The 110,139-nt window shown below is 61.9% G+C and carries 118 protein-coding genes, 2 tRNA genes and 1 riboswitch (1 of these 121 running past the window's edge); of the genes, 70 read left to right on the top strand and 50 right to left on the bottom strand.

Annotated elements, in window-relative coordinates; all coding sequences use genetic code 11:
• The 5 genes from PLAV_RS11350 to PLAV_RS11330 all read right to left on the bottom strand — a co-directional run.
• On the bottom strand, window positions 1-513 hold the 5' portion of the coding sequence (locus PLAV_RS11350; RefSeq protein WP_012111158.1) for a YqhG/Tai3 family protein. The gene continues 33 nt to the left of window position 1, outside the view; 513 of the gene's 546 nt are visible here — the first part of the coding sequence; it begins with the start codon at window positions 511-513; its stop codon lies beyond the left edge, outside the window.
• Window positions 513-1,061, bottom strand: a complete 549-nt coding sequence (locus PLAV_RS11345; protein ID WP_012111157.1) for a hypothetical protein — start codon at window positions 1,059-1,061, stop codon at window positions 513-515. Before PLAV_RS11345 ends, PLAV_RS11350 begins: the two co-directional genes overlap by 1 nt.
• A 72-nt stretch (window positions 1,062-1,133) precedes the next feature.
• The gene (locus tag PLAV_RS11340) at window positions 1,134-2,387 is read right to left on the bottom strand and encodes a CCA tRNA nucleotidyltransferase (protein ID WP_012111156.1); all 1,254 of its coding nucleotides are present in this window, start codon (window positions 2,385-2,387) and stop codon (window positions 1,134-1,136) included.
• Window positions 2,388-2,475: 88 nt separating this feature from the next.
• Complete coding sequence (locus tag PLAV_RS11335; RefSeq protein WP_012111155.1) at window positions 2,476-3,126, bottom strand: CoA pyrophosphatase; 651 nt, start codon at window positions 3,124-3,126, stop codon at window positions 2,476-2,478.
• The gene (locus PLAV_RS11330) at window positions 3,123-3,773 is read right to left on the bottom strand and encodes a DUF1285 domain-containing protein (protein WP_012111154.1); all 651 of its coding nucleotides are present in this window, start codon (window positions 3,771-3,773) and stop codon (window positions 3,123-3,125) included. Before PLAV_RS11330 ends, PLAV_RS11335 begins: the two co-directional genes overlap by 4 nt.
• Window positions 3,774-3,936: 163 nt before the next feature.
• Here PLAV_RS11330 and PLAV_RS11325 point away from each other — a divergent pair, with 163 nt between their 5' ends.
• The 9 genes from PLAV_RS11325 to PLAV_RS11290 all read left to right on the top strand — a co-directional run bounded on the left by PLAV_RS11325 (window position 3,937) and on the right by PLAV_RS11290 (window position 13,980).
• Window positions 3,937-4,935, top strand: a complete 999-nt coding sequence (locus PLAV_RS11325; RefSeq protein WP_041535969.1) for an AAA family ATPase — start codon at window positions 3,937-3,939, stop codon at window positions 4,933-4,935.
• Window positions 4,936-4,948: 13 nt separating this feature from the next.
• Window positions 4,949-5,911: a DUF58 domain-containing protein gene (locus tag PLAV_RS11320; RefSeq protein WP_012111152.1), complete on the top strand. Its 963-nt coding sequence runs from the start codon at window positions 4,949-4,951 to the stop codon at window positions 5,909-5,911.
• Between the two features lie 3 nt (window positions 5,912-5,914).
• Entirely contained in the window at window positions 5,915-8,734 is a 2,820-nt protein-coding gene (locus PLAV_RS11315) for a DUF4159 domain-containing protein (RefSeq protein WP_012111151.1), read from the top strand.
• An 11-nt stretch (window positions 8,735-8,745) separates the two neighbouring features.
• A complete protein-coding gene (locus tag PLAV_RS11310) occupies window positions 8,746-10,821 on the top strand; it encodes a membrane protein (protein WP_012111150.1) in 2,076 nt (691 codons plus the stop codon).
• Between the two features lie 31 nt (window positions 10,822-10,852).
• Window positions 10,853-11,173: a YnfA family protein gene (locus tag PLAV_RS11305; protein ID WP_012111149.1), complete on the top strand. Its 321-nt coding sequence runs from the start codon at window positions 10,853-10,855 to the stop codon at window positions 11,171-11,173.
• Between the two features lie 67 nt (window positions 11,174-11,240).
• The gene (locus tag PLAV_RS19665) at window positions 11,241-11,381 is read left to right on the top strand and encodes a hypothetical protein (protein ID WP_168713197.1); all 141 of its coding nucleotides are present in this window, start codon (window positions 11,241-11,243) and stop codon (window positions 11,379-11,381) included.
• On the top strand, window positions 11,381-12,118 hold the full coding sequence (locus PLAV_RS11300) for a metal ABC transporter ATP-binding protein (protein WP_012111148.1): 738 nt from the start codon (window positions 11,381-11,383) through the stop codon (window positions 12,116-12,118). Before PLAV_RS19665 ends, PLAV_RS11300 begins: the two co-directional genes overlap by 1 nt.
• Entirely contained in the window at window positions 12,115-12,984 is an 870-nt protein-coding gene (locus tag PLAV_RS11295; protein ID WP_012111147.1) for a metal ABC transporter permease, read from the top strand. The genes PLAV_RS11300 and PLAV_RS11295 overlap by 4 nt, the downstream gene beginning before the upstream one ends.
• 12 nt (window positions 12,985-12,996) lie before the next feature.
• Window positions 12,997-13,980, top strand: a complete 984-nt coding sequence (locus PLAV_RS11290; RefSeq protein ID WP_012111146.1) for a metal ABC transporter substrate-binding protein — start codon at window positions 12,997-12,999, stop codon at window positions 13,978-13,980.
• 32 nt (window positions 13,981-14,012) lie between these two features.
• Here PLAV_RS11290 and PLAV_RS11285 read toward each other — a convergent pair whose 3' ends face one another.
• Window positions 14,013-14,540 carry a GNAT family N-acetyltransferase gene (locus PLAV_RS11285; protein WP_012111145.1) on the bottom strand — a complete coding sequence of 176 codons (528 nt, stop codon included), beginning with the start codon at window positions 14,538-14,540 and terminating at the stop codon, window positions 14,013-14,015.
• Window positions 14,541-14,905: 365 nt separating this feature from the next.
• Between PLAV_RS11285 and PLAV_RS11280 the strand changes: the two genes are divergently transcribed.
• Entirely contained in the window at window positions 14,906-15,820 is a 915-nt protein-coding gene (locus PLAV_RS11280) for an SDR family NAD(P)-dependent oxidoreductase (RefSeq protein WP_012111144.1), read from the top strand.
• A 118-nt stretch (window positions 15,821-15,938) separates the two neighbouring features.
• The gene (locus tag PLAV_RS11275; protein WP_012111143.1) at window positions 15,939-17,243 is read left to right on the top strand and encodes a hypothetical protein; all 1,305 of its coding nucleotides are present in this window, start codon (window positions 15,939-15,941) and stop codon (window positions 17,241-17,243) included.
• Window positions 17,244-17,255: 12 nt separating this feature from the next.
• Here PLAV_RS11275 and PLAV_RS11270 read toward each other — a convergent pair whose 3' ends face one another.
• Window positions 17,256-18,188, bottom strand: coding sequence for a LysR family transcriptional regulator (locus PLAV_RS11270; RefSeq protein WP_012111142.1), 933 nt, complete (start codon window positions 18,186-18,188; stop codon window positions 17,256-17,258).
• 118 nt (window positions 18,189-18,306) lie between these two features.
• Between PLAV_RS11270 and wrbA the strand changes: the two genes are divergently transcribed.
• The 3 genes from wrbA to PLAV_RS11255 all read left to right on the top strand — a co-directional run bounded on the left by wrbA (window position 18,307) and on the right by PLAV_RS11255 (window position 20,777).
• Window positions 18,307-18,918: an NAD(P)H:quinone oxidoreductase gene (gene wrbA, locus PLAV_RS11265; protein WP_012111141.1), complete on the top strand. Its 612-nt coding sequence runs from the start codon at window positions 18,307-18,309 to the stop codon at window positions 18,916-18,918.
• A 123-nt stretch (window positions 18,919-19,041) separates the two neighbouring features.
• Window positions 19,042-19,752: a pirin family protein gene (locus PLAV_RS11260; protein ID WP_012111140.1), complete on the top strand. Its 711-nt coding sequence runs from the start codon at window positions 19,042-19,044 to the stop codon at window positions 19,750-19,752.
• A 23-nt stretch (window positions 19,753-19,775) separates the two neighbouring features.
• Window positions 19,776-20,777, top strand: a complete 1,002-nt coding sequence (locus PLAV_RS11255) for a glutathione S-transferase family protein (protein ID WP_012111139.1) — start codon at window positions 19,776-19,778, stop codon at window positions 20,775-20,777.
• Here PLAV_RS11255 and PLAV_RS11250 read toward each other — a convergent pair whose 3' ends face one another.
• From PLAV_RS11250 to PLAV_RS11240, 3 genes are all read right to left on the bottom strand, one after another.
• On the bottom strand, window positions 20,778-21,050 hold the full coding sequence (locus tag PLAV_RS11250) for a PepSY domain-containing protein (RefSeq protein WP_012111138.1): 273 nt from the start codon (window positions 21,048-21,050) through the stop codon (window positions 20,778-20,780).
• 35 nt (window positions 21,051-21,085) lie between these two features.
• Window positions 21,086-21,451 carry a hypothetical protein gene (locus tag PLAV_RS11245; protein ID WP_012111137.1) on the bottom strand — a complete coding sequence of 122 codons (366 nt, stop codon included), beginning with the start codon at window positions 21,449-21,451 and terminating at the stop codon, window positions 21,086-21,088.
• A gap of 78 nt (window positions 21,452-21,529) precedes the next feature.
• Window positions 21,530-22,045 (bottom strand): NUDIX domain-containing protein, encoded by a 516-nt coding sequence (locus PLAV_RS11240; protein WP_245545121.1) that lies wholly within the window; start codon window positions 22,043-22,045, stop codon window positions 21,530-21,532.
• 69 nt (window positions 22,046-22,114) lie between these two features.
• Here PLAV_RS11240 and PLAV_RS11235 point away from each other — a divergent pair, with 69 nt between their 5' ends.
• From PLAV_RS11235 to PLAV_RS11215, 5 genes are all read left to right on the top strand, one after another.
• Window positions 22,115-22,903 (top strand): hypothetical protein, encoded by a 789-nt coding sequence (locus PLAV_RS11235; protein ID WP_012111135.1) that lies wholly within the window; start codon window positions 22,115-22,117, stop codon window positions 22,901-22,903.
• Between the two features lie 190 nt (window positions 22,904-23,093).
• Window positions 23,094-23,960: a class I SAM-dependent methyltransferase gene (locus PLAV_RS11230; protein ID WP_012111134.1), complete on the top strand. Its 867-nt coding sequence runs from the start codon at window positions 23,094-23,096 to the stop codon at window positions 23,958-23,960.
• A gap of 148 nt (window positions 23,961-24,108) precedes the next feature.
• Window positions 24,109-24,606 (top strand): response regulator, encoded by a 498-nt coding sequence (locus tag PLAV_RS11225; RefSeq protein WP_012111133.1) that lies wholly within the window; start codon window positions 24,109-24,111, stop codon window positions 24,604-24,606.
• 12 nt (window positions 24,607-24,618) lie between these two features.
• Entirely contained in the window at window positions 24,619-25,164 is a 546-nt protein-coding gene (locus PLAV_RS11220) for a hypothetical protein (protein WP_012111132.1), read from the top strand.
• A complete protein-coding gene (locus tag PLAV_RS11215) occupies window positions 25,161-25,673 on the top strand; it encodes a response regulator (RefSeq protein WP_012111131.1) in 513 nt (170 codons plus the stop codon). The genes PLAV_RS11220 and PLAV_RS11215 overlap by 4 nt, the downstream gene beginning before the upstream one ends.
• 2 nt (window positions 25,674-25,675) lie before the next feature.
• On the opposite strand, the gene PLAV_RS11210 is transcribed toward PLAV_RS11215, so the two are convergent.
• Window positions 25,676-26,488 (bottom strand): alpha/beta fold hydrolase, encoded by an 813-nt coding sequence (locus tag PLAV_RS11210; RefSeq protein WP_012111130.1) that lies wholly within the window; start codon window positions 26,486-26,488, stop codon window positions 25,676-25,678.
• A gap of 177 nt (window positions 26,489-26,665) precedes the next feature.
• Here PLAV_RS11210 and PLAV_RS11205 point away from each other — a divergent pair, with 177 nt between their 5' ends.
• Entirely contained in the window at window positions 26,666-27,799 is a 1,134-nt protein-coding gene (locus PLAV_RS11205; RefSeq protein WP_041535968.1) for a ferritin-like domain-containing protein, read from the top strand.
• 53 nt (window positions 27,800-27,852) lie between these two features.
• Here the strand turns inward: PLAV_RS11205 and PLAV_RS11200 are convergent, their stop codons facing one another.
• Entirely contained in the window at window positions 27,853-28,470 is a 618-nt protein-coding gene (locus tag PLAV_RS11200) for a TetR/AcrR family transcriptional regulator (RefSeq protein ID WP_012111128.1), read from the bottom strand.
• Window positions 28,471-28,618: 148 nt separating this feature from the next.
• Between PLAV_RS11200 and PLAV_RS11195 the strand changes: the two genes are divergently transcribed.
• From PLAV_RS11195 to egtD, 12 genes are all read left to right on the top strand, one after another.
• Window positions 28,619-29,227, top strand: a complete 609-nt coding sequence (locus PLAV_RS11195) for a cytochrome b family protein (protein WP_012111127.1) — start codon at window positions 28,619-28,621, stop codon at window positions 29,225-29,227.
• Between the two features lie 84 nt (window positions 29,228-29,311).
• Window positions 29,312-30,196, top strand: a complete 885-nt coding sequence (locus PLAV_RS11190; RefSeq protein WP_012111126.1) for a trypsin-like serine peptidase — start codon at window positions 29,312-29,314, stop codon at window positions 30,194-30,196.
• 132 nt (window positions 30,197-30,328) lie between these two features.
• Window positions 30,329-31,939 carry an acyl-CoA synthetase gene (locus tag PLAV_RS11185; protein ID WP_012111125.1) on the top strand — a complete coding sequence of 537 codons (1,611 nt, stop codon included), beginning with the start codon at window positions 30,329-30,331 and terminating at the stop codon, window positions 31,937-31,939.
• A 207-nt stretch (window positions 31,940-32,146) separates the two neighbouring features.
• Complete coding sequence (locus tag PLAV_RS11180) at window positions 32,147-33,340, top strand: acyl-CoA dehydrogenase family protein (RefSeq protein WP_012111124.1); 1,194 nt, start codon at window positions 32,147-32,149, stop codon at window positions 33,338-33,340.
• 84 nt (window positions 33,341-33,424) lie between these two features.
• Window positions 33,425-34,564 carry an acyl-CoA dehydrogenase family protein gene (locus PLAV_RS11175; RefSeq protein WP_012111123.1) on the top strand — a complete coding sequence of 380 codons (1,140 nt, stop codon included), beginning with the start codon at window positions 33,425-33,427 and terminating at the stop codon, window positions 34,562-34,564.
• Window positions 34,565-34,579: 15 nt separating this feature from the next.
• Entirely contained in the window at window positions 34,580-35,254 is a 675-nt protein-coding gene (locus PLAV_RS19900) for a DUF1007 family protein (RefSeq protein WP_012111122.1), read from the top strand.
• Window positions 35,236-36,252: a HoxN/HupN/NixA family nickel/cobalt transporter gene (locus PLAV_RS11165; protein ID WP_083762567.1), complete on the top strand. Its 1,017-nt coding sequence runs from the start codon at window positions 35,236-35,238 to the stop codon at window positions 36,250-36,252. The genes PLAV_RS19900 and PLAV_RS11165 overlap by 19 nt, the downstream gene beginning before the upstream one ends.
• Before the next feature lie 102 nt (window positions 36,253-36,354).
• The gene (locus PLAV_RS11160; RefSeq protein WP_041535967.1) at window positions 36,355-36,594 is read left to right on the top strand and encodes a hypothetical protein; all 240 of its coding nucleotides are present in this window, start codon (window positions 36,355-36,357) and stop codon (window positions 36,592-36,594) included.
• Window positions 36,595-36,618: 24 nt separating this feature from the next.
• On the top strand, window positions 36,619-37,068 hold the full coding sequence (locus tag PLAV_RS11155) for a hypothetical protein (protein ID WP_012111119.1): 450 nt from the start codon (window positions 36,619-36,621) through the stop codon (window positions 37,066-37,068).
• A 237-nt stretch (window positions 37,069-37,305) separates the two neighbouring features.
• On the top strand, window positions 37,306-37,509 hold the full coding sequence (locus PLAV_RS11145; RefSeq protein ID WP_012111118.1) for a cold-shock protein: 204 nt from the start codon (window positions 37,306-37,308) through the stop codon (window positions 37,507-37,509).
• A gap of 187 nt (window positions 37,510-37,696) precedes the next feature.
• The gene (egtB, locus tag PLAV_RS11140; protein ID WP_012111117.1) at window positions 37,697-38,989 is read left to right on the top strand and encodes an ergothioneine biosynthesis protein EgtB; all 1,293 of its coding nucleotides are present in this window, start codon (window positions 37,697-37,699) and stop codon (window positions 38,987-38,989) included.
• Complete coding sequence (egtD, locus tag PLAV_RS11135) at window positions 38,986-39,966, top strand: L-histidine N(alpha)-methyltransferase (RefSeq protein ID WP_012111116.1); 981 nt, start codon at window positions 38,986-38,988, stop codon at window positions 39,964-39,966. The genes egtB and egtD overlap by 4 nt, the downstream gene beginning before the upstream one ends.
• A gap of 37 nt (window positions 39,967-40,003) precedes the next feature.
• Here the strand turns inward: egtD and PLAV_RS11130 are convergent, their stop codons facing one another.
• Window positions 40,004-40,219: a hypothetical protein gene (locus PLAV_RS11130; RefSeq protein ID WP_041535965.1), complete on the bottom strand. Its 216-nt coding sequence runs from the start codon at window positions 40,217-40,219 to the stop codon at window positions 40,004-40,006.
• Between the two features lie 61 nt (window positions 40,220-40,280).
• Between PLAV_RS11130 and PLAV_RS11125 the strand changes: the two genes are divergently transcribed.
• Window positions 40,281-40,907, top strand: a complete 627-nt coding sequence (locus PLAV_RS11125; protein WP_012111115.1) for a glutathione S-transferase family protein — start codon at window positions 40,281-40,283, stop codon at window positions 40,905-40,907.
• 5 nt (window positions 40,908-40,912) lie between these two features.
• Here the strand turns inward: PLAV_RS11125 and PLAV_RS11120 are convergent, their stop codons facing one another.
• The gene (locus tag PLAV_RS11120) at window positions 40,913-41,521 is read right to left on the bottom strand and encodes an exopolysaccharide biosynthesis protein (RefSeq protein ID WP_012111114.1); all 609 of its coding nucleotides are present in this window, start codon (window positions 41,519-41,521) and stop codon (window positions 40,913-40,915) included.
• A 275-nt stretch (window positions 41,522-41,796) separates the two neighbouring features.
• Between PLAV_RS11120 and PLAV_RS20065 the strand changes: the two genes are divergently transcribed.
• Genes PLAV_RS20065 through PLAV_RS11105 form a run of 3 tightly spaced genes read left to right on the top strand, consistent with a single transcriptional unit; the run spans window position 41,797 to window position 42,992 of the window.
• Window positions 41,797-42,087: a GIY-YIG nuclease family protein gene (locus PLAV_RS20065; protein WP_012111113.1), complete on the top strand. Its 291-nt coding sequence runs from the start codon at window positions 41,797-41,799 to the stop codon at window positions 42,085-42,087.
• Complete coding sequence (locus PLAV_RS11110) at window positions 42,084-42,305, top strand: SlyX family protein (protein ID WP_012111112.1); 222 nt, start codon at window positions 42,084-42,086, stop codon at window positions 42,303-42,305. Before PLAV_RS20065 ends, PLAV_RS11110 begins: the two co-directional genes overlap by 4 nt.
• 6 nt (window positions 42,306-42,311) lie before the next feature.
• The gene (locus PLAV_RS11105) at window positions 42,312-42,992 is read left to right on the top strand and encodes a pseudouridine synthase (RefSeq protein WP_012111111.1); all 681 of its coding nucleotides are present in this window, start codon (window positions 42,312-42,314) and stop codon (window positions 42,990-42,992) included.
• Here PLAV_RS11105 and PLAV_RS11100 read toward each other — a convergent pair.
• The 5 genes from PLAV_RS11100 to mnmA all read right to left on the bottom strand — a co-directional run bounded on the left by PLAV_RS11100 (window position 42,989) and on the right by mnmA (window position 46,334).
• A complete protein-coding gene (locus PLAV_RS11100) occupies window positions 42,989-43,243 on the bottom strand; it encodes a hypothetical protein (protein WP_012111110.1) in 255 nt (84 codons plus the stop codon). The genes PLAV_RS11105 and PLAV_RS11100 overlap by 4 nt on opposite strands.
• A gap of 120 nt (window positions 43,244-43,363) precedes the next feature.
• Window positions 43,364-43,981, bottom strand: a complete 618-nt coding sequence (locus tag PLAV_RS11095; RefSeq protein ID WP_012111109.1) for a DUF892 family protein — start codon at window positions 43,979-43,981, stop codon at window positions 43,364-43,366.
• A 115-nt stretch (window positions 43,982-44,096) separates the two neighbouring features.
• Window positions 44,097-44,173: transfer RNA gene (locus PLAV_RS11090), tRNA-Met, on the bottom strand.
• Window positions 44,174-44,327: 154 nt separating this feature from the next.
• On the bottom strand, window positions 44,328-45,017 hold the full coding sequence (locus tag PLAV_RS11085) for a class I SAM-dependent methyltransferase (protein WP_012111108.1): 690 nt from the start codon (window positions 45,015-45,017) through the stop codon (window positions 44,328-44,330).
• Window positions 45,018-45,113: 96 nt separating this feature from the next.
• Window positions 45,114-46,334, bottom strand: a complete 1,221-nt coding sequence (mnmA, locus tag PLAV_RS11080) for a tRNA 2-thiouridine(34) synthase MnmA (protein ID WP_193343226.1) — start codon at window positions 46,332-46,334, stop codon at window positions 45,114-45,116.
• Between the two features lie 218 nt (window positions 46,335-46,552).
• Here mnmA and PLAV_RS11075 point away from each other — a divergent pair, with 218 nt between their 5' ends.
• The 10 genes from PLAV_RS11075 to PLAV_RS11030 all read left to right on the top strand — a co-directional run bounded on the left by PLAV_RS11075 (window position 46,553) and on the right by PLAV_RS11030 (window position 57,565).
• Window positions 46,553-48,118, top strand: a complete 1,566-nt coding sequence (locus PLAV_RS11075; RefSeq protein ID WP_041535964.1) for a flagellar hook-length control protein FliK — start codon at window positions 46,553-46,555, stop codon at window positions 48,116-48,118.
• 18 nt (window positions 48,119-48,136) lie between these two features.
• Window positions 48,137-48,817 carry a flagellar hook assembly protein FlgD gene (locus PLAV_RS11070; protein WP_012111105.1) on the top strand — a complete coding sequence of 227 codons (681 nt, stop codon included), beginning with the start codon at window positions 48,137-48,139 and terminating at the stop codon, window positions 48,815-48,817.
• 132 nt (window positions 48,818-48,949) lie between these two features.
• Window positions 48,950-49,225: a CtrA inhibitor SciP gene (gene sciP / locus PLAV_RS11065; protein WP_012111104.1), complete on the top strand. Its 276-nt coding sequence runs from the start codon at window positions 48,950-48,952 to the stop codon at window positions 49,223-49,225.
• Window positions 49,226-49,519: 294 nt separating this feature from the next.
• Entirely contained in the window at window positions 49,520-51,178 is a 1,659-nt protein-coding gene (gene fliF, locus PLAV_RS11060) for a flagellar basal-body MS-ring/collar protein FliF (protein ID WP_012111103.1), read from the top strand.
• Window positions 51,179-51,189: 11 nt separating this feature from the next.
• On the top strand, window positions 51,190-52,218 hold the full coding sequence (gene fliG / locus PLAV_RS11055) for a flagellar motor switch protein FliG (RefSeq protein ID WP_012111102.1): 1,029 nt from the start codon (window positions 51,190-51,192) through the stop codon (window positions 52,216-52,218).
• Between the two features lie 36 nt (window positions 52,219-52,254).
• A complete protein-coding gene (locus PLAV_RS11050; RefSeq protein WP_049767769.1) occupies window positions 52,255-52,944 on the top strand; it encodes a FliH/SctL family protein in 690 nt (229 codons plus the stop codon).
• A gap of 23 nt (window positions 52,945-52,967) precedes the next feature.
• The gene (gene fliN, locus PLAV_RS11045) at window positions 52,968-53,321 is read left to right on the top strand and encodes a flagellar motor switch protein FliN (RefSeq protein WP_012111100.1); all 354 of its coding nucleotides are present in this window, start codon (window positions 52,968-52,970) and stop codon (window positions 53,319-53,321) included.
• 59 nt (window positions 53,322-53,380) lie between these two features.
• Window positions 53,381-54,748, top strand: a complete 1,368-nt coding sequence (gene flbD, locus PLAV_RS11040; RefSeq protein ID WP_012111099.1) for a sigma-54-dependent transcriptional regulator FlbD — start codon at window positions 53,381-53,383, stop codon at window positions 54,746-54,748.
• A 29-nt stretch (window positions 54,749-54,777) separates the two neighbouring features.
• On the top strand, window positions 54,778-56,913 hold the full coding sequence (gene flhA, locus PLAV_RS11035; RefSeq protein WP_012111098.1) for a flagellar biosynthesis protein FlhA: 2,136 nt from the start codon (window positions 54,778-54,780) through the stop codon (window positions 56,911-56,913).
• A gap of 328 nt (window positions 56,914-57,241) precedes the next feature.
• Entirely contained in the window at window positions 57,242-57,565 is a 324-nt protein-coding gene (locus tag PLAV_RS11030; protein WP_012111097.1) for a hypothetical protein, read from the top strand.
• Here the strand turns inward: PLAV_RS11030 and PLAV_RS11025 are convergent.
• The 3 genes from PLAV_RS11025 to fliI form a co-directional block, all read right to left on the bottom strand.
• Window positions 57,562-58,047 (bottom strand): YajQ family cyclic di-GMP-binding protein, encoded by a 486-nt coding sequence (locus tag PLAV_RS11025; RefSeq protein WP_012111096.1) that lies wholly within the window; start codon window positions 58,045-58,047, stop codon window positions 57,562-57,564. The genes PLAV_RS11030 and PLAV_RS11025 overlap by 4 nt on opposite strands.
• Before the next feature lie 85 nt (window positions 58,048-58,132).
• Complete coding sequence (gene fliJ / locus PLAV_RS11020) at window positions 58,133-58,543, bottom strand: flagellar export protein FliJ (protein ID WP_012111095.1); 411 nt, start codon at window positions 58,541-58,543, stop codon at window positions 58,133-58,135.
• Window positions 58,543-59,880, bottom strand: coding sequence for a flagellar protein export ATPase FliI (fliI, locus tag PLAV_RS11015; protein ID WP_012111094.1), 1,338 nt, complete (start codon window positions 59,878-59,880; stop codon window positions 58,543-58,545). The genes fliJ and fliI overlap by 1 nt, the downstream gene beginning before the upstream one ends.
• A gap of 367 nt (window positions 59,881-60,247) precedes the next feature.
• On the opposite strand from fliI, the gene ctrA reads away from it, so the two are divergent.
• On the top strand, window positions 60,248-60,955 hold the full coding sequence (ctrA, locus tag PLAV_RS11010; RefSeq protein WP_012111093.1) for a response regulator transcription factor CtrA: 708 nt from the start codon (window positions 60,248-60,250) through the stop codon (window positions 60,953-60,955).
• 79 nt (window positions 60,956-61,034) lie between these two features.
• Here the strand turns inward: ctrA and chpT are convergent, their stop codons facing one another.
• Complete coding sequence (chpT, locus tag PLAV_RS11005; RefSeq protein ID WP_041535963.1) at window positions 61,035-61,697, bottom strand: histidine phosphotransferase ChpT; 663 nt, start codon at window positions 61,695-61,697, stop codon at window positions 61,035-61,037.
• Window positions 61,698-61,862: 165 nt separating this feature from the next.
• Here chpT and cysQ point away from each other — a divergent pair, with 165 nt between their 5' ends.
• Window positions 61,863-62,672, top strand: a complete 810-nt coding sequence (cysQ, locus tag PLAV_RS11000; RefSeq protein ID WP_012111091.1) for a 3'(2'),5'-bisphosphate nucleotidase CysQ — start codon at window positions 61,863-61,865, stop codon at window positions 62,670-62,672.
• Between the two features lie 323 nt (window positions 62,673-62,995).
• Here cysQ and PLAV_RS10995 read toward each other — a convergent pair whose 3' ends face one another.
• The 3 genes from PLAV_RS10995 to PLAV_RS10985 are packed head-to-tail and all read right to left on the bottom strand — an operon-like array spanning window position 62,996 to window position 65,681.
• The gene (locus PLAV_RS10995; protein ID WP_012111090.1) at window positions 62,996-63,346 is read right to left on the bottom strand and encodes a YdbL family probable chaperone protein; all 351 of its coding nucleotides are present in this window, start codon (window positions 63,344-63,346) and stop codon (window positions 62,996-62,998) included.
• A gap of 8 nt (window positions 63,347-63,354) precedes the next feature.
• Window positions 63,355-63,582, bottom strand: coding sequence for a YnbE family lipoprotein (locus PLAV_RS10990; RefSeq protein ID WP_049767768.1), 228 nt, complete (start codon window positions 63,580-63,582; stop codon window positions 63,355-63,357).
• Window positions 63,579-65,681 carry an intermembrane phospholipid transport YdbH family protein gene (locus tag PLAV_RS10985; RefSeq protein ID WP_012111088.1) on the bottom strand — a complete coding sequence of 701 codons (2,103 nt, stop codon included), beginning with the start codon at window positions 65,679-65,681 and terminating at the stop codon, window positions 63,579-63,581. The genes PLAV_RS10990 and PLAV_RS10985 overlap by 4 nt, the downstream gene beginning before the upstream one ends.
• 173 nt (window positions 65,682-65,854) lie before the next feature.
• On the opposite strand from PLAV_RS10985, the gene PLAV_RS10980 reads away from it, so the two are divergent.
• The 4 genes from PLAV_RS10980 (at window position 65,855) to PLAV_RS10965 (ending at window position 68,620) form a co-directional block, all read left to right on the top strand.
• Window positions 65,855-66,511, top strand: a complete 657-nt coding sequence (locus PLAV_RS10980) for a DUF1134 domain-containing protein (RefSeq protein ID WP_012111087.1) — start codon at window positions 65,855-65,857, stop codon at window positions 66,509-66,511.
• A 126-nt stretch (window positions 66,512-66,637) separates the two neighbouring features.
• Window positions 66,638-67,381, top strand: coding sequence for a hypothetical protein (locus PLAV_RS10975; protein WP_012111086.1), 744 nt, complete (start codon window positions 66,638-66,640; stop codon window positions 67,379-67,381).
• Window positions 67,382-67,461: 80 nt separating this feature from the next.
• Window positions 67,462-67,872, top strand: a complete 411-nt coding sequence (locus PLAV_RS10970) for an MAPEG family protein (RefSeq protein ID WP_012111085.1) — start codon at window positions 67,462-67,464, stop codon at window positions 67,870-67,872.
• Window positions 67,873-67,891: 19 nt separating this feature from the next.
• Window positions 67,892-68,620 (top strand): FkbM family methyltransferase, encoded by a 729-nt coding sequence (locus PLAV_RS10965; RefSeq protein WP_012111084.1) that lies wholly within the window; start codon window positions 67,892-67,894, stop codon window positions 68,618-68,620.
• A gap of 24 nt (window positions 68,621-68,644) precedes the next feature.
• Here the strand turns inward: PLAV_RS10965 and PLAV_RS10960 are convergent.
• Window positions 68,645-68,719, bottom strand: a tRNA-Glu gene (locus PLAV_RS10960).
• A gap of 743 nt (window positions 68,720-69,462) precedes the next feature.
• Window positions 69,463-69,849: a DUF6476 family protein gene (locus PLAV_RS10955; protein WP_041535961.1), complete on the bottom strand. Its 387-nt coding sequence runs from the start codon at window positions 69,847-69,849 to the stop codon at window positions 69,463-69,465.
• Between PLAV_RS10955 and PLAV_RS10950 the strand changes: the two genes are divergently transcribed.
• The 7 genes from PLAV_RS10950 to PLAV_RS10920 all read left to right on the top strand — a co-directional run bounded on the left by PLAV_RS10950 (window position 69,848) and on the right by PLAV_RS10920 (window position 76,405).
• Window positions 69,848-70,951, top strand: coding sequence for an RluA family pseudouridine synthase (locus tag PLAV_RS10950; protein WP_041535960.1), 1,104 nt, complete (start codon window positions 69,848-69,850; stop codon window positions 70,949-70,951). The two genes, PLAV_RS10955 and PLAV_RS10950, sit on opposite strands and share 2 nt — an antisense overlap.
• A 477-nt stretch (window positions 70,952-71,428) precedes the next feature.
• The gene (locus tag PLAV_RS10945) at window positions 71,429-71,752 is read left to right on the top strand and encodes a helix-turn-helix domain-containing transcriptional regulator (RefSeq protein ID WP_012111081.1); all 324 of its coding nucleotides are present in this window, start codon (window positions 71,429-71,431) and stop codon (window positions 71,750-71,752) included.
• 126 nt (window positions 71,753-71,878) lie between these two features.
• Window positions 71,879-72,226: a helix-turn-helix transcriptional regulator gene (locus PLAV_RS19355; RefSeq protein ID WP_143710207.1), complete on the top strand. Its 348-nt coding sequence runs from the start codon at window positions 71,879-71,881 to the stop codon at window positions 72,224-72,226.
• Complete coding sequence (locus tag PLAV_RS10935) at window positions 72,223-73,572, top strand: HipA domain-containing protein (RefSeq protein ID WP_012111079.1); 1,350 nt, start codon at window positions 72,223-72,225, stop codon at window positions 73,570-73,572. Before PLAV_RS19355 ends, PLAV_RS10935 begins: the two co-directional genes overlap by 4 nt.
• A gap of 205 nt (window positions 73,573-73,777) precedes the next feature.
• Complete coding sequence (rpoH, locus tag PLAV_RS10930; RefSeq protein ID WP_143710206.1) at window positions 73,778-74,764, top strand: RNA polymerase sigma factor RpoH; 987 nt, start codon at window positions 73,778-73,780, stop codon at window positions 74,762-74,764.
• 84 nt (window positions 74,765-74,848) lie between these two features.
• A complete protein-coding gene (locus PLAV_RS10925; protein ID WP_168713194.1) occupies window positions 74,849-75,982 on the top strand; it encodes an AI-2E family transporter in 1,134 nt (377 codons plus the stop codon).
• A 75-nt stretch (window positions 75,983-76,057) separates the two neighbouring features.
• A complete protein-coding gene (locus tag PLAV_RS10920) occupies window positions 76,058-76,405 on the top strand; it encodes a hypothetical protein (protein WP_012111076.1) in 348 nt (115 codons plus the stop codon).
• Here PLAV_RS10920 and msrA read toward each other — a convergent pair.
• The 4 genes from msrA to PLAV_RS10900 all read right to left on the bottom strand — a co-directional run bounded on the left by msrA (window position 76,402) and on the right by PLAV_RS10900 (window position 80,454).
• Entirely contained in the window at window positions 76,402-77,058 is a 657-nt protein-coding gene (msrA, locus tag PLAV_RS10915) for a peptide-methionine (S)-S-oxide reductase MsrA (protein WP_012111075.1), read from the bottom strand. The two genes, PLAV_RS10920 and msrA, sit on opposite strands and share 4 nt — an antisense overlap.
• 85 nt (window positions 77,059-77,143) lie before the next feature.
• Window positions 77,144-77,560, bottom strand: a complete 417-nt coding sequence (locus tag PLAV_RS10910) for a nuclear transport factor 2 family protein (protein ID WP_012111074.1) — start codon at window positions 77,558-77,560, stop codon at window positions 77,144-77,146.
• Between the two features lie 89 nt (window positions 77,561-77,649).
• Window positions 77,650-79,206, bottom strand: coding sequence for a phospholipase D family protein (locus tag PLAV_RS10905; RefSeq protein WP_012111073.1), 1,557 nt, complete (start codon window positions 79,204-79,206; stop codon window positions 77,650-77,652).
• A gap of 75 nt (window positions 79,207-79,281) precedes the next feature.
• Window positions 79,282-80,454 (bottom strand): hypothetical protein, encoded by a 1,173-nt coding sequence (locus tag PLAV_RS10900; protein WP_012111072.1) that lies wholly within the window; start codon window positions 80,452-80,454, stop codon window positions 79,282-79,284.
• Between the two features lie 158 nt (window positions 80,455-80,612).
• Between PLAV_RS10900 and PLAV_RS10895 the strand changes: the two genes are divergently transcribed.
• A complete protein-coding gene (locus PLAV_RS10895) occupies window positions 80,613-82,358 on the top strand; it encodes an N-acyl-D-amino-acid deacylase family protein (protein ID WP_012111071.1) in 1,746 nt (581 codons plus the stop codon).
• A 140-nt stretch (window positions 82,359-82,498) separates the two neighbouring features.
• On the opposite strand, the gene PLAV_RS10890 is transcribed toward PLAV_RS10895, so the two are convergent.
• From PLAV_RS10890 to PLAV_RS10875, 4 genes are all read right to left on the bottom strand, one after another.
• Complete coding sequence (locus PLAV_RS10890; protein WP_012111070.1) at window positions 82,499-83,029, bottom strand: mismatch-specific DNA-glycosylase; 531 nt, start codon at window positions 83,027-83,029, stop codon at window positions 82,499-82,501.
• On the bottom strand, window positions 83,029-83,403 hold the full coding sequence (locus tag PLAV_RS10885; RefSeq protein ID WP_012111069.1) for a bleomycin resistance protein: 375 nt from the start codon (window positions 83,401-83,403) through the stop codon (window positions 83,029-83,031). Before PLAV_RS10885 ends, PLAV_RS10890 begins: the two co-directional genes overlap by 1 nt.
• A 328-nt stretch (window positions 83,404-83,731) precedes the next feature.
• Window positions 83,732-85,603, bottom strand: a complete 1,872-nt coding sequence (gene thiC, locus PLAV_RS10880) for a phosphomethylpyrimidine synthase ThiC (protein ID WP_012111068.1) — start codon at window positions 85,601-85,603, stop codon at window positions 83,732-83,734.
• Window positions 85,604-85,606: 3 nt separating this feature from the next.
• Window positions 85,607-85,981 carry a hypothetical protein gene (locus PLAV_RS10875; protein ID WP_012111067.1) on the bottom strand — a complete coding sequence of 125 codons (375 nt, stop codon included), beginning with the start codon at window positions 85,979-85,981 and terminating at the stop codon, window positions 85,607-85,609.
• Between the two features lie 53 nt (window positions 85,982-86,034).
• A riboswitch (TPP riboswitch) is annotated at window positions 86,035-86,147 on the bottom strand.
• A 63-nt stretch (window positions 86,148-86,210) separates the two neighbouring features.
• On the opposite strand from PLAV_RS10875, the gene PLAV_RS10870 reads away from it, so the two are divergent.
• From PLAV_RS10870 to PLAV_RS10860, 3 genes are all read left to right on the top strand, one after another.
• Window positions 86,211-87,275, top strand: a complete 1,065-nt coding sequence (locus PLAV_RS10870) for an NAD(P)H-dependent flavin oxidoreductase (RefSeq protein ID WP_012111066.1) — start codon at window positions 86,211-86,213, stop codon at window positions 87,273-87,275.
• 24 nt (window positions 87,276-87,299) lie between these two features.
• Window positions 87,300-87,716, top strand: a complete 417-nt coding sequence (locus tag PLAV_RS10865) for an MAPEG family protein (RefSeq protein ID WP_012111065.1) — start codon at window positions 87,300-87,302, stop codon at window positions 87,714-87,716.
• 135 nt (window positions 87,717-87,851) lie between these two features.
• The gene (locus PLAV_RS10860; RefSeq protein WP_012111064.1) at window positions 87,852-88,253 is read left to right on the top strand and encodes an MAPEG family protein; all 402 of its coding nucleotides are present in this window, start codon (window positions 87,852-87,854) and stop codon (window positions 88,251-88,253) included.
• Window positions 88,254-88,326: 73 nt separating this feature from the next.
• Here PLAV_RS10860 and PLAV_RS10855 read toward each other — a convergent pair whose 3' ends face one another.
• Window positions 88,327-89,619, bottom strand: coding sequence for an adenylosuccinate synthase (locus PLAV_RS10855; protein ID WP_012111063.1), 1,293 nt, complete (start codon window positions 89,617-89,619; stop codon window positions 88,327-88,329).
• A gap of 247 nt (window positions 89,620-89,866) precedes the next feature.
• Between PLAV_RS10855 and PLAV_RS10845 the strand changes: the two genes are divergently transcribed.
• The 3 genes from PLAV_RS10845 to PLAV_RS10835 are packed head-to-tail and all read left to right on the top strand — an operon-like array spanning window position 89,867 to window position 91,858.
• Window positions 89,867-90,784: a pirin family protein gene (locus tag PLAV_RS10845; RefSeq protein ID WP_012111062.1), complete on the top strand. Its 918-nt coding sequence runs from the start codon at window positions 89,867-89,869 to the stop codon at window positions 90,782-90,784.
• Between the two features lie 10 nt (window positions 90,785-90,794).
• Complete coding sequence (locus PLAV_RS10840; RefSeq protein WP_012111061.1) at window positions 90,795-91,184, top strand: OsmC family protein; 390 nt, start codon at window positions 90,795-90,797, stop codon at window positions 91,182-91,184.
• 14 nt (window positions 91,185-91,198) lie between these two features.
• Window positions 91,199-91,858: a pentapeptide repeat-containing protein gene (locus tag PLAV_RS10835; RefSeq protein WP_143710205.1), complete on the top strand. Its 660-nt coding sequence runs from the start codon at window positions 91,199-91,201 to the stop codon at window positions 91,856-91,858.
• Between the two features lies 1 nt (window position 91,859).
• Here the strand turns inward: PLAV_RS10835 and PLAV_RS10830 are convergent, their stop codons facing one another.
• The 4 genes from PLAV_RS10830 to PLAV_RS10815 all read right to left on the bottom strand — a co-directional run bounded on the left by PLAV_RS10830 (window position 91,860) and on the right by PLAV_RS10815 (window position 95,889).
• Window positions 91,860-92,357 carry a PAS domain-containing protein gene (locus tag PLAV_RS10830; protein WP_012111059.1) on the bottom strand — a complete coding sequence of 166 codons (498 nt, stop codon included), beginning with the start codon at window positions 92,355-92,357 and terminating at the stop codon, window positions 91,860-91,862.
• Window positions 92,358-92,447: 90 nt separating this feature from the next.
• Complete coding sequence (locus PLAV_RS10825; protein WP_012111058.1) at window positions 92,448-92,936, bottom strand: PAS domain-containing protein; 489 nt, start codon at window positions 92,934-92,936, stop codon at window positions 92,448-92,450.
• A gap of 129 nt (window positions 92,937-93,065) precedes the next feature.
• Window positions 93,066-94,643 (bottom strand): phosphoglycerate dehydrogenase, encoded by a 1,578-nt coding sequence (gene serA / locus PLAV_RS10820; protein WP_012111057.1) that lies wholly within the window; start codon window positions 94,641-94,643, stop codon window positions 93,066-93,068.
• A gap of 73 nt (window positions 94,644-94,716) precedes the next feature.
• Window positions 94,717-95,889, bottom strand: coding sequence for a phosphoserine transaminase (locus tag PLAV_RS10815; protein WP_012111056.1), 1,173 nt, complete (start codon window positions 95,887-95,889; stop codon window positions 94,717-94,719).
• A 204-nt stretch (window positions 95,890-96,093) separates the two neighbouring features.
• Here PLAV_RS10815 and PLAV_RS10810 point away from each other — a divergent pair, with 204 nt between their 5' ends.
• Window positions 96,094-96,987, top strand: coding sequence for a DMT family transporter (locus PLAV_RS10810; protein ID WP_012111055.1), 894 nt, complete (start codon window positions 96,094-96,096; stop codon window positions 96,985-96,987).
• Here PLAV_RS10810 and PLAV_RS10805 read toward each other — a convergent pair.
• Together PLAV_RS10805 and PLAV_RS10800 are read right to left on the bottom strand one after the other, a co-directional pair.
• Window positions 96,984-97,577 (bottom strand): LysE family translocator, encoded by a 594-nt coding sequence (locus tag PLAV_RS10805; RefSeq protein ID WP_012111053.1) that lies wholly within the window; start codon window positions 97,575-97,577, stop codon window positions 96,984-96,986. The genes PLAV_RS10810 and PLAV_RS10805 overlap by 4 nt on opposite strands.
• 27 nt (window positions 97,578-97,604) lie before the next feature.
• The gene (locus tag PLAV_RS10800; protein WP_012111052.1) at window positions 97,605-98,396 is read right to left on the bottom strand and encodes a PhzF family phenazine biosynthesis protein; all 792 of its coding nucleotides are present in this window, start codon (window positions 98,394-98,396) and stop codon (window positions 97,605-97,607) included.
• 128 nt (window positions 98,397-98,524) lie between these two features.
• Here PLAV_RS10800 and PLAV_RS10795 point away from each other — a divergent pair, with 128 nt between their 5' ends.
• Window positions 98,525-99,955, top strand: a complete 1,431-nt coding sequence (locus tag PLAV_RS10795; RefSeq protein ID WP_012111051.1) for an aminotransferase-like domain-containing protein — start codon at window positions 98,525-98,527, stop codon at window positions 99,953-99,955.
• On the opposite strand, the gene thiD is transcribed toward PLAV_RS10795, so the two are convergent.
• The 4 genes from thiD to PLAV_RS18975 all read right to left on the bottom strand — a co-directional run bounded on the left by thiD (window position 99,944) and on the right by PLAV_RS18975 (window position 103,815).
• Complete coding sequence (gene thiD, locus PLAV_RS10790; protein ID WP_012111050.1) at window positions 99,944-100,792, bottom strand: bifunctional hydroxymethylpyrimidine kinase/phosphomethylpyrimidine kinase; 849 nt, start codon at window positions 100,790-100,792, stop codon at window positions 99,944-99,946. The genes PLAV_RS10795 and thiD overlap by 12 nt on opposite strands.
• 30 nt (window positions 100,793-100,822) lie before the next feature.
• Entirely contained in the window at window positions 100,823-102,169 is a 1,347-nt protein-coding gene (glmM, locus tag PLAV_RS10785) for a phosphoglucosamine mutase (RefSeq protein ID WP_012111049.1), read from the bottom strand.
• A gap of 165 nt (window positions 102,170-102,334) precedes the next feature.
• Window positions 102,335-103,156, bottom strand: a complete 822-nt coding sequence (gene folP, locus PLAV_RS10780) for a dihydropteroate synthase (protein ID WP_012111048.1) — start codon at window positions 103,154-103,156, stop codon at window positions 102,335-102,337.
• Between the two features lie 44 nt (window positions 103,157-103,200).
• Window positions 103,201-103,815: a TetR/AcrR family transcriptional regulator gene (locus tag PLAV_RS18975; protein WP_049767766.1), complete on the bottom strand. Its 615-nt coding sequence runs from the start codon at window positions 103,813-103,815 to the stop codon at window positions 103,201-103,203.
• 197 nt (window positions 103,816-104,012) lie between these two features.
• On the opposite strand from PLAV_RS18975, the gene PLAV_RS10770 reads away from it, so the two are divergent.
• Window positions 104,013-105,284, top strand: a complete 1,272-nt coding sequence (locus tag PLAV_RS10770; protein WP_012111046.1) for a cytochrome P450 — start codon at window positions 104,013-104,015, stop codon at window positions 105,282-105,284.
• Between the two features lie 11 nt (window positions 105,285-105,295).
• On the top strand, window positions 105,296-105,619 hold the full coding sequence (locus tag PLAV_RS10765; protein ID WP_012111045.1) for a 2Fe-2S iron-sulfur cluster-binding protein: 324 nt from the start codon (window positions 105,296-105,298) through the stop codon (window positions 105,617-105,619).
• Between the two features lie 84 nt (window positions 105,620-105,703).
• Here PLAV_RS10765 and ftsH read toward each other — a convergent pair whose 3' ends face one another.
• The 3 genes from ftsH to ybgF form a co-directional block, all read right to left on the bottom strand.
• A complete protein-coding gene (ftsH, locus tag PLAV_RS10760; protein WP_012111044.1) occupies window positions 105,704-107,629 on the bottom strand; it encodes an ATP-dependent zinc metalloprotease FtsH in 1,926 nt (641 codons plus the stop codon).
• Between the two features lie 177 nt (window positions 107,630-107,806).
• Window positions 107,807-109,138, bottom strand: a complete 1,332-nt coding sequence (gene tilS / locus PLAV_RS10755; protein ID WP_012111043.1) for a tRNA lysidine(34) synthetase TilS — start codon at window positions 109,136-109,138, stop codon at window positions 107,807-107,809.
• Window positions 109,139-109,172: 34 nt separating this feature from the next.
• Window positions 109,173-110,078, bottom strand: a complete 906-nt coding sequence (gene ybgF, locus PLAV_RS18970; protein WP_012111042.1) for a tol-pal system protein YbgF — start codon at window positions 110,076-110,078, stop codon at window positions 109,173-109,175.
• Window positions 110,079-110,139 lie beyond the last annotated feature (61 nt).

The following is a 110,139-nucleotide window of genomic DNA, read 5'->3' as shown; positions in this document are numbered from 1 at the left end:
GGATTTGAGCGTGCCTTTGGAGGCGAAGTCCCAATCGCCGCCATAGAGAATGTCGTCGACGAGCCAGCGCCGGTCTTCCGGTCCGCCATTCGCGACGAGGACCAGCCGGTCCGTCCACTGCACCGGCTCTTCCGCCTCATGCGCCAGCATCGCCTCGCATTGCATGCGTCGCTCGTCGCCATCGCAGGTGCCGATTTCGTAGGCCGTCGCCCCTTCGAACAGCGAGGAGAAGATGTCGCCCTGCAGATAAGGCGGCTCGGAATTGTTCACGCGCTCGGTATGGCGGCGTTCGGCCTCAGCGGCCTGCGAGAGCAGGCTGTCGAGATCGGAGGAAATGACGGGACGGAGACGCGCCCTCATATCCGCATCCGGCACGCCGCTGCTGCGCGCGCTCAACACGATGTCGTAGAAGACGGCCGCCGCCCGCAACGCATCCGCCTCCGGTTTCGCCTCGCCGCAAGCGGCGAGCATGAAGCCAAGGGCGAACAGCAGAAGGGGGCGGAGCGTGCGCATCAGTAGATCACCCGGATGTTGCCGGCTTCGCGCCGGAGCCCTTCCTCGGCCGCCTCGCCGATATTGTCCTCGCAGAGAACGCCGCGAAGCAGCGCCTCATGGCCGGGATAGCCGGCATTATAGAGAACCGGTTTGCCGACGGCGGTGCGGAAGGCAATGCAGGTGCGCTCGCCCGACGAGACGAAGGCATAGGTCATGGGACCGCCGGGCACATTTTTCTCGCGGATCGCGGGCTTCGCGCCATCCTGCGGAATGCCGTCTATTTCCAGCCGCTGGAACCAGCGATGGAAATCGACCGGATGGCTGTCGCGAAAGGCGAGCGCGGTGCTTTCCGCGTAGAAGAGGACGACATGGCCATTGTCCAGCGTCACCACCTCGCCATAGCGGTCGCGCTCCATCACGGCCCAGTCCACCGGACGAAGCTGCGTGCCGGAAAAATCGACACGGCTTTCACCTTCCGCGATGGGCTTCAATTCGATATCCGCCCATGCGGAGGCAGCGGCAAACAGGACGCCGCCCAGAACAGCAACGAAACCAAGAGATTTCATCGTCTCCTCCCCGCCTTGAAGCAGAAGCCTAGCAAGCGGGGATTTAACCGTAAACGGATGATTTCAGGCGCTTCAGTAAACCGTTGCCTGCACGATCGCCTTCAGCCGCTCGATGATCGAGAATTCATCGTCGATGAAATCGCTGTCGATCCACCATTCCTCGACTTCGTCGCGGATACGGCCGATTTGCGGGCCTTCAGGGACCCCCGCCGCCTTGATCATCTCGCCGGTGAGCGGCAGGACGGGCTTCTCCCAGCTATCGGCCATGGCGAGCATGGCGCGCCACTGGAAAGCGTTATGGCCGCGCCTGTCTTCCGCCCAGCCGAGCGAGACGCGGTCCTTGAAGAGCTGCAGGCCCATCTGATAGAGCGCGCGCCGCACCTCGCGCATCGAGAGATAACAGACGATTTTCGTGGTGTCGGTGAGCATGGCGATGAGACGGTCGCGGTCCCGGTTGGAGAGCTTCAGCCGCGCGGCCAATGCCTCGACGCCCGCCTTGTCGAGATCGAGCATGGCACCGAGACGGAGAACGGGATCGGGCTTCTGCACGAAGAGCTGCTGCGCTTCGATTTCGACCAGCTTCTCGAAACGGTCGAGACGGCTCGCCTCCGGCAGCACGATCTGGAGAATGCCCGCCGCCGCCATCTGGCGGAACGCGGCGGCCGCATTGTCGGCGGTGATGGTCTTGAAGAGCTCGTCGCGCACGCGCTCGCCGGACAATTGCCGCAAGCCCTCGCGTTCCTCGGCGGCGGCGCGAAGCCCCGCCTCGTCGGGCTCGCCCTTGCCATACCAGGCATGAAACCGGAAGAAGCGCAGGATGCGGAGATAATCCTCGCGGATGCGCTCATGCGCGTCGCCGATGAAGCGGACGCGGCGCGCCTTGAGGTCGGCCAACCCGCCAAGCGGATCGTGGATCGTTCCGTCCGCATCGCCATAAAGCGCGTTCATCGTGAAATCGCGGCGCCCGGCATCGGCGGTCCAGTCCTCGGTGAAGGCCACATCGGCGCGGCGGCCATCCGTCTTCACATCGACACGGAGCGTGGTGATCTCGAAATGGCGCGTCGGCGTTACCGCCGTGATCGTGCCATGGTCGATACCCGTCGGCACAACCTTGATGCCCTTGGCCTCAAGCAGCGCCTTCGCCGCATCCGGCGTTTCGGTGGTGGCGATGTCGATGTCGGATACCGGCTCGCCCATGAGCTGGTTGCGCACCGCGCCGCCGACGAACCGCGCCGTGCCGCCCTTCGCGGCAAGGGCCTCCATGACGGCGCGCGTATCGGGCTCGTTGAGCCATGCGGCACGGGCAAGGGAATTTTCAGCGGTCATCGGCGCACAGCCTCCAGCGTTTTTTATATTGCCCTAGATATAGGACGCGCCAGCCGCCCTGTCTCGCAAGGCGGCCCGCCTGGGGCATTCAGTCGCCATAGAGCCTGTCATACATGTTTTTGAGCATGCCGGCCGTCGCGCCCCAGATGTAGTGGCCATTATAGGGCATGGCGTAATATTCGCGCCGCCGCCCGCGCCACACCGCGCTGTGGCGCTGGTGATTGCCGGGGTTCATGAGGAAGTCGAGCGGCACCTCGAAGGCCTCCGCCACCTCGTCCGGCGAGATGGTAAGGGTGAAACCGGGGCGCACAAAGGCGACGACCGGCAGGATGCGGAAGCCCGTGCCGGTCTCATAGGCGTCGAGATAGCCTGCCACCTCGACATGGGCGGGATCGAGCCCCACTTCCTCCTCCGCCTCGCGGATGGCGGCTTCGGCCGCCGTCTCGTCCGGTTCGATCTTGCCGCCCGGAAAGGCGACCTGTCCCGAATGGGTGCCGAGATGATCGGCGCGGCGCGTCAGCAGGATATTCGGCCCATGCGCATGCTCGATGACGCCGACAAGAACAGCGGCGGCGCGCAGCGTCCCGCGCTCCTCCGGCTCGACCCAGACATTGCCGTCCGGCGGATTGAGATCATGGTCGCCCCGGAGGCGCGGCATGCCTTCAGGCGCCAGCAGCGCGGCAAGCGGCGGCGGCTCCCGGTCGGTCCGGGCGAGGATGCGGGACTTGTATTCCTTCATGAACGGTCGGCCTGACGGGCCATCTCCTCCGCCGGCATGAACGGAAAGAAGACGCCGCCGGACCAGACCCCGAACCACGCGCGTCCTTCATGCTCTTCTTCCACGCCGAGCGCCACGAGATCGTAGAAGATCGCGCGGTTGATGAGCGCATCGAGCCGGGCGCGGACATGGACGTAAGGGGCGGGCTCCCCGGTCTCCTTGTCGATCTCGAAGCGCATCGGATGGTCGGGGCCCGCCGTCGCGTCGTCGCCGACATTGGTGGTGAAGGTGAGGCGCTGCTCCCTGCCCTCGCCCTCGACTTTCATGGCGACTGCCAGAAAGGGCGCATCCTCGACCGTGATCCCCACCTTCTCGACCGGGGTCACGAGATAATATTTCCCGTCTTCGTCATGGCGCAGAACGGTGGAGAAAAGACGCACCAGCCGCTCGCGGCCGATCGGCGTTCCCATGTAGAACCAGGTGCCGTCCCGCGCGATCCGCATGTCGAGATCGCCGCAGAATTCCGGATTCCACAGGTGAACCGGCGGCAGGCCCTTCGCCTTCTTGCCCGCATCCTCGGCGGCGGCGAGACCCTTGAGCCCGCCCGGGGCACTGCCCGATTCGGACTTTTCCGCTTTTGTGCCGGTCTTTCCCGTCGAGGCGGCCATATTACTCTCCTCCCGCTGACATGATCGCCGATTTAATCCCTTACAGCCGGGAATCCGGCCATATTATCGTCAAGAAGCCCCGCGCCAATGGCGGCGCGGACAACGATACAGGATGTGGCGCGGTGACGGGCGGCAACGCACGTCACTCCTCTTATGTAGGTCAATGCAGACACTCAGTGAAGCCGACGGCTCCGCCGTCCAGGAAATCGAGGCCACCGGCGCGAAAATAGCGGCGGCTCGCGATGCGATCGGCGAAGTCATCTACGGCCAGGAACAGGTGATCGACCAGACGCTGGTGACGGTGCTGGCGGGCGGCCATGCGCTGCTTGTCGGCGTGCCCGGCCTCGCGAAGACGCTGCTCGTCCACACCATGGGCCATGTGCTCGGGCTGGACGACAAGCGCGTGCAGTTCACGCCCGACCTGATGCCCGCCGACATTCTGGGCTCCGAAGTGCTGGAAGAGAGCGACCAGGGCCATAGAAGCTTCCGCTTCATCAAGGGCCCGGTCTTCTGCCAGTTGCTGATGGCCGACGAAATCAACCGCGCGAGCCCGCGCACCCAGTCGGCGCTGCTGCAGGCGATGCAGGAAAAGCAGGTGACGGTGGCGGGCGTCCGCTACGAGCTGCCCGCCCCCTTCCATGTGCTCGCGACGCAGAACCCGCTGGAGCAGGAAGGCACCTACCCGCTGCCCGAAGCCCAGCTCGACCGCTTCCTGATGCAGATCGACGTGAACTATCCCGACCTCGAATCCGAGCGCCGCATGCTGCTCAGCACGACGGGCGAAACCGTCGCGGCGGCGCGCGCGGCCATGACGGTGGAAGATCTGATGGCGGCTCAGCGCCTCGTGCGCCGCGTGCCCGTGGGCGAAAAGGTCGTGAACGCAATCCTTGAGCTTGTGCGTGCCGCCCGCCCCGAAGAGGGAGCATCCGAAGAAGTAGAGCGCCATGTCGCCTGGGGGCCCGGCCCGCGCGCCAGCCAGTCGCTGATGCTCGCCGTTCGCGCCCGCGCGCTGATCGACGGCCGCTTCTCCCCCTCGATCGAAGACGTAACGGCGCTTGCCGCCCCCGTTCTGCGCCATCGCATGGCGCTCAACTTCTCGGCCCGCGCCGAAGGCGTTACCGTCAGCGGCGTCATCGACAGGCTCTGCCGGAATATCGGCTGAACAAGAGACAGAAATGAGCCTAATCCGATCAAACGCGGCCCCTTCCGGCGCGATCGGTCTGCGCGAGCAGGCGGAAGCGCTTTCGGAGGCAATGCCACCGCTCGTGACCGAGGCCGAACACGTCGCCTCGACGGTCGCACAGGGCGTGCATGGCCGCCGCCGCATCGGCATGGGCGAAACCTTCTGGCAGTTCCGCCGCTTCCGCGAAGGCGACACCGCCTCCTCCGTCGACTGGCGCCATTCGGCACGCTCGGCGCATCTCTTCGTCCGCGAAACGGAGCGCGAGGCCGCCGAAAGCATCTGGATCTGGCGGGACGGTTCCGCCTCGATGGACTACGCCTCCGAATTCGCGCCCTGCACCAAGAAAGACCGCGCCACCGTGCTCGCGCTCGCGCTCTCCTCCTTGCTCATTCAGGGCGGCGAAAGCGTGGCGCCGCTTGGCGCCGGCTTCGCGCCGGTGCCGGGCCGCGTCGCCCTTCGCCGCATGGCACATGCGCTGCTCGACGCGCAGCCCCTGGATGAAGCGGCGGCAAGTGCGGAAAGCGGCGCGCGCGAAAGCCTGCCGCCGCCCGAGCATCTGCCGCGCTATGCGCAGGTCGTGCTCATCAGCGACTTTCTTTCGCCGCCCGAGGAAATCGTCGCCCGCATCAAGAGCTACGCCGCCGAAGGCATTCGAGGCCATATGATCCAGGTGCTGGACCCGGCGGAGGAAGACCTGCCCTTCAGCGGCCGCACCGAATTCGAAGGCGTCGAGGAAGACATCCGCCTGATGATCGGCCGCGCACAGAACCTTCGCGAGGCCTATCACCAGCGGCTTGAAATTCACCGCAACCGCATCATCGAGACGGCGCGGCGCATCAACTTCACCTTTGCGACGCACCGCACCGACCGCGTGCCGCAAACGGCGCTGCTCGCGCTTTATGGCGCGCTCTCCGGCGCCATCGCCGCGCGCAAGCCGCCGCGGGCGGGCGTCTAGATCATGCTGCAACTCGGGCCCCTCGCCTTCGCCAGCCCGTGGATGCTGCTCGGCCTCGCCGCGCTCCCGGCGATCTGGTGGCTGCTGCGGATCAGCCCGCCGCTGCCCAAGCGCGTGCGCTTTCCCGCCATCCGGCTCCTCGTCGGCCTTGCGCGCGAAGAGGAAACCCCGGCGCATACGCCCTTCTGGTTGCTGCTGCTGCGATTGCTGATCGCGGCACTGATCGTCTTCGCGCTGGCGGAGCCCTTGTGGAACCCGGCGCCGCGCATTGCCGGTTCGGGGCCGCTGCTCATCGTCACCGACAATGGCTGGGCTGCAGCCGCGCATTGGAGCGAACGCCGCACCGCGATGGACGGGCTCATCGCCGAAGCACGCCGCGCCGACCGCCCGGTCCTCGTTGTCGGCACCGCGCCGGAGGCGAATGCGCCGGAACTGAATTTCGAAGCCGCCGACGATGCCGCCGCCCGCGCCCGCGCCATGCTGCCCAACCCGATTGAACCGGACCGCATCGCTCTCATCGAAAAACTCGAAGGCGGCACGACCCTGGCCAGCCGCAACGTCCAGACGGTCTGGATTAGCGACGGGCTGGACTATGGTGCCGCCGCCCAGTTCGGCGAGCGGCTCTCGGCGCTCGCAGGTGCCGGCGGGCTGACGCTCGTCGAACCGAAGCCGATGGCGCGCGCCCTCGCGCTGCTGCCGCCGGAAGATGGTGGCGGCGCGCTCACCGCCACGGTCGTTCGCGCCTTGGCAGGGGGCGCGAGGGAAGGCAGCGTCCGCGCGATAGGCAGTGAAGGCGGCGTTGTAAGCGAGGCACCCTTCCAGTTCGCCGGAGGGGATACGCGCGCCGCCGCGATATTCGAATTGCCGCTTGAACTGCGCAACCGCGTGGCCCGGCTGGAAATTAGCGGGGAAGCCTCGGCGGGCGCCGTCGTGCTTGCGGATGAACGCTGGCGCCGCCGCAGTCTCGGCATCGTATCCGGCGCGGGCGCGGAAGAGGCCCAACCGCTCCTCTCGGACGTCTATTATCTGCGCCGCGCGCTCGCACCTTACGTCGAGCTGCGCGAGACGGGCTCCGGGCGCAACACAAGCGAGACGATTGAAGAACTGCTCGCGTCGCCGCTTTCCGTTCTCGTGCTTGCCGATATCGGCAATCTCGGCGAAGACGATATCGCGCGCGTGCGCGAATGGGTGGAAGCGGGAGGCCTGCTGATCCGCTTCGCGGGCCCCCGTCTCGCCGAAGGGAGCGACGATCTCGTGCCCGTGCCGCTTCGCAGCGGCGGGCGGGCGCTGGGCGGCGCCCTGTCATGGAGCACGCCGCAGAACCTAGCCGCCTTCGAGGAGGGCAGTCCTTTCTTCGGTCTCGAGGTGCCCTCGGATGTCACCGTGTCGCGGCAGGTGCTGGCGGAACCAGCACCCGACCTCGCCGCCGCGACCTGGGCAAGGCTGAGCGACGGCACGCCCCTCGTCACAGCCGCCAGGCGCGGAAACGGCACCGTCATTCTCTTCCACGTAACGGCGAACCGCGACTGGTCGAACTTGCCGATCTCCGGCCTCTTCGTCGAAATGCTCCGCCGTTCCGTCGCCCTCTCGCAGGGAACGCCCGCCGCCGGTGAAGGCGCGGCCGGGGAATCGGGTGCGGCGGCGCGCGAACGTGAGCTCCTTTATCCGGTGGCGACGCTGGACGGCTTCGGACGTCTCGGCACACCGCCGGCGACCGCGACCGCGATTTCCGCCGAGCAGTTCGGCAGCGCCGAACGAAGCCCGCGCCACCCCCCCGGCCTCTACGGCACGGCAGCGAACCCGCAGGCGCTCAACCTCGCAACGCCCTCTCTCGAACTGAAGGCAATGCCCGAAATGTCCGGCATCGCCGAACGGCGCAATTTCGCGGGAAATGCGGAACTGCGTCTTGCCGCTTTCGCCTTCGCTATCGCGCTTCTCCTCGTCATCCTCGATACGGTGGCGGCCCTCTGGGTCACGGGATTGTTCGAGACCGAGAAAATCCGGCGCGTGCGTTTCGGCACCCGCATCGCACCCGTCATTCTGGCGGCCTTGTTCGTGCTGTCCGCCTTCGACGCGCGCGCGCAGGACAGAAACGCAGACCGCTTCGCGCTTCAGGCCTCGCTCGAAACGCGCCTTGCCTATGTCATCACCGGCGACCGGGAAATCGACGAAACCAGTGCGGCGGGCCTTGCCGGGTTGAGCCAGGTGCTGCGCGCGCGCACCGCCTTTGAACCGGGAGAACCGATGGGCGTCGACGTGACGCGCGACGAACTCGCTTTCTTCCCCGTGCTCTATTGGCCGATGTCCGAGGGACAGCAGACCCTTTCGCCGGAAGTGCTGGGCAAGATCAACGCCTATATGAAGAACGGCGGCACCATCCTCTTCGACACGCGCGACCAGGGCAGCGCCATAGGCGCCGCCGCGCCCGGCACGGAAACATTGCGCCGCCTGCTTGGCCGCCTCGACCTGCCGCCCATCGAGCCCGTCCCGGCCGATCACGTGCTGACGAAATCCTTCTATCTGATGCACAGCTTTCCCGGCCGCTGGCAGGGCGGACAAGTTTGGGTGGAGGCATCGCTTGCCGATGCGGGGAACCCCGCCAATGACGGCGTGTCCACCATCGTCGTCGGCTCGAACGATTACGCCGCCGCATGGGCGCGCGATGCGCGCGGACGCCCGCTCTATCCCGTATCGCCCGGCGGAGAGCGCCAGCGCGAAATGGCGGATCGCTTCGGCGTCAATCTCGTGATCTACGCGCTGACCGGCAACTACAAGGCCGATCAGGTCCACGTTCCCGCGCTTCTTGAGCGCCTCGGTCAATAGGAACGCGGGACATGGCCTGGAACATCGTTTTCGAACCCGTCATACCGGTCTTTCTCATTCTCGCGCTTGCCGTGCCGGGCGTCGTGGCCCTGCTCTATTCCGCCTATCGCCGCGCGCGGGGCGCGCCATGGCGCACATTGGCGCTTGCCATTCTCGTCGCCGCGCTCTTCAACCCCACCATCCGCAATGAAACGCGCGAGGCCGTGCCCGATGTCGCAGCCATCGTGGTCGATCGCAGCCAGAGCCAGAATATCGGCGCGCGCCCGGCGGAAACCTCCGAGGCGCTGGCGCGCATCGAGGAACGCCTCGCAAACGAGGACGGCATCGAAACGCGCATCGTGACGGCGCAGAACAATCCCGACGATGAAAACGGCACGGCGCTTTTCGCGGCGCTGGAAGAAGCCTTTGCCGATGTGCCGCGCGAAAGGATCGCGGGCGCCATCTTCATTACCGATGGCCAGGCGCATGACGTGCCGGCAAACGCCGCCGCGCTCGGCTTCGACGCGCCGGTCCATGGCGTCGTGATCGGCCGCAAGGACGAGAAGGACCGCCGCCTCCGCATCGTCGAGGCGCCGCGCTTCGGCATTGTCGGCGAGCCGGTGGAGCTTTCCTTCCGCGTCGATGAAACCTCCGCCGGAGACCAGCCGACCGGCGAAACCGCCGCCGTCATCGTAAAGGTGGACGGCGTCGAAACGGCAAGCGCCAATATCGCACTCGGCGAACCGGCAAGCCTGACGCTCGCGCTGACGCATGGCGGCCCGAACGTCATCGAGATCGACGTGGAAGAAGGCCCGGACGAACTCACCATGCTCAACAACCGCGCCGTTGTCGTCGCAAACGGCATCCGCGACCGGTTGCGCGTGCTGCTCGTCTCCGGCGAGCCGCATCCGGGCGAACGGACATGGCGCAACCTGCTGAAGTCAGACCCCTCCGTCGACCTCGTCCACTTCACGATTTTGCGCCCGCCTGAAAAGCAGGACGGCACGCCCATCGGCGAACTGTCGCTGATCGCCTTTCCGACGCGCGAACTCTTCGACGAAAAGCTCGACCAGTTCGACCTCATCATCTTCGACCGCTACAAGCGGCGCGGCGTGCTGCCGCTCGCCTATTTCCTGAATATCGTCGACTATGTGGAAAATGGCGGCGCCTTCCTCGCGGCGACGGGCCCCGCCTTCGCCTCGCCCTACTCGATCTACCGCACGCCGCTTGCCGCGATCCTGCCCGCCCAGCCGACGGGAGAAATCGCCACCGGCAGCTACAAGCCCGAAATCACCGAGACCGGCAAACGCCATCCCGTCACGGCGGACCTCCCCGGCAGCGAAACCTCGCCGCCCGCCTGGGGCCGCTGGTTCCGCACCATCGACGTGACGGCGGATCAGGGCGATGTCGTGATGGACACGCCGGACGGAAAGCCGCTGATGGTTCTCTCCCATGCCGGCGAAGGCCGCGTGGCGCAACTTCTCTCCGACCAGATCTGGCTCTGGTCGCGCGGCTATGAGGGCGGCGGCCCGCAGGCGGAACTTCTCCGCCGCCTCGCCCACTGGCTGATGAAGGAACCCGATCTCGAGGAGGAAAACCTCTCGGCCTCCGTGCAGAGCGGCATGTTGACGGTGCGCCGCCGCACCATGGCGAACGAGACGCCCCCCGCCACCATCGCCGCGCCCTCCGGCGCCACGCGCGAACTGGCGCTGGAGCAAACGGCCCCCGGCCGCTTCGAGGCTTCCATCGAGACGAAGGAGCTCGGCCTCTACCGCATAAGCCAGGGCGAGCTCACCGCCGTCGCCGCCTCCGGTCCGCTCAACCCGCGCGAATTCGCCGATGTCCGCGCCACCGCCAAAGCATTGCAGCCGATTGCCGATGCAAGTGGCGGCGGCATCTGGTGGGCGGGCGAGAATGCGGAGGATACGCCCGGCATCCGCTCCGTACGGGCGGGCCAGGATGCGGCGGGCGCGAACTGGATGGGCCTCCGCCGCAACGAGCAATATCTCGTCCACGCCGTGCATCAGGTGCCGCTGCTGACGGGCCCCCTCGCCCTCCTCCTCATTCTCGGCGCGCTCGCCCTCGCCTGGTGGCGCGAAGGTCGCTAGTGTTTCGGCACAGGGCTGCAGAGGGGTCAAAGTGAAAACATTCGCCATCTACGCCGCAACCGCACTCGCGGAGATCGCCGGCTGCTTCGCCTTCTGGGCTTGGCTCAAGCTCGACAAATCCGTCTGGTGGCTCGTGCCGGGCATGGCGGCCCTCGCCCTCTTCGCATGGCTGCTCACCCTTATCGAGAGCGAGGGCGCCGGGCGCGTCTATGCTGCCTATGGCGGTGTCTATATCGCGGCGTCGCTTCTCTGGCTCTGGGTCGCCGAAGGAAAGCAGCCCGATCACTGGGATATTTCCGGCGCGATGGTCTGCCTTGTCGGCACCGTCATGATCATCGCCGGACCGCGCTAGCGCTACTTGCCTTGCCCGCCGATCCCGCCTAGTTTGCCGATGTTATAATATTACAATCAGCGGCATCATGAGCCATCCGGCACCCACCCCCCGTCCTGAAACGTCTCCGCGCGCGACAGCCTTCGGCGCGGGCATCGCCGCGCGTCTCGGCATCGCGCTCGCCGCCATCGCCCTTCTCTGGCTTGCGGTCTTCTGGGCGCTCGCCTGATGAGCCCCTTCGCGCTCCCCGTGCCTGCCATCTCGATCGAGGACCTCACGGTCGCCTATGAGCGCGTGCCGGCCGTCCACCATCTCTCCGGCAGCTTCGCGCCCGGCAGCCTCACCGCCATTGTCGGCCCGAACGGTGCAGGCAAGAGCACGCTGCTGAAGGCGATAGCGGGCCTTGTCCCGCCAAGCGAAGGCCGCATCGGCGCGGGCGCGGCCATACGCGGCGCCATCGCCTATCTGCCGCAGCTCGCGGAAATCGACCGCAGCTTCCCGATCAGCGTCATCGACGCCGTCTCGCTCGGCCTCTGGCGCGAGGCCGGCCTCTTCCGCGCCATCACCAATGCCCATGTCGCGCGCGCCCGCGCCGCGCTCGCCGCGGTCGGCCTTGCCGGCTTTGAACGCCGCCATGTCGGCAGCCTCTCCGCCGGGCAATTGCAGCGCGCCCTTTTCGCGCGGCTGATGCTGCAGGATGCCGGCATCGTGCTGCTCGACGAGCCCTTCGCCGCCGTCGATGAACGCACCAGCGCCGACCTGATGGAACTCGTCGCCCGCTGGCATGGCGAAGGCCGCACCGTGATCGCCGTCCTGCACGACCTCGAACGTGTGCGCGGCGCTTTCTCCGAGACATTGCTGCTCGCCCGCGAGGCCATCGCCTGGGGGCCGACGGAAACCGTGCTGACGCCGGAAAATCTCCGCCGCGCCCGTTACATCTCCGACGGCTGGAGCGACGCGGCATGATCTACGCCACGCTCATCGAGCCCTTCGTCGAATATGGCTTCATGCGCCGCGCGCTGATCGCCTGCCTGGCGCTGGCGCTGGGCGGCGGCCCCATCGGCACCTTCCTCGTCCTGCGCCGCATGAGCCTGATGGGCGATGCCATGAGCCACGCCATATTGCCCGGCGCCGCCATCGGCTTTCTCGTGGCGGGCCTTTCCATCTGGTCCATGAGCATGGGCGGCCTTGTCGCCGGCCTCGCCGTCGTGCTGCTGGCGGGCCTCATCAGCCGCACCACGGCGCTGCGCGAGGATGCGAGTCTCGCCGGCTTCTATCTCATCAGCCTCGCGCTCGGCGTGCTCATCGTCTCCATGCGCGGCTCCAGCGTCGACCTGCTGCATGTGCTTTTCGGCACCATCCTCTCGGTCACGGACGATGCGCTGCTGCTGATCGCCTCCATCGCCAGCCTGACGCTGGTGACGCTCGCCTTGATCTATCGCCCGCTGGTGATCGAATGTTTCGATCCGGCCTTCCTCCGCGCCACCACGGGCGGCGGCACTTTCTATCACCTGATCTTCCTGATCCTGGTGGTGGTGAACCTCGTCGCCGGTTTTCAGGCGCTCGGCACCTTGATGGCGCTCGGCCTCATGATGCTGCCTGCCGCCGCCGCGCGCTTCTGGGCGGGCGCCGTCTGGTCGCTCTGCGCCCTCTCCATTGTGCTCGCCTTCCTCTCCGGCCTGATCGGCCTTCTCGTCTCCTACAATCTGAGCCTGCCCTCCGGCCCCTCGATTATTCTCACGGCAGGCATCTTTTATGTCGGTTCGATCGTTCTTGGTACGCGTGACAGCCTGCGCACCCGCTATTTCCCGAGGGCTCATTTCCACGACTGAGGGAGCTTCCCCATGACGTCCCTGAAAACCATCTGCGCCGCCCTTGCCGCATCGCTCCTGTTTTTCGCCGCGCCCGCCACGGCCGAACCGCTGAAAGTGGTGGCGAGCTTCAGCATTCTCGGCGACATCGCGCGCGAGATCGGCGGCGACCGGACGGATGTGGCGGTGCTTGTCGGCCCCGATGGCGATGCCCATTCCTTCGAGCCGGGCCCCGCCGATGCAAGCGCGCTGGCGGATGCCGATGTGCTGGTGCTGAACGGCCTCGGCTTCGAGCCCTGGATGGTCCGCCTCGCCGCCGCCGCGCGCAGCAAGGCGAAATATGTCACGGCAAGCTTCGGCGTCGGCCCACGCCGCCTCGGCGAAAACGCGCATAGTCACGGCCATGATGATGACCATGACCACGACCACGACCACGACCATGACAAAAAGAATCACGACGAAGACGGCTACCCGAAAACGGCCCGCGACTTCGATCCCCATGCCTGGCAGAACCTCGCAAACGGCATGATCTACGCGCAGAACATCGCGGATGGCTTCGCGGAAGCCGATCCCGACAACGCGCTCTTCTACAAGGCGAATGCCGAGCGGTACATCGCCGAGCTGAAGGAACTCGACCGCTGGGTGAAATCGGAAATCGCCAAGGTGCCGGCGGAAAAGCGCAAGGTCATCGCCACGCATGACGCCTTCGGCTATTTCGGCGATGCCTATGGCGTCGAATTTCTCGCGCCTCTCGGCGTCGGCAATGAAGCGGAGCCGAGCGCGCAGGCGCTGGCGCGGCTGATCGACCAGATCCGCGCCGAAAACATCAAGGCGCTCTTCATCGAGAACATGTCGGACCCGCGCATGATGGAAACCATCGCCCGCGAAACCGGCGCAGAAATGGGCGGCGAACTCTATTCGGACGCGCTCTCCCCCGAAGGCGGCCCCGCCGCCACCTACATCGCCATGTTCCGCCACAACGTGCCTGTCCTCGTCAGCACGATGCAGAAGAACTGAACACCTCCCCCTCGCGGGGAGGTCGGAACGCGTCAGCGTTCCGGGTGGGGGGAAGCCGCATCAAGAGGCTTCACAATCGCGCCCCTCGCCCGCCCGAAGGCGCCGATGTCGAGCTCGCGGTAAAGCAGCCGCGACGGGTCGACTGGCCCCGGCATGGTGAGCCGTCCGGGCGGCACAGGGCCGAAGCCCACCCGTGCATAATAAGGCGCATCGCCGACAAGGATGACGAGCCGGTAGCCGAGCTTCTTCGCATCGGCCAGCCCCTTCTCCATCAGCTTGATGCCGCAGCCCTTGCCGCGCAGCCTCGGCTCGACGGCAAGCGGCCCGAGCATCAGCCCCGGCACGCCGCCGATCACGACCGGCCAGAAACTCAACGCACCCACCATGTGGCGCTCGCCATCCTCTTCCGAAAAGGCGACATAGCAAAGCTCCGGCACCGGATGATTGCCCTCGCGCAGTCGCTGCGCCGCCTTGGCATAGCGGCCGGGGCCGAATGAAAGGTCGAGCAGGGCTTCGATGGCCGGTCCGTGTTCGGGCCGTTCGGCTTCAATCTCAAACATGGGATTTCTCAATGGCGGCGACGATAGGGAGGATGCTCACCCGTCGCTGCCGCCGCTTCCGCGTTTCAGGCGGACAAGGGACGGATCGTGCGGGCAGGCGCAAAGCCGAGAGCCGCAAGGCCCTCGTCCATCTGTCGTCGTCGCTGCGAGACGCACCGCGCCATCTTGCCGATCCCGGTTCCCGGCAGGCCCCTGCGGCCCGCGCTCCCTCGAAGGACAAGGCGGATAGCATGGGAAAATCCGTGCGTAAAGCGGCTTTGCGCGGCCACCGGGCAGCGGGCGGGGCTAAAAAGGCTGGAACGGGCGGCCATCCATCGGCTAGCTTCCCCGCCAACAGGGAAAACCCGAGAGACAGGGAGAACGTCATGGGACTTCTGGAAGGCAAGGTCGTACTCGTCACCGGCGCGGCCGGCGGCATCGGCAGGGAATGCGCGCTGATCGCGGCGGCGCAGGGCGCGAAAGTCGTCGTGAACGATCTCGGCGGCAGCGTGAAGGGCGGCGATGCGGGCGATGCGAGCGCCGCGCAGAAGACCGTCGATGAAATCAAGAAGGCGGGCGGCGAAGCCGTCGCCAATTCCGACAGCGTCTCGATGAAGTCCGGCGCGGAAAACATGATCGCCCAGGCGCTCGACACCTTCGGCGGCCTTCACTCCATCATCAGCCCGGCCGGCATTCTCCGCGACGGCATGTTCCACAAGATGCCGGACGAGGACTGGGACGCCGTTCTCGAAGTCCATCTGAAGGGCAGCTACAACATCACCCGCGCGGCGATCAATCATTTCCGCGAAAAGGAAGAAGGCAATTTCGTCCTCTTCACCTCGACCTCCGGCCTCATCGGCAATATCGGCCAGGCGAACTACGCCGCCGCGAAGATGGGCATTGCCGGCCTCTCGCGCATCATCGCGATGGAAGGCGCGGCAAAGAACGTCCGCTCCAACATCATCGCGCCCTTCGCCTGGACGCGCATGATCGCCACCATTCCGGTGAAGGACGAAACGTCGGCAAAGCGCGTCGAGCGCATGAAGAATGCGATGCGCGCCGAACAGGTCGGCAATTTCGCCGTCGCCCTCGCCGCGCCGAGCTGCACCGCCAACGGCCAGATCTTCGCCGTGCGCGGCAATGAGCTGGTGCTCTTCTCGCAGCCCCGCCCCGTCAAGTCCGTCGCCCGCATCGACGGCTGGACCCCGGAAACCATCCTCTCCCACGCCTTCCCCGCCATGGAAGGCGGCTACACCGACCTCGGCGCAACCGGCGCCGTGTTCACCTGGGAACCGGTGTAAACTTCGCGCGATACCCAAAACGAAAAGGCGGACTACATGGTCCGCCTTTTTTTGTGATGATCCGTTAGTTTCGCATTTCATCACCAATGCCTCAGCCAAGTCACATACGGCCTCGCAGATGTCACACAACACGCCAAATGTTGGCCAATATGCATCCTCATTCTTCAAAGCGGTCAAGCTTCTCAGGACGATTGAAGCTGAACCTTTAGAGGTTAGCGTAGTCAAAGAACTGAATTACTTCATTCTCGGGGAAATTGTAAAAACTGAAAAGCTCCAGACGCGATTCAAAACTATGCGTCTTGCAGCCAATAAGGCTCGAAAGACGGGGCGACATTCAAAAGGTGTCGCAGCGTCGCTTCTAGAAAAAATTGAAAGAATTGATAAATGCATTGAAGCCTGCAGATATCGTATTTTCATTTGGAAGAGCTTCGGCGATGGGCTTGCGTACCTCTACATCTCCAAGTTCTCAATGAAGCACGCATTTTTTGATACCAGAAATTATGAACCTAAACTCACAGCTGGAATGATCCACGGCAAGGCTGGCCTGAAAAAAGAACTCGAGATTCTGGAACTCGCCTTTGAACACGGCTTGCCAGCTGTTTTGTGCGACATCACTAATACATTGAGACATGGTGACATATGCTTACTTGGAACGAACGATCCCTACTTGCTGGAAGTGAAGTCGGGGCGTGCTCACAATCAGCGAACCAAGCGGCAATCTGAAGCAATTGCACAGATTCATCTCTTCTTAGAGACAGACGAAGCTCTGAATTTTCGCGGCCAGCCAGGAAAAACAAGACGCGCCGCTCCTCCAGACGAAGTCACGCACCTAGATCAGCTCAACAGTTTCATAAGAGAGGCCAAACGGAACGGATATTGCGCAGCGCAACCGGAGGCGGGACTGACATATCTTGCAGTATACGGAGGAACGCCGGACTTCTCTAAAATTTGGTCGCTAGAACAAGCCGACAAAACGATAGTGTTTATTCTCAATGAGGCGAAGAACGACTTCGATTGGGCGCCTTACATGCCATTCACTTTGACAATTCGTGAGGCCCAACATCTTTTCGATTTCGTTATCGGCAACCTGATTTTGGTTGTGTCTGTCGATGTCGGCCATTTCGGAAAAATGCTAGAAATGCCCGGATGGCGCGTTACTTTTAACGCCATAGCTCCTACCATTTTTCAGTTTAGCCACAAAGAAAGCCAAACGCTCTTGGGCATTTCTCGAATCTTGTTTGCCCGCGTCGGATATGAATTTGTCTCCCTAGCTTCCGCCTCTAACACTTATAAGTTCTTAGTCGAAAGCGCTCATTCAGGCATGGGGAAGGATACAAATTCCGACGACTTGGTGGACATTGATGAGATGACACAAAAATATTTCCATTCCGACTTCAAAACTTTTTGGGAAGGAAAAGAATAGGACTTTGACATTTTAAAAAGTGAACATCTCATACTCCGCCCCCCAAGGCGCCTTCCCCGGTCCGAACTTCTCCACCGCGAAATCCACGAAAGCCCTCACCTTCGCGGGCAGGTGGCGGGAATGCGGATAGAGGACATGCAGCGTCAGCGGCGGCATCGACCAGTCTTCCAGCACGCGGACAAACGCGCGGCTCTTCATATGGTCGCAGCCGATGAAATCCGGCAGCAGCGCAAGGCCCGCCCCGGCGGCAATCGTCTCCAGCATCGCGTCTGCATTGTTGCAGAACATGCGGCCCTTCACTTCCACTTGTTCGCGCCGCCCGTCCTCATGCGTCATTTCCAGATGCGTCGGCCGCGCAAGCAGCGTGTAGAGCAGGAAATCATGGCCCGCGAGATCGGTGGGGCTTTTCGGCACGCCATGCTTCTCGAAATAGCCGGGCGCGCCGACGATATGCCGCTCCACCGGCGCGAGCTGCCGGGCGATCAGGCTTGAATCCGTAAGCGCCGAAACGCGCAAGCTTACGTCGAAACCTTCCTCTATGAGATCGACACGTCTGTCATTGAGCGTAAGGTCGACATTGAGATCGGGATATCGGGCGAGAAATTCCGGCATGACCGGCCCGAGCTGCCGGATACCGAAGGTCATCGGCGCGTTGACCCTGAGAAGGCCGCGCACCGCGCCCTCGACGCAGGTGGCCTCGTTTGCCGCCTCCGCCGCCTCCGCGACGATCCGCTGGGCACGCTCGAACACCACCCCTCCCGCCTCGGTCACACTGATGCGCCGCGTGGTGCGGTTCAGCAGGCGGACGCCGAGTTCATCTTCCAGCGTCGCCACATGGCGGCTGACCATGGATTTGGAAAGGCCCAGCGCATCGGCGGCGGCGGTGAAACCGCCAAGCTCCACGACCTTGGCATAAACCGCATAGCCATTGAGATCGACTGCCATCGTTCCTCTTTTAGCAACAATCTGTTCCTGAATAGGCCATTTGTATCAGGAAGAAAGCTAATTAGATAGATCACATCGAAGCCAACACGTCCCCAGCGGACAGTTCATGGAGGGTAAAATGACCGGCAAGACCAAAGTCCTGGTGCTCTATCACAGCTCCTACGGCCATATCGAAACGCTCGCAAAGGCCGTCGCCGAAGGCGCCGCCTCGCAGGCCGGCACCGAAGTCCTCCTGAAGCGCGTCCCCGAAACCATGCCCGCCGACGCGATGGCAAACGCCGGCATGAAGGTCGAGCAGGAGGCTCCCGTCGCCACCCCGCAGGAACTGGGCGATTACGACGCCGTTATCTTCGGCACGCCCACCCGCTTCGGCAACATGACGGGCCAGATGCGCACCTTCCTCGACCAGACGGGCGGGCTCTGGGCCAAGGGCGCGCTGGTCGGCAAGGTCGGCAGCGTCTTCACCTCCACCGGCACCGGCGGCGGCAACGAGACCACCATCACCTCGTTCCACACCAACCTCTTCCATCACGGCATGGTCGTTGTCGGCCTGCCTTATTCCGTCGGCACCGAACTTTTCGACATTTCGGAAGTGCGCGGCGGTTCGCCCTACGGCGCATCGACGCTGGCGGGCGGCGACGGCAAGCGGCAGCCGACCGAAAAGGAACTGAGCCTCGCGCGCAAGCAGGGCGCCCATGTGGCCTCCATCGCCGCGAAGCTGAAGGCCTGATCGCCTCAAACCAATCGCAACCAAAGGGGTCCGCGAGTATCGGACCCCGGACCCGGCCGGCCGGCTTCCCCCTCCCCGAGGCCGGCCGGGCCCCCAATTGAAGCCTCGAAAGGAGGCACCCAAATGATCGACATTCGCGATTTCAACAGCCTCGGCGGCGCCGACCATGGTTGGCTCACGGCGAAGCATCACTTCTCCTTCGCGAACTACCGCGACCCGGAAAGGTTTGGCTGGGGCAAGCTCCGCGTCTGGAACGACGACCTCATCCGCGCCGGCACCGGCTTCCCGCCGCATGGCCACCGCGACATGGAAATCATCACCTATGTCCGCGAAGGCGCGATCACGCATCGCGACCACCTGAACAATGAAGGCCGCACCGTTGCGGGCGATGTTCAGGTCATGTCGGCGGGCACCGGCATCCAGCATGAGGAATGGAACCTCGAGGACAAGGACACCCGCATCTTCCAGATCTGGATCGAACCGGCGAAGCAGGGCCTCCGTCCCCGCTGGGAAACGGCTTCCTTCCCGAAGGAAGACCGCAAGGGCCGTCTCGTGCCCCTCGCCAGCGGTAAGCCGGATGCGGTGGCTGAAGCCCTCTGGATCGCCCAGGACGCCGAGATCCTCGGCGCAACCCTGGACGCGGGCGCCGAAGTGACCCATCTCCTTGGCAAGGACCGCCTCGCCTATCTCGTGCCCGCGAAAGGCCGCGTCGAGGTGAACGGCATCGAAGTGACCGAGCGTTCCGGCGCCGCGATCCGCGATGTGGAAACGCTGACCATCCGCGCCCTCGACGATGCGGAATTCCTGCTGGTCGATCTTCCGCCGGAAGACTGACCGCGGTAACGAAAGGAAAGAAAATGGGACTTCTGGTAGACGGAAAATGGAGCGACAAAGGATACGACACCAAGTCGACCGGAGGCCGCTTCGTCCGCCAGGAGTCCTCTTTCCGCAACTGGGTGACGAAAGACGGCGCGCCCGGCCCCTCCGGCGAAGGCGGCTTCAAGGCCGAAGCCGGGCGCTACCATCTCTATGTCTCCCTCGCCTGCCCCTGGGCGCACCGCACCTTGATCTTCCGCAAGCTGAAAGGCCTTGAGGACAAGATCTCCCTCTCCGTCGTCGATCCCTTGATGCTGGAGGAAGGCTGGACGCTTCGCGACGCGGGCGGAGACGGCGCCACCATCGCCGACTTCGTGAACCACAAGACGCGCCTCTACGAGGTCTACCAGCTCGCCGACCCCGCCTATACCGGCCGCGTCACCGTTCCCGTCCTCTGGGACAAGAGCAAGGCCACCATCGTCTCGAACGAATCCGCCGACATCATCCGTATGCTGAACTCGGCCTTTGACGGCATCGAGGGCGTCAACGCCGCGCTCGATTTCTGCCCGGCGGGTCTCGTTGAAACGATCGACGCCATCAACGCCGCCGTCTACGACAAGGTGAACAACGGCGTCTACAAGGCCGGCTTCGCCACGGAGCAGAAAGTCTATGAGGACGCGGTGATGGCGCTCTTCGACCAGCTCGACCGGCTGGAAAGCCTGCTCTCCGAGCAACGCTATCTCGCGGGCGAGCGCCTCACCGAGGCCGACTGGCGGCTCTTCACGACGCTGGTGCGCTTCGATGCCGTCTATCACGGCCACTTCAAATGCAACCTGCGCCGCATCGCCGACTACAAGAACCTCTCGAACTACCTGCGCGAGCTCTACCAGGTGCCGGGCGTCGCGGAGACGGTGAACTTCCGCCACATCAAGCTGCACTATTACGGCAGCCATAAAACGATCAACCCCACCGGCATCATACCGGCGGGGCCAATCCTCGATCTCGACGCGCCGCATGACCGCGGCCGCTTCGGCGCCGTCTAGTCAGTCGTCTTCGCGCGTGGAAACGATCTCGTAGCTCTCCGGGTCGAGCTTCACGTCGAACTCGCGCCCCTTCTCGTCGCGCGCATCGTCCACTTCCCAGCGATTGTCGTCGAACTCGATCTCTTCCCAGCTCACATAGCCCGCCCCGCGCAGCACTTCCTCGATGCGCTCGCGCTCCTCGGCGGTCGGTGCGCGGTCGTCGGTGGCCAGCGCCGGCAGGCTCGTGGCCGGCACGGCAAGCAGCAGCGCCGCGGCAAATATTTTCGATTTCATGTGGGTCTCCTTTGCTTTCCTCCGGGGGGTGGAAATCATTGCAGCCTTTTATTGCGCTGCTGGAGCACGCGGTCGATGGCGAGCCCCTGGTTGCGGATTTCCTGATATCGCAAGGTGCGCGGCAGCGCGAAATGATAGGCACGCAATGCCGCATTGTCGGTCCGCCTCATCGCCCGGTCAACATCGGTGAAGACACAAGGATTGCCCTGATGGCTCGACCGCAGAAAGGCCTCGCAATAGCGAACCGCCGCGCGCACCGCGCGCGATTGTTCGTTGTCGAGCTCCGCCAGCGCCGCCCTGTCTTCGGGCAGCGCCATCCAGTTCACCTCATCCTGCGCCCAGGCGCTTGCGCCGAACAGGACACTCGCCGCCAGCACACCACCGAAGAGAATATGCCTCATGGTTTCCTCGCTGAAACATCGGCTCTCGCGGAGCCATAAACGGGAAAATGTGGCAGAAGAAAAGTAAACGCCCTTGCGCTACCAGAGTTCCACCGGCACGCGGCCTTCCATCACTTCGGCAATCCGCGCCCGCGTCGAGGCGGATGTCGCCTCCGGCAGCGATCCGGGCGAAAAGAAGCCGCTTTCCGCGATTTCCGGCGAGCGGCGCGGCACCATTTCGTAGCTCCCATGCGCCACCACATAAAGCGCCACATGGTCGGATTTGAACTCGCGGAAATTGGCGTATAGCCCCGCAAGCCGCGCCTCGCCTGTCACGATGACGCCCGCCTCCTCGTCAAGCTCCCGGCGGAGCGAGGTCAGCATCGTCTCGCCGCGCTCCACCCCGCCGCCCGGCAGATACCAGCCCGGAATATAGGTGTGCCGTATCAGGAGAACCCGCCCCTCCCCGTCGAAAACCATGCCGCGCACGCCCGCCGTCAGCGGCCGCCTGAGCCGCCAGTAAAGGCGCAGCAGCGGCCGGCCGGTTTTCCAGAGAAGGGCGCGCGGATGGGACATCGGCGGCAGCTTAGCGCGGCGGCCTTTAGATGTCGTCAACTCTCCCCCTCTAGTCTTGCGGATGAAGGCGCCGGCGGGCCGGCGAATGAAGGGGTTTGGGCAATCGGAATGGGCATTCTCTCGCGGTTGGGAGGCAAGGGAAAACTGGAAGCGCCACCGGCGGAGGAAACGCCGCCGGTAACGCAAGCCGCGCTTCAGCGCGCGCTGCGGGCAACGGCGCAGGCCTCCGGCTCGTTGACCGCCGCCGAGCTTGGCCAGCGCATCGCCACGGCGCTGAGCACCATCGAAACCTCGGTGCTCGCCATCGACGCCGTAACGGAGCGGCTGCGCGAGGCCGCCGAACTCGTCGCGGATGCCCGCCGCAACGACGATACCGGCCGCCGCGCCCTTCTCGCCGGCCGCTATGACGACCTCCGCTCGGAAATTGATGCCATCGTCGGCTCCGCCTCGCATAACCGGATCAATCTCATTTCCGGCCGCCGCATCGGCGGCAAACTGACGACCTTCGACATCGCGCTCGATGACAGCCAGCGTTCGGGCATCGCCATCCAGGTGGCGAACCTGACGACCGGCGAAGCCGGGCTCGCCCTCTCGCCGCCGCGCGAGGCCTTCGCGGATGACGCGGAAATCGACACCATCGCAAGCGAGATCGAAGCCGCCCGCGCCCGCGCCGCCGCCGTCAGCGACCGCTTCATGGATCACGCCGCGCTGATTTCCGACCGCCTTTCCCGCCTGCGCGACATCGCCGGCCCCCGCTCCATGGAAACGCACCTCCCCACCGGCGCCGACAGCGCCGAGCCGCCGCAGGCCGGCGAATATGAGCTCGACATGGCGCTGGTCGAGGACAAGCTGCGCGCCCTCGCCGACCGGCGGAAGAAGGACGGCGACGAAAACTGATCGCCCCAAAAGAAAAGAAACGTCTTCCCACCCTCCCCTTGGGGGAGGGTCAGAAAATTCAAGCGAAGCGCGGAATTTTATGGGGCGGGGTCGCGGCGCTCGCTCCAACCGCCCCCTCGGGAAGCACTCCCGAATTTCTTCCCAACCCCCGCGCCATGCTACATAAGGGCCCCACAGCAGGAGAGGCCCCATGTCCGTTTCCCCGCAAACGATTGCCGCCACCGGCCCCAATGCCGAACAGATCGACTATTGGAACGGCGATGCCGGCGACAAATGGGCCCAGAATCGGGACCGTCTCGACGCGATGCTGCAGCCCTTCTCCGAAGCGGTCCTGCGGCTCGCATCGGCAAAGCCGGGCGAGCGCGTTCTCGACATCGGCTGCGGCTGCGGCGCCACCACATTCGAGCTGGCGGCGCAGGCGGGAAGCGCGCTCGGCGTCGATATTTCCGCCCCCATGGTCGCTCGCGCGCGGGAGCGGGCGGCGGCGCTGAAAAGCCCGGCGGAATTCGCGCTGGCCGATGCCGCGACGCATCCCTTCGCGCCCGCCTCCTTCGACATTCTCGCCTCGCGTTTCGGCATCATGTTCTTTCTCGAGCCCGTCCCCGCCTTCGCGCATCTGCGCCAGGCGCTCGCTCCCGGCGGCCGCATCGCCTTTGTCTGCTGGCGGCCGCTGAAGGAGAACGCGTGGGTCTCCGTGCCGCTCTTCGCCGCCCTGCCTCATCTTCCGGCGCCTGAGCCCGCGACGCCCGGCGCCCCCGGCCCCTTCGCCTTCGACGATCCGGAGCGTTTTCGCCGCGTGTTGACGGAAGCAGGCTTCGGCTCCATCGCCATCGAACCGCATGACGCGCTCCTCTCGATGAGCGGAGAAGGCGACCCGGTGGAAACGGCGCTGCGGCAGACGCTTGAAATAGGCCCGCTTGCCCGTCTCCTGAAGGAGCAGGAAGAAGCGCCGCGCCGCCGCGCCGTCGATGCCGTACGCGAAGCCCTCGCCCGTCACGTTAAGGATGGCAAGGTCAGGCTGGGCGGCGCCGTGTGGCTCGTCACCGCCCGGGCATGAGCGGAAACCGGCGGAAATCCTGACGAAACCTTAAGTCCCCGGCCTGCCCCGGTTCCTTTTTCTTAAGACCTCCCCATTAAGGTTGACGCACGCATAGGGGTGCGGCCGCGAAAGCGCGCGTGAGTGGGCGGAAGTTGGGGGATAAGGCATGACGGATTCCGTTTTCGGGAAACTGAAAATTCTCGTCGTCGATGACAGCGCCTATATGCGTCATCTGTTGATGACGCTCCTTCAGGCGCTCGGCGTTCCCGAAGTCTATCTCGCGGTAAATGGCGACGAGGCGTGGGAAGCCTTCCGGCGCTACGAACCCGATCTCGTTATCACCGATGCCGCCATGCTGCCGGTCGACGGTTTCGACCTCGCAAAAAAATTGCGCAGCCTCAATGGCCGCGCGCTGGGCATGGTGCCGATCATCATGGTCTCCGGCCATACCGATCTCGCCTCCGTCGAGCGCGCCCGCGACATCGGCATCACCGAATTTCTTTCAAAGCCCATATCCGCGCGAAGCCTGTACGAACGCCTGATACAGGTCGTCGACAAGCCGCGTCCCTTCGTCGAGACGCCCACCTATCGCGGGCCCGATCGCCGTCGGCGCGAGCGCCCGTTTGAAGGCGTGGATCGTCGCGGATCGGTTGAATTGCTCTAGGAGTCGGGGGACATGATCGAACGTAGAACGCCATCCAAACTCGCTGGTTCCGAAGGCCTGGAAGACACGCCGCCTGCGGTAAAATTCGTCCGTGTGCCGTCGATTGCCGAACGCAAGCTGGGCTCCGACTACGTGGCCCCCATGCGCCTCGACCCGCGCGTCCTCGAACAGATGCAGGAAACGATCAAGGGCCTCGGCACGCGCTATGCGGAATCGCTGAAGGCGGAAGCCGCCATGCTCCAGGTTCTCGTCGAAGCGGGCTGCAGGAATGATGGCGGCGCGCGCGGCCGCCTCTATTCCATCGTCCACGACATGCGTGGCCTCGCCGGCACGTTCGGCCATTCCATGGTGGGCCGCTTCGCGGATTCGCTCTGCGGCTATCTGGAAAAAAGCGAGTTGGTCGACTGGAAGGAAGGAACCGTCATCCGCTTCCATATCGACGCCATTCGCGACGCCCTGGAAAATCCCGGCACCGACCCCGCCATCGCGCTGGAAACGCTCCATGCGCTTGAGCGCCTTGTCGAGACCGCCGCGCGGGAAGCGAGAAGCGTCGGATGACCGAAGTACCGACCAGCGCGGATGCCGGCTTCTTTCGCAAGCTCAGGGTGCTGATCGTCGATGACAGCATCGAGATGCGGCGTCTGCTGATCGCGTTGCTCGAATCCATGGAAGTCGGCGAGATCGTCGAGGCCCGCGACGGCGCGAAGGGACTTGAAGCCTTCGCCGCTCATCGTCCCGACATCATCATCACCGACGGATCGATGGTGCCGATGGACGGCTATGAAATGACGCGCCGGATAAGGGCCTCGGCGAGCGGCGAAGGTGCCAACCCCGATGTGCCGATCCTGATGATTTCCGGCCATATCGGCCGCGAGAATGTCGTCCATGCGCGCGACCAGGGCGTCACCGACTATCTGCCGAAGCCGCTTTCGGCGCCTGTGCTCTACGAAGCCATCGTCGCGGCGGCGTCGCGGCCCATCCACTTCGTCGAAAAGCCCGGTTATCGCGGCCCCTCGCCGACACGCCGCCTCGAAGCGCGCCAGCCGGGTAGCGACCCGCACTCCTGAATTCAGGTCACATCGGCGAGAAAGCGTTTCAGCAGCGCGTTTGTCTCCTCCGGCGCCTGCCAGAATGGCATGTGGCCCTGCCCCTTCAGAATATGAACCTTGCCGTCCCACAGGTTGCGGTAGTTGATGCTTCCGAGAAACGCGTTGTTGACGAAGGGCTCATGCTCGCCTGAAACCACCGCAAGCGGCAGCGGCGAGGTTTCCGCAATCTCGCGTCCGTCGAGATCGAGCCCGGCGGCAACCGATTGCAGCATCAGCGGCCGGAAGCGGCCATCCGCGCGCGAACAACCATCAATCATCCACGGTTCGGGCGCCGCATCGCCGCCGATTGTCTCGGCCGCATAGAGCGCCGCTTCCTCCTGCGTGAACGCATCCTTGAAGGTGAGCGCCATGTGTTCGCCGGGAAGAAACGCCTCGCCCATATCGGCGCCGCCCGCGGGCGGCGTGCCGGTGATCCACGCAGCCACCGTGCCCGGCCAGCGCGCCATCATTTCAAGCGCCGCATGGCCGCCAAGCGACCAGCCCACGGCCACCGCCTTGCCGATCCCGAGCGCATCGAGCAGCGCCATCGACGCATCGGCAAAACCGTGAATCGAATAGGTCTTTTCCGGCTCCGGCGCATTCGTGCTCTTGCCATGGCCCGGCAGGTCGAAGGCGATGCAGCGATAGTCGGCGCCGATGCCGCTCTCGAGCTGCTTTGCGAATATCTCCTTGCAGGAGGAATTGCCGTGGATGAAGAGGACCACGGGGCCCTTCCCGCCGCTTTCCGTATAGCTCAGCGTGCCATGCGCCGTTTCGACAGTGCCGGTCTTCATCTCGCCCCCAAAATCCCGCAAATCTGCGGCTTTTCCCGCCCCTTACCCGCCAAAAATGACAGAGGCGTCATTATTTTTTGCATCTATTAACCCCTGACCCTATATTGATATTCGAGGATTTAAGGGTGGCGAAACAAGAGGCAGGTTTCGTGCAGCCGGGCAAGGGTAGGAGGAATAATGACCAAGATCACGACCAATATCACGGTGGACTCGGCTTACGAGGCCGTCGCTCCCGACGATTTTCCGGCGATGATGGAAGTTGACCGCTACGGCAACCGTTCCACCGCCTTCGACAAGATCATCTCGGCGACCCACGATCATTTCTGGGACCCGATGGACAAGAAGTACATCGACTTCTCCGTCCCCTTCGACATGGAAAACGAGTACCTGATCGACCCCGAGCAGAACACCGACCTGAAGACCGCCGTCAAGGACAAGCTCGACGAGAAGCAGAAGATCAAGCTCGTCAATCTCGACGTGCAATGGGGTCTCTCCTCCATCCTTCACGGCGAAGCAGGCGCGCTGGCCTTGTCCGCGAGCCTCTGCCACATCCTGAAGGATCCGGGCGCGCAGGAATACGCCGCCAACCAGACGCGCGAGGAAGCCCGTCACGTGGCCGGCTTCTCCAACTACATCAAGGCCCGCTGGGGCAAGCCCGTGCCCGTCGGCCCGGCGCTCGGCAATGTGCTGACCGAACTCGTCAACACGCCGCTCGTCTGGAAGAAGCTCGTCGGCATGCAGATGCTTGTCGAAGGTCTCGCCATGGGCGCCTTCGCTTCCTTCTACAAATGGGGCCGCGACCCGCTGATGGTGAAGCTGATGCAGCTCACCATGACGGACGAAGCCTTCCATCACAAATTCGGAAAGATCTGGGCGGACCGCACCATTCCGAACCTGAAGGCGGAAGAACGCGACGCGATCGAGGACTGGGCCTGGGAAGTCTTCCAGATCCTGCTCTTCAACCTCGGCTCGCCTGAACAGAAGAAGCACATCTACGCCGCGGTCGGCCTCGACTGGGAATGGGTGCAGGGCGCGTTCATGGAAGCCCTGACGGACGTCCATATCCGCGAAAGCATGCAGGAATCCTCCAACATCTTCCGCGTGCTGATCAAGACGCTTCTCAAGGCCGGTATCATCACGAGCCGCACGGCGCCGAACTACGCCGCCTTCATCGACATGAAGGAGCTTTATGGCGAGAGCGACCGCATGATCGGCGACGACATCGCGGAAGAAGGCATCAAATACCTCCTCCAGCTCAACGGCCAGGGCAACCGCGCCTATTCGCTGGACAAGATGTCCGCCGCCGAATAACGGCAGCCGGCCGGAAACGAACAAGGCGGCAGCTCCGGTTGCCGCCTTTTTCTTTAGTCGTTGCGGCGGCGCGTGAAGCCTTCGACCAGCGTCTCGAGGCCGCGCCCATATATCTTCCGCGCCTCGGCCGGATCGTCCGCATTCGCAATCGCAAGCCCCGCCTGCATCAGCGCACCCGCGATCAGCGACGCGACCGGCTCCAGCGGTTGCGGCGCGAGCCAGCCCTCATCCACCAGATGCTGCAGCGCATGGGTCAGCATCGCCTGGTGAAGCGGCTCCTGCAGGTCTCGCCATTCGTTCCAGCCAAGCACCGCCGGTCCGTCGATCAGTACGATCTGCTTCACCTCCGCCCGCGAATAGACGTCGAGCAGCATTTGCGTTCCGACCATCAGGTCTTCGGTGTCATGCGTCACCCGCGCCATCGTCTCCTCGAAGACCTCATGGCCGATCTCATGCAGCATCGAAATGAACAGCGCCCTGAAGAGGTCCTGTTTGTCCGCGAACTGATAATAAAGCGCGCCGCGCGTCACCCCCGCCTCCCGGACGATCTCCTCGGTGCCCACCTCCCCATAGCCGCGCAGGCCGAAAAGGCGCCGGGCGGCGGCGAGCAACTGCTCCCGATTCTTGGAGGGCTTCTTGGCAGGGGCTGAACGGCTGACCGGCATGTTCATACGGGGTTTTCATACTGCTTGTATGATTTCAGAGCTTGGGCTATAGATTCATACATCCTGTATGAAAATTTCGGGCACGCAACCGAAAGCGGATCGGAGGGGGACTGAAGATGCAAAATCCGGCTTATGACGGTTCGGTGACAGTTCAATGACAGTCGCACCCCGCTGGCCCTTTTTTGCGGTCCTTTTCGTCGTCGCGGCCATCGCGGCCGGCAGCCTTTCCGCCTATGGATCCGGCCCCGAAGGCCTCCTCCATATCACCCGCTACACGGCGCGTTTCGCATTCCTGATCTTCATCATCGTCTTCAGCGCCGGCGCCCTGGCACAGCTTTTTCCATCCCCCGCCACCCTCTGGATGAAGAAAAACCGGCGCTATTTGGGCCTTTCCTTCGCTCTCGCCCACTTCCTCCACCTCGCCGCCATCATCTCCTACCACCGCGCCATCGGCGAAGTTCCAGGCCTCGTCACGCTCATCGGCGGCGGCGGCGCCTATGTCTTCATCGCCCTCCTCGCCGCCACATCCAACAACTGGTCGGTAAGGAAACTCGGCCCGAAACTCTGGCGCCGCCTGCACCTGACAGGCATCTCCTATGTCTGGCTGATTTTCATGAATTCCTACATCGGCCGCCTCATGAGCGACACGCCGCCTGAACCCAGATGGATATTTGCTGTAACCGCGGCACTCGGCTTTATCGCGCTTGGATTACGCATCGCCGCATGGCTGAAACGGCGCAAATCCGCGCCTCTCGCAGCGTGAGCGATCACGAGCTGTTGTTCGCCGTCCACCCGCCGCCATGCTACCTTCGGTCATCGAATATGATTGCTTCCGAGGTATCCCGGAATGCAAGGCGCGGTCGGCAAACTCGGCTATGGAACGCTCGCGGCAGGCGTCGCTCTGCTCGCGTCGATGCTCACCGATGCTGCTACCGCCAACATCTTTGGCGATGACGACCGCAGGGACATCGTCGCCGCGGACGATCTGAGCGGCGTCGGCACCATCGTCTGCGAAGGCACGACCCGCCGCCCGACCGCGTCTCTGGTCGCCCTGCCCGCCATCGCGCCCTCTCCCTACTACGATGTCATTGCCACAGTCGCCCACGCCTTTGTGGGCTCGAACGGACAGCTTCTCCAGCGCTGTGCATTCTGGCCGCAAGCAGACCCTGCGCTTGCGGCGGAAATTGTCTTTCTCGAAACCGGAACCCTCTCCCCCTACGGCAATTGGCACAACGACTGGGCGGTCGCCGTGCTTGATCGCCGCTTGCCGGAAACCTATTCGCGCCTCATCCCGCGCGTGCTCGACGAGGCAGGCGCGCAAAAAATGAGGAACGGCAGGGCCCGCTTCCTGCTCGCCGGCCACAACGGCGAACGCGGGCCGCTGCAGGTATCCGAAAATTGCGGCCCCGTGCCGAAACTCGGATCGCATCTCAACCGCTTCGATCCCCGCGTCTTCAATCACGATTGCGACATGATGCCCGGCTGGTCGGGCGGTCCGCTCATCCTCCGGGACGGCGGCGCGAGCTACCTCGTGGCGGTGAACTCGACCGAGGTGAACGCCATCACGCATATCGCCGGCCGCCCCTACAATGGCCGCATGAACCCCAACACGGCCGTCCGCCTGGACGGGCGGTTTCTGGCAACGGTCGAAAACCTGTTGCGCGCCGGCGCGCCCGGCACCGTCAAATGCCTCGTCGCAAGTGCGGACGAAACCCCCGCCCTTCCCTGCTGACGCAGGGAAAGCGGCGCCCGCCCGGTTGCGGGTGACCGGCCTGAGATTCCCTGTATATTGTCGCCAAAAGAATGACCCCAGCCGCCGGAGAAGCGGAGGGGAAAATAAATCCTGCTTTCTGGGAGGAAAGAAATGCCTTGGAATTTCGGGGACATCCTCGACGCCATTTCACCTGTCTTGCCACAGGACGCACCCGCCTTCGTTCACGGCGACCGTCGCATCACCTGGGGCGAAACGACGAAGCGCAGCAATAATCTTGCCCGCGCACTTATCGAACGCGGCGCGAAGCCGGGCGACAAGCTTGCCTTCTACATGCGCAACCGGCCCGAATATACGGAGCTGCTCGCCACCGCCTATAAAGCGCGCCTCACGCATGTGAACGTCAATTACCGCTACAAGCCCGACGAAGTCTTCTACATCTTCGACAATTCGGACGCGCAGACCGTCGTCTACGGCTCCGAGTTCCGCGACATCATCGAGGAAATCCGCCCGCGCCTGACAAAGGTGCAGACCTTCGTCGAAGTGAACGACGGCGGCGACATCGCGCCTTTTGCCGAACGCTACGAAACGCTGGCGACATCGGGCAGCGGCGAACAACTCGACATCAAACGCTCGCCCGACGACCTCCTCTTCATCTATACAGGCGGCACCACCGGCATGCCGAAAGGTGTCATGTGGCGTCACGACGATCTGCGCGAGGTGCAGCTCTCGGCATTGCGCCGTCTCGGCCCCGTACCGGAATCGCTGGATGCGCTCGTCGCCTCCATCAAGGAAGTCGGCCCCGCCGGTCCCATGATCCCCGCCTGCCCCCTCATGCACGGCACCGGCCTTCTCACCGCAAACGGCAACATGCTCTCGGGCGGCTGCGTCGTCACCCTAGACAATCAATCGCTGGACCCGCATGAGCTTTGGGCGGCGGTCGACCGCAACAAGGTCCAGCAGGTCGCTATCGTCGGCGACGCCTTCGCCAAGCCCATGCTTCGCGCGCTCGAGGAAGCACCGGGTAAATACGACCTCTCCAGCATCGTCACCATCATCTCGTCCGGCGTCATGTGGTCGACCGAGGTGAAGCGCGGCCTGCTGAAATACATGCCGAACGCGATCATGACCGACAGCTTCGGCGCGTCGGAAGCCGTCGGCCTCGGCTCGTCGCTGATGACGAAGGACGGCGAAATCGCCACCGCGAAATTTCAGATCGGCGAACGCTGCAAGGTCTTCGACGAGAACGACCAACCCGTCGAGCCGGGCTCCGGCACGCCGGGCTTCATCGCGCTCGGGGCGCCGATCCCGGTCGGCTACTACAAGGACCCGGAAAAAAGCGCCCGCACCTTCAAGACTGTGCGCGGCGAGCGCTATGCGATCCCCGGCGACTGGTGCACCGTCGAAACCGACGGCACGCTGACGCTGCTCGGCCGCGGTTCGGCCTGCATCAACACGGCGGGCGAAAAGGTCTATCCGGAAGAAGTCGAGGAAGTGCTGAAGCGACACCCCTCGATAGAGGACGCGCTCGTTGTCGGCCTTCCCGACGAGAAATGGGGACAGGCCGTTACCGGCGTCGTCAAGCTCAACAATGGCGCATCTTTCGACGAGGATGCCTTGCGCGCTCATGTGCGTGCGGCGCTTGCCGGTTACAAGACGCCAAAACGCATCCTGATCGGCACGGTCCCCTTCCGCGCTCCGAACGGCAAGGCCGATTACAAAACGGTCACTGAATTTGCAAAGCGTGAACTGGGCGCTGCCTGACGCTTCTGCAAAGAAGGGTTAAACGAGGCCGGTCCGTGACCGGTCTCGTTGCCGCCCGGCCGCCGGTTGCCCGAAACGGGACGGAAAAGTGCTTGCTGAAGCCCTTACCCGAAAGATCGTCGCGCCCCACCCTCCGATGCCGGTTGCCTGGCCGGAGGCTGTTGATATTGTGTCAGCCATAAGCAACTGACTTCGGGAAAGAGAAACATGGAAGCGCTGGAAAAATTCCGGAAAGAAACAAGGGCCTGGCTCGAGGAAAATTGCCCTGCCTCCATGAGAACACCAATGCCCGAGGAAGAGACGCCTTGGGGTGGGCGGAATGCGAAATGGCCGAACCCGGATTCAAAGGTCTGGCTTGACCGCATGGCTTCGCGCGGCTGGACCGCCCCCACATGGCCGAAGGAATATGGCGGCGGCGGTCTGAGCAAGGAAGAGAACCTGGTTCTCCAGCAGGAAATGCGGCGCCTCAAGGCGCGCGCGCCGCTCTCGAGCTTCGGTATCTGGATGCTTGGGCCTGCGCTGCTGGAATTCGCCAGTGAAGAACAGAAGAAAGAGCACCTGCCGAAAATCGTGCGTGGTGAAATCCGCTGGTGCCAAGGGTATTCCGAGCCGGGCGCCGGCTCGGATCTCGCCGGCCTGCAGACGAAATGCGAGGACAAGGGCGACCACTACCTCGTCAACGGTCAGAAAATCTGGACTTCCTATGCCGACAAGGCCGACTGGATTTTCTGTCTCGTTCGTACCGACCCGACAACCAAGCATGACGGCATCAGCTTTCTTTTGTTCGACATGATGTCGCCCGGTGTCGAAGCCCGCCCCATCAGCATGATCTCGGGAGCCTCGCCTTTCTGCGAGACCTTCTTCACCGACGTGAAAGTGCCCAAGGAAAATCTCGTGGGTCAGTTGAACAAGGGCTGGACCATTGCCAAACGGCTTCTGCAGCATGAACGCGAGATGATCTCCGGCATGGGGCTAGGCGGCGCGGGCTCTGGCGCAGGCCTTGGCGGGCTCGAACAGGTTGCGAAGGAATATTACGGCGAAGCGGACGGACGCATCGCCAGCCCGTCGCTTCGCGACCACATCACGCGCCAGAAGATGGACGGCAAGGCATTCGCGTTGACCCTGCAGCGCTCTGCGGAAGAGGCGAAGGCTGGACAAGGCCCCGGCGCGGCAACTTCGATTTTCAAATATTACGGGACCGAGTTGAACAAGCGCCGCTTCGAACTCCTGCTTGAGGTGATGGGCACCAAGGCACTGGGATGGGAAGGCGAAGGTTTTGACGAAAATGAAATCGGTGTCACCCGTTCGTGGCTTCGTTCGAAAGGAAATTCGATCGAGGGCGGCACAAGCGAGGTGCAGCTCAACGTGGTATCTAAGCGGGTGCTGGGCCTTCCCGACTGATCCCATCCAAATATGGACTTGGGGGCGCCTGAAAAGCGGCGCACCTCCGCTCTTCAAACAGAAACAATAAACATTCGGGTCGAGATGGCACTTGTACTTACTGAGGAGCAGCAGCTTCTCCGCGACACGGCGACACAGTTTTTTCAGGAAAGACTTCCGATCGCCAATCTGCGCAGCTTGCGCGATACGAAGGACCGGACGGGATTCGACCGCGACGCATGGAAAGAGATGTCCGATCTCGGCTTTGCCGGCATCATGATCTCTGAAAAATACGGCGGCACCGATTTCGGACCGGTCGGTCTCGGACTCGTGCTCGAACAGGCGGGCCGCACGCTTGCGGCGACGCCCCTCGTCTCCACGGTCCTGCTTTGCGGCTCTGCCGTGCAGCTGGCGGGCAACGCAACGCAGCGGCAGGATATTCTCTCAGCTATTGCGGCGGGCGATCGCGTGATGGCGCTGGCGCTTGAAGAGGGGCCGCACCATAACCCCACGCGCATCGCCACGAAGGCAGTTGCGGAAGGCTCATCCTACCGCATCAGCGGTTCAAAGACCTTTGTGCTGGATGGCCATGTTGCGGATCAGCTGATCGTGGTGGCGCGCACGAGCGGCGACAATAACGACCGCTCCGGCATCACCCTTTTCCTTGTCGATCCGAAAGCCGAAGGCGTGAAGATCACGCGTACGCTGATGGTCGACAGCCGGAACGCCGCCAATATCGAATTCAACAATGTTGCGGTGCCGGATGCGGCCGTATTGGGATCGGTGGATGGCGCCACCGACGTCCTGGGACAGGTGCTCGACATCGCGCGCATCGGCCTTTCCGCTGAAATGCTCGGGCTCACGCAAGAGGTTTTCGACACCACACTGGCTTATCTGAAGGAGCGCAAGCAATTCGGCAAGGTTATTGGCTCCTTTCAGGCGCTGCAGCACCGGATGGCGACACTCTTCGCGGAAATCGAACTCTGCCGCTCCGTTGTGCTGGACGCCCTCTCCGCAATCGAGGAGCGTCGTAACGACGTACCGCAGATTGCGAGCCTCGCGAAATCTCGTCTCTCGGACATTGCGACGCTAATGACAAATGAAGGCCTACAGATGCATGGCGGCATGGGCATGACCGATCAGTTTGACGTCGGTCTCTTCATGAAGCGTGCCCGCGTCGCGGCCGCCAGTTTCGGCGACGGAAATTTCCATCGTGATCGTTATGCAAGTCTTGAAGGCTACTGACCCGAAAGCGGCAAAATGAAGCGAAACAGGCGTACCGGCATCTCGACACTTCGCACAATGCTTTTCGTATTGGCGGCGTGTCTTGCGCCGATTCCGCCTGCTTCGGCCCATCCTCATGTCTGGATCGACATGGTGACTGCCCTCCAGTTCGACGAAGAAGGCCGCATCGCCGCGATCGAAGTCAGGTGGACATTCGACGAGTTCTACTCGGCCTTCGCCGTTGAAGGGGCGGAAAAAAAGAATGGCACTTATGAGGAAAGCTTACTGGCCGGGCTGACAAAAGTGAATCTCGAGAACTTGGCGGAGTACAACTACTTCGTGGAAATAACGGCGGATGGCGCGGCGGTGAAAACCGGCACCGCCCGCGATGGAAAATCCACATGGGACAATGAGAGCGGACGCCTGACGCTCGCGTTCATCGTACCGCTCGAGAAGCCGCGCGTCGCGACTGCAGCCTCTCCGGTAAAATTCCGCGTCTACGATCCTTCCTATTACATCTCGATCGACTATGTGAAGGAAGATCCGATAAGAATGAGCGGACCTCACGACGGATGCACCCTGACGACGGAGGTTCCGGATCAGGAAAACGTCTGGACGACGTTACCGGAAAGCGCCTTCGTGAATCCCTCGTCTCAACTGGGCGCCTACTTCGCCACCACTGCCGCTGTGACATGCACCGCAAAGACATGAAAAGCGTTCCACGGTGGTCATCTGCCATGACCCTGCTGTTGCTCACCTTGGCATTCACGGCAATCCCGGAAATTTCCGTTGCCCAGAATCCCCTCACCCTCCCGGGGGAGCAAGCGGCAGCTTCGCCTGGCACCGGCATTTTCAGCGGTGCCGCGCATTATATCATGACCATGCAGCAGGAATATTATCGCGCGATGGCGGCCGCCTTGCGCGCGGTCAACCTGCAGCAGTCCTTCACCGCCGTTTGGGGCCTTGTGTCCATTTCCTTTCTCTATGGCATTTTTCATGCCGCCGGCCCCGGTCACGGAAAGGTCATTGTGTCCTCATACATCCTGGCCGATGAGCGCGAGGTGAAGCGCGGCATTCTGATCGCCTTTCTCTCCGCCCTCGCGCAAGCAGCCACTGCGATCCTCGCGGTCGGCATCCTCGCCGTCATTCTCGGCTTCAGCCACCGCGCGACAACCGACATGGTTCCGCTGATCGAGCGTGCCAGTTTTGCGCTCATAGCCGGCGTCGGTGCGTGGCTGCTCTGGCGTGCCTTTCGGGGCGAGAATCATCATGAGCATGGCCATGTCCATCATGACCATGACCATGACACTCACGAGCATGATCACGCGCATATCCCGACACCTGCCGACATTCGGGCAGCAAAACGAAAGGGTGTTCGCGGCATGGCGGCCATGATCCTTTCAGTCGGCCTGAGGCCGTGCACAGGCGCTATTCTCGTGCTGCTTTTCGCGGTAACGCAGGGGGCTTTTTCCATAGGTGTTATGTCCGCCATTGTGATGTCGGTAGGCACTGCCATTACCGTTTCCGCCTTGGCGCTCATGACCGTATTTTCCAAACGGCTGGCGCTTCGTTTCGCCGGTGGAGTGGATAGTCCCTGGGCCCGGCGTGTCGAGCGGGGCCTCAAAATAGCAGGAGGCTCGGTAATATTGCTGTTCGGGATGATGCTGCTTGTCGCCTCCTTTACGCAGCCCCCACAACCCCTGCTATAGGCAAACGAGAGCGCCTATCGACAAGCTCCGGCCTCCGCCCCATACTGCGCCCACCCGCCGGAGATTCCGGCTTCCAGTCGAATGAACGAGCTAGAGAGACCGATGGCCGACGAGACCAGCACGAGCGACCTGCCCGAGCGCATTACCGTACTCGCGCGCGACTTCACACCTGCCGCAATGGAATTCCACCGGCGGAACATGAGCGAGAAGGGCTATCGTATGGAAGGCCAGATCGTTCAGCGCAAGTTCCAGATGATCGAAGGCATGGGCGCGCCGAAGGACCTCTTCGAAGGCGAACTTTTCTATGCCGTGACGTTCGTTCGGAAGAACATCGAAAAATAGGGCAGCTCCAGCGGGAGCGAAACCATGACAGCGCACCGCGACGGATTGCATCAAGACAACCATCGGACCAATGAACCATCCGTGACGCGATGGGTGTTGCTGCGCGACGTCGCTGTTTTTCAGGGCAAGCTCGTACTCGACAGTGTGAAGGATATTCTGCTTAGCCCCGTCTCTCTCGGCGCTGCCGTCATTTCGCTTTTCAATCGGGAGGGCGAAACAGGACGGCAGTTTTACGACACTCTCCATGCCGCAAGACGCGTCGAAGACTGGATCAATAAATACGGAGACGCAGATCGCGTTCCTCCGCCCGATTTCGCCATCAAGCGGGAGGGCGAGAGCGTCGACGGCCTTGTGTACCGGCTCGAAGAACTGGTGAAGCGCCAGTACGAACGCGGCGGCCTTACCGCAAGCGCCAAGGAAGCAATCGATCGCGCTCTCGACGCCGTGCATGAAAAGCTGCGCGGCCGCAGTTGAGCGGGCAGAATTCGCCAAAAAATGCCAGCTCATCACGATATTGTCCCTGAACAGAACGTCGGACAAATGGATTGACTTGCGGTTTTTTATCCTGTTGTCTTTCTGTGCAATCTATATTTTGGCCTGCCTTGGCTGCTTCGCCCTCAGGGCCTTTCAAGACTCCAAAACGAGGTTGTGCAACGCCGCGCGATGGGCGCGCGGTCAATCACGCATGTAAGTGCGTCAGGAGACTTAGAAATGGCTACAGGTGTTGTTAAGTGGTTCAACACGCAGAAGGGCTACGGCTTTATCCAGCCCTCCGATGGCGGTCGCGATGTGTTCGTGCATATCAGCGCCGTTGAGCGCGCGGGAATGAGCACGCTGAACGAAGGCCAGAAAATCAACTACGAGCTTGTGACCGAAAAGGGCAAGACCTCGGCGGCAAATCTCACAGTCGCCTGAATTTTACCTACCCGCGAAATTGGGATGGCCGGGCCTCGACCCGGCCATTTTCTTTTGAGCGATAGCTCATCGGCGTGAACGATGGCACTTGGCTTGGTTCGTTCTTTGGCCCTTCAAGATTATGGCAGGGAACCTTACATGGTGGCGTGAGTTACGATTTGTTACACGAAGATAAAGAGGCTCCCGCATGGAGAATTCCATTGGCCGTCCGAGCGGAAATCCAGGCAAACGAACGCCATCTTTCGCCGGAGCGGAGAAATTCACGGAGCTGAAGGAACGATACCTCTCCGTCCGCAATACGACAGAAGCATTGGCCGAACCGCTGAGCGCCGAAGACCAGACCATACAGTCGATGGTCGAAGCCAGCCCCACAAAATGGCATCGCGCGCATACGACCTGGTTCTTTGAGACCTTTCTTCTGCAGCCTCACGCCGCTGGCTACGTCGTCTTCAACGACGACTATAATTATCTTTTCAATTCCTATTACGAGGCGGTCGGCGAACGGCATCCGCGTGCCGAGCGGGGAATGCTCACAAGACCGGATACGAACGAAATCGGCCGCTATCGCGCTCATGTCGACGAAGCCATGTTGCAATTTATCGACAGCCATCCGGAGGAAGTCTGCGGTCTCATCGAGCTTGGCCTCAACCACGAACAACAGCATCAGGAATTGCTGCTGACGGACATCAAGCATGCATTTTCGCGCAACCGGACTTGGCCCGTCTATCTGCCATCCGAACGTGCGCCCGCCGCGAACGATGCTGCGCCCAGGCAACAGGAATATGAAATCCCCGCCGGCGTCCATTCGATCGGCCATGCCGGCGGCTCGTTTGCCTTCGACAATGAGGGCCCCGCACATAGCGTCTTCCTTCACGATGCGCGGATAGCAAGCCGTCCTGTCAGCGTAGGTGAATATCTCGATTTCATTGCCGATGGCGGCTACAGCCGGTCGGAGCTCTGGCTTTCGGATGGTTGGGAGGCGGTCAAGGCGAACGGCTGGGACAGCCCCGCCTATTGGGAGAAGGAAGGCGCCGTGTGGATGACTTACACCCTGCACGGACGCCGCCCCGTAAGGGAAGACGAGCCTGTTGCTCACGTCAGCTTTTATGAGGCTGCCGCCTACGCTTCATGGGCTGGCAAACGCCTGCCGACGGAAGCCGAATGGGAGGTCGCCGCAAGAATGCACTTCTCTTCCAACGGCCAGACGCCGGCCCTGAACCCGCACCCCCGCCCATTGGCCTCCGGTTTTTCTCAGGACGTGTGGGAATGGACCGGAAGCGCCTACCTGCCCTACCCCGCGTTTCGTCCAGCCAAAGGTGCGGTTGGTGAATACAACGGCAAGTTCATGGTCAACCAGATGGTGCTGCGCGGACGCTCCTGTGCAACACCGCCCGGCCACGAGCGTCTCACCTACAGGAATTTTTTCGGACCCGCCGCGCGATGGCAATTCAGCGGGTTCCGGCTGGCGGAGGACATATGAGCAAGAGCAGCGAAACGAAGCTGGAGGAACTTCAGGACCTTGAGCCGTCGTTGGAGGAGTTCCGCGCCAGCGTGATCGAGGGGCTGTCGGCGTCTCGAAAGACGCTGCCCTGCAAATTTCTCTATGACCGCAGAGGATCGCAAATCTTCGACGATATTTGCGACTTGCCGGAATATTATCCAACGCGGACCGAGCGCCAGATCCTGGAGCAGCACGCGCGGGACATCGCCGCCCTCATCGGTCCGGAGCTAAGGCTCGTCGAGTTCGGTTCCGGAGCGGGCATGAAGATTCGTCTCCTGCTGCAAGCTCTCGAAAAGCCGTCCGCCTATCTTCCCGTCGATATTTCGCGAGAGCATTTGATCGCCGCCAATGCGGATTTGGCGCAAACCTTTCCCGATTTGTGCATTGCCCCCGTCTGTGCGGACTATACAGCCCCCTTCTCCCTGCCCGACCTTCCGGGAATTTCATACAAGGCAACGGCAGGCTTCTTTCCCGGGTCCACAATCGGAAATTTCACCCGCGAAGAGGCCGTGAGCTTTCTGGCCGGTGCGCGAGGCCTGCTCGGCAGCGGTTCAGTAATGATCGTCGGTGCAGACCTCGTAAAGAACATAGACGTTCTGCGCGACGCCTATGACGATGCCGCCGGCGTAACCGCTTCATTCAACCTGAACCTGCTGAGACGTATAAACAGGGAGCTCGGAGGATCGTTCGAGCTGGCGCAGTTCCGTCATGAAGCCAGGTGGAACGCCGATCTGGAACGCATCGAAATGCATCTCGTCAGCCAGCGGAGACAGGAAGTGACAGTGGGAGGGCAGCGTTTCAGCTTCGCCGCAGGCGAAACAATACACACTGAAAGCTCGCACAAATACCGGCTTGCGAGCTTCCGCGCCCTCGCCGCCGAAGCTGGCTACGAACCAATTGAAGTCTGGATGGACGAAAAGCAGCTTTTCAGCGTACACGCATTACGGGCTCTGTAAGCCTGTGTGGCGTGTACGCTTTTGAAAAGGCCAAAGACTATTTCTTGCCCTTGCCCGACGCGCCGGACTTTGCGGTATCCGCGAAAGGCGAAGCTGGTGCCACACCGGATTTTTTCTTGTTCTTGTCCGCTTTTGGTTTCTTCGTCTCGCGGTTGCTCTTCTGCTGACCTTTAGCCACAATCGGTCTCCCGAAAGCGCGGATCCGGTGCGAACTGCCGACGCCGGTATCGATGCGCGTGATGGCCTTAATCATACGCCTCGACCAAAAACAAATCTCGGAATTTTTCCGTTAAACCTCCGACCAAGGGCCCGCGATGATCACCGTGCACCATCTGAACAACTCGCGTTCGCAGCGCATCCTCTGGCTTCTGGAAGAACTGGGCCTGGATTATGACATTGCCAGTTATCAGCGCGACGCGACCACAAACCTCGCCCCTGAGAGCCTGAAAAAGGTTCACCCGCTGGGGAAATCACCGGTCGTCACGGATGGGAAACATACGGTTGCCGAATCCGGCGCCATCGTCGAGTACCTGATCCGAAAGTATAGCCGCGACAAGCTTATGCCTGCCGAAGAATCACAGGACTTTGCCCCCTATCTTCACTGGATGCACTACGCGGAAGGCTCGGCCATGCTGCCGGTCATGCTTTCGCTCTACGTGATGCGGCTGGGGGAAGCAGGGGCGCCGCTACATCCTCGTATCGAAAGCGAAACCAAAAACCACTTTGGTTATGTGAACGAAGCACTCGGAAACAAGGAATTTTTTGTCGGGAACAATCTGACGGGAGCGGATATTCAGATGAGCTTCCCGCTTGAAGCCGCCAAATCGCTGGGGCTGTTGGCGAACTTTTCCAATCTCACCCGCTACCTTGCAAACATTCATGAGCGCCCCGCCTATAAGCGCGGCGTAGAGCGCGGCGGCCAGTACGATCTCGGCAAATAACGCTACTACTGCGCCGCGTAGCTGATACCGAAATAGATGGCAAAGACCATCGCAACGGCCACAGCGATCGCGGCGATTGCGATGACGATACCCAGGCCGACAATCGCGCCATCGTGCTCGACAAGGCCAACTCCGGTAACGAAGAGTGAAATTGCGGGCAGCCAACCGGTAAGAGGAATGGGAAGGCAGAGCACTATGCCTGTAACGAGCAGCAGCAATCCCAGCGGCCGTTCCGCCTTGCCCTGAAAAACACTGAGGAGACGCACCCTCGTGAGACGGGACAGGGGCCGCGCGAGGGGCAACGCCGTCAGAGCGCCGGCCCGCCAACGCTTGCGCGCGATGACCCGGTTCGTAATGAATCCCGGCAGCCAGAGGGCCTTCATTCCGAAGATCATCTGCACCGCAAAGAACAGGATCGGCAGTCCTAACACCATGTTGGTGCCCGGCGGCAGCGGCAGCATGTTCATGAAACCGACCAGCATAAAGCCCCAACCGAAACTGCGGTCGCCCAGCGACTCCAGAACGTCGCCGAATGAACTTCCGTCGGGTTTTTTGCGCGTACCCACCTGGGCAAGGCCCCTGAGCGCGCCGCTCCGTCTTTTCTTCATTGTCATGCCAATACTGCCAACTGGCGGGCATCTAACACCTTTTGGCGGCGCCCGTCACCGTGACATTGAGACAGCCGCCGCTGGGCTTGCCTCCTGTTACGGGGCACCTGGCCCATGATGCGAGCGCCTGATAGCAAACCGGCATAAACGGTCGAGGACCTTGCCTAAGCCGAAGATGACAAGGCCTCCAAACAGCGCGTAGATTCTTAGCGCCATCCCCGGTCCGTTCCCAAAACCTGGAACACATTGGGCGGGCAAGCAGTCATTTCCGGGAAAGACAGATGCCACCCGCCGCCCCGAAGCCATGGTACGTTTACATCCTCGAGTGCACCGGTGGACGGCTCTATACAGGCATTACAGTCGACGTACCGATGCGGTATAAGGCTCACGCGTCCGGCAAGGGTGCGAAGTTCACGCGGAGCTATCGGCCTGAACGGCTTGTCTTCCAACAAGCTTTCGTTGATCGCGCTGCCGCGGCAAAAGCAGAATACGCCATCAAGCAGTTGTCTCCTGCCGCGAAACGAATTCTCATTCGACGGACGCTTTCCAGGAACGAAGACCAGAATCCATGACCGCTCAAGACGCACATGCCGCAAGGATTGACGAGTTGGAGGTTCGGCTCATCCATCAGGACAAGGCAATAGAAGATCTGAACGACGTCATCACGCGGCAATGGCATGCCATCGACGAACTCAAACGCAGGCTTGAAGCCATGGTTGGACGCATGCAGGCGATGGAAGAAGGCGCCCATGCTTCAACCACCGATGAGCCGCCCCCGCCGCATTACTGACGCGTCATGAGCACCTTTTCCATGCCGGGCGATGCCCCTTACTCCTACACCCCTCCCTTGGAGCCCTACCTCGTGGTTCTTCACAAGGATGACGAGATTCTTGTGTTGGCAAAGCAGAGTGGCTTGCTCTGCGTCGCTGGAAGGCCGGTCGAGCACAGTGACTGTCTCGAGAGCCGCGCACGCGCGACATTTCCCAACGCGCGCATCGTCCATCGGTTGGACCGGGATACTTCGGGTGTCATCATCATGGCAATGACCCCGGCAGCACATCGGCATCTGGGATTGCAGTTCGAACGACGGAAAATTCGTAAAACCTATCTGGCCCGCGTGTGGGGCCAGCTTGCGCAGGAATACGGCCGGGTGGACCTGCCCCTTGCGTGCCACTGGCCGAACCGGCCCAAGCAGATGGTGGATGTGGACGCCGGACGACCGGCGCAGACCGACTGGGAAGTTGTGGAGCGCGAAAAGAATGCGACGCGGGTGCGACTCTCGCCGCTTACCGGCCGGTCGCATCAGTTGCGCGTTCACATGCTGAGCCTCGGCCATCCAATCCTTGGGGACAGCTTCTATGCGACGGGAGAAGCTTTTGCCGCTGCGGACCGCCTGCAACTGCATGCGGAAACACTGACCTTCCACCATCCGGCGGACGGTCGCATTTGCCGCTTCGCTGTCCCCTGCCCGTTCTAGCCCGAAACGCTTGTCCGGATGGTCGTGGAAGTCGAATTCGAATTGCTGTTGGAATTGTAGTTGTAATTGAAGTTTTCGTTGGAATTGAAATTCCAGTTCTCATTGAAGTTATAGTTGCCGCCGCCACCTGTGTTGCAGGCATAGGCCGGCGTCGCCGTAGCGAGAGCATAAACAAGCGACACTGCTATGAAGGCACTTCCACCGGCCAGCCAAAGCCGGCGGCGCAGAAGAAAAAGTTGCAGTTGTTTCATTCCATTACAAACCAGCCCTTTTCGGGGCGGAATTCCCTGATTCCAAGTTACTCCGTCTTTTAAGAGCAGGATTTGTGCCGCCTGCGAGACGCATATCGCAACCTCGCAGGCAGCACAGGGTCAGCGTTTCCCGGCGAGAAGCCCGTCGCGCGCCTGCTCCGCCCGGGAGGCACCTATTGCGGTTTCTACATTTTTGACCTCCTCCGGCGGCGGGATCACAGCCGGCAAGCCAAGCGAGTCGATCCACAATTCGCGCAGCCATCCCTTCGTATGATAAAGGTGATGGTCTTCATCCTTTTCAACCGCTTCGTAGGCCTCCATAAGGACCTTGCCCGCAGGGCCTCCGGTCTTTTCCGCGACATGCCCGAGAAGTTCCCAGTTCATGTGATCTTTTGTTTCTGCATGGACGACGCATTCCGCCGCAACGAGTTGAGCCGCGTCGGCGCCAGCAGAACTTTTCGCCATCATCATCGCCTTGACCAGCGACTGACCGATATGGGCGACAACTTCCCGCCCAGGCGTCTTCGCTTCAGGGTCCAGGTTCAGCTTTTCAAAGACGCCCAGGAGAGTGCTGTGGTGGGTCTTGGTCTCGCCGAGATACTCCTCCCACTCTTCTTTTAATTCGTCGTTTACCGCACAAGTAATTGCGGTTTCGTAGACCTTGATGCCGCCGGCTTCCGTTTCGAGAGCTTGATACAGAAGCTCGTGTAGCTGTTCGCTATTCGCTGCTTTTGCCATAGCCGTTCCCTGCGCTTTCCTATGCTCCGGCCCGAGTGCCGGAGCTTCAGTAGCGGATGAAACGCGCCAAGGGACGCCGAGTGCCACGAGCCTTGCAATTCTTTGAATGGGAAAGTGGTAGCGGAGGACGGATTCGAACCGCCGACACGCGGATTATGATTCCGCTGCTCTAACCAACTGAGCTACTCCGCCCCGAAGAGGGCCTTCAAGGCTGGATAAGACGCTCTATTCGGCCCCGGCCCCTGAAGAACCCGGATATAAGGGCGGGCGGGAAGTCCTGTCAAGCAAGAGGACATGCGCAATGCGCATGCCCTTCCAATCTCTGAAAAACAACCGGAAATCTGCCTCAGATAGCGGTCGGACTCTCGTCCACGGCACCGCTCGAGGCCCCCTCAGCGGCATCATCCGCCTTCTTGAACCGCAGCATTGTAAAGAGGCCGAACGGCTTCAACTTTACGGTTTCGACGAGGTCGAGCGTTGTGATGTCGGTAATGGTTTCGGCCCGGAAATCGGGATGCCAGCCGAGGGCTCGTGCGGCGGGAGCCATAAAGCTTTCGACCCACCCGCGAACGCCATGGTCCTGAGCAAAATGATTGACGATGACCACCTCGCCGCCTGGAGCACAAACACGCTCGAGTTCCTTCAGAACCTGGACGGGATCCGGCACGACTGTCATGACATACATGGCGACCACGGTATCGAAGGACGCGTCTTCGAACCGAAGTTCGGAAGCATCCATCTCGTAGATGCCGGCAATATTCGTCAGCTTGCGCTCCCGAACGCGTTGCCGCGCGATACGCAACATGTCCGGTGAAAGGTCGATACCGGTCACCGTCAGGTGGGAAGCATAACGTGGTAGGGCAACACCGGTTCCCACCCCGACTTCAAGCAACGTGCCTTTGCGCTGATTTATAATGTCGATAGCGCGCTTGCGGCCCGCATCCGCCACGGGACCGAAAGAAAGGTCGTAAACAGGAGCCCAGCGCGCATACGCCTTAATGACTGACTGTTCGTCTATCCGGGCTATCCCGTTCAAAGTCGCTTACCCCGCGCGATTTACACTCAGCCAATGTGCGGCTTTCGCCGTCACACGGCAACATTATATCCGGCCCGAATAGGGCAAAATTGCGTTTCAGTCTGCCGTCGGCGCCGCAACCCTCGAGGTGCCAGCCTCAGGTACCTGCCAGCAACTTTCCGTCCGGACGATCCAGCCACCCCCAAGTACCCGCTGGCCGCCACCGCCGTCATAGAAAACGCACGCCTGGCCCGGAGCGACACCCCCCTCACTTTCAAGGAGTTCAACGACCGCGCCTTCCCCGGTGCGGAAGAGACGCGCGGGAACCGGAGGTCGGGTCGACCGGACCTTGGCAACTATTTTGAGTCCCTCTCCGGGGAGTTCCGCAAAAGGCCCATCACCCAGCCAGTTGATGTCGCGAAGCGTGAGCTTTTGCGTCTCCAGCGCCTCCCTGGGGCCCACGATGACCTGCCGCTTTAGGGGATCGAGCTTCACGACAAAGAGGGGCTCGCTTACCGGCTCGCTTGCACCGATACCGAGGCCGCGACGCTGGCCGATCGTGAAATTGACAATGCCGCTATGACGGCCAAGCACGCGCCCATCGAGATGAACAACCTCTCCCGGCGCGGACGCTCCAGGCCTCAGCTTCTCGACGATGGTGGTGTAGCGGCCCGTAGGCACGAAACAAATATCCTGGCTGTCCGGCTTGCCTGCAACTTCCAACCCCATTCGGTCGGCCAATGCTCGCGCTTCCGGTTTGGTCAATTCTCCAAGGGGAAACCGCAAAAACTCAAGTTGCTCCTGCGTAGTCGCGAACAGGAAATAGCTCTGGTCTCTCTCCTCGTCGCGCGGACGGTGAAGCTCCCGGCCGGCAGCGCCCCGCCTGCTCGCAATATAGTGTCCGGTAGCAAGCGCGGCCGCGCCTAGGTCTCGCGCCGTATCGAGAAGATCGCGAAATTTCACACGCTCGTTACATCGGACGCAGGGAATGGGAGTTTCGCCCGCGGCATAAGAGTCGGCAAAGTCATCCATGACGGCCCGGCGAAACCGGTCTTCATAATCGAGCACATAATGCGGGATGCCTATCTGGTCCGCCACGCGGCGTGCATCCTGAATGTCCTGTCCCGCACAACAAGCGCCCTTGCGCGACACCGCAGCCCCATGATCGTAGAGCTGCAAAGTGATACCGACCACATCGTAGCCCTGCTCCTTCAGAAGCGCCGCCGTCACAGAGCTATCCACCCCACCCGACATCGCGACAACCACACGCGTATCCTCCGGACGTCCCGGAAGATCGAGGCTATTGAGGCCAGTCATTTCGTCGAAAGCATTACGCATTGCAGCTGCCCGGATCATCCGGCGTTCCATCTGTATTGGCGGCGAAGAGAGAGGTCGTCGAAGCCGCGCATCATATGGAGCTTGCCGCCGACCGCAAGTGTAAGGCGCAGCCGCCTTTACCCGGCAAAAACTGCCGAACCGGCAGTGAATATCGGGTGATAACGCCATAACGTCAACACCAACCCTTTGATTAATTTGAGATTTTTGGAAAAGAGAGAGTGGCCCACCGCTTGCTTCCTCTTGTGCTGCCTTCCTTTCCGCTCAAGGCGCGCCCTCACGACCAGGTGATTGACGATATGGATATGTCTTCTTCGGCCACCCAGCGCAGCAATACTTCTTCGGACACGCTTGTCGTCCAGCCCACCACCGTGCGCGCCGCAGTCGCCAGTGCCGCAAACGAGTTCGCCCGGCACCTCGCCGATAGCACGGCCGACACCGCACGCCGCCGCGACGACCGTCCAGCGGAGCGGCGAGAGCGGAACGAAACCCGAGGCCCCGCTCATCGCGAACAAACCGAGAGCCACAGTGCCAGGCGCGAGCAGACCCCATCTGAAACGGATGATGTCCAGGAACCGGCGATTGCCGTTCAGGTCGACACCGCAACGGGCGATATCCCTCTGGAGGAAACACCCACGGAGGAAACCGTTGCGACAATAGAAGATGCTCCCGAAGAGGCTGACATTCCTCCCGCCGTGCATGGCGAGAGCGAACAACAGACAAACGACGGGACCCTTGCGACGGCAGCTCCGCAGATCAATACACCAGCCAAAGCTGAGCCTGAAGCAACGACGGCTTTACCTGTTGCCACCACCGGCGAGAAGCCAGCGGCGGCGGCAAATCCGGATAACGCAGGTGAAGCCCTCCCGGCCGGTCTTCTGAAGGCGGACAGGTCGATGCAGGCTACTGCTGAGCCTTCTCAGAATACTCCGTCCGTGGAGGAAGGTGCCGTTCCGAACGCGACACTTCCAACTGCAAAAAACACAACGCCGCCCGCTGGCCAGCAAATCCGGCCTGAAGCCACCGCTGATATCGACCCGGTAACCGTCACGGCGGAGCTCGAAAGTGCGGTGGTCGCGAAACCTTCAAAAGGCTTGGGTCACAACGCTGCGGATCAGCTCGCGGACAAAAAAGCAGAGGCAAAGCAGGCCTCGGCTCAAGCTGCGGTGGCACCTCAAGCAGTCACGCCCTCCCAGGCTCAGGGCGCTTCAACGGGTCCAAACCAGCTCGCGCCTCTGGCGAGCGGATCGGCTGAAATGTCCGGAACACCTCGTGTCGGTGAGCTGTCTGCAACGAGCACCAGCCCGGCATCCGGTGGGGCGGCCAATGCCGGTACCGTTCGTATCGGCACTTTGCCTGGTCAGTCCCAACCAACCCAGCTTCCGGCAAATACGATTGCGCTCCTGATAGCACGCAATCTTCAGAAAGGCGTCAGTCGTTTCGACATACGTCTCGATCCACCTGAAATGGGCCGCATCGATGTGCGAATGGAGGTTCGCAAAGACGGTCAGGTCGTCGCTCACATGACCGTCGACAGACCCGAGACACTGGACCTGTTGCAGCGCGACGCCAGGGCGCTGCAACAGGCGCTCAACAACGCAGGTCTGCAAGCAGACAGCGACAGCCTGAACTTTACTTTGCGCGATCAAAACAACGATGGCGGCAGACAGGATTTTGCAGGTAGCGACAATCACGCGCCCGACGATGCGTTGTCCGAGGAGACTGTTCCTGCTCCCGCTTACAACATCAATATTTCCGCCAATGGCGGCATTGACATTCGCGTCTGATCAGAAAGACCACAGACAATGGACATTGCATCCGCTTCCGCTGCAGTTCAGGCCGCAACCTCGGGCGCCAAATCTTCGACCGCATCCGCTGCGCTTGCCGGCAACTTTGATACGTTTCTGAAATTGCTGACAACACAACTTCAGCATCAGGATCCGACCAACCCGATGAGCTCGGACCAGTTCACCCAGCAGCTTGTTCAGATGTCCGGTGTGGAGCAGTCAATTCAGACAAATCGCTATCTCGAGACGCTGATTACAGCCAATGCCATCCAAAACGCCAGCCAGTCTGTCTCCCTGCTCGGCAAGGAGGTAACCGGCTCCGGGACCGGCACCCTCCTTGCGGACGGCAGTGCGAAATGGAGCTTTGCTGTGGCCAGCGATGCGTCGGATACGACGTTGCAGGTTATCAACGCCGACGGAGCGACCGTCTACACCGAAAAAATGGACGCAACCGCCGGAACCCACCAGTTCACCTGGGATGGCAAGGACAGCAAAGGGAGCGATCTCCCTGACGGGACTTACTTCCTTCGCGTGACTGCAAACAACGCATCAGGCCAGCCTGTCGCTGTCGACACCCGGACGACCGGCATCGTTACAGGGATCGATCTCAGCACAACAGATCCATTGCTGACCGTTAATGGCGCCCAGATCCGCTATTCGCAGATCACTTCCGTCAAAGAGCCCGTCCCGGCCATCTGATCCATCCACACGTCCCGCTATGAAACAGCTAAGCCTTTGATTTTGAGCAAATTTTACCAACGGACTTAGCCGTTTTTTAAAGCGCCTGACCCTATGCTCTCCCTCAGCGAAGAGCACGGAGACCAAAGTTTGATGAGTGAGCACCAGATATCGAAGGTCAATTACGTGATCGGGCCCGATGGGAGCCCGCTCACGGTGGCCGACCTGCCGCCGCCAGACACAAAGCGATGGGTAATCCGTCGCAAGGCTGAAGTCGTGGCGGCCGTTCGCGGCGGCCTGATAAGCCTCGATGACGCTTGCCGCCGGTACACATTGACGGTGGAAGAATTCCTCAGCTGGCAACGCTCCATCGAGCGGCATGGTTTGGCCGGCCTGCGCGCGACGCGGGTTCAACAGTACAGGCAGTGAGATAGGAATTGTATCTGCGTACTTGCTGTCTTCGGACGCCGGCGGACCCTCCCTCCGCCGGCGTCTTTCATTTTTGAGCCCTTTTTCTACCTGACCCGGCAAAAATTGCCGGGCGCGTTAAGTATCTGTTTAGTCCGCGGGCGGTAATTTTTGCCCAGCGGCACGGGGAACGGCGGGTTGGGCAATAGCCCGACGTTCTGAGGGGCAAAGGATTTGCGACTCACCTGATGTCTGGCGGCTGCGCTGGTCCAGAACCGGACTCGTGTTGTGCGCTTTGGCACAAGAGGTGGGTTAGTGAGCAACGTCTCAAATCTTTTGCAGTCACTAGGTACAATGCGCCTGGCCGCGCTTGGCCTGGTAGCAATTGCACTATTCAGCTTTTTTGCCTTCATCGCCTTGCGCATGGGCAATGAGCCCAAAGCTCTTCTCTTTTCCGATGTAGGCGTCGAAGACGCCGCCAAAATGATCGCCGAACTTGATGCGGCCAAGGTCAGCTACGAGCTGCGCGGCAATGGTGGCATGATATATGTCCCGCAGGCGGACGTTCTGCGCCTTCGTATGATGCTCGCTGGAAAGGGGCTGCCTGCCGGCGGAACCGTTGGCTACGAAATCTTCGATAATGCTGACGCGCTCGGCACCACGAGCTTCCTCCAGAACATCAACCATTTGCGCGCCCTTGAAGGCGAGCTGGCCCGCACGATCCGGGCCATAGAAGGCATCGGGGGTGCCCGTGTTCACCTCGTATTGCCGGAGCGCGAGCTCTTTTCGCGCGATCGTCGCGAACCAACTGCTTCAATAGTTCTCAAGGTCTCGCGCAACTCTCTGACAACACAACAGGTAAAAGCGATTCAATACCTGGTGGCGTCCGCTGTAGACGGACTTTCCCCCGGTCGTGTCTCGATAGTCGATGAAAGAGGCGCTCTCCTTGCGAGCGGTGTTGGTGAGGACACTCAGTCGCTCCTGGTTACTTCTGTAGACGAGCGGCGCACCGGCTACGAAAACCGCCTTCGTACACATCTTGAGAATATTCTTCAGCGCGTGGTCGGTGCAGACAAGGCACGTGTCGAAGTAACGGCTCAGATGGACTACAACCGCATTACCCAGACATCCGACACGTTCGATCCGAACGGACAGGTCGTCCGCTCGACGCAGACGGTTGACGACAACTCGACCAGCGCGGACGGTGCGCAGAACGACGGTGTCACGGTCGGAAACAATCTTCCGAATGCAAATCTCGGGGGCGCAGAGGCCGAGACCGGTTCCCGGCAGGCAAGCAATCGTACGGAAGAAACGGTTAACTACGAAATTTCTCGCACCACCAAGACCGAGGTGCTGGAACCTGGACGCGTGAAGCGTCTTTCGGTGGCCGTGCTCGTGGACGGTTCCTATGCGGCCGATGCCGAAGGAAACACCGTTTATACGCCCCGCACAGAGCAAGAACTTGGGAAAATCGAAGCGTTGGTCAAGTCCGCTATCGGTTTCGATACCTCGCGCGGAGATCAGGTGGAAATTGTAAACCTGCAGTTTGCCGCAGCACCCGACCTGGACGTGGGCTTGTCTGAAGAAGAGGAAGCCAAAGGCTTCATGGATTTCACCCGGGCGGAAGTTATGCGCATGGCCGAAATGGCTGTGCTCACTATCCTCGCTCTGGTCGCCATGCTTTTTGTTTTGCGCCCAATGCTGTCCCGCGCTTTCTCCGGCTCCACGACGACTGGCCAGATCGCCTACACAAACAACAGCGCACAGGCAGTCCTTGAATCTCCGGACGGATTGGATGTGCCCGCTGGAGCACTTCCGGCACCCGACCAGCTGAGCGAAGACATGATGATCGACATCGCGCAGGTCGCCGGCAAGGTGAAGCAATCTTCCGTTCGCAAAATTGGCGAGCTTGTAACCAGCCACCCCGACGAATCCATCTCGATCCTGCGCAGCTGGCTGCACGAAACCGCTTGAGGACCTGAAAATTGGCCACGGCACCCAAACTCAAGGACGAAAAGTCCGCCCTCACCGGACCGCAAAAGGCGGCGATCTTCATGCTCGCGCTCGGCGCGGACGATGCAGCCCCGCTTTGGGAAATGTTCGACGAAGACGAGATTCGCGAAATGTCGCAGATCATGTCTTCGCTGGGTACTGTTCAGGCTGGCATCATTGAAAAACTCCTCGTCGAGTTCGCGTCCAAAGTGTCCGGCACAGGTGCACTTGTTGGCTCTTATGAGTCGACGGAACGATTGCTCCTTCGCTTCCTGCCGGAAGACCGGGTGAATTCCGTTATGGACGAGATTCGAGGCCCCGCAGGCCGGACCATGTGGGAAAAGCTCGGCAACGTGAACGAAGCCGTGTTGGCCAGCTATCTCAAGAATGAGTATCCGCAGACCGTCGCTGTCGTCCTGACCAAGATTCGGCCCGAACACGCCGCACGCGTCCTGGGCTGTCTGCCGGAGGACTTCGCCCTTGAGGTCGTGACGCGCATGCTGCGCATGGAGTCGGTACAAAAGGAAATCCTCGACAAGGTGGAACAAACGCTTCGTTCCGAATTCATGTCGAACCTCTCTCGCACCAATCGCCGTGACAGCCACGAGCTGATGGCCGAGATTTTCAACAATTTCGACCGGCAGACGGAGGGCCGCTTCCTTGCGGCCCTTGAAGAGCGTGCACGCGAATCCGCGGATCGTATCAAGGCTCTGATGTTCACCTTCGAGGACCTCGGCAGGCTCGATCCCGGCTCCGTTCAGACGCTTCTTCGCGCCGTGGACAAGAACAAGCTCGGCATCGCATTGAAGGGCGCATCGGATGCATTGCGCGACCTCTTCTTTGCGAACATGTCGGAACGCGCCGCGAAAATTCTGCGGGAAGATATGGAAATGATGGGCCCTGTCCGATTGAAGGACGTCGACGAGGCCCAAATGAACATGGTCAACGTCGCCAAGGATCTCGCCAACAAGGGCGAAATCATGATCGCCGCCGAAGGCGCCGATAACGAACTTATCTACTAAGCGCTGATGTGGTCGTCAGGTAACCGAGCAGTCGATATGAAACAGGCAGTGAAATTCACCTTTGATACGCATTTCGGCGAAGCATCGGCTCGGCCGGCCTCGCGGGACAATGCGCCTCAGGGCCTGGCTGAAGCGGACATCGAGAAGATTCGCAACGAAGCTTATGCCTCCGGCTACGCGGCGGGTGAAACTGATGCAATCGCGCGCTCCGACAGAGAAGTCACGCATGCGATGAGCCAGCTTGCGGAGAACGCCGCCAGCCTTCTCACTGCACTGAGCGCGCACACCGCCAGCACTAAGAAGGAAGCCGCAGCACTCGCATTGGAAGCCGCACGCAAGTTCGCTCCGGCGCTCATAGCCACATGCCCCACTGCTGAAATTGAAGCGGTACTCCGCGATTGCCTCACGCACCTGAATCGTGAACCGCACATTCTCCTTCGCGTATCGTCGACGCTCGTCGAACGGCTGAAGGAAATCGTTGATCGCATGGCGATGGAGCGCGGCCTCTCCGGCCGCATAATACTTCTCGGCGAGCCCTCCATGAAAGAAGGCGATTGCGTGGTGGAATGGGCAGATGGCGGCGTTGTCCGCGATCTTGCGGAAATCGAGAAAGAAGTTTGCGAGATCGTCAGCCGTTATATCGAAACGATTTCCGCGCCTGACAAAAATACCGAAACCCTTGCCATGCCCGAAAGCCGCGTTGCCGGACGGGATCGACCTCAATAACGAACACTGAAGGAGTCCATAGCATGGCCGACCAGGACGAAGAAGTCGCCCTTCCGGATCTCGCCAACATCGACAGCTTGCCTCCGGCCGAGGCCGGCCCGAGCGAGCATGAAGAAGAACAGGTTCGCACCGCCCAGGATCTCGAAGCTGTATTCGATGTGCCGGTTAACGTCTCTGCCGTGCTCGGCAAGACTCACATCGAGGTGTCAAATCTGCTCAAGCTCGGTCGGGGCGCCATCGTGGAACTTGATCGCAAGGTCGGAGAAGCCATCGATATCTACGTCAATGACCGATTGGTCGCACGCGGCGAAGTTGTGGTCGTGGATGATCGCCTCGGCGTCACGATGACCGAAATCGTCAAAGGCGGCGTGAGCTGATCGCCTCAGATCAATGACCGCCCGGTAAAAAGCCAGAATAGAAAGTAGAGGAGCCGCAAATGCGCCTTCTGATCGTCGGAACACTCAACGGACAGCTCTCAACCGCCACGAAAATGGCGATGTCGAAGGGCGCCAAGGTCACCCACACGGAAACCGTCAATCAGGCGATCGATGCGCTGCGCGCGGGTCGCGGCGCGGACCTTATGATGGTGGACGTTGCGGCCGACATCGCGGACCTCATCGCCCGCCTTCAGGTCGAGCATATTTGCATTCCCGTGGTTGCCTGCGGCGTCGAAACCGACGCGCGCGCGGCCGTCAACGCTATCCGCGCCGGCGCGAAGGAATACATACCGCTGCCGCCCGATGCAGAGCTCATTGCCGCCGTCCTGGCTGCCGTGGCGGACGAAAGCCACGCGCTGATCTTTCAGGACCCAAAAATGGCGAGCGTCGTCAAGCTCGCCGACCAGGTGGCAACCTCCGAAGCTTCTATCCTGATCACCGGAGAGTCCGGCACCGGCAAGGAAGTTATGGCTCGTTATGTCCATAGCCATTCACTTCGCCGCGACAAGCCATTCATTTCGGTCAACTGCGCCGCAATTCCGGAAAACCTTCTGGAGTCCGAGCTTTTCGGGCATGAAAAGGGCGCCTTTACCGGGGCCGTGGCACGCCGCATCGGCAAGTTTGAAGAGGCAGACGGCGGCACTCTTCTTCTCGACGAAATCAGCGAAATGGACATCCGTCTGCAGGCCAAGCTTCTGCGCGCAATCCAGGAGCGCGAGATTGACCGTGTCGGCGGAAAGACACCGGTGAAGGTAAACATCCGCATTATCGCGACCTCCAACAGGAACCTGCAGGCGGAGGCTCGGGCTGGGCGCTTCCGCGAGGATCTGTTTTACCGACTCAACGTTGTGAACCTGCAGCTGCCGCCCCTGCGCGAGCGCTCTGCCGACGTCCTGGCTCTCGCGGATCACTTCGCCGTCCGCTACGCAAAGACCAACGGCCTTTCTCCTAAGCCGATCTCCGTGGAGGCCCGTCGCTTTCTGACCCGGCATCAATGGGCCGGCAACGTGCGTGAACTCGAGAATACGATGCATCGCGCCGTTCTCCTCACAACAGGGAGCGAGATCGATGTGGAAGCAATCCGCCTTCCGGACGGAACAAGGCTCGAGGATGCGGCTCTTGATGGTGTTGCATACAAAGCTGCCAGCGCGGCCGAGGCGGCTTCGCGCGCCTTTGTCGGCAAAACGGTAGCCGAAGTGGAGCAGGATCTTATCCTGCAGACCCTCGATCACTGTCTCGGCAATCGCACTCATGCAGCCAACATTCTTGGCATCTCTATCCGGACGCTGCGGAACAAGCTCAAGGAATACGGCGAACAAGGCGTTCCCGTGCCTACACCGGGCGAAGTCCGCGCCTATTTCGGTTGAAACTGCTGCAAATCCGGGGAATGCACTGAATGAGCGACGCGAGTAGCGCAGCAGGAAAAAAGGGGCTGCTTGGCGGTCTCGGGCTTGCCGGCATGACCCCCGGCAGCCTGCTGACAGATATTGCCAAGCGCGGCGATCTCGCCCTCGCCTTCGGCGTGATTGCCATCATTGTGGTTCTGATCCTGCCGCTACCGGCCTTCTTGCTGGATTTCTCGCTCGCGATCTCGATTACCTTTTCTGTGCTTGTGCTGATGACGGCTCTGTTTATTCAAAAGCCTCTCGAGTTCAGCGCGTTTCCAACTGTCCTTCTTATCGCGACGATGCTGCGCCTTGCGCTCAATCTCGCCTCTACTCGCCTGATCCTTGGCCACGGCCACGAAGGAACCGAAAGCGCCGGCAAGGTCATCGAGGCCTTCGGCAACTTCGTCATGCAGGGCAATTTCGTCATTGGTGTGATCGTGTTCGCGATCCTGGTGATTGTGAACTTTGTAGTCATCACAAAGGGCTCGGGCCGTATCGCGGAAGTCGCGGCGCGCTTCACGTTGGATGCCATGCCAGGCAAGCAAATGGCAATCGATGCCGATTTGTCCGCCGGATTGATTGACGAGAAGGAAGCCCGTACGCGCCGCTCCGACCTCGAGAATGAAAGCTCATTCTTCGGCGCCATGGATGGTGCATCGAAGTTCGTACGTGGCGATGCGATCGCCGGACTGCTCATCACCTTCATCAATGTTGTTGGTGGCATTATCGTCGGCGTCGCTCAAAACGACATGGGATTTGGCGATGCTGCTCACACTTATACGCTGCTGACTGTTGGCGACGGCCTGGTGAGCCAGATACCGGCCCTCATCGTGTCGACGGCCGCAGGCCTCCTCGTGTCGAAGGCCGGCGTCGAAGGCGCAGCCGATGAGGCCCTTTTCGAGCAATTGTCGGGATATCCTCAGGCGCTGGGGATGTCTTCGTTTGTCATGGGCACCATGGCGCTGCTTCCGGGCCTGCCGGCGGTCCCCTTCCTGGCCCTCGCTGGCGCTACAGGTGGCTTGGCGTTCTATCTGACAAAGTCTCGAAGAGAACGTGCCGATGAGATAGCGGTGGCCGAAGCAAAAGAAGCCGACGCCGCGCCCGTTGCCGAAGAGCCCATTGGCACGGCGCTGAAGATGGACGAACTCCGCCTGGAAATCGGCTACGCTCTCCTGCCCCTCATCAATGGGAAGGATCATCAGAAGCTCACGGAACAGATCAAGGCTCTGCGGCGCCAGATCGCAAGCGACATGGGCTTCGTGATGCCGTCGGTACGCATTCTCGACAATGTTCAGATCGACGCGAACAGCTACGTGATCCGCGTGAAAGAAGTCGAATCCGGCCGGGGTGATGTTTATGTCGGCCAGCTGCTGGTCATGGACCCGCATGGCAGCCAGATTCAGCTTCCCGGCCTTCACACGACAGAGCCTGCCTTCGGGCTCCCCGCAACATGGATCGACGAGGGCTTGCGTGAGGAAGCATCGTTCCGCGGATATACCGTCGTCGATCCACCGACGGTGCTCACCACGCATCTGACGGAGATCATTAAAGACAACATGGCGGATCTTCTGTCTTACGCGGAAGTGCAGAAGCTTCTCGATGAACTCGGCAAGGAACATAAGAAACTCGTCGAGGATCTTGTGCCGTCACAAATCACCGTCACCGGTATTCAGCGTGTGCTTCAGACACTGCTCAACGAACGTATCTCGATCCGCGATCTTGCGACGATCATGGAAGGCATCGCCGAAGCGGTCGGCCACACGCAGAGTCTGACTCTTATCACCGAGCACGTCCGCGCTCGCCTTGCCCGTCAGATTTGCGCCGCCCATTCGGATGCGGATAACGCAGTGCCGCTCATTACCTTGTCACCGCGTTGGGAACAGGCTTTCGCTGAATCTCTGGTCGGGGCTGGCGAGGAAAAGCAGCTGGCGATGCAGCCCTCCGTGCTTCAGGACTTCATTGCAAACGTGCGCGATCGGTTCGAAGACGCAGCTCGCGCCGGCGAAGTCCCCGTCTTGCTGACAAGCCCCGGCGTGAGGCCCTATGTAAGGTCCATCATCGAGCGCTTCCGGCCGCAGACCTTTGTCATGTCGCAGAACGAAATCCACCCGCGAGTCCGCTTGCGCACAGTCGGCAGCGTGTAATCGGGAGCACGGCCAGGAGGACTCTGTCGAACAGCACCTTTGTTAACCACGTCTCGCTGCCTTGCCATCCGCCGTATCGCGCGGAGGACAAACAGCGGAAAAGCTGCGTTCTCAGCAAAAACGAAGCAGGAAATCCATTCCCCCGGACTTTCCTCATGACAATCTTGCGACGCATGCTGACGGTTCGGTGAACCAAATAGCTAGACCTTGTCTCATTTTGAGATAACCTCACCCGATATCTCGTAGACGGCCCTGCGTGGTGGCAAGGGTTTCTACGACATACCCGGGAGAGGGGCTCTCGCGGGTGATAATGCTTGAGGGGGACAAGATGGAACTAACAGAGTATCTGAACCAGGCGCTCGCATGGGCGCGGATGGGATTCGACACGGTCAATTCGATCCAGGGGCTGGTTATCGCCCTGATCGCGGCCATCATCATGAACCGCTATAACAGGATCGTTGTGTTCGCGCTTGGCGCCACGGTGGTCCATGAACTTGTGAACATCGGCCGCAACTTCTACGCGGGCGCTGCCAACCCGCTGCCGGATTATCTTGATCTCGAGGTTCTCAAACTGGTGGCTATCCGCTTCGTCGGTTATCTGATCGCCATCAGCCTGATCTATCTCGTTCGGCGGCTCTTCTTCCGCGGCTAGTCGCGGAAATTTTCATATTGCAGGGGCTGCTCGATCTTCAGCCCCTTCACAAACTGGATTACGGCCTGGAGGTCGTCTCGTTTCTTTCCCGAGACTCTCAGCTCGTCACCCTGAATGGCGACTTGAACCTTCAGGCCGGATCCCTTGATGTCCTTTACAATCCGCTTCGCAAGCTCCTTGTCGAGCCCATCGCGGATTGCCACCTTTTGGCGCACGCTTTGCCCGGCCGCCTTCTCCGGTTCCTTGTAATCCAGAACCCCTGCCTCGACGTTTCGGCGGGCCAAATGCCCCTGCAGCAATTCATGCATCTGCTTTAGCTTCAGATCGTCATCTGCATTAATCGTCAGCTCCTGATCCTTCCGCTCCACCGTGCAGTGCGCGCCCTTGAAGTCGTACCGCTGGCTGATTTCGCGCGTCACATTCTGAAGCGCGTTATCGATCTCGGCAAAATCGGTTTTGGAGACAATGTCGAACGAAGGCATGGGCGTTGACCGCTTTCTGTTGTGCAAGCGGTCATTCTAGCGTGCATTCAACGAAGAGAAAGGGGGGACGCGCCGCTAGGTGAGCCTAATGACGGCGGTGGATCGAAAGCGATACTTCGTCGAGTTCCGCCTGCTCCACACGCATTGCTTCCTTGTGAACCTTGCGCTTGCGGCTGCCTTCCAGCAACTCGTACTTCTTGAGTTCGCGAAAGGCGCCGGAGAGCTCCTCTTTCGCTGCTTCAAGTTGCCGCTCGATCCCGTCTATCGATTCCAGAATGTTCTCCCGCCGGCGGATGACGGATTTGGCGAACATTGGGTAGGCGAAATGCGCAACATCCGAAATGCCGGCTTTCCGCTGCTCCGCCTCCACTTGTGCTTCGAGGTCGCGTTCACGCTGTCGAAACTCTGACAACATGAGCTCGAGTTCAGCGACCTTCCGGCGCTTCTCATCAACCTGAAATTTGTGGAGCCGGATGAGAGACTCGCGGTTACGCATCACTCAGTCTCCTCGGATATCCGGGGGCGGTTTGCCAAAACCGCGGCGAGCGCGCTGTAGCCTTCGGCGAGACTGCTCGCATCATGCTTGTTCTGCGCCAGAAATGCTTCCAGTGCCGGCTGATAGAAGATGGCCTCATCGACCTGCGGATCTGACCCTGGACGATAAGCGCCCAGCCGGATCAGTTCTTCCATGTCGTCATAAGTGGCCATAAGCGCGCGGGCGCGCCGGATCAGCTCGTTTTCTTCCGCTTCATTGCAGTCCGGCATGGTCCGCGAAACGGATTTCAGCACGTTGATCGCCGGATAACGTCCGCGTTCCGCAATCGAACGCTCCATTACGATATGTCCGTCGAGGATTGAGCGCACGGCGTCGGCGACGGGCTCGTTATGGTCGTCGCCATCGACCAGGACGGTGAAGAGCCCGGTTATGTTGCCGCTCCCCGTGCCCGGCCCTGCCCGCTCAAGAAGTTTCGGCAACTCGGCAAAAACGGTCGGCGTATAGCCCTTGCTCGTCGGCGGTTCGCCGGTGGAAAGCCCTATCTCGCGCTGAGCGACGGCAAAGCGGGTGACGCTGTCCATCATGCAAAGGACATTCTGGTCGCGATCGCGAAAATATTCGGCCAGGCTAAGCGTGAGATAAGCGGCCTGTCGGCGCATCAAGGCGGGCTCATCCGATGTCGCCACGACGACGACCGAACGGGCCAGCCCCTCCGGTCCGAGGTCATCTTCAATAAATTCCTGAACCTCACGGCCGCGCTCGCCAATAAGGCCAATCACGGAAACGTCGCAAGCCGTGTTGCGGGCAAGCATCGAAAGCAGAACAGACTTGCCGACGCCGGACCCGGCGAAAATACCCATACGCTGCCCACGGCAGCATGTTGTGAAGGTATTCAGCGCGCGCACGCCCAGATCGATCTTGCCACGCACTCGCTGGCGCGTATGAGCGGGCGGCGGCATATTGCGCAACAGATAAGGTTGTGCGCCTTGTGCGATTGGTCCCTTGCCGTCCATCGGCTCGCCCATCGCGTTGACGACGCGGCCCAGCCAGGCGCTGGAGGGATATACGTGCGGCTCTTCCGATGAAAGTACCGCCTTGCACCCGACGCCTATGCCCGCAAGCGCGCCAAATGGCAGACAAAGCGCCTTGTTGTCGCGAAATCCGACAACCTCGCAGATCACTTCCTCGCCGGCACGGTTGGAAACGTTGAGCCTGCTCCCCACACCCATGGCATGGAGCGGCCCGGCCACCTCGACCATCAGCCCCTGAATGCTGACGACACGGCCGTAATGTTTCACGTCCGCGAGCGCGCCTATTTCAGCCAGTAGTGCCTGCACCGGACTCAAGTCCCCATCTGAGCGGCGATTGCCGCCGGATTAACGTGGAACAGCAGCCGGGGCCGGTTCCATGGGGATAATGTCCCGAAAGACTTTAAGACCGCGTAAACCCTGACGGCCGGTTTAGCTGTCGAAACGGACCTGCCATTGCCCGCTCGAAGCCATTTTTTCCCCGCCGGGCGGCGATCTTCACGATTCTGGATTCAGAAAATTGAATCACACCAAGCACTTAGAATCCGATGCATAAATTTTTCTGAATTTTTTTCATTCCGATTAACCTTTGTTAACCAAATCGCCTTAAGGTCCAAAACATGGATTAACCAAACCGCTGGCGACTGGCAGTTTCCGATCGCCGAGAGGGGGACCAATGAGAGTTCTGCTCATCGAAGACGACAGCGCGACAGCGCAGAGCATCGAGCTGATGCTCAAGTCGGATGGTTTCAATGTGTACACCACCGACCTCGGTGAAGAAGGGGTCGATCTCGGTAAGCTTTACGATTACGACATCATCCTCCTCGACCTGAATCTCCCCGATATGAGCGGATATGAGGTTCTGAAGTCGCTGCGGGTTGGCAAGATCACCACCCCGATCCTCATTCTCTCCGGCCTCGCCGGGATCGAGAACAAGGTCCGCGGCCTGGGCTTCGGCGCCGATGACTACATGACCAAGCCCTTTCACAAAGACGAACTGGTGGCGCGCATTCATGCCGTTGTCCGCCGTTCCAAGGGCCACTCGCAATCGGTCATCAACACCGGCAAGTTGACCGTCAACCTCGACACGAAGACCGTCGAAGTGGAAAACAACCGGGTTCATCTGACCGGCAAGGAATATCAGATGCTGGAGCTGCTCTCGCTCCGCAAAGGCACGACGCTGACCAAGGAGATGTTCCTGAACCATCTCTATGGCGGCATGGACGAGCCGGAACTCAAGATTATCGACGTCTTCATCTGCAAGCTCCGTAAGAAGCTCGCAGCTTCGACGGGCGGCGATCACTACATCGAAACCGTGTGGGGACGGGGCTACGTGCTGCGCGACCCGGCCGAGGGGAACATGCCTGCCAAGGCGTCTGCCTGATCCGGCAACGCGTTGCGGCATGAAAAAGGGACGTCCGGGGGGACGTCCCTTTTTTTATCTGGAATTTGGGCGCTCCGCGTCAGACGCCGGCGCCGCTATCGACAAATGATGCTTCGATCACAAATGCCTCGCCGTCCATGCGGGCGTCGATGGAAAGCCCGAGTGAGCGGGCGACCAGCCCCGTAAAATAGGGCTGGGCCGCCCTTGCATCGAGAAAGCGATCGGGCGATCTGCCACCGAGAAACTTTGCCGTCTCTTCGGGGATACGAGCAGCCTGACCGGTCGAACGAATACGCAATGTCGGCTTTGCCAGCTCGCCATCTACCGATACGGCAACCTCGCCGCCCCGAGGAATAGCCGCCATGCCGATAAGGATCATGTTGAGCAACAGCTTTACATAGTCCTTGCCTATCGTCGCCGCGGGCGCATTCCAGGTCAGCGCCGCGCGCTCGCCCATCATCAGCCCCTCGGCGACGGCTTTTGCGTCCTGCAGGTCCAGTTCGGCGCTCGCCGAACCCGCCGCGCCGAAACACAGCCTTGCGAATTGCAGCTTGGCGGAGGCCTGTGCCGCGCTCTTCGTGATGAGCTCCATGGCGTGAGCCTTCATCTCCGGATCGTCGTCATCCGCCAGCACCTCAAGCCCGTTGATAATAGCACCGACCGGACTGATCACGTCGTGACAAACACGGCTGCACATCAACGCTGCGAGCTCCAGCGCGGAGACATCGTTCGTTTCGCTCATATCCATTGCCCTAGAACCCCGAAAACCCTAGAAAGCCTGATAGCATCGCAGGCCGTTCAATGCCAGCCCCGGTGTCCAAAGGGGGGGGAGGCCTCTCTACCTTCCTGCCCCTTCGCCCACGCCGATTTTCCCTCCGTTCCGCCCGTACCAGCCAAGGATTTCGATGTGACGACACTGACTTCCAGCCGAGCCGCCCTTACGGATGAACTTCGCCGCATTGCGCTGGCCGCCGGCGAAGCGATTATGGACCACTACCGGACCGATTTTGAAGTCATCCGGAAGGACGACAACAGCCCCGTTACCGCCGCCGATCGCGACGCTGAGGCGCTGATCCTTGCGGGCCTTAAAGAGACAATGCCGGAAGTCCCGGTCGTCTCGGAGGAAGCAGCCTCCGGAGGATATGTTCCCGAATTCGGCAACCGCTTCTTTCTCGTGGATCCGCTCGACGGTACCAAGGAGTTCGTCAACAAGAACGGCGAATTCACGGTCAACATCGCACTGATCGAGGACAGACTGCCGGTCGCCGGGGTGGTCTACGCGCCGGCCAAGGAACGCATGTTTTTCGGATATGGCGCCGGCGAAGCCTTCGAACAGATCATCGCCCCGGGTAGCCGCGCTGCGGCCGGAGAAGCCCCGCGCCGGATCGCTGCCCGCAAGCCGGACGCCGATGGGCTGGTCGTGATCGCAAGCCGTACGCATCGCGACACTAAGACCGATGAATATCTCAATCTCTACAAGGTGAAAGAATTCCTCGCTGCGGGCTCATCGCTGAAATTTTGCCTGATTGCCGCCGGCGAGGCAGACCTCTATCCGCGGCACGGACGTACGATGGAGTGGGACACCGCCGCCGGTCACGCAGTTCTGCTTTCCGCAGGCGGCAGCGTGACCCAGCTTGATGGTACGCCGCTCATCTATGGCAAAACCGAGCGCGGGCTCGATAACCCGTTCTTCGTGGCCCGGGGCGCACCGGCTTAGCTTCATGTGAAATTACGGAGAGCCTCCTGAGCTCCGGACCGGAAATTCCGGTCCGGAGTCTGGTGCTGTCGAGGCCAACGGAGGCGACCAAGCCGGTCGGCGCAAACCGGCGAACTGGCCCCCCGACCATCGGAGGTCCGCGCCGACCCCGCCACGCAAATTAAATGCAGGCGGAAAAGCTGGTCGGAACTGGAATTGCAAGCGTTATGCCGCGGCTGATAGCCGGACAACCGGCAGAAATGGCAGTTGATCGCCCCACCGGGAGACAGAATGCTGAAAAAGCGTTCCTTCAGCGCGCGCCATCGTACCGGAACGATACGCGATCAGGGCTTCTTCACCCACTGGCCGGCCGCGTTCTGGACATATTGCCCGGAGGGAGTTTTGGCGATGAGCTTCTCCGCGGCAAGCTTTTCAACAGCGTTCAAAGTCGCCCCCGGAGTCTTTGCGGCAATCTCCTGATAGGAGGCGCGCCGGCGCAGATTGATCTCATTCACCATCGTCCTGACCTCGGGCGTTGGGCTGGCTGTGACAATGCCGATGTAACCGGTCAGCTGCTCGCCGACCAGCCCCTGGGCTTTGGCTGAATCGAGATCGATGGCCAAAGCAGGTGCGGCGGCAAAGACGGAAGCCGCCAGCATCAGCATCGCGAGTATGGATTTCGGAAAAAGGTGCATGTTCTTCCTCAGAACAGATCAGGATTTGATTCCAGCAGGTCGTCGAGATCGCGGTCTACCTTGACCCGCACTTCCTGCTCGATCTTGACGTTCAGATTGATCTCGATGGGCTTGTCCGGCGCTTCGATCTTCACCGTCGGATTGCAAGCGGCGAGCAGCATTGATGCCGCCACAGCAAGCAGAGCGCCTCGGCTGAAGGAAACCACTCCAATGGCTTTCGTTTCTTGCAAGCTCATGGCTCCATCTTTTTGGCAGGAGGCGTCAACGCCGGCTCCGGCTCCTGTTTGATAAGCTCAATGGGACTGAAGCCAACGGTACCACGTCGCAATACTTCCGCAAGCGATCCTTCCAGCTTCACATTGATGGCGAACGGATATCCGTCATAGAGGTCCGGATTGGCACCGCGCAACGCAAGCGCCAGAACAAGATCTCCGTTCGCATTGCCGGACAAGCCGCCAGATAGCTCCGTGTAATGAAAGTTGCGCAAGGCATCGGTGAGAAGTTTTGTCTGCTCGGTAGGTGCGGCATCTGTAGCGGCGCTCTTGTAAGTTATGATGCCATCATCCTGCGCCGCCACTTTTCCATCGAGCAGAATTGGATCGCCGTTCCGGATAGCTACCGGAACCTTTCCGCTGATGTGGCCTGTCGCCCTCAGCCCCGGCACCTCGACAAGTTCAATAAGTGCTGCAAGGTCGATATCCTGAACAGTCAGGATGAACTCCGCATTGGACGCCGTGATCGCTCCCCCCGATGAAACCAATATGAGTTTCCCCTTGGCAAACGGCCATGTCGCGTCGACAAGTCTCAAACCTTCCCTGTTGAAGTCAAATGAGATCGCCCCGTCGGAAAGGGGCACCCCGGCCTGGAGTCGTTTTATCCGTAGCGTTTGAACGCCTTGGGTCCGCAGCGGCAAGAGGCTTGCGAGACGCACATTCCCTTCGACGCCTTCCGCGGTGGCCGCGGTTGTGACAAAACCGAGATTGGACACCGTTGCCCGCGCAGAACTTGTCACGCCGCGATCAGAGAGTGTGGCCTCGGCCGTGTAACTCATCTTGCCGCTCATGCGCGTGACACTGCCTCGAAGCAAAGGCAGGACGGTCTGAAGCTCAAGCCGCCCGGGCGCGAACTCCAGATTGCCGCTCGCGCGCAAATTCCCCTTCCCGGCCGCTATATCGTATTGCGCCGTCAGCTCGCCCAGCCTCGCACCGCGAATTGCAGGTAACGCGCTGCGCGCAATCAGACGGGCGCTAAGGACAGGCTGCAGAAATTCGATAGGCCCCTCTATCGTAAGCGGTGCGAAGCGGTTGGGCCTCGCAAGATCCTCGACCCGAACGGCATCGAGTTCGACGCGAAGCGGCGAGGCCTCGCTGCCATCTGCCCCGCCAAGAACCGTAGAGAACCGGACTGGCCCCGAAAAAACGGCCGAGCCCGCAGCCGTCTGCCTGAGCGACAACCTGTCGAGATCGGCTTCTGCGGCAACCTCCGCTCTGCCCGAGACAACTTCAATATCCGCCCGATAGGACACCCTCCCTTCGATATCGAGATAGAAGCGCTCGAGCATCGGCGACAAGGTTGCCGGCGTAACGCCACCTTCCGTGAATGATACGGCTCCCTTGGCGACTGCACTGCCGGATTTGTCCGCCGTGTCGTAGCTGCCTTCGGCTTGAAGAATCGGAACGGGCGAGGCGTCCGGCCGCGCGATCGCGGCGGCGGCGTCGAATGACATCATTCCCTTATCGAGCTTCAAGACGCCCGACAGGATGATCGGTGCAAAGCGCGGCGGCCCCACGGTCTCCGCAATCTCAAGCGCATCCGTGGATGCAAGAAGCCCCTCTCCTTCCGGCCGGATGTCCAGAGCACCGCTCAAGAGAAATGTGCCGGCGCTCGTCTCAAGCCTGCCAAGGATGTTTTCGATTTGAGCAGGCGGCACCTCAAATGCCCCTCCTCCGCCCTCACCTGCGAGTAACGGATCGAGCGCGCCGAGCGAAAGCTCCCCATCTGCCACTTTGGCCCGGAGCTTCAATTCACCGACTTCAATTGAACGGACACTGCCGGAAAGCAACTCGCCTGGCGCATAGGCGATGGTGATGCTGTCAGCCTCGGCATCCGGATCCTCGGGCTCACCCACTACGATGTCGTAAAGCGAAATGCTCCGGAAGCCGATGAAACCGACACTGAAGGAAACGGGGGCAATACCACGCGCCGCTAATACGCGCCCGATAACCTTTTCCGCGAGCGAAGCGCGTTCAATCCAGACATAGACTGCGGCCGCACCCGCCAGGGCAAGCAGCATGAGGAAAATGAACGCGATCCGGCGCCGCCAGGACTTCAGCATGAGGCAGGGTCCATTTCCTGCTGCAAGTACGCTTGCCTATTTCCGGTCACCGTTTTGCCATCCTGCATCGCCAATATCGTCCCGGCTGCCGTCTACGGATTATGCGATAAACTTTCGCACGAGTTGGCGGCGATTCGATGGCGGGCAGATACAGGAAATTGAAGGAAGCATAGATGAAGACCACTCCAAGCCAGGTACGCTCCAACGAGACAGACGTCCACGCGAAAGCTGCCACAGCGCATGCCGACCCTCGCATCTGGCATATGGCCGCTGGCGCGCTTCTTTTTTTCGCTCTCGTCTTTGCCGCCGTCCCTGCTTTGGCGCAGACAAATCAGCAGCCGCAATCGGATACCTACAAGGAAGGGGAAATCGTCAAGGAAGCGGGCGACTTCTTCGGCGCCGTCTCCAAGGGTCTCGCCGATGCCGTAAACACCGTGTTTGAACGCTATGGCGAGCCCAATGCCTATATCAAGGGCGAGGAAGCGAGCGGTGCCTTCGTTATCGGCCTGCGCTATGGCCAGGGCGAGCTCGTGATGAAAAACGGTACGCGGCAGCGGGTTTACTGGCAGGGACCGAGTGCGGGCTGGGATTTCGGCGGCAATGCGGTCAAGGTTTTCACCCTCGTCTACAATCTGCCCAACGGCGAAACGATCTATCAGCGATTCCCCGGCGTCGAGGGCAGCGCCTATCTGGTGGGCGGCATCGGCATCAACTACCAGCAGCGCGACGACATAGTGCTTGCCCCCATGCGATCGGGCGTCGGCCTCCGCCTCGGCGCCTCGGTCGGCTACCTGAAATATACGAAGAGCCGCGAGTGGTTGCCCTTCTGACGCAGAAGGCGCGGGAAACACGCCGGACAACGCTTGCAAGGTGGCAGCCTGAAACCTTTTCTGGCAGTCTTGCGCAGTTTTTCCGCCACCTGACAGACCGCTGAAGCGGGCGCCCCGGAGGATCCGATGATCGAAAGTCTGATGCTGATGGCGCTCGGCTTTTTCATCGCGACGCTGTTCGCGATCATCGCGGCGCAGTTCGTGTGGCGCCGCGCGGTGACCGTGACGACCCGGCGGCTGGATGAGAATGGCAGCATTTCCGCCAGATCCGCGGATCTGGATGCGATGCTGCAACGGCAGGAACGCGACGCCGCCCCGCTTCATGCGGAAATCGAAAGCCTCCGCGCGGAACGGCGCGAACTCGCCGATGCCAACAATGAACTGGCCCGCGACAACAACCGCCTGATCGCGGAAGCGCGCTCTTTGACGAATGAAATCAGCAAGTTGAAGGCCGAGTTAGCGACCCGCGACACCCAGGCTGCCGCCATCGGAGCGGAACTCGCCACCCTCGAACAGGCAATCGCAGACGAAGCGCGCCGCCACGAGGAAGCGCGCACCCACCTGCAGAACCTGTCCGCAACGGCCGCCCGGCTGACTGCGGAACTGCGCCCCGCAGCCGCGCCGGAAAATCCGAAAAGCGTTACGGCACAAGCACTTGAGCCCTACCCGGACGATGAGCGCGACGCGGATGCGCGCACGCTGGCCGAGGTGAAGGCCTCGCTGCTCGAGGAACTGGACAACACAGCCGAGCCGGAAATGGCGGAAAACCGCGCCGAAGCCGGCCCCGAGACCAATGGCGACGCCCTAATCGGCGACCTCACCCTCGCCGCGCGCATCCGCGCACTGGAAGCCGGCGTCGCCCCCCAATAGGGCCAAGCCCTTCTTTTATTTGCCGGAATCAGAACAAGCTGATCTTCTTGATGCAGGGCACTGGATTGGGGAGAACCGCCATGATGAATTTCGCATATCCGCTGACCGGCCTGGTCATGCTGATCACGCTGGCTGTCTATTTCTGGATGGCCTACAAAGTCGGTAAGGCACGGGCAGCACACAATATTTCCGCCCCGCGCACGGATGGCCCCGATGATTTTCTGCGCGTCATGCGCGTGCATGGCAACACGACCGAGGGGCTGCTGATCTTCCTGCCGGCGCTCTGGCTCTTCGCGCTGATCTTCGGCGACATGTGGGCGGCACTGGTCGGCGTGATTTATCCAATCGGCAGAGTGGTTTACGCCCGCGGCTATTATGCCGAGGCGCTGAAGCGCTCGACCGGCTTCACCATCGGCCTGCTGTCGACGGCGGTGCTGTGGCTCGGCGCGCTGGCCGCCCTCGCCATTCAGGTTGTTACCGCCTATATCTGAGCCCCCCGGGACGACATAAGTGACTGATATAAAAGCAAGTTTTCTGAAGCGGCTCAACGCTGTCCGGCATGGAGAGATGTCGATTGTCAGCCATGAGGGCTGCCGGTTCCTGCTCTCGAAAAGGAACCGGCTGGACCAGAAGATGATGGGCGGCCTGAACTGGGAACGCGCCCTGCGGGAGCGGGCGGCAGCCGAAATCCGGGACAAAAAGCTCAATCTTTTCATAGACGTAGGCGCCAATCTCGGCCTTTACGCTATCGACCTCAACCGCCGCGCCGGCCCGATCGAGACCATCGCCTTCGAGCCGCAGCCGGAGAGCCATAACCAGCTTTGCGGCAACATTTTCCTCAATGAATTCAGCGACATAGTGACCGCCCGCCAAGCCGCGCTGAGCGACGAGAATGGCGAAGCGACGATGACCGTTTATGCGGACAGCACCATCCATTCACAGCTCGGCACCGGGATAAGGAGCGACAAGAGAAAGTTCGACCGCCAGATTACGGTCCCCGTGATCCGCTTCGACGACCACTATCCCATTGAAAACAGAAGAGTTTTTATCAAGATGGATGTCGAGGGCCACGAGCAGCGGGCGCTTGAAGGCATGCGGAATTTCCTGACGCGCAACAAGGCCAGCCTGCAAATCGAGTCAGGACCGTCTCAGTATGCGCCCCTGGCGGCCCTGCTGGCCGGAATGGGCTACCGGGCCGAAGGCGAAAGCGGCATGGACCGCTTTTTCAGCAACCTGTAACCAACTGATTTTGCTGGAAGAATCTGGTATCCCCTAGGGGAATCGAACCCCTGTTTTCGCCGTGAGAGGGCGATGTCCTAACCGCTAGACGAAGGGGACAAGCCGGATCGGCCGTCTTTTAGGACGGTTGCGGAATCCGCGCAAGAGCAATCCTCAAAGCCCCGTTTTTTCCTAGGGCACAGCCCCTAAAAATGAATTTCTGCGCTGCGTCATTCGACCGCACCCAACGTATTTTCGCGGGCTGGCGCTCCGCATTATCCAATTTTATACAAGTAATATCAATGACTTACGATGATTTTCGTTCGCATCCCAAACTACGTGAAGTTTTTGCAATGCAATAGAATGGCAATTGACAAACTGTCATTCCGAGGCGATATTCACCTCACGAAACGTCGGTCGATCCTCCTCCCCGACCTGACTTTCAGAATGCCGCCGGTGCCATCCTCCCTCCTCCCCCGGCGCCGGCGGCACCCTCCCCCTCCCAAATCATTGATATTGCTGACAGACACGGCCGCCAGCGGCTTGTCCCCGGTTTAACTGTCATCGAACTGTCACGAGACCGTCATGAACCGCTTTCGGCCATGCCGAAGCGTCTCCCGCGCCGCTTTGCGCGCACTTGTCCCCGCCCGCTTTTTCGAGGGGGTTGAGGAACTGAGTGAAACAAGTAATCCCCGGTTTCTGGATGGGCTCGGTTCGCGGGCGGTGAGTGGGGTGAGGGCGGTGCCCCCGCCCCGAAAAATTCCCGGACGGGAATTTTATCGACCCTCCCCCTAGGGGGGGTGGGAAGGAAGTTATCCTCCCCCGCCGTTTCTTATCCCCGCCGCGATTTTCTATCCCCTGCCCTACTCCCGCGCGGCGAAGCCGGACATGGGGGTGAGGAGGATGCGGCCGAGCTCTTCGCCGGTCTTCACATTGATGATGATGATGGCCTCGGCGCCGTCGCTGCCGACATGGACGGCGATGCGCTCTTCATCGAGCGTGACGGAGCGGACGGTCTCGCCCGGCGCGACGGCGATGCGCGAGACGCCGAATTGGTCGCCCGAGGGCAGCGCCGCCTCGCGGCTGCCCGAACCGCTGAGCCGCCAGACAAAGGCGGCGATGACGACCATGAAGCTCAGCACCAGCACAGCCGACATGATGGCCATGGCGCGCTTCAGCTTGCGAAGGTCCGGCCCGCCGGCTGCGACGGATTGCGGCGCTTCGCGCTGCGATGTTGTATCCTCGGCCATGATGTCGATCGCTCCTGAAACGCTGAATGAAAGCCCCCGCGCCGAAGCGGAGACGCGCGCCGTGACTGTAACGGCGGAGGATGCGGGCGCGCGGCTCGACAAGTATCTCACGGAGGCGCTGGGGGACAAGGGCGAAGGCGACGCGCCCGCAACGCTCTCTCGCGCGCGGATGCGCCAGCTGATCGAACAGGGGCAGGTCTCGCGCGAGGAGAAGGCGGGCGCGCCGAAGCTCCTCACCGATCCCTCCTACCGCGTGAAGGCGGGCGAGCGCCTCTCCGTCTCGGTGCCGCCGCCGACGCCCGCAAAGCCCGCGGGACAGGCGATCCCGCTCGAAATCGTTTACGAGGATGCCGACCTCATCGTGGTGATGAAGCCGGCGGGGCTCGTCGTCCATCCCGCGCCCGGCAACCCGGACATGACGCTGGTGAACGCGCTGGTCGCGCATTGCGGCGAGACGCTTTCGGGCATCGGCGGCGAGAAGCGGCCGGGCATCGTCCACCGGCTCGACAAGGAGACGAGCGGGCTGATGGTCGTCGCGAAGACGGACCGCGCGCATCAGGGCCTCTCCGCGCAATTCGCCGCGCATGGCCGCGACGGCAAACTGACGCGCGCCTATACGGCGCTCACATGGGGCGTGCCGCAGACGCGCAAGGGAACAGTCGACGCGAACATCGCGCGCTCAAGCCATAACCGCTCGAAGATGGCGACGGTGCGCGACCGGGGCGAGGAAACCGGCGGCCGCATCGCCATCACGCATTATACGGTGAAGACGGATTATGCCGACGGGCTGGTGGCCGAAGTCGAATGCCGCCTCGAAACCGGCCGCACCCACCAGATCCGCGTTCACATGACGGCACTCGGCCACCCGCTGCTCGGCGACGCGACCTATGGCACGGGGATGAAAAGCCGCAAATCGAAACTCTCGCCGGAAGCGCAAGCCGCGCTGGAACGGCTGAACCGCCAGGCGCTGCACGCGCATCATCTGGGCTTTGAGCATCCGGTGGCAGGAGAGAAGATGAGCTTTGATGCTCCGTTGCCGGAGGATATGCAGGAGCTGGTGAGGGCGTTGGAGGGGGTGAGGGACGGTTTGCGCAGCAAATGAAAAGGTCCGGTGGACCTTTTCAAGTCCCGAACGCCCGAAGCGCAAGCGAAGGGCAACAGCCCCTCGCCCCGTCGGGGAGAGGGAGGGAGCCGTCGCCAGACGGCGGAAGGGTGAGGGGCTGCCGCAACGTGATGCGGATGCGAGTCCGCAAGGGTTTGCACGCAGAGGCGCAGAGACGCAGAGCTTCGCTTGGGGTTACGCCCCCGCCCGCCGTCATGGCCCGCTTTATGCGGGCCATCCACGTTTTCCTCTCGTCATTGCGAGCGAAGCGAAGCAATCCAGAAACCACATCGTAAAGACTGGATTGCTTCGTCGCTATGCTCCTCGCAATGACGTACCTGGAAGTGCGAACTAATCCTAAAGACGTGGATGGCCCGCATAAGGCGGGCCATGACGGTTTGAGGGTGGCATTACTCCGTAGTCGAACGATCTTGGACAGGATAGAGTTGGGCGAACCTCGACCCGACGAGACCTGCCATGCTGACCCGTGACGCAAGCCAAACCATTGTCGAGCGCATCCGCCGCGACCCCGCTTTCGCGCGCGGGGCGCTGACGGAAGCGGCGACTGTCTTTCTCGGCGGCGAACCGGAAGTCGCGCGTCTGATGCTGCGGGATATCGTGAACGGCACGCTCGGCTTCGAGGAGCTTTCCGCACTTACCGGCATACCGCCGAAAAGCCTTCACCGCATGTTGTCGAGCCGGGGCAACCCAAGCATGGACAATCTCGCCGCAATCTTCGAGGCGATGACGGGACACCTGAAGGTCGATGTGGAGGCACGAGCGAAGAAGAAGGCGACATAATCTGATCCCGAACGGGAGCAGATCGACCGGTCGGCGCCGTCCTTTGCCAACTTGATCCCGTTCGGGATCATTAATTGACATTGAGGCCTCAGAATGCCAGTATGCTCCCGAACGGGAGCACACCTCATGACAAGCCGCGGCAGGAAGACCGGGAGAGCAGGATTGCTGGACGACCTCGCCGTTACAAGCGTGGCGACCGCCTCCCCCGCCCCCTTGGCCGAACTCCTGGCCCCGCTGGCAACGTCCACAAGCCCGAAGCCCGAAACCCCAATCCAGTCGTTCAGGAATCTTGGCGATCTCGTCAGAACCGCCCGCATCACCAAAGACCTCTCCCAGCAAGAACTGGCCGACATGGCGGGTGTGGGCCGGCGTTTCGTGTCGGAACTGGAAAACGGCAAGGCGACGCTCGAAATAGGACGTGTACTGAAGGTGTGTCAGGCGCTCGGCGTCGACCTTGTGGCGCGCAAGCGATGAGTGCCGCACAGCCCGACATTCTGGACGTGCGCTTGGAAGCCGCCGACATTCCACTCGGGCATCTGGCGCGCAAGGATGGCGGCTGCCGCTTCGCTTATACGCCAGACTATCTCGCGCGCACCGACGCCATGCCGCTCTCGTTGTCCCTGCCGCTGCGCGAGGAACCTTACGGCGATGTCGAGTCACGCGCCTTTTTCGACAACCTGCTACAGGAAAACGATCAGCTTCAGCAGACGATGGACCGCGAACGTATCGCCCGCGACGACATTGTCGGCCTGCTGAGTTTTGTCGGCGGCGACTGCGCGGGCGCGATCAGTTGCCTGCCGCCGGGAAGCGGCCCGGTCAAGGTTCCGGGTAACCTCGCCACGGATTACGACGAACTGCCGCGCGAGGAACTCATCGATATCATGCGCCGCCTCGCAGACAAGTTGCCCTTACCGGACGCCATAAAAGACCCGTCGCCGGTTGCAGGCGTGCAGCGCAAGATCGCGCTGACAGAAATCGCGAAGGGCCGTTTCGGCCTGCCGAAGCCCGGCCTGCGCGTGCCGACGACGCATATATTGAAGGTGCCGGAGCGCCGACTGGCACGCGAAGTGTTGCTGGAAGCCGTTGCCACGCGACTGGCGCATGCCGTGGGGCTCGAGGTCGCCATACCGGCGGAATTCAAACTCGACGACGAAGCCGGCTTGTTGAGCTTGCGCTTCGACCGCCGCATCGACGTCAATAGCGTGACGCGCATCCACCAGGAAGATTTCTGTCAGGCATTGGGCCTGCCTGCTCGCCTCAAATATGAGCGCAACGGAACGGCAGAATTGCGCTTCGCGGCCACCGCCGTTTCAGACCTGCTCGGCCGCACCGCCGCGCCGGCAAGAGACAAGCGCAGCTTCATGGTGTCGGCGTTTTTCAATCTCGCGATCGGCAATAACGACAATCACGCGAAGAACCATGCGCTGCTTTACGACACGGGGCCTATACCGCGCCTTGCGCCGCTTTACGACCTGCAACCCGTGCGGCTGACCGGGCGCTATACCGACGAGCTGGCCTTCAGGATCGGCGCCGCCGACCGCTTCGACACGGTGACGGCGGGCGACATCGCCGCTTTCATGGCGGCTTTCGGGCCGGGCACGGCGACGGCGCAGCGGCGCTTCATCGAGGGTGAAGTCGGGCCGATGCTGGCGGAGCTGGACAGGCAGACGGCTGTGCTGCCTTCGCATGGATTGAAGGATTTCGACGATCTGATCGGCCGCGAAATCTCGCAGCTTGCGGACCTGCTTGGGCTCAAGCTGGCGACCAGGGAGCGGGACTATTTCACGGAAAAGGGCGGCGGCTGGGGACAATTGAGCTGAGCCCGCCCCCCTTTTCCCCGCCCCATTCCTCCCCATATACGCTCTCGGCCGGACCTTTTTTGCCTTGGGGGCTGTCAGGTTCGGAACATCGTTCGCGGCGGGGACGTTCAAGCTTTTTGCCGCATTCACGCGTTTGATAATCCGACGTATTATGTCGGGTATTGGACCGATGGGCCCGGGGACCGGGCCGGATCAGGGGTTTGCCATGGCCGAGGCCAAGACAGAGAAAACAGCAGGCAAGGCCGCCGAAAAGGCGCCCAAGGCGCCGAGGGCGCTGGTGAAGGCGCCGGGGACGCGGCTCGCGCCCGCGCCTAACCCGGAGGGCTCGCTGTCGCGCTACCTGCAGGAAATCCGCAAGTTTCCGATGCTGGAGCCGCAGGAGGAATACATGCTCGCCAAACGCTGGCGGGAGCATGAGGACACCGAGGCGGCGCACCAGCTTGTGACGTCGCATCTCCGCCTCGTGGCGAAGATCGCCATGGGCTATCGCGGCTATGGGCTGCCGATCGGCGAGGTGATCTCGGAAGGCAATGTGGGCCTGATGCAGGCGGTGAAGCGCTTCGAGCCGGAGCGCGGCTTCCGGCTTGCGACCTATGCCATGTGGTGGATCCGCGCCTCGATCCAGGAATATATCCTGCGGTCATGGTCGCTCGTGAAAATGGGCACGACCGCGGCGCAGAAGAAGCTCTTCTTCAATCTCCGCAAGGTGAAGGGCCAGATCCAGGCGATCGAGGAAGGCGACCTCCACCCCGAACAGGTGAAGGTGATTTCCGACCGGCTCGGCGTGACCGAGGACGAGGTGATCTCGATGAACCGGCGGCTTTCCGGCCCCGACAATTCGCTGAACGCACCCTTGCGGCAGGACTCGGAAGGCGGCGAGTGGCAGGACTGGCTGGTGGACGACACCGCCGATCAGGAAGCGACGCTGGGCGAGGCCGAGGAGCTGGACCAGCGCCGCGAAATGCTGGCCGCCGCCATGGCGACGCTGAACGAGCGCGAGATGCACATTCTGACGGAGCGCAGGCTGAAGGACGAGCCGGCGACGCTGGAAGACCTCAGCCAGGAATATGGCATCAGCCGAGAGCGCGTGCGCCAGATCGAGGTGCGCGCCTTCGAGAAGCTGCAGAAAGCCATGAAAAACGCCATGCGCGCCGATGCGGACGCAAGGCGGGACGCGCTGGCCGGCGTGTGAGCCAGCGAAGGAACCAAGGAAGAGGCCGCCCGTTATTATGGTGCGGCCTTTTTCATGGCCGCCTTTCAATGCGGGGGAGCCAGAGTGCCGGAGACTGACGCCGAACGCGGCACGGAAGCGGCGGGCGGATTCACGCCGGGACGCCGCGCGCGCATCATGCGGGCGGAAACGGCGCTGGCGATCCTCGCCGTGCTCGCCATCCTCTATACGGCCTATCTCGCGCAGAACCTCGTCGCGCCGATTACGGCGGCGGTGGTCGGCAGTTTCATCTTCATGCCGCTGATGCGGGCGGCGCCCTTGCGCTTCCTGCCCGACGCGCTTTCCGCCTCGATCATCGTGGCGACACTGATCGGCGCGCTGGCGGGATCGGTCTATCTTCTGGCGGAACCGGCGGCCGAATGGACGGCGCGTATTCCCGCCGCAATCGAGGAGTTCGAGGAGAAGTCGCGCGAGCTCTCCGAGCCGATGGCGGCGATGCGGCGCGCCTCGAAGCAGGTCGAGGAAATGACGCGGGCGGACGATGCACCGCGCGAGGTCGTGGTGCGGGACGAAGGGCTTGTCGCGCAGGCGATGGAAGTGGCCGGGCAGAAGGGCGCCTCGATCCTCATCTTCATCGTGCTGCTCTATTTCCTGCTGGCGACCGGCGAACTCCTGCGCGACCGCATCATCCGCTCGGCCAAGCGGCTGACCGACAAGGAGCGCGCGCGGCGCATCCTCAGAAGCATCGAGCGCGAAATCTCGACCTATCTGTTCTCGATCAGCCTCATCAATGCGGGGCTCGGCGTCGCCATCGGCCTTTCCATGTGGGCAATCGGGCTGCCCAACGCGCTGCTCTGGGGCTTCGCCGCCGCGCTCTTGAACTTCATTCCCTATGCGGGCGCGCTGGCCGGCATGGCGCTGACGGGCTTCGTCGCCTTCATGACCTTCGACAGCGTCGGCCATGCCCTGCTCGCGCCCGCCGCCTATTTCCTCTGCAACCTCATCGAGTCGCAATTCGTGACGCCGTCGGTGCTCGGCCGGCGGCATACGCTGAACGCGGCGGTGGTCTTCATCTCCATCGTCTTCTGGGGCTGGATGTGGGGCGTCATCGGCGCGGTGCTGGCGGTGCCGATCCTCGTCATCCTCAACACCTGCTTCGCGCAGGTGGAAGGCCTGCGGAAATTCTCGCTCTTCATCGACGGCAGCGCCAAGCCAAACGGCCCGACGCTGCCGGATTAAGCCCCGCGGGTAAGCCCGGTCCGCGCTGACGCCGCACTTCCCTGTGCTAATCTTCCCCGCAAGGGGGAACATCCGATGGTCGAGAATGCTGATTACGAGGCCGCCTGGGCTGACATGCGCCGAAGAAGGCTCATTCTTCTGGCGGTCTTCGCAGGATATCTGCCCGGTGTCGTACTGCTTTCCCTAATTGCGACGGCAGTTCTCAATGCCTTCGGAGCAGCGCTGGGCGAGAACCTCTTCTTCGTCATCGGCATCTCATGGATGGGCGCATTTCTCGCCGTCGGTATCTGGTATTCCTGGTTTCGTTGCCCTCGTTGCAACAATCAGTTCTTCATGACGTGGTGGTGCGGCAACCCACTCGCGAGAAAATGCCTGCATTGCGGCCTGCCGCGCGGCGCGCCCTCGCCAACGTCCACCCGCTAGGCCGCGTTGACGCCGGTGCCTATCGGGCACGAAACGCCGGTGCCGCCGAGGCCGCAATAGCCGGCGGGGTTTTTCGCGAGATATTGCTGGTGGTAGTCCTCGGCGAAATAGAATTCCGGCGCGTCGAGGATTTCCGTCGTGATGACGTCATAGCCCTGCTTGCGGAGCTCGGCCTCATAGGCGGCCCGGGAGCTTTCCGCGGCTTCGCGCTGGGCGGGGCTCGTCACATAGATGCCGGAGCGGTATTGCGTGCCGACATCATTGCCCTGGCGCATGCCTTGCGTCGGGTTGTGGCTTTCCCAGAAGGTCTTCAGCAGCGCCTCGTAGCTCACCTTCTTCGGATCGTAGACGACGAGCACGACTTCGTTGTGGCCGGTGCGCCCGGAACAGACTTCCTCATAGGTGGGGTTCGGCGAATAGCCGCCGGCATAGCCCACCGCCGTCACATGGACGCCGGGCAACTCCCAGAATTTCCGTTCCGCGCCCCAGAAGCAGCCAAGGCCGAAGATCGCCGTTTCGCTGCCTTCGGGATAGGGGCCCTTGAGGTCCGCGCCGTTGACGAAATGGCGCGACGCGGTCGGGATCGCGAAATCGCGGCCGGGAAGCGCCTCGCCGGGCGCGGGCATTTCGGTCTTCTTGCGGAGATTGAACATGGGGGACGCCTCCCATTGTTGGGGGTTTGACCCAGTATATGGGGATTGCCGCCCGCCCGCAAAAGGCGCCGGGACCGGGGCGGGATCACGAAACCGCGAGAAGCCGGTCGATCAGCGGCTGGTCGGCATCGTGGAGCCAGCATTCGCGCAAGAGCCCGTCCGCGATCCGGTAGACGAGCACGCGCTCGACATCGGCGATGAGCGCGCCATTGTCGAAATGCTCGCGCGCGATCACGACGGCACGCTCCTGCCCGGCCATGACGTCGAGGATCGCGACCAGCTTGCGGCCGGTGCGCTTGCTGAACTCGGCAAGCGCCGCGAGCGCGGCCGGCTTTCCCGCATGCGTGCCGGCAAGCGAATGGGCGCCGCCGTAGTGGAGCGTGAAATCGTCGTGATAGCAGGCGACAATCGCCGCGAGGTCGCCTTTCTCCCATGCCTCGGCATAACGCCGGACGACGGCGAGGTTGGCGGCTGCAAGATTGGCGGCTTCATCGTTGGACATTGCGGACCTCGTTGCGAGACCCGGATTTGACCCGGACAGCGGCGCGGCACCAAGAGCCAATATCGCGATCGGCACGGGCCGGCATCGCCTTACAGCAGGTGGTCGATGGGCAGGACATAGCCGAGCCAGACGGGAATCCGTTCGACGAAGCTCGTCTCCGGCTCGGTGTCGAGGCGGAGCGGCGGCGTCTCGGTCTCGTCCAGCCAGACGATACCCCCCTCCCCGTCCCCGACCACCCGCCAGCTGTTCTCCGGCGCGAGATCGACCTCGATGGCCCCGGCGACGCGCGAGGCGAGCTTGGGGCTTTCGATCAGGATGCCGATTTCGGAGTTGTAGTCGATGGAGCGGGGATCGAGATTGAAGGAGCCGACCAACACATAGCGGCGGTCGAAGACGATGGTCTTCGAGTGGAGCGTGGTCTTTTCCGGCGTGAGGCCGATGCCGGGCATGTTCCTGCTGTTATCCGGGCGGGGCTTCAGCTCGTAAAGCGCGACGCCGTTCCCCATAAACTTCTTCCTGTCGCGCACGAAACCGTAATGGACGAGCGCGGAATCATGCGAGGCGAGCGAATTGGTCTGAAGGATGGTGCGCACGCCGCGCGCCTGCGCATCGGCAAGCACCGCGGCACGGGGCTCCGTCATCATCACATAGGGGTTCTGGATCAGGACTTCCCGCTCCGCCGAGGCGATATGAGAGAGCATCGCGGTTTCGATCTGCTGACCGGGCGGCACGGCGATATCCTGAAAGACGGGACCGGGCGCGGTGAGCACGAGCGACGCGGGCGCCCAGACGAAACGCTTCTCCAGCGCGATATATTTTTCCGCCAGCTCCATGACCTCGAGGCGGCGCGGCAACGGAAAGGCCTCCATGTCATAGGCGAAAATCTCGTTCCAGACAGTGGCGAAGCTGAAGGGAATGGTCTCGTCTTCCACGAAATGCTCGACCGGAACGGCATAGGGACTGTTCCAGAAGGCATCGAAGCTCGCGGACACGTCCTTCGTCAGCGGACCGGCGATGACGACATCGAGGTCGAGGAAATAATGATCCCCGTCGAGCGCGAAATAAGTGTCGTTCACATTGCGCCCGCCGACGATGGCGACGGTATTGTCGACCGCGATGATCTTGTTGTGCATGCGCTGATTGAGGCGCGGAAAGTCGATCAGCAATTCGCCGTAGCGCAGATAACGCGGCCAGAAGGAGGTGCGGAAGGCATTGTAGATGCGCACGTCGATATTGGGATGATTGACGATCTGCTTCAGCGGCTCGGAGTCATTGTCGACCAGATAGCCATCGACCAGCGCGCGGACATGGACGCCACGCTCCGCCGCGCGAAAGAGCGCCTCGCTGATGGCGCGGCCGCTGCCGTCGAAATCCCAGATGTAATATTGAAGATCGATAGTGCGCGCCGCCGATTCGATGGCGAGAAGGCGCGTCTCATAGGCGTCGAGCCCGCCTTCGAGGAAGAAGAAGCCGGAATGGCCCCGGGCGGCTTCCTCCGGCGGCACCAGCGCATGCCAGAGCGCGGTCTCCTCCGGCTTGGCCAGCGCGGCACCGGGCGCAAGCGACGGGTCTTGCCGCACGGAAGCGCAGGCGGCAAGTAGCAGAGAAAGCCCGAAAATGAGCGGCAGAAAGCCGGGACGCGTCATCCATTCCCCCAAGTAACTCCCGCGCTGCCCCGCGCGGTTCCCTTCACATAACGCCTGGAACCGAGGATGGCTCCATCAGCGTTTGGCCAATCCGCTCGGGACGGTGCGTTCAGAAACACGGGATCGTTCAAGCCACGCTTCAATGGCTGCCTTCACTTCGGCATCCGAGGCAAAGGCCCTCTCCGCCAGACTGTCGCTGGAGCGAACGATCTCGAAGCTGCCGGAAATATCATGGAGATGAAAACGCCTGTCGCAGATCGAACGCTCAGGCTGTTTGAGGCATGTGTCTCTGCGGGCAGGGACGCCGGACAGATGTAGGGAAACCTTGGCGCCAGGCGGTGCGGTACGAAACCCAAGCTCCCGAGCCAGAAGAGCAATGTTCGCCGTACGCACGCATTCGGCCAACCGCGTTGTCAGAACCGGATGAACGTTGGCATAGGTAACGCCGCGGAAGCGATAATAACCATCGCCGACACACACCATATCGCCGGCAAGGAGCCTTCCCTGCAAACTCTCGAGGGCAGCTTGTTTCTCTGCCGGTGTCGCGTGTTCGACGATAGCAACGACCGGCCAGACGATACTTTTCAACGGGCCGTGATGTGGCATCAGCGCGATTGAGAAGGGCAGCCAGACGAGAACGGCGCCCAGCAATGCGACCCTTCCTGCCGAAGGAAGAAGGCGCTTCGTCGCTCCAACGAAAAGCATGGCGGCATAGGGGACAACGGCAAGGGACAAAGCAAACGCCCCAAGAGGCGAAGACGTGAGAAAAGCGCTTTTCGGTTCGACTAAGGCAAGCAGGTAGTAGAGCATCGGAGTAGCCAGATGCACCAAAGCGATCTTATAGCGGTGGCCGTGAAATTCAGGGTGAAGCCAAAATTGCGCGAGCGCGGCTGGGAGCCCGATCAGCAGAAAGGCTATAGGGACGAACCAGAAGGGCCCGCCCTCGCCTGCGATAAACACCAGATAGAAACCCGGAATGATACTCAGCGCGGCGCCTACGACACCAAAAAGGACCACGGAGCCCCATTGCACATCCTCGTCCTCTCTGGCGGCTCCCGAAAGGAGCAACAACGCCAGCCACAGAATCAGAAGAAAAACAAAGAAAGTCTGCGGAAGGCCAAGGGTGACCCGTACCACCGACTGCGCTTCAATCTGCGCAAGCTCCACTCGCCCTAGACCGAACAGCGCCACGACACAGAGAAAAAACACCGCCCATAGAAGCCGGTCCCTCAGCGTGGCAGTCTCCATTTTTCAGCTCCCGAAGTGCAGCGGAAGCAGCATGACACGAAAGCAACGTTAAGGCGGTATGAACGGAGATTTGTCCAGCCTTTCCGCCCGCCTTGCCCTTGGCTCGCACGCCGGGCAAACTGCCCGAAAGAACAGGAAATTCAGGGAGAATTGGCATCATGGCCGAGCATGATCTCGTGATCCGGGGCGGCACCATTGTCGACGGGACGGGCGCGAAGCCTTTTACCGGCGATGTGGCCATTGATGGCGGCAAGATTTCGGCGGTGGGCAAGGTGGAAGGCACGGGCCGCCGCGAGATCGATGCGCAGGGGCTGCTCGTCACGCCGGGCTTCGTCGACATCCACACCCATTACGATGCGCAGGCGACATGGGACCCCTGGCTCACGCCGTCCTCGCAGCATGGCGTGACGACCGTCGTCATGGGGAATTGCGGCGTCGGTTTCGCGCCGGTGAAGCCGGAGGCGCGGAGCGAACTCATCGACCTCATGGAAGCGGTGGAGGACATTCCGGGCGCGGCGATGCACGAGGGCATCAAATGGGAATGGGAAAGCTTCCCGGAATTTCTCGATGCGCTGGACAAGCGCCGCTATGCCGCCGATATCGGCACGCAGATGCCGCATTGCGCGCTGCGCGTCTATGTGATGGGCGCGCGCGGCATCGACAATGAACCGGCGACGGCGGACGACATCAGACAAATGCGCGACCTCACCTATGAGGCGATGAAGGCGGGCGCGCTCGGCTTCTCGACCTCGCGGACCGACCTCCACAACACGCTGAAGGGCGACCCGGTGCCCGGCACACTGGCGGCGAATGACGAGCTTTTCGGCATCGCCGATGCGCTGAAGGAACACGGGTCCGGCGTTTTCCAGATCGCGGCGACGCATCGCGAGATGGAACAGGAATTCGACTGGATGTTGAAAATGGCGAAGGAGACCGGCCGCATGGTCACCTTCCAGGTGCAGCAGATCGATGAGGCGCCGGACCTTTATAAAAAGATGCTGGCGCATCTCGACCGGGCGCGCGCCGAAGGCGTGACCAATATTCGCGGCCAGCATTCGGGACGGCCGGTCGGCCTGCTGATGGGCTGGCAGACCTCCGTGCATCCCTTTATCGGCTTCCCGGAATACCGGCCTTACGCGCAGATGCCTTTCGCGGAGCGAATCGAGAAGCTGAAGGACCCGAAGGTGCGCGCAGAAATCACCGGCGGGAAGAATGTCGACAAGCTCGGCGCTTTCGGCACTTTCATCACGACGTCATTTCACAAGATGTATCCGATGGGCGCGCGCGAGAATTACGAGCCTTCGCCGGATGACAGCGTGGCCGCCGTGGCAAGGCGCGAGGGCAAGACGCCCACCGAACTCGCCTATGACGCGATGATGATGAATGACGGGCAGGCGATGCTTTATTTTCCGCTGTTCGGCTATTCGACCAACGACTACACGGCGATCGAGGAAACGCTGCGCCACCCGCAGACCGGCCTCAGCCTTGCCGATGGCGGCGCCCATGTCGGCGCGATCTGCGACGGCGGCACGCCGACCTTCATGCTGACGCATTGGGCGCGGGACCGGACAAGGGGGCCGAAGCTGCCCATCGAGGAGATCATCCGCATCCAGACGAAGGACACGGCGGAACAATACGGGCTTTACGACCGGGGCGTGCTTGCGCCCGGCATGAAGGCCGATCTGAACGTGATCGACTTCGAGAACCTTTCCTTCACCCATCCCGAAATGCGCTTCGACCTGCCGGCGGGCGGCCGACGCCTCTGGCAGGGCGCGAAGGGCTACCGCGCGACGGTGCTTTCCGGTGTCATCGTGGCGGAGAATGACGAGCCGACGGGGGAACTGCCGGGGCGGCTCATTCGCGGGGTGCAGGGGAAGGCGCGCGCGGAGAGCGCGGCGGCTTAAGCCCCAAAAATAAATCCGTCATTGCGAGCGACCGTAAGGGAGCGAAGCAATCCAGGGCCGCAACGCATGAGCTGCCGCCCCTGGATTGCTTCGTCGCGCCTGCGGCGCTCCTCGCAATGACGAAGTTGGCGTGACGTCTTCTAACTCTTCGCTCTTCCGAGAAACCGGGCAAGCCCTGCCCACGGCTCGATGCTCCAGCTTCGCCGCGCGGCGCCGGAGGGGGACGAGAGCACGAAGACTTCCGGGAAGCCGGGGCGGCGCGGCTGGTGGCCGTGGAGAAGGCGGCCTGTCGGCACGCCCATCCATACGCTCGCGGCCTTCTTCGAAGTGAAGGCGACGGCGCGCGGGCGGCAGCGCAGGATTTCCTTTTCAAAACGCTCGACCTCGAACAGTGCCGGGTCGATCTCGTGATCCATGCCGGAGGCGCGCTTCGCCATGTCGGTGAAGCCGATGCCGAGATGGATGAGTTCGGCATATTCATGCGGCTGGTAGAGGCGCGGCGTGATGCCGGTCTCAAAAAGTGCCGGCCAGAACCGGTTGCCGGGATGGGCGTAATAGGCGCCGAGGGCGGCGGAACGGCGCGACGGCGCCGTGCCGACAAAGACGACATCGAGGCCGGGCACGAGAACATCCGGCAACTTCTCGCCGCGCGTGTTTCGCCGGAAAGCCATTACGCTTCGTCTGCTGACATGCCGAATTTCAGCAGATTGCCATGCGGATCCCAGACATAGAATTCCTTCATGCCCCAGGGACGCACGGCGAAATCCGAAATGCGCTCGCCGTCTATCGGGGCCTTGCCGATGCCCTTCCGCGCATATTCCTCGTAGAGCGCGGGCACCTGCCCGCCCCTTATGTAGCAGGAGGTGCCTTCGGGATAGATGCGGTCATTGGCGAGCCAGAAATGGATTTCCATCTCGTCGCGGCGCGCGATCATGTAGTCGCCGAAGAGTTCAACTTTGAAGCCGAGTTTCTCTTCGTAGAAGAGTTTCGACTGCGCGAGATCGAGCGAGGCGAGGACGGGAATGGCGCGTGCGGGATCGGTCATGGGAGGCTGCGGTTTGTGGCGGGTGCGGAGAGTTTAGACGATCTGTTTTTGGCTATGAAGGTTTTGTCATCCGCCCATGGGCCCCGGCGGTTCCCGGCTTTCGCCGGGACAGGCGCCGGGGTGACATCTGTTTTTTTTGCGGGCATAACAACAACCCCGTCACCCCCGGGCTTGACCCGGGGGTCCAGGGTGAGGGACGGGAGTGTTGGCGTCGTTTGCAGAGACAGGAAGAGTCTTTCTTGACGCCGCTAACGCGGCTTCTGGATTGCCGGCCTCCTTGATTATTAAGGAGGGCCCGGCAATGACAGAGAAGAGAGGGGAAAACGCCCTACTCCGCCGCCTTGCCGCCCAGCGCCCTGTTCGATGCCTTCACCGCCGCGTCCGCTTCTTCGAGATAAATCTCGCCGCCGGAATTGCGGAATTCGGACGCCATGTCGGCCATGCCGCTTTCCGCATAGTCACGGACTTCCTGCGTGATTTTCATCGAGCAGAATTTCGGGCCGCACATGGAGCAGAAATGCGCGACCTTGTGCGCTTCCTTCGGCAGCGTGCGGTCGTGGAACTCTTTCGCGCGTTCGGGGTCGAGCGCGAGGTTGAACTGGTCCTCCCAGCGGAACTCGAACCGCGCGCGCGAAAGCGCGTCGTCGCGAAGCTGCGCGGCCGGGTGGCCCTTGGCGAGGTCCGCCGCATGCGCCGCGATCTTGTAGGTGATGACGCCTTCCTTCACGTCCGCCCTGTCCGGCAGGCCGAGATGTTCCTTCGGCGTGACGTAGCAGAGCATGGCGCAGCCGAACCAGCCGATCATGGCCGCGCCGATGCCGGACGTGATGTGGTCGTAGCCCGGCGCGATGTCGGTGGTGAGCGGCCCGAGCGTATAGAAGGGCGCGCCGCCGCAATGCTTCAGCTGCTTGTCCATGTTGACCTTGATCTTGTGCATCGGCACATGACCGGGGCCTTCGATCATCACCTGGCAGCCCTTGGCCCACGCGATCTGCGTGAGCTCGCCCAGCGTTTCGAGTTCGGCAAATTGCGCCTCGTCATTCGCGTCCGCGATGGAGCCGGGACGCAAACCGTCGCCCAGCGAGAACGACACATCGTATTGGCGCATGATGTCGCAGATTTCCTCGAAGTGGGTGTAGAGGAAACTCTCCTTGTGATGCGCGAGGCACCACTTCGCCATGATGGAGCCGCCGCGCGAGACAATGCCCGTCACGCGCTTCGCCGTGAGCGGCACATAGGCGAGGCGGACACCCGCATGGATGGTGAAATAATCGACGCCCTGCTCCGCCTGCTCGATCAGCGTGTCGCGGTAGACCTCCCAGGTGAGGTTCTCGGCGATGCCGTCGACCTTTTCCAGCGCCTGATAGATCGGCACTGTGCCGATGGGCACCGGCGAATTGCGGATGATCCATTCGCGCGTGTTGTGGATGTTGCGGCCGGTCGAGAGGTCCATGACATTGTCGGCGCCCCAGCGGATCGCCCAGACCATCTTGTCGACTTCTTCCGCGACCGACGAGGCGACGGCGGAGTTGCCGATATTCGCATTGATCTTCACGAGGAAATTGCGGCCGATGATCATCGGCTCGAGTTCCGGGTGATTGATATTGGACGGAATGATGGCGCGGCCCGCGGCGACTTCATCGCGCACGAATTCCGGCGTGATGAATTCCGGAATATCGGCGCCGAAGCTCTCGCCTTCCGCGATCCTGTGTGCGGCATTGGCGGCGGCCTGCTTGCGGCCCATATTCTCGCGCTCGGCGATATAGGCCATTTCGGCGGTGACGATGCCGGCCTTCGCGAATTCATATTGCGTGACCGGATGGCCGGGGAGACCGCGGCGCGGAAGGTTCCGGACGGGGAAGGCGCGGGCGAGATGTTTTTCGCCGACATTGCCATTGTCTTCCGGCTTCACATCGCGGCCTTCGTATAGCTCCGTGCCGCCGCGCGCTTCGAGCCAGGCCTCGCGGGTGCGCGGCAGGCCCCGTTCGAGATCGATTTGCGCTGTCGGGTCCGTGTAGGGCCCCGACGTATCATAGACGCGCACCGGCGGCTCCTTGGCGGAAGGATGCAGCGCGATTTCGCGGAAGGGGACTTTCAGACCGGGAAAGCCTTCCGGCGCGGTGAAGATTTTCGTGCTGGCGGGAAGCGGGCCCGTGGTGACGGTGAGGGCTTCATCCTTGCGGGGGGTGTGGACGTTCATGAATTACTCCTTGGCGCCTTTGAGCGCGACGGCGGCGACGAGGCCGGCAAGCGCCGTCGCGAAGGCGATGCCGATGATCGTTGTCAGAAAATCGAAGGGGATGTTGGTCGCGGCGGCGGCAGCCTCCGTCGGCTCGACGAGCTTGCCGAAGAAGCTCGGATAAAGCATGCCGGCGGTGGCGCCCCAGGCGCCCGCGAAGGCGGCGCGGCGCGCCACCGTGTCCCGCGCCATCAGGACGGCGGTGACGACGAGCGGAATGCCGATGAAGAAATCGTCGGCGACGAACAGGAAGGGCCGGCCCATGCCCCAGCTTCGGATCGTCTCGCCGATCATCAGCGAGGCACCGAGGAGCCCCGCAATCCAGCGCCAGAAAATCATCGCTCCCTCCCCGTGAATGGCGGATCGCGACGGAGAAAGGGCGGGATGTGAAATGACGACAAGCTTCCCGTCCCTTCGCCGGCATGACCCGGATCAGGTTCTAAGGGTGGTGGGCCCGCGTCAGGACCATCTCAGCCGGCTGCAGCCGGCCCCCCTCGGAATGGAGCGAGTGTGACTCCTCGCGCGTTTGAGGTAAAGGGTTAGCGGGGCCAAATCAGGGAGAGACGACATGGACAAGATCGCTGCGCTGACCGGGCTTCTGGGTATCGACCTGCCGATCCTGCTGGCGCCCATGGCGGGCGCCTCGACACCGGAACTGGCGGCCTCCGTGTCGAATGCGGGCGGGCTCGGCGCGCTCGGCACCGCGATGATGAAGCTCGAACAGGTGCGCCAGGAGACGGCGGCGCTGCGCCAGCTCACCAATCAGAGCTTCAACCTCAATTTTTTCGTCCATGACGAGCCGAAGCTCGATGGCTATGACGCGGGGCCCATGCAGCAGGCGCTGGCGCCTTTCTATGCGGAGCTTGGCCTCGGCGATGTGCCCGCGCCTTCCGTGCCGGCGCCCGCTTTCAACGAGGAGATGCTGGAACTGCTGCTGGAGCTTCGGCCACGCGTGGCGAGCTTCCATTTCGGCTTGCCCGCGCGGGAGATCGTGGAGCGGCTGAAGGAGGCGGGCATGGCCGTGCTCGGCAGCGCGACGACGGCGGCGGAAGCGCGCGCGCTCGAAAGCGGCGGCGCCGACGCCATCATCGCTCAGGGCCACGAGGCGGGCGGACATCGCGGCACGTTTCTCGATCATGTCGATCTCGGAACGGTGGGCACCATGGCGCTGGTGCCGCAGGTCGTGGACGCGGTGAATGTGCCGGTGATCGCGGCAGGCGGCATCGGCGACGCGCGGGGGATCGCGGCGGCCTTCATGCTGGGCGCGGCCGGCGTGCAGCTCGGCACGGCCTATCTCGCCTGCCCGGAAGCGAATGTGCATCCCGTGCATAGGAAGGCGCTTTCCGAAGCATCCGACCATTCGACCGTGGTGACGAAAATATTCTCCGGCCGCCCGGCCCGCGCCATCCGCAACCGGCTGACGGAAGACATGCATGCGCATGAGCGCGACGCCGCGCCCTTCCCGGCGCAGCGGCCGATGGTCGCGCAACTGACGACCGCGAGCGCAAAGGCGAACCGCGCGGAACTGATGCAACTCTGGTCCGGGCAGGCAGCGCGGCTGTCGAAGGCGGAGCCGGCAGCGGAGAAGACCGTGCGGCTGATGAAAGAGGCGTATAGATTGATGGGACGGTAGGACAAAGCAATTGGGGGAACGCCGATGACCGTCGAAATCGCGATGCTGTTCTGGGCCGCCGTGCTGGGGCTCGTGCAGGTGGGCGCGCAGAGCTTTGCCTACAAGGCGCAGGAAGGGAATTCCTATACCGTGGGCGCGCGGGACGAGCATCGGCCTGCAGCCGGCCTTGCCGGGCGCATGGAGCGCGCGCTCCGCAACTTCTTCGAAACTTTTCCGATCTTCGCGGCGGTTATCCTTGCCGTCTATGCCACCGAACGCTCGAACCAATGGAGCGAGATCGGCGCGCAGGTCTATTTCTGGGGGCGGCTTGCCTATGTACCGGCCTATGCAGTCGGCCTGCCCTGGATCAGAACCTTCATCTGGCAGATCGCGACCATCGGCATCGTGCTTTGCATGGTACCGCTGTTCGACAAGGCGCTGCTGACCGTGCTGACGGAATAACCCCGCCCGAAGGAATGGCAGGGGCGTGAGTGAGGATTGATTCGTTTCCGTCCACGGATGAAGTTCCGGATGCGCGGAGGCCCGAATCGGGCCTAATCTCTTTCCCGGTGGCAAACAACCGGGAGGGAACATCCCATGACTATGGAACTCTGGTCGCTCGTCTGGGGCGGCGTACTTCTCTTTATATTGATCTTGCTTTCAGCCAATGCCAACGTCTCGGCAATGGGCATGGGCTGGGGCATCGGTAACCGCGACGTCCCCGCGACGACGACCGGATGGGGCGCCCGCGCACGCCGCGCCTACATCAACCATCTCGAAAACCTGCTGATCTATGCCTCGATCGCGATACCGGCGCATCTCGTCGGCGTCAGCACGGAGCTCAGCATCCTCGGCGCACAGATTTTCATCATCGCGCGCATCCTCTACGCCATCGTCTATGTGGCGGGATGGACCGTGGCGGGCATCCGCACCATCTGCTGGCTCGGCGGCGTGATCGGCTACGCGCTGATCTTCATCGCGTTGCTGCAGAACACCTGACAGAGCGTATACGGATAAAAGAAGGGCGCCGGAATTTCTCCCGGCGCCCTTTTTGTTTGTAATGATGACCGCCTCAATCCTCGAACGGATCCTTCATCAGGATCGTGTCGTCACGCTCCGGCGAGGTCGAGAGTAGTGCAACGGGGGCTTCGATCAGCTCTTCCACGTAGCGCACATATTTGACGGCCGCCGCTGGCAGTTGCGCCCATGAGCGCGCGCCCTGGGTGCTGTCTTTCCACCCTTCAAGCGTTTCGTAGATCGGCGTGACCTTTGCCTGCGCGTCCATGCCTGCGGGCAAATGATCGACCAGCTTGCCGTCGATCTCGTAACTCGTGCAGACCTTGATCTCGTCGAAACCGTCCAGCACGTCGAGCTTCGTGAGCGCGATGCCGGTGATGCCGCCGGTCTTGATCGCCTGACGGACCATGACGGCGTCGAACCAGCCGCAGCGGCGCTTGCGGCCAGTGACCGTGCCGAACTCATGGCCGCGCTCGCCGAGGCGCTGGCCGACTTCATCGGTAAGCTCGGTCGGGAACGGGCCCTCGCCGACACGCGTCGTATAGGCCTTGGTGATGCCGAGCACGAAACCGATGGCGCCCGGACCGACGCCGGAGCCGCCCGCCGCCTGCCCCGCCACGGTGTTCGACGAGGTGACGAAGGGATAGGTGCCGTGATCGACGTCGAGCATGGTGCCCTGCGCACCCTCGAAAAGAATGCGCTGGCCCTTGCGCTTCGCCTCGTCGAGCACGTTCCAGACGGGGGCGACAAAGGGGAGCACGCGCGGCGCGATTTCCTTCAGCGCCTCGACGATGGGGCCGGCTTCCAGCTCCTCGAGGCGGTTGCCCCGGCGCAGCGCATTGTGATGCGCGAGCAGGCCCTCGACCTTGATGGTGAGTGTCGACGGATCGGCGAGGTCGATGACGCGGATGGCGCGGCGGCCGGCCTTGTCTTCATAGGCCGGGCCGATGCCGCGCTTGGTCGTGCCGATCTTGACGCCGGAATTCGCCCCTTCGCGCATCTCGTCCAGCTCGCGGTGAACCGGCAGGATGAGGACGGCGTTTTCCGCGATCTTGAGATTGTCCGGCGTGACGGCAACGCCCTTGGAGGCGATCTCGTCCACTTCCTTCGCGAAGGCCCAGGGATCGAGCACCACGCCATTGCCGAGGATCGACAGCTTGCCCTTGCGGACGATGCCGGAGGGCAGCAGCGACAGCTTGTAGGTGACGCCGTCGATGACGAGCGTATGGCCCGCATTGTGACCGCCCTGGAAGCGCACCACGACATCGGCGCGCTCCGACAGCCAATCCACGATCTTGCCCTTGCCCTCGTCTCCCCACTGGGAGCCGACTACCGCCACATTTGCCATATTATTCAAAGCCTTAGGAGGTGGATGCCCGCCCTGGCCCGCGCCTCACGCAGACCCCCAGACAAGCCGAAAGCCCCCTTGGCCTTTTGGGCCGGGGGCTTTGGCATTGTCTATCCGATCGGGAGGCCGATGGGAAGGGCTTTGGCCGGCTTCCACCTTGTTGGCGGGTCGGATATGACGGAATCTCACAAGAAGGACGGGGCGGCCTGCGCCATTATCCAGACAGTGTAACAGAAGGAGCGTTCCCATGAGCTGGCTGCCCGATAAAGACCCCGTGGCGGGAGACCGCAAATCCTGCGAGGCGCTGGAGCTCGTGATCGTGCCCCGCGCCCGCGACATCGGAGATTTCGAGGTTCGGCGCGCGCTGCCGCATGGCAAGCGGCAGATGGTGGGGCCCTTCATCTTCTTCGACCAGATGGGCCCGGCGATACAAGCGCCGGGGCAAGGCATGGATGTGCGGCCGCATCCGCATATCGGCCTTGCGACCGTCACCTATCTTTTCGATGGCGCGATCATGCATCGGGACAGCGAGGGCAATGCGCTGGAAATCCTGCCCGGCGCCATGAACCTGATGACGGCGGGGCGCGGCATTGTGCATTCGGAGCGCACGCCCGACATCCAGCGGGCCAGCGGCCAGCGCGTTTCGGGAATCCAGAGCTGGGTGGCGCTGCCGAAGGCGCTGGAGGAGACAGCGCCGGGCTTCGAGCATTTCAGCGCCGACCGCCTGCCTGTGGTGGAGAGCGACGGCGTGACCGCACGGGTGATCGCGGGCGATGTATTCGGCAAACGCTCACCGGTGAAGACACTTTCCGACTGGTTCTATGCCGACGTGTCGCTGGAGGCGGGCAAGAGCGTGCCGCTCGACACCGACTACGAGGAACGCGCGGTCTATGTGGCCGAAGGCGCGGTGACGATCGCTGGCGAGACCTTCGAAGCATCGCAAATGCTGATTTTCCGCCCCGGCGACAGGATTACCGTGACGGCGGCTCAGCCCTCGCGCATCATGCTGCTCGGCGGCGCGGCCATGGAAGGCTCGCGCTACATCTGGTGGAATTTCGTCTCGTCGAGCCGCGAAAGGCTGGAACAGGCGAAGGAAGACTGGGCGCAGGGACGCTTCAAACCGGTGCCCGGCGAAACGGAATTTGTTCCCCTGCCCGAGCGTTGAGGAGAAGAGTATGGCGACGAGCGTTCACCTGACGAGCACAAGCGGCGTCTTCCAGGAGATCGAAGCGCGGCAGCACAGGATGACAGCGGACGAGCCGACGAATAATCACGGAACCGACAAGGGACCGGCGCCCTACGAACTGCTGCTGGCGTCTCTTGCCGCCTGTTCCTCGGCGACGTTGCGCATGTATTCCGACCGCAAGGGCTTCGCGCTCGGCACGATCACGGCGGACCTTGCATTCAAGCGCGACAGGGACGGCAATGAGAGCATCGAGCGCGTCATCTCCTTCAGCGAGAAGCCGACGGAAGAACAGATGGAACGGATCCGGGACATCATCGAAAAGACGCCGGTGACGAAGACGCTGAAACGCGGCACACCCATCACCACCCGCTTCGAGTGAACGGATTGAACAAATTGACCAGGTTGAAGTCCATCCTGCCTGTGTTGCTGGCGGCGGCGATTGGCCCGCTGGCACCTGCAATGGCGGAACCCACGGCCGCCGTGCAGGCGCTGCGCGATGAAATCGTCGCCACGCAATACAAGTCGATCATCAATTGCGAGGGGTGCAACCTCGCCGGTGCGAATTTCGACGGGCAGTTCCTGCGCCTCGCCGCCCTTCAAGACTCGGACATGCGGGGCGCGAGCTTTCGCGGCGTCGACATGACGGGGGTTCACTTCAATCGCGCGAAGCTGGACGGCGCGAATTTCGCGGGTGCCAACATGGCGGGCGCTGTATTGCTGGGCGCGAGCCTGCGCGGGGCGGACCTTTCCGACACAAGGCTCGATGCCGTACGCGTGCATGATGCGGATTTCACCGGCGCGAACCTGCAACGCGCCAATCTGCGCATGCTCGAATATGTGAAGAACCTGACCTTTGCGGACGCGGATGCGCGCGGCGCGAATTTCCGCCATGCCTTTCTCGGTCGCGTGGACTTCACCGGCACCGACCTTCGTGGCGCGGACTTCACCCGCGCCACCGGTCTCAAAAACGAGCAACTGGCGCGTGCCTGTGGCGACGAAACGACAATATTGCCGCCTGACCTGACGATCCCGAAATGCGGCGACGGCAGCTAGATCAGGCCGCCAGCGGAAAGACAGCGCACCGCATGTCGGCAGCCGCTTCGGCGGCGACGAAATAGCTCGCGCCCCGCAATATCTTTATGACGGCGCCTGTTTCGTCGATCAGCGGCATTTCCACCGCCTCCATGCCCAGCCAGTTTCGCGTGTGCCAGTCGAGACGGGAAAGCCGCCTGAAGGGACGCACCTCATCGACGATCAGCCTTAACCCGTCAAATATGCGGGACGCCCCGTCGCCATAGAGGCCCTCATCGACCCATTGGCCGGTGGCGTCGCGGCCAACCCTGTCGACGATTTCAGTGCCGACAAGACGATGCTGAAAGCCCAGCGGCTCGCGGCGCACATCGAGAAGATTGAGGATCGGCAGAAAAGGTTTTATTTCCGCCGGATCGAGGTCCCGCCGCATCGGCGCGACAAGATCGCCTTTCTTTTTCAGCCAATAGGCATAAAGCCGCTCCAGCCGAACGTCGTGAAAGCCTGCGCTTTCCAAATCCATTTTGCCCCCCGGCATTTCTGCTACTCAACGGGAGAAGTGTCACGTTCGGATGGTTAAGAGAGTGTTACCAGCGGAGAGCATACGCAAACGCTAGACGCCGATGGGCCAGCTCATGCGGCGGGCAACGCCCCAATCGGCGCCGACCGTGAAGTGACTTGCCCCCCGCAGGATCATGTTGACCCGGCCATCTTCATCGAGGAGCGGCATTTCAAGGGATTCCATGGCGATCCAGGGCCGGTCATGCCAATCGAGCCGCGCCAGCCGGCGATAGGGCCGCACTTCCCACGCGACCGCGGCGAGGCCATCGAAGACTTCATTGGTGGCAGGGCCATAGAGCGTCTCGTCCACCCATTTCCCCGTTACGTCGCGCCCCACCCTGTCAACGATCTCCGCGCCGACAAGCCGGTGGCAGAAACCGAGAGGATCCCGGTGAACGTCTATGAGGTGGATGATGGATACTAGCGGACCAAGCTCCATCGGCTTGATGTTGGAGCGGGCGGGCGCCGGGCGGTTTCCCCTCTTGCCACGCCAATACTCCAAAAGACGCGCGAGACGCGCGTCCCTGAACAGGTCTTCCATATCCACCCCCCGGGACGCCAACAATACTGACAATCTAGAGCCAGATGGCACCCGGGCGCGAGAGGCCACGGGATAATAAAAACGGCGGGCCCGAAGACCCGCCGTTGCTGTTTCCGGTTATACGGAGAATCAGAAGCTCAGCGCCTTCACCTGCACGACATGCGGCAGGGCCTGGATTTCGGCGAGCGTCGCGGCAGGCACATCGGCATCGACCTCGATGAGGCAGATGGCATCGCCACCGGCCTTCTCGCGGCCGAGATTGAAGTTGGCGATGTTGATACCCGCCTTGCCGAGCGTCGAACCGAGCGCACCGATGAAGCCCGGCTTGTCGAGGTTCGTCACATAGAGCATGTGCCGCCCGAGAGCTGCTTCCATGTTCACGCTCTTGATCTGGATGAGGCGCGGGAGGCCACCCGAGAACACCGTGCCGGCAACCGAACGTTCCTGACGCTCCGTCTTCACGATGAGACGGATATAGGTTTCGTAGGCGCCCTGCTGCTCGCGCTTCACTTCCGAGACCTTGATATTGCGGTCCTTGGCGATGACGGGAGCGGACACCATGTTGACGTCCTCGAGCTGCGGCTTGAGGAGCCCGGTAAGAGCGGCATTGGTGAGCACGCGGGTATTCATTTCCGCGACGTCGCCTGCATATTCGATGGTGACTTCGGAAATGCCGCTTTCCGTGAGCTGGCCGGCGAAGGAGCCGAGCTGCTGCGCAAGCGTGAGGAAGGGTGTGAGCTTCGGCGCTTCTTCCGCCGAGACGGCGGGCACGTTGATCGAATTGGTGACGGCGCCGGTGAGGAGGTAATCCGCCATCTGCTCGGCGACCTGCAACGCGACATTTTCCTGCGCTTCATTGGTGGAGGCGCCGAGATGCGGCGTGCAGATGACCTGGTCCATGCCGAAGAGCGGGTTCGACTTCGCGGGCTCTTCCTCGAACACGTCGAGCGCCGCGCCCGCGACATGGCCGCTTTCAATGGCCGCCTTGAGATCGGATTCGACGATGAGACCGCCGCGCGCGCAATTGACGATGCGGACGCCCTTCTTGCACTTGGCGAGGTTTTCCGCGTTGAGAATATTGCGCGTCTTGTCGGTGAGCGGCGTGTGGAGGGTAATGAAGTCGGCACGCTTGAGGAGGTCTTCAAGCTCGACCTTCTCCACACCCATATCCTGCGCGCGCTCCGGCGTGAGGAAGGGGTCGAAGGCGATGACTTTCATGCGCAGGCCAATGCCGCGATCGGCCACGATGGAGCCGATATTGCCGCAGCCGATGATGCCGAGCACCTTGCCGGTGACTTCGACGCCCATGAATTTCGACTTTTCCCACTTGCCTGCATGGGTCGAGGCATTCGCCTGCGGAATGTCGCGGGCGAGCGCGAACATCATGGCGATCGCATGTTCGGCGGTCGTGATCGAATTGCCGAAAGGTGTGTTCATGACGATAACGCCGGCGGCGGTGGCGGCCGGAAGATCGACATTGTCCACGCCGATGCCGGCGCGGCCAACGACCTTCAGCTTCTTCGCGGCGGCGAGAACCGGCGGCGTGACCTTGGTGGCCGAGCGGATGGCGAGGCCATCATAATCGCCGATGATCTTGATGAGTTCGTCGCGGTCGAGACCGGTCTTCACATCTACTTCAAGACCGCGATCCTTGAAGATCTGCACGGCGGCGGGGGAAAGCTGATCGGAAATCAGAACCTTGGGCATAAGAGCCTCCTGGTTGAGCGGGTGCCTGACCCGCAAGCGATGCTTGCAAGGTCAGGACCGAAAGGAAATGGAATTAAGCCGCTGTCTGGAGCGAGGAGAGCGCTTCCGCGAACGCCCAATCGAGCCAGGGCATCAGGGCGCGCATATCGGTCGCCTCGATCGTCGCGCCTGCCCAGATGCGCAGGCCCGCCGGTGCATCCCGGTAGCCCGCGATGTCATTGGCGACGCCTTCCTTGTCGAGAAGATCGGCGATCTTCTTGGCGAAGGCGATCTGCTCGTCGTCGCTGAGCGCGGTGATGCGCTTGTCCACGATCTTGAGGCAGACGGAAGTGTTGGAGCGCGTCTCGATGTTCTCGGCGAGGAATTCCACCCAGGGCGTGCGGCCAACCCATTCGGCGATGACGGCGGCATTTGCATCCGCCCGGCCGATGAGAGACTTGAGCCCGCCGATCGATTCCGACCAGCCCAGCGCATCGAGATAATCCTCGACACAGATCATGGAAGGCGTGTTGATCGTCTCGCCCTTGAAGATGCCGTCGATGAGCTTGCCGCCCTTCGTCATGCGGAAGATTTTCGGCATCGGCCAGGCCGGCGTATAGCTTTCGAGGCGTTCGACGGCGCGCGGGCTGAGGATCAGCATGCCATGCGCGGCCTCACCGCCCAAAACCTTCTGCCAGGAATAGGTGACGACATCGAGCTTCGACCAGGGCAGGTCCTGCGCGAAGGCGGCGGAAGTCGCGTCGCAGATTGTGAGGCCCTTGCGGTCGGCCGGTATCCAGTCGCCGTTCGGAACGCGGACGCCGGACGTCGTGCCGTTCCATGTGAAGACGATGTCATTGTCGAAATTGACTTCCGTAAGATCGGGCAGCTGGCCGTAATCGGCTTTCAGCGTCCGCGCATCTTTCAGCTTGAGCTGCTTGACGACGTCGGAGACCCAGCCCGCGCCGAAACTTTCCCAGGCAAGGAGGTCGACGCCGCGCGCGCCGAGAAGCGACCAGAGCGCCATTTCGACGGCGCCGGTATCGGAAGCGGGAACGATGCCGATCTTGTAATCCGCCGGCACGCCGAGAATGGCACGCGTCTTCTCGATGGCGTCGACGAGGCGCGCCTTGCCCGGCTTGGACCGGTGGCTGCGCCCGACAAGGGCATGTTCAAGTTTTTCGATGGACCAGCCGGGGCGCTTGGCGCAGGGGCCGGAAGAGAAGTGCGGATTGGCCGGACGCACAGCCGGACGTTCGATAGTCATTTGCAACCTATCCTCTCAGATAGCTGCCCCTCGGTGGGGAGGGGTGTCCCGCCGACGCGTATATGCCCAGCCGTTCTCCAAGTCAAATGACGTGCCCAGGGCGGATCGCCGCGAAGGATGGAACCCGCAGAGTTCTGCGGCATTAACAAGGGCAAGAGCCGGTTCCGCCGGACGCTCCGCCCGCGCGCAACCGGGGAATCGCCCTTGCACTCTCGAAAAACCACAAACTGGCTGATGCTGGCCGCCCTCGTCGTCCTGTGGGGCTCGGCCTTCGCCTTCGCCAAGATCGCGGTCGAAACCATCGCACCCGAATGGACCATGGCCGGACGGCTTGCGGCGGCGGCCTTGCTTCTGCTGCCGGTGGCCGCCCTGGCGCGGGAGCACTTTCCGAGAAACCCGCGAAACTGGGGCTGGCTCGCCGCGCTGGCGCTGGTCGGCAACATCGCGCCCTTCTTCGCGATAAGCTGGGGCCAACAGCATATCTCCTCGGCGCTCGCTGGAATCCTTATCGGCTTCACGCCGCTCGCGACACTTCTGATCGCCAGGTTTTTTCTCCCCGACGAGCGCATCACGCCACTACGGCTCATCGGCTTCGTCACCGGCTTTGCCGGGCTCGTCATCGTGATCGGCCCCGGCGCCTTGATGGATTTCAACCTAGGCGAAACGCTTCTGGCGCAACTGGCGGTCCTGACGGGGGCGGTCTTCTTCGCCTGCAACAACGTACTCGCGCGGCTCGCGCCCGACATGCCGCTGCTCGCGAAATCGTCGGGCGTGATGCTGGCAGGCGCCGTCATGGGCAGTGCCGTTTCGGCCGTGATGACGCCACCTGCCGAATTGCTGGAGGCGAGCACAGCATCGCTGCTCGGACTGGCCGGCCTTGGCGTCTTCGCGACCGGCATGGCGGCTGTCGTCTTTTTCAAGCTGATCGACCGGACCGGCCCCACTTTTGTTTCGCTCACGAATTATCTGGTGCCGGTATTCGCGGCGGTGGCCGGTTATGCTCTTTTCAGCGAGGAGTTGAGGTTCACCGTCATCATCGGCCTCGCTCTGATTCTTGCGGGCATTGCGCTCAGCGAATGGAAACGCGATGCAGACTAGACGGCGAGCGCAGCAGCGACGCTGACCACCATGAAAGCCGATGCCGCAATGGCGATGCCGCGCATGACCCGCTGGTCGCGCACGAAAAGCCGGATCGCATTGCCGCCCATGCCCCAAAGCGATGTCGCCATCATCATCAAGACCATGCTGACCGCCACAAGTGCCAATGCCTGCGGCGCATATGAAATGTCCGGCACGATGAAAGCGGTGAAGACCATGACCGTCTGCACATAAGCCTTGGGATTGACCGGATGAAGAGCGACGCCCGCCCAGAAGGACGGCGCAACCTCATGCGAAGGCCCCCCGAAACCCGCGCGCGCAAGGCGCCATGCAAGCCAGCAGATATAGGCAAAGCCCATGAGCTTCAGCGCGAAAAACACCTCCGGCAGCGTCATAAGCAGCGCGCCGAGACCAAGCGCCCCTGCCGTGATGACGAAAAGACCGCCGAGCCAAACGCCGAAAAGATAAGGCAGCGCGCGCGACAGGCCGAGCGATGCGCCAACTGAAAGCAGACTCAAATTGGCGGGACCGGGCGTGAAACTCATTGTGGCGACGAAGACGGCACCGAGCAGCAGCGTTTCGATTGGCATGATTGCAACCCGAAAGGGAAGAAGAGATCAGATGGAAATTTCTGCCTTCATATAGTCGGCACAGCGTCCGCGAATGACGACGCGCTCACCCGCATCGCTGCACCAAAGCGTGCCGCCGCGTTTCGATACCTGCCGCGCAACGAGGTCCTTCTTGCCGAGCTTCCTTGCCCAATAGGGAACGCTGGTGCAATGCGCCGAACCCGTGACCGGGTCCTCGTCGATCCCGTGCGACGGGGCGAAGAAGCGCGAGACGAAATCGACGCCGTCGCTTCCCGGCGCCGTCGCGATGAGCCCGGCATTGAGCGGCGTGAGCAGGCGGCCGAGCGCGGGAAAGTCAGGCTTCAGTGCGGCGACGTCGTCAGCACTGTCGAAGACGGCCATGAGGTTCGACGTCTTCAGCCACAGAAGCGGCTTTGCACCGAGCACCTCGGCAATGCCGTTCGGCGCGGGCAAGGGCTTCGGCTTCGCAGCGGGGAAATCCATCGCAAGCCTGTCGCCCTCACGCTTCACGACGAGCGTGCCGCTCCGCGTCTCGAAGCGGATCTCGGGTTTCGCATAGCCGAGATGCGTGAAAAGGACATGGGCGGAGGCGAGCGTCGCATGGCCGCAAAGATCGACTTCGACAGTGGGCGTGAACCAGCGCAGGCGATAGCCCTCCCCTTCGGACGCGAAGAAGGCCGTCTCAGCGAGATTGTTCTCGGCAGCGATCGCCTGCATCACATCATCCGCAGGCCAGGTATCGAGCGGCACGACCGCCGCAGGATTGCCCTCGAAAACGCGATCCGCGAATGCATCGACCTGATATAGAACCGCCTTCATTTCCCGCTCCAGAATTGTATCGATACAATAAGCATGTTCCGGTCGAGAAATGGCCGAAATATGGATATTGTCACCATCAAAGGAAGATGATTGAATGCACGTACAGGTTCAATGAGTTTATTGTTACCATGACAATTTCCCCATTTCATGCCGCCGGCATAGAAGCCCGCCCCGGTCCCCGCTACCGCGCCATCGCGGATGCGCTTCGCGATGCGATCAAGATGGGGACGCTGCTTCCCGGCACCAAGCTGCCGCCGCTACGCGACCTCGCCTATGAACTCGGCGTGACGGTCGGCACGGTCTCGCGCGCCTATGCACTGGCGGCAAGCCGAGGCGAAGTATCCGGCGAGGTCGGACGCGGCACCTTTGTGCTGGGAGCACCGACCGGGAAGGCCGCGTCATCAGGCGTCGGCTCGGCGGCGTTTCTGACGATCCCGGATACGACCCAGGCCGCGATGAAAGCAGCCTACGCCCCGCCCGCCGGCCAGACGGAAGTCATCCGCGCGGTCATGACAGAGCTGTTGGCCGAACCGCAGCCTCAGGATGCGCCCTCCCTTTTCAACAGCTACCTGACACCCGGCGGCGATGCACGGCAGAGAGAGGCAGCGGCGGCATGGCTTGCGCATGGAGATTACAAACCGCAGGCGGACGAACTGATTATCTGCTCGGGTGCGCAACAGGGCATTCTCGCCGCGATACTTTCGGCAACCGAACCCGGCGACACCATTCTGACGGAAGCACTCACCTATCAAGCCATGGTGGTCCAGGCGACGCTGCTGGGGCGGCGCGTATCGCCCGTGGATATTGACGGCGAAGGAATTGAACCCGGCGCGCTCTCCCGCGCGGCAAGCGAAACGAGACCGGCGGCGCTCTTCATCGTTCCTACGTTGCAGAACCCTACCAGCGCGATCATGAGCGAAGAAAGACGGCGCGAGATCGCGGAAATCGCACGGCGCCATGAATTCGCGATTATCGAGGACGATGTTTACGGCGCCCTGGCGCCGGAACGTCCCGTTCCCATCGCGCATATCCTGCCGGAGCAGACCTATTACGTGACGAGCCTCGCGAAGTCGGTCGGCTGCGGGCTGCGTGTCGGTTTTCTGAAGCCGCCCGCCGCCATGCTCGAGCGCACGCGAGCGATCAACCATGCATTCGGCCAGACAGTGCCGCCGCTGATGGCGCGGCTTGCCACACGCCTGATGGAAAATGGCGACGGGACAATGCTGACCGGAAAACTGCGGGAGGAAATGTGCGCGCGGCACGAAATCGCCGCCGCTGCACTGAAGGGACGGAAACTCGCCGCGCATCCAGCTTCACTTTACGTTTGGATGGCCCTGCCGGATACATGGCACGCACATGTCTTCGTGGAAGCGGCGCGGGCGCGCGGCGTCGCCATCGCCGCCGGAGAGGATTTCATGGTGGGCCGCACCGACCGCGCCTCGCGTCATGTACGGCTCGCCATTGGCCAGCCGCAATCGAGAGAGGAACTGGCGGCCGGGCTTGGCATCGTGAGTGAACTGCTTGACGCGGGGCCGATTTCTTCGTCGCTAGTGGCGTGAGACCGGCTCATCGTCTTCGTCAATCGCGACGGCGTCATCCATAGCCGCGAGAAAATTCAACGGGCCGTGCCCTTTGCCGAAGCCCGGTGCGGTGCGGATGGCTTCGTGAATGTAGTCGCGCGCAGCCTCGACCGCCGCCGTCAGCTCCACGCCCTGGGCCAGAAGCGCAGCGATCGCCGAAGCAAGAGCGCAGCCCGTGCCATGCGTGTGCCGCGTGTCTATGCGGGGCGAGGAGAAGGTGTGGACCGTTTCCTGCGTCGCCAGTACGTCGAACAATGTGTCGCCGGAAAGATGCCCGCCTTTGAGCAGCACGGCATCGCAGCCGAGACCGAGAAGCGCATCCGCCGCCGCCTTCTGGCTTGCAAGATCGGTGATGCTGCGACCGGTGAGAACTTCGGCTTCCGGCACATTGGGCGTTATGAGCGTGGCGAGCGGGATCAGCACTTCCTTGAGCGCCGCAACAGCCGACCCTTCAAGAAGCGCGGCGCCGCCTTTCGCGATCATGACGGGATCGACGACGAGAAAGCCCGGCGCGTTTTCCTCGGAGAGCTGTGCGGCAACGGCTTCGACGATTTCCGCGCTGTGCAACATACCGGTCTTCACGGCGTCGGCGCCGATATCCTCCATCACCGCTTTCATCTGCGCTACGACAACATCCACCGGCACTTCATGAATGCCGTGAACGCCGAGTGTATTCTGAACCGTGATCGCAGTGACGGCGGTCATGGCAAAGCCGCCCATGGCGGAGACGCTTTTGATGTCGGCCTGGATGCCTGCGCCGCCGCCTGAATCGGAACCCGCCACGATCAATACGCGGCCCTGAGGAAGAGAAATCATGCAATGAACCCGAGCTGGTGCGGCCGAAAATCAGGCCGCATTATGCTCGATCACGGCGGCGATGTCGTTGACGACGGAGGTGACGAGTTTTTCGTCGTCCCCCTCGCCCATCACGCGGATCAGAGGCTCCGTGCCGGATTTGCGGATGACGAGGCGCCCCGTCTTGCCGAGCCGGGATTCGCCCTCGCGGATTGCCTCTTGCACGTCCTTGTCCTTCAGCGGCTCACCGCGCTTGAAGCGGATATTCTTGAGAAGCTGGGGCAAGGGGTCGAAAAGGTGGCAGATCTCGCTGACCGGCTTGTCTCCGGCCTTCAATACCGCCAGCACCTGCAGCGCGGCGATAAGACCATCGCCCGTGGTGGAAAAATCCTTCAGCACAATATGGCCGGACTGTTCGCCGCCGACATTATAGCCATGCTCTCGCATATGCTCGACGACGTAGCGGTCGCCGACTTGCGTGCGCACGAGATCGAGGCCGAGCGACCCGAGATAGCGCTCAAGACCCAGATTGGACATGACGGTGGCGACGATACCGGGCGCGGAGAGCGTGCCCATCTCTTTCCAGTGGCGGGCGACGAGGCCCATGATCTGGTCGCCGTCGATAACCTTGCCGCGCTCATCGGCGATGATGACGCGATCGGCGTCGCCATCAAGCGCAATGCCGATATCGGCGCGACGCTCCAGCACAGCCGCGCACATGCGTTCCGGCGCGGTGGAGCCGCAATCTTCATTGATGTTAAACCCGTTGGGCTCGGTGCCGACGGTGACGACCTCTGCGCCCAGCTCCCAGAGCACTTCAGGCGCGACCTTGTATGCGGCGCCATTGGCGCAATCAATGACGATGCGCAAACCTTCGAGCGTCTGCTGTTTCGGAAAGGTGTGCTTCACATGTTCGATGTAGCGCGCCTGCGCATCCTCGATACGCTTCGCACGGCCGAGACCGCGCGAGCCGGCGAGATTGTCCGCAAGGCCGTTGTCCATGTGATGTTCGATGGCAAGCTCGACTTCATCGGAAAGCTTGAAGCCGTCCGGGCCGAAAAGCTTGATGCCGTTATCCTCGAACGAATTATGCGAGGCTGAAATCATGACGCCGAGATCGGCGCGAAGCGAACGCGTCAGCATGGCGACGGCGGGCGTCGGCAACGGGCCGAACAGGAAAACATCCATTCCCATTGAGGTGAAGCCGGCGGTAAGCGCGGGCTCGAGCATATAGCCCGACAGGCGCGTGTCCTTGCCGATCACCACGCGGTGACGATGCTCGCCGCGGCGGAATACGCGACCGGCGGCCATGCCGACACGCAGCGCGGTTTCCGCGGTCATGTGTCCGGTATTGGCAGTGCCCCGGATGCCATCGGTGCCGAAATATTTACGCGGCATGAAGTGAACGGTCCTCGCGCCCTGTCTTGGTCTGTGTCTCACGCTGACCTGCCAACTGCCCCCACGGCCCCGGCACGCCCCCTAACGACACTCTTATCCAAACGATATGTGGCGAATATAGGATTCTATGCGCCTGTTGCAGTTAAAGTTTTCTTGCCAAATCTTTCATTGGCCCTGGGAGCGTCCCGCCTCGACACAGGCGGCGACCGAAAACGCGTCCAGAAGCGGTGCGGGCTCGTGGGTCCGGATGAAATCGGCGCCGTTCAGGGCGGCCATGAGCTCGGCCGCCAGCGTGGCGGCACCGGCCTCGCCCGGCGCACGGCCGGTAACGGCGCGAAGGAAGGATTTGCGCGATACGGATATGAAGACCGGCAGGCCGAACCGTTCCTTCAGCTCACCTAGCCGGGCCAGAATCGAAAAAGACGTCTCGGGCCGCGGCCCGACAAAAAAACCCATGCCTGGATCGAGAATGACGCGCGCCCGGGCGATGCCGGCCTGCTCCAGCGCCGCCAGCCGGGCTTCGAAGAAACGTCCGATATGGTCTAGAATATCGCCTTCAGGCGCGGAACGCCGATCGGCATTGCCGCGCCCCTGGATCGAATGCATGAGAACGAGACGGGCGTCGGTGGCCGCGAGCGCCGGATAGTCGGCGGGCTCTGCGAAGCCCTGAATATCGTTGAGATAGGCTGCACCATGCGCGAGGGCGAAGGCCTGTGTTTCGACATGGAAGCTGTCGACCGAGAGGGGAATACCGTCCCCGGCAAGTGCCTCGATCACAGGGCCGAGGCGGCGGATTTCTTCCGCCGGGGGCACGGGAACCGCATCCGGATTGGACGAAGCGGGGCCAAGATCGATGACATCGGCACCGTTCGAGGCCAGGTTTCGTGCATGCTCAATGGCCGCATCGGCAGCGAAATACTTCCCGCCATCCGAAAAGGAATCCGGTGTGATGTTGACGATGCCGAAGATGCGCGGGCGTTGGAACATGCGTGGTTTCTAGCACAGGCTCCGCAACGCGGCGAGGCGGAGACCTAGAAATCCGAGGGGAGGACGACATCCGGACCCACGCCCATGACGCCTCGCACAAGCTGTTCGATCAGGGCATCGAGTTCGCGCCGGCTTGCGCCCGCGAACTGCATCAGCGCCACGGTATGGCCGCCGCCGAGATAAATGCGGGCAGCCGCGCGCGCATTGAGCGTCTCCGGGAGAAGGCCCTCTCGCTTACCGCGGGCAAAGACCTTCTGCGCAATGCCGTGCAGGTTTTCAAGCACCTCCATGTAGCGCGGCCAGACATCCTCCCGGACGCCCGTGCTCCAGTCGAGCCAAACCTTGAGCATATCCGGCTTCTCGCGCGCATCGTCGGCAAAGCGAACGGGAAGCATTACCAGCGCGTCGTGAACGGTTTTCGGGCCGCCGAGCGAGGTGGAGACGATATCGACGAGATAAGCCTCGACCTCGTCGAGGACCGCGGAAACGAGATCTTCGCGCGTACGGAAATAGGAATGAACGGCGGAAACGGAGACCCCCGCCCGTTCCGCCACATGGGAATGGGTTGCCCGCGCGACGCCATGCTCTGCCAGCGCCCCGAGAGCGCACTGCAGGAGCTGGGCCCGGCGGGCTTCCGGCTGAAGCCTTGTCCGGGGCATTGCGGCGGCTCTTGTCACATATCTCTCCATTCAGGAATCGGCGGATTTCCGCGCCGCATTATAGACAGAGAGGGCGGTCCAAGGGAGCCGAAGATGGGTTTTTTCTACCCATATTGACTCTTCACTTAATAGCTATTGATAATATACTCAATAGTGAGGACGGAGAGACATCGAATTCACTGCCGGGAGGAACCGCCATGACCGCTACTGCTTCCGCCGCTGCGCCGGCCGGGATCGACGATCCCTATGCGCTATCCCTCGACCAGATCGACGTGAGCAAACCGGAGCTTTTTGAACGCAACGCAGAAGGCGCCTATTTCGCGCGGTTGAGGCGGGAAGACCCGGTGCACTTTTGCGCCGACAGCGCCTATGGCCCCTATTGGTCCATCACCAAATACAAGGACATCATGGCGGTCGACACGAACCACCAGGTGTTTTCGTCCGAAGCCGGACTTGGCGGCATCATCATTGAGGACGGCATCCAGAAAAGCAGCGGCGAAGGGTCGATTGACCTGCCGAACTTCATCGCCATGGACCCGCCGAAGCATGACGGGCAGCGGAAAGCCGTGAGCCCCATCGTCGCGCCGGCAAACCTTGCAAACCTGGAAGGGACGATCCGCGAACGCGTTGGCCGGGTACTTGATGGCTTGCCTGTCGGCGAGGAATTCGACTGGGTGCCGGCCGTTTCCATCGAACTGACGACGCAAATGCTCGCAACCTTGTTCGATTTTCCTTTCGAGGAACGCTCAAAACTCACCCGCTGGTCGGATGTCGCGACCGCCGAACCCGGCAGCGGCATCGTCGACAGCTGGGAGCAGCGCACGAGCGAGATCATGGAATGCGCCGAATGCTTCCAGGGACTCTGGAACGAGCGCATGGAGAAGCCGGGCATGGACCTGGTTTCCATGATGGCCCATTCCCCCGCCACTCACGACATGACCCCGCAGAATTACCTGGGCAATGTGCTGCTGCTCATCGTCGGCGGCAACGACACGACGCGCAATTCCATGACGGGCGGCGTCCTCGCACTGCACCAGAACCCGGCGGAATTCGCAAAGCTGAAAGCCAACCACGGTCTTATCGACAGCATGGTGTCGGAGACCATTCGCTGGCAGACGCCGCTCGCGCATATGCGCCGCACCGCCCTTGCCGACGCCGAAGTCGGCGGCAAGACCATTCGCAAGGGCGACAAGGTGGTGATGTGGTACGTCTCCGGTAACCGCGATAAGGATGTAATTATCCAGCCCGACGATTTCATTATCGACCGCGAACGTCCGCGCCAGCATCTCTCCTTCGGCTTCGGCGTCCACCGCTGCGTCGGCAATCGCCTTGCTGAAATGCAGCTGAAGATTCTCTGGGAGGAAATCCTGAAGCGCTTCAGCCGCATCGAAGTCACGAGCGAGCCCGTGCGCACCCGCTCCAACTTTGTTCGCGGCTACGCGAGCATGCCCGTGCGGCTGCATGCCTGAGGAAACGACATATGCCTCGCGTTAAATATGTAGAAGCGAACGGCAGGGAATATCTGGTGGAGGCCGATACCGGCATCTCGGCGATGGAAGCCGCGGTGAAGAACGGCGTGCCCGGCATCGACGGTGACTGCGGCGGGGCAGCCGCCTGCGCTACCTGCCATGTCTATGTCGACCCGGATTGGATAGGGAAGACGGGACCGGCGGCAGAAGGCCTGGAAAAGAGCATGCTGGAATTCGCCGAGGACGTGAATGAGAACAGCCGCCTCGCCTGCCAGATCACGCTAAGCGACACGCTCGACGGACTTGTTCTGAAGCTGCCGGAGAAGCAGCACTGACGGCATCGGGAGACGCCGGACAAAGGAAAAGGGAGGCTGCGAAGCCTCCCTTTTATCTTTGAACCGGTTCTGCCGTGCAGAGTGTTATGTCCCCTGAGGAGCAGGCGGCGCACCCAGCGGGCCATCGCTCGGCTTGTTGCCCGTGACCGGCACTGCCGAAATCGGCCCTTCGACCGGCTTCGTCGGCTCGCCGCGATCGCGCACCGGCGGCTCGCCCTTGAGCAGGTTGATGATCTCGTCGCCCGAAAGCGTCTCATATTCGAGGAGACCCTTCGCGATCGTATGAAGCTCATCGATGTGATCCGTCAGGACCTGCTTGGCGGTGTTGTAGCCGCCTTCGACGATCACCCGGACTTCGGAGTCGATCAGGCGCTGCGTTTCTTCCGACATGTTCTGCTGGCGGGCCACGGAATGGCCGAGGAATACTTCTTCCTCATTCTCGCCATAGGCAAGCGGCCCGAGCTTGTCGCTCATGCCCCAGCGCGTAACCATCGCCTTCGCCATCTTCGTCGCCATCGCAATGTCGGAAGAGGCACCGGACGTCACCTTGCCGTGACCGAAGATCAGCTCTTCGGCGATACGCCCGCCCATCGCGACCGCGAGGTCGGCCTGGAGCTTTTCGCGCGTGACCGAAATCTGGTCCCGCTCCGGCAGGCGCATGACCATACCAAGCGCACGGCCGCGCGGAATGATGGTTGCCTTGTGGATCGGATCGGAAGCCGGCATGTGAAGCGCAACGAGCGCGTGGCCGCCTTCGTGATAGGCGGTCAGCTTCTTCTCTTCTTCCGTCATGACCATGGAGCGGCGTTCCGCGCCCATCATGACCTTGTCTTTTGCGTCCTCGAACTCCGCCATGGTGACGAGGCGCTTGCCGCGGCGCGCAGCCATAAGCGCAGCCTCGTTGACGAGGTTTGCGAGATCGGCACCCGAGAAGCCCGGCGTCCCGCGCGCAATCGTACGCGGCTCGACATCCGGCGCCAGCGGCACCTTTTTCATGTGAACCTTCAGGATCTTTTCGCGACCGACGACATCCGGGTTCGGCACGACGACCTGACGGTCGAAGCGGCCCGGCCGCAGCAGCGCGGGATCGAGCACGTCCGGCCGGTTGGTCGCGGCGATGAGGATGATGCCCTCATTCGGCTCGAAACCATCCATCTCGACCAGCAACTGGTTCAGCGTCTGCTCGCGCTCGTCATTGCCGCCACCGAGACCGGCACCGCGATGACGGCCGACGGCGTCGATTTCGTCGATGAAGATGATGCAGGGCGCATTCTTCTTCGCCTGCTCGAACATGTCGCGTACACGAGATGCACCGACGCCCACGAACATCTCGACGAAGTCGGAGCCGGAAATCGTGAAGAAGGGTACGTTCGCCTCGCCCGCGATGGCGCGCGCAAGAAGCGTCTTACCCGTGCCGGGAGGACCGACGAGCAGCACGCCCTTCGGGATACGTCCGCCGAGGCGCTGGAACTTGGCCGGATCGCGCAGGAAGTCGACGATCTCGGTGAGATCGTCCTTCGCTTCGTCGATACCCGCGACATCGTCGAACATCACGCGGCCATGACGCTCGGTGAGGAGCTTCGCCTTGGACTTGCCGAAGCCCATGGCCTTGCCGCCGCCACCCTGCATCTGGCGCATGAAGAAAATCCACACTGCGATGAGCAGCAGCATCGGAAACCACGAGACGAGGACGCCCAGCAACGAGGGCACGTTCTCGTCGGAAGGTTTCGCTGTGATCGCGACACCCTTGTTGTAGAGGCGATCGACCAGCGAGGGATCCGAAGGCGCATAGGTGGAGAACTTGCGTCCATCCGAATAGGTACCGGTGATCTTCTCGCCCTGGATCGTCACATCGCTGACGCTACCGGCGTCGACGTCGGACAAGAGACGCGAGAAGGTAATCTCCGTGCCAGCGCCATCCTGCGGCGCGGGGCTCTGGAAAAGATTGAAGAGGGCGATCAGCAACAGCGCCCCCAGCACCCAGACTGCGAAATTCTTGAAATTGGACAAGGTCTCTACCTTTTCTCACCTGATGACAGGCAATCGCTCTGCAGGGGATATGCCATCCAGTCCCGCTTCTCGACCGTTTCTAATCTAGAAGAACATAGTGACCATAGAAAGGTTTACCAAGTGCCCAAGAAGAAGCAGACAGAGGCATTCTTGCCCAGCTTTCCTTGGCTTTGAGGTTTATCCCCGTCCGGCGAAGCCACCTTGATGGAAATTGGCTTCCGCTTGAACCGCAGGGTCGAGTGTCCCTAAATGGGGCGCGATGGCTAAACGCCCCTCCCGCCACAGCCCCGGCAGGGGCAAAAGTATGGATCTCTGCCCCTTTGGAAGCGGAATGCCGGCCGCTTTCAAGGCGGCGAGCCCGTTGGACCCAAGCGCCCGAACCTCATAAACCGCCCCACGTGGTGCCTTCTTCAAGCGAATGTCGAAACGGCGGTCCCAAAGCCCTTCCTCTCCCGCTTTCAGAATGATCGCTGGCGACTTCTTTGCCGCCTCCAATTCCCGTGTGGCGACGAGAGAGCCGCGAGAGGCCGCAAGCTTCACCCCATGAAGGGTCCGGCCCTTTCCAAGAGTTCCTGTTCCCGCAGCCTGATAGACCTCTTCCAGCCCCTCCATACGCGGCCCGTATCCGCCACCGCCGACAATGCGGCAGAGAGCGCCGAGAACGCGCAGGCCGATCTCCGCAGGAGCGGCAAGGAAGGCAGCCATGTTGATCTCCACATGACCGAAAGACGAAAGAACGGCGTGAGTGCGCAACAGCGCCGCCGTCTCATCCTCCAGCGCCAGACGCGCGCGCGCCATATGCTCCGCCGTGCGGGCAAGACGGGCAGCATCGAGACCCAGCGGAGCGAGAAGGGCGAGCGCCTTGCGCGCCTTTACACGATCGAATCGCTCATTTTCGTTGCTGGGATCGTGGATCGCGGTGAGCCCCGCCCGCGCCACGGTCGCAAGGAGCCGCGACCGGGGCAGGTCGATAAGTGGCCGGAGGAGCCGCACTGCCGGCTCTTCGTCGGAAAGCGGTCTTGCCCGGGGCATGGCGGCGAGCCCGTCGACGCCGCTGCCGCGCGCCAGGCGCAGCAGGAAGGTCTCTGCCTGATCTTCAAGATGATGCGCGACCAGAAGATCACCCGCTCCGAAGGAACGGCAGGCGGCAAGCAACAAGGCATACCGCGCATCGCGGGCCGCTGCCTGAATACCCTTGGCGGGCTTTACGCCACGCCACTTTAGAGTGCGATGGGGAACGCCCAGCTCGTCCGAAAGACGGGCCGCGGCCTTTGCTTCGGCAGCCGACGCGGCGCGAAGGCCGTGATCGACGGTAAACGCGACAAGGGAAATCCCGCGGCGTTTCTTCGCCCACTCCGCAGCGAGAATGAGCAACGCCAACGAATCCGGACCGCCTGAAAAGGCGATGGCGATTTTCTTCGAGGGCTTGAGAACGGAAAGACGGGTGGAAAATTCAGCCGGCGAAACGGGAGATGACATTGTCCGCGCGGTTTTATCCTGCGCGCTCATGTCCCTGCCCTCCGATTAGATTGGCGGCTGCGGCTCAGCAGCCCGCCTTTTGACGCTCGAGCTTGGCACGCGCCACGATGGACGGCGAAGCCTGGGGAAAGCGCGAGCCGAGCTCGCCCCATACCGTACAGGCCGCGTCGGTGTTGCCAAGAGCCGAGAGGCTCATGCCGAGCTTTAGAAGACTGTCCGGTGCCTTGCTGCTCGACGCATAGGTTGTATAGCCGTTGAGAAAAGCATCGCCTGCCTGCTTGTAGTTGTTCTCGGCATAATAGGTTTCGCCAAGCCAGTATTGCGCGTTCCCCGCCAACTCGTGCTTGGGGTGAAGCTGGAGGAACTCCAGAAAGGCAGTGCGTGCTTGCGGGTACTGGCCCCGCTTCATCAAGTCTATGGCAAAGTCGTATTGAGTCTGCGGCGTACCGCTCGGCAACACGGACTGAGCGGACGCCGCTTCCCCGGCGCCGCTTGCCTGACCGCTCGGCTGGGCGCCAAGCGTGCTTTCGGACGCTGGCGTGGTTTTATCCTCACCGCCTGACGTCGCGGCGCCGACAGACGCTGCGCCACCGTCCTGCAGATCCTGGAAGCGAAGCTCCACGTCAGCCTTGAAGGTCTGAAGCTCTTTCGTCGCCTGCTCCGCACGGTGGCTGGCTTCTTCCAGACGTCCCGTCAGCATGCGTACCTGATCTTCGAGCTGGGTAAGGCGCGTTTCCAGGTCGGCTGCATTTGCGCCGCTGCCGATCGGCGTAGGCGCGCCCGTTCCGCCGCCGCCATAAGACTGGCGCTGAATGTCGGAAATCTCGCGTTCGATGCGGTCCAGCCTGTTACCGATGGAACGCAGATCGGTATCGCTCGACTGCGCGATGGCGGAGCCGGCAATAAGAATAGGCAAGCCCAGCGCGGCGACGGCAAAAAAGAACTTTGATGAGTGACGATCAGGCCGCAATCGAACCTCCCGTTCGAATTTCAAATCGAGACGCTATCTTAAGTCCAAGTACGACCAAATT

Source organism: Parvibaculum lavamentivorans DS-1, assembly GCF_000017565.1.
GTDB lineage: Bacteria > Pseudomonadota > Alphaproteobacteria > Parvibaculales > Parvibaculaceae > Parvibaculum > Parvibaculum lavamentivorans.
The sequence above is the reverse complement of the archived record's forward strand: the minus strand, read 5'-3'. Positions and strand labels throughout refer to the sequence as shown.

Bases quoted from the DNA above. Each gene is read 5' to 3' on its own strand.
- PLAV_RS11345 (WP_012111157.1), bottom strand. From the start codon at position 1,061: ATGAAATCTCTTGGTTTCGTTGCTGTTCTGGGCGGCGTCCTGTTTGCC.
- PLAV_RS11340 (WP_012111156.1), bottom strand. From the start codon at position 2,387: ATGACCGCTGAAAATTCCCTTGCCCGTGCCGCATGGCTCAACGAGCCC.
- PLAV_RS11335 (WP_012111155.1), bottom strand. From the start codon at position 3,126: ATGAAGGAATACAAGTCCCGCATCCTCGCCCGGACCGACCGGGAGCCG.
- PLAV_RS11330 (WP_012111154.1), bottom strand. From the start codon at position 3,773: ATGGCCGCCTCGACGGGAAAGACCGGCACAAAAGCGGAAAAGTCCGAA.
- PLAV_RS11325 (WP_041535969.1), top strand. From the start codon at position 3,937: ATGCAGACACTCAGTGAAGCCGACGGCTCCGCCGTCCAGGAAATCGAG.
- PLAV_RS11320 (WP_012111152.1), top strand. From the start codon at position 4,949: ATGAGCCTAATCCGATCAAACGCGGCCCCTTCCGGCGCGATCGGTCTG.
- PLAV_RS11315 (WP_012111151.1), top strand. From the start codon at position 5,915: ATGCTGCAACTCGGGCCCCTCGCCTTCGCCAGCCCGTGGATGCTGCTC.
- PLAV_RS11310 (WP_012111150.1), top strand. From the start codon at position 8,746: ATGGCCTGGAACATCGTTTTCGAACCCGTCATACCGGTCTTTCTCATT.
- PLAV_RS19665 (WP_168713197.1), top strand. From the start codon at position 11,241: ATGAGCCATCCGGCACCCACCCCCCGTCCTGAAACGTCTCCGCGCGCG.
- PLAV_RS11300 (WP_012111148.1), top strand. From the start codon at position 11,381: ATGAGCCCCTTCGCGCTCCCCGTGCCTGCCATCTCGATCGAGGACCTC.
- PLAV_RS11295 (WP_012111147.1), top strand. From the start codon at position 12,115: ATGATCTACGCCACGCTCATCGAGCCCTTCGTCGAATATGGCTTCATG.
- PLAV_RS11290 (WP_012111146.1), top strand. From the start codon at position 12,997: ATGACGTCCCTGAAAACCATCTGCGCCGCCCTTGCCGCATCGCTCCTG.
- PLAV_RS11285 (WP_012111145.1), bottom strand. From the start codon at position 14,540: ATGTTTGAGATTGAAGCCGAACGGCCCGAACACGGACCGGCCATCGAA.
- PLAV_RS11280 (WP_012111144.1), top strand. From the start codon at position 14,906: ATGGGACTTCTGGAAGGCAAGGTCGTACTCGTCACCGGCGCGGCCGGC.
- PLAV_RS11275 (WP_012111143.1), top strand. From the start codon at position 15,939: ATGTCACACAACACGCCAAATGTTGGCCAATATGCATCCTCATTCTTC.
- PLAV_RS11270 (WP_012111142.1), bottom strand. From the start codon at position 18,188: ATGGCAGTCGATCTCAATGGCTATGCGGTTTATGCCAAGGTCGTGGAG.
- wrbA (WP_012111141.1), top strand. From the start codon at position 18,307: ATGACCGGCAAGACCAAAGTCCTGGTGCTCTATCACAGCTCCTACGGC.
- PLAV_RS11260 (WP_012111140.1), top strand. From the start codon at position 19,042: ATGATCGACATTCGCGATTTCAACAGCCTCGGCGGCGCCGACCATGGT.
- PLAV_RS11255 (WP_012111139.1), top strand. From the start codon at position 19,776: ATGGGACTTCTGGTAGACGGAAAATGGAGCGACAAAGGATACGACACC.
- PLAV_RS11250 (WP_012111138.1), bottom strand. From the start codon at position 21,050: ATGAAATCGAAAATATTTGCCGCGGCGCTGCTGCTTGCCGTGCCGGCC.
- PLAV_RS11245 (WP_012111137.1), bottom strand. From the start codon at position 21,451: ATGAGGCATATTCTCTTCGGTGGTGTGCTGGCGGCGAGTGTCCTGTTC.
- PLAV_RS11235 (WP_012111135.1), top strand. From the start codon at position 22,115: ATGGGCATTCTCTCGCGGTTGGGAGGCAAGGGAAAACTGGAAGCGCCA.
- PLAV_RS11230 (WP_012111134.1), top strand. From the start codon at position 23,094: ATGTCCGTTTCCCCGCAAACGATTGCCGCCACCGGCCCCAATGCCGAA.
- PLAV_RS11225 (WP_012111133.1), top strand. From the start codon at position 24,109: ATGACGGATTCCGTTTTCGGGAAACTGAAAATTCTCGTCGTCGATGAC.
- PLAV_RS11220 (WP_012111132.1), top strand. From the start codon at position 24,619: ATGATCGAACGTAGAACGCCATCCAAACTCGCTGGTTCCGAAGGCCTG.
- PLAV_RS11215 (WP_012111131.1), top strand. From the start codon at position 25,161: ATGACCGAAGTACCGACCAGCGCGGATGCCGGCTTCTTTCGCAAGCTC.
- PLAV_RS11210 (WP_012111130.1), bottom strand. From the start codon at position 26,488: ATGAAGACCGGCACTGTCGAAACGGCGCATGGCACGCTGAGCTATACG.
- PLAV_RS11205 (WP_041535968.1), top strand. From the start codon at position 26,666: ATGACCAAGATCACGACCAATATCACGGTGGACTCGGCTTACGAGGCC.
- PLAV_RS11200 (WP_012111128.1), bottom strand. From the start codon at position 28,470: ATGAACATGCCGGTCAGCCGTTCAGCCCCTGCCAAGAAGCCCTCCAAG.
- PLAV_RS11195 (WP_012111127.1), top strand. From the start codon at position 28,619: ATGACAGTCGCACCCCGCTGGCCCTTTTTTGCGGTCCTTTTCGTCGTC.
- PLAV_RS11190 (WP_012111126.1), top strand. From the start codon at position 29,312: ATGCAAGGCGCGGTCGGCAAACTCGGCTATGGAACGCTCGCGGCAGGC.
- PLAV_RS11185 (WP_012111125.1), top strand. From the start codon at position 30,329: ATGCCTTGGAATTTCGGGGACATCCTCGACGCCATTTCACCTGTCTTG.
- PLAV_RS11180 (WP_012111124.1), top strand. From the start codon at position 32,147: ATGGAAGCGCTGGAAAAATTCCGGAAAGAAACAAGGGCCTGGCTCGAG.
- PLAV_RS11175 (WP_012111123.1), top strand. From the start codon at position 33,425: ATGGCACTTGTACTTACTGAGGAGCAGCAGCTTCTCCGCGACACGGCG.
- PLAV_RS19900 (WP_012111122.1), top strand. From the start codon at position 34,580: ATGAAGCGAAACAGGCGTACCGGCATCTCGACACTTCGCACAATGCTT.
- PLAV_RS11165 (WP_083762567.1), top strand. From the start codon at position 35,236: ATGCACCGCAAAGACATGAAAAGCGTTCCACGGTGGTCATCTGCCATG.
- PLAV_RS11160 (WP_041535967.1), top strand. From the start codon at position 36,355: ATGGCCGACGAGACCAGCACGAGCGACCTGCCCGAGCGCATTACCGTA.
- PLAV_RS11155 (WP_012111119.1), top strand. From the start codon at position 36,619: ATGACAGCGCACCGCGACGGATTGCATCAAGACAACCATCGGACCAAT.
- PLAV_RS11145 (WP_012111118.1), top strand. From the start codon at position 37,306: ATGGCTACAGGTGTTGTTAAGTGGTTCAACACGCAGAAGGGCTACGGC.
- egtB (WP_012111117.1), top strand. From the start codon at position 37,697: ATGGAGAATTCCATTGGCCGTCCGAGCGGAAATCCAGGCAAACGAACG.
- egtD (WP_012111116.1), top strand. From the start codon at position 38,986: ATGAGCAAGAGCAGCGAAACGAAGCTGGAGGAACTTCAGGACCTTGAG.
- PLAV_RS11130 (WP_041535965.1), bottom strand. From the start codon at position 40,219: ATGATTAAGGCCATCACGCGCATCGATACCGGCGTCGGCAGTTCGCAC.
- PLAV_RS11125 (WP_012111115.1), top strand. From the start codon at position 40,281: ATGATCACCGTGCACCATCTGAACAACTCGCGTTCGCAGCGCATCCTC.
- PLAV_RS11120 (WP_012111114.1), bottom strand. From the start codon at position 41,521: ATGACAATGAAGAAAAGACGGAGCGGCGCGCTCAGGGGCCTTGCCCAG.
- PLAV_RS20065 (WP_012111113.1), top strand. From the start codon at position 41,797: ATGCCACCCGCCGCCCCGAAGCCATGGTACGTTTACATCCTCGAGTGC.
- PLAV_RS11110 (WP_012111112.1), top strand. From the start codon at position 42,084: ATGACCGCTCAAGACGCACATGCCGCAAGGATTGACGAGTTGGAGGTT.
- PLAV_RS11105 (WP_012111111.1), top strand. From the start codon at position 42,312: ATGAGCACCTTTTCCATGCCGGGCGATGCCCCTTACTCCTACACCCCT.
- PLAV_RS11100 (WP_012111110.1), bottom strand. From the start codon at position 43,243: ATGAAACAACTGCAACTTTTTCTTCTGCGCCGCCGGCTTTGGCTGGCC.
- PLAV_RS11095 (WP_012111109.1), bottom strand. From the start codon at position 43,981: ATGGCAAAAGCAGCGAATAGCGAACAGCTACACGAGCTTCTGTATCAA.
- mnmA (WP_193343226.1), bottom strand. From the start codon at position 46,334: ATGCGTAATGCTTTCGACGAAATGACTGGCCTCAATAGCCTCGATCTT.
- PLAV_RS11070 (WP_012111105.1), top strand. From the start codon at position 48,137: ATGGACATTGCATCCGCTTCCGCTGCAGTTCAGGCCGCAACCTCGGGC.
- sciP (WP_012111104.1), top strand. From the start codon at position 48,950: ATGAGTGAGCACCAGATATCGAAGGTCAATTACGTGATCGGGCCCGAT.
- PLAV_RS11050 (WP_049767769.1), top strand. From the start codon at position 52,255: ATGAAACAGGCAGTGAAATTCACCTTTGATACGCATTTCGGCGAAGCA.
- fliN (WP_012111100.1), top strand. From the start codon at position 52,968: ATGGCCGACCAGGACGAAGAAGTCGCCCTTCCGGATCTCGCCAACATC.
- flbD (WP_012111099.1), top strand. From the start codon at position 53,381: ATGCGCCTTCTGATCGTCGGAACACTCAACGGACAGCTCTCAACCGCC.
- flhA (WP_012111098.1), top strand. From the start codon at position 54,778: ATGAGCGACGCGAGTAGCGCAGCAGGAAAAAAGGGGCTGCTTGGCGGT.
- PLAV_RS11030 (WP_012111097.1), top strand. From the start codon at position 57,242: ATGGAACTAACAGAGTATCTGAACCAGGCGCTCGCATGGGCGCGGATG.
- PLAV_RS11025 (WP_012111096.1), bottom strand. From the start codon at position 58,047: ATGCCTTCGTTCGACATTGTCTCCAAAACCGATTTTGCCGAGATCGAT.
- fliJ (WP_012111095.1), bottom strand. From the start codon at position 58,543: ATGCGTAACCGCGAGTCTCTCATCCGGCTCCACAAATTTCAGGTTGAT.
- ctrA (WP_012111093.1), top strand. From the start codon at position 60,248: ATGAGAGTTCTGCTCATCGAAGACGACAGCGCGACAGCGCAGAGCATC.
- chpT (WP_041535963.1), bottom strand. From the start codon at position 61,697: ATGAGCGAAACGAACGATGTCTCCGCGCTGGAGCTCGCAGCGTTGATG.
- PLAV_RS10995 (WP_012111090.1), bottom strand. From the start codon at position 63,346: ATGCACCTTTTTCCGAAATCCATACTCGCGATGCTGATGCTGGCGGCT.
- PLAV_RS10990 (WP_049767768.1), bottom strand. From the start codon at position 63,582: ATGAGCTTGCAAGAAACGAAAGCCATTGGAGTGGTTTCCTTCAGCCGA.
- PLAV_RS10985 (WP_012111088.1), bottom strand. From the start codon at position 65,681: ATGCTGAAGTCCTGGCGGCGCCGGATCGCGTTCATTTTCCTCATGCTG.
- PLAV_RS10980 (WP_012111087.1), top strand. From the start codon at position 65,855: ATGAAGACCACTCCAAGCCAGGTACGCTCCAACGAGACAGACGTCCAC.
- PLAV_RS10975 (WP_012111086.1), top strand. From the start codon at position 66,638: ATGATCGAAAGTCTGATGCTGATGGCGCTCGGCTTTTTCATCGCGACG.
- PLAV_RS10970 (WP_012111085.1), top strand. From the start codon at position 67,462: ATGATGAATTTCGCATATCCGCTGACCGGCCTGGTCATGCTGATCACG.
- PLAV_RS10950 (WP_041535960.1), top strand. From the start codon at position 69,848: ATGATGTCGATCGCTCCTGAAACGCTGAATGAAAGCCCCCGCGCCGAA.
- PLAV_RS10955 (WP_041535961.1), bottom strand. From the start codon at position 69,849: ATGGCCGAGGATACAACATCGCAGCGCGAAGCGCCGCAATCCGTCGCA.
- PLAV_RS10945 (WP_012111081.1), top strand. From the start codon at position 71,429: ATGCTGACCCGTGACGCAAGCCAAACCATTGTCGAGCGCATCCGCCGC.
- PLAV_RS19355 (WP_143710207.1), top strand. From the start codon at position 71,879: ATGACAAGCCGCGGCAGGAAGACCGGGAGAGCAGGATTGCTGGACGAC.
- PLAV_RS10935 (WP_012111079.1), top strand. From the start codon at position 72,223: ATGAGTGCCGCACAGCCCGACATTCTGGACGTGCGCTTGGAAGCCGCC.
- rpoH (WP_143710206.1), top strand. From the start codon at position 73,778: ATGGCCGAGGCCAAGACAGAGAAAACAGCAGGCAAGGCCGCCGAAAAG.
- PLAV_RS10920 (WP_012111076.1), top strand. From the start codon at position 76,058: ATGGTCGAGAATGCTGATTACGAGGCCGCCTGGGCTGACATGCGCCGA.
- msrA (WP_012111075.1), bottom strand. From the start codon at position 77,058: ATGTTCAATCTCCGCAAGAAGACCGAAATGCCCGCGCCCGGCGAGGCG.
- PLAV_RS10910 (WP_012111074.1), bottom strand. From the start codon at position 77,560: ATGTCCAACGATGAAGCCGCCAATCTTGCAGCCGCCAACCTCGCCGTC.
- PLAV_RS10905 (WP_012111073.1), bottom strand. From the start codon at position 79,206: ATGACGCGTCCCGGCTTTCTGCCGCTCATTTTCGGGCTTTCTCTGCTA.
- PLAV_RS10900 (WP_012111072.1), bottom strand. From the start codon at position 80,454: ATGGAGACTGCCACGCTGAGGGACCGGCTTCTATGGGCGGTGTTTTTT.
- PLAV_RS10895 (WP_012111071.1), top strand. From the start codon at position 80,613: ATGGCCGAGCATGATCTCGTGATCCGGGGCGGCACCATTGTCGACGGG.
- PLAV_RS10890 (WP_012111070.1), bottom strand. From the start codon at position 83,029: ATGGCTTTCCGGCGAAACACGCGCGGCGAGAAGTTGCCGGATGTTCTC.
- PLAV_RS10885 (WP_012111069.1), bottom strand. From the start codon at position 83,403: ATGACCGATCCCGCACGCGCCATTCCCGTCCTCGCCTCGCTCGATCTC.
- thiC (WP_012111068.1), bottom strand. From the start codon at position 85,603: ATGAACGTCCACACCCCCCGCAAGGATGAAGCCCTCACCGTCACCACG.
- PLAV_RS10875 (WP_012111067.1), bottom strand. From the start codon at position 85,981: ATGATTTTCTGGCGCTGGATTGCGGGGCTCCTCGGTGCCTCGCTGATG.
- PLAV_RS10870 (WP_012111066.1), top strand. From the start codon at position 86,211: ATGGACAAGATCGCTGCGCTGACCGGGCTTCTGGGTATCGACCTGCCG.
- PLAV_RS10865 (WP_012111065.1), top strand. From the start codon at position 87,300: ATGACCGTCGAAATCGCGATGCTGTTCTGGGCCGCCGTGCTGGGGCTC.
- PLAV_RS10860 (WP_012111064.1), top strand. From the start codon at position 87,852: ATGACTATGGAACTCTGGTCGCTCGTCTGGGGCGGCGTACTTCTCTTT.
- PLAV_RS10855 (WP_012111063.1), bottom strand. From the start codon at position 89,619: ATGGCAAATGTGGCGGTAGTCGGCTCCCAGTGGGGAGACGAGGGCAAG.
- PLAV_RS10845 (WP_012111062.1), top strand. From the start codon at position 89,867: ATGAGCTGGCTGCCCGATAAAGACCCCGTGGCGGGAGACCGCAAATCC.
- PLAV_RS10840 (WP_012111061.1), top strand. From the start codon at position 90,795: ATGGCGACGAGCGTTCACCTGACGAGCACAAGCGGCGTCTTCCAGGAG.
- PLAV_RS10830 (WP_012111059.1), bottom strand. From the start codon at position 92,357: ATGGATTTGGAAAGCGCAGGCTTTCACGACGTTCGGCTGGAGCGGCTT.
- PLAV_RS10825 (WP_012111058.1), bottom strand. From the start codon at position 92,936: ATGGAAGACCTGTTCAGGGACGCGCGTCTCGCGCGTCTTTTGGAGTAT.
- serA (WP_012111057.1), bottom strand. From the start codon at position 94,643: ATGCCCAAGGTTCTGATTTCCGATCAGCTTTCCCCCGCCGCCGTGCAG.
- PLAV_RS10815 (WP_012111056.1), bottom strand. From the start codon at position 95,889: ATGACTATCGAACGTCCGGCTGTGCGTCCGGCCAATCCGCACTTCTCT.
- PLAV_RS10805 (WP_012111053.1), bottom strand. From the start codon at position 97,577: ATGCCAATCGAAACGCTGCTGCTCGGTGCCGTCTTCGTCGCCACAATG.
- PLAV_RS10800 (WP_012111052.1), bottom strand. From the start codon at position 98,396: ATGAAGGCGGTTCTATATCAGGTCGATGCATTCGCGGATCGCGTTTTC.
- PLAV_RS10795 (WP_012111051.1), top strand. From the start codon at position 98,525: ATGACAATTTCCCCATTTCATGCCGCCGGCATAGAAGCCCGCCCCGGT.
- thiD (WP_012111050.1), bottom strand. From the start codon at position 100,792: ATGATTTCTCTTCCTCAGGGCCGCGTATTGATCGTGGCGGGTTCCGAT.
- glmM (WP_012111049.1), bottom strand. From the start codon at position 102,169: ATGCCGCGTAAATATTTCGGCACCGATGGCATCCGGGGCACTGCCAAT.
- folP (WP_012111048.1), bottom strand. From the start codon at position 103,156: ATGTTCCAACGCCCGCGCATCTTCGGCATCGTCAACATCACACCGGAT.
- PLAV_RS18975 (WP_049767766.1), bottom strand. From the start codon at position 103,815: ATGCCCCGGACAAGGCTTCAGCCGGAAGCCCGCCGGGCCCAGCTCCTG.
- PLAV_RS10770 (WP_012111046.1), top strand. From the start codon at position 104,013: ATGACCGCTACTGCTTCCGCCGCTGCGCCGGCCGGGATCGACGATCCC.
- PLAV_RS10765 (WP_012111045.1), top strand. From the start codon at position 105,296: ATGCCTCGCGTTAAATATGTAGAAGCGAACGGCAGGGAATATCTGGTG.
- tilS (WP_012111043.1), bottom strand. From the start codon at position 109,138: ATGAGCGCGCAGGATAAAACCGCGCGGACAATGTCATCTCCCGTTTCG.